Raw genomic sequence first — 91,384 nt, 5'->3', positions numbered from 1 at the left:
CGAGCGCCCGCGAGCGCACCGAGCTGAGCACCAGCGCGGGTGGCCCGAAGCTGAGCGATCGGGGACACCGCGGGGCCGGCGGCGGCCGCGCCGCATCGGTCGGTAAGCAACCCGAACTGCGCTCGACGAGTGTGCACGCTGCCGGCGCGTTCTGGCCGTGGTCCGTCGGCGCAGGTGCCCCCGCGGTCGGCCCGGTGATCGGCAGCCACTTGGTCACCCACGCCCCGGTCTCGTTCGGGCTGCTCAACTGGTTCCGCCGCGGCTTCATCACCGCCCCGGTCGCGTTTGTCCTGGGCCTCAACGGCTACGGCAAGTCCTCGTTCGTCCGCAAAGTGATTCTCGGCGCGATGGCACAAGGGGTGACCGCGCTATTCCTCGCCGACAAGAAACCCGACTACCGCAAGATCGTCGAGGAAGTCGCCGGTGAGGACGCGGTCGTCGATGTCGGCTACGCCTTCGGCCACATCAACCCCCTGGCCGGTGGTGTGCTCGGGTCGATCATCCCGCGACTGGCCGCGTTCCCCGATCTGCAGCTGCGGTGGCTCGAGGAACTACGAGGCCGCCAGACCGAAACTGTGAGCGCCCTGATCGAGTTGCGGCGGGGACAAGCGCTCGAGGACTGGGAAGAGTCGATCGTCGGCTCGGCCATCGCGATCCTGTTCGACGAGAAGGGCTTCACCCCCGACGAGCCGCCGCTGCTCGAGGACATGCTCGGCCTGATCATCGAGGGACACCCCCAGCTCCTCGAAGACGCCGGAGTCGACACCATCGAGGACTACCGCGAGGCGGTGCGGCCGCTGCGTCGATCCCTGCGCGCCTTCGTCAATCCCAAGAGCCGGTTCGGGCGGATCTTCAACGGACAGACCACCCATCCACTCAGTCTCGATCACCCTGCGATCGGCTTCGACGTCTCGCACATCCCCAACGGGGACAAGAAGCTGCGCGCTGCGGTGATGCTGGTGTGCTGGTCGGACGGATTCGCCCTGATCGACGCAGCGAACGCCCTGACCGATGCGGGCCTGGCTCCGCAGCGGTTCTTCGAAGCGGTGATGGATGAAATCTGGGATGTGCTCGGACTGGGCCCCTTCATGGTTGACCGGATCGATGCCCTCACCCGACTGAACCGGCAGATCGCCACCGGGCTGTGGATGATCACCCACTCGATGGCGGACCTCGAGACCGCCGCCGACGGCGCCACCACCTCCCGCGCAGTCGGATTCCTCGAGCGCGCCCGGGTGAAGATCATCGGCCCGATCCCGGAGAAGGAAATCGACCGCCTCGACGGCGTAGTCACCTTCACCGACACCGAAGCCGACATGGTCACCAAGTGGTCGTCCCCGCCGCCGATGACCGGTGAGCAGCCTCGGGAAGACCAGCCCGCCCCGCCCCCGCCGGGAACCGGAAACGTGCTGATCAAGACCGGTGACGACCCGCGCGCCCCCGGAATCCCGGTGCACGTGATCTTCACCCGCTCCGAGATCGAATCCGGAGTCCACAACACCAACGCCCGCTACACCGACACCGCCGCCCGTGAGGAGGACGCCGCGTGATCCCGCAACGCCGCTACCGGGACGTCTCCCCGGAACTGAGGACCGCCGCCGTCAAGAGTGTCGCCCTCCTCCAGAACGAGGTCTCCTCCCGCTGGCGGGCGATCCAGCTCGTCGCCGAAGCCACCGGCGTGCACCCGAACACGCTGCGCAACTGGGTCGAAGCACACCCCGACGGACCCCGATCCCCGCGCCGCGACCTCGAACGCGAACTGCGCGAACGGGATGCGGCGCTGGCCGCGGCGTCGGAGATGATCGCCGACCTGTCGTCGCGGATCCCAGGCCACGCCGGGCGGGACTGAACCCGGCCGTGGACATCAAGAAGCTGGTCGCCGCCGCCGTGGCCGCCGTGTTGGGACTCGTGCTGCTGGTGGTCGTCGTCGCCTCCGACAGCGGCAACGAGTGCCCGGCCCCGGCGACGCCCGGCGGCGGCACAGCTCCTGCCGGATCACTGGTCAAACCGACCAAGTCCGGCACCACCACACTGACCTCGGGCTTCGGGCCGCGGTGGGGGACCGAGCACCGGGGCATCGACTTCGCCGGCGAGGTCGGCACTCCCATCTACGCGTTCACCGACGGCCGGGTCATCGCTGCCGGTCCCGCCTCCGGATTCGGGAACTGGATCATCGTCGATCATCAGATCGACGGGAAGGTGGTTTCGACCGTCTACGGGCACATGTTCGACGACGGGGTGCTGGTCAAGGCCGGTGACCGGGTGTCCGCCGGGCAGGAGATCGGCCGTATCGGCAACGCCGGCGACACCACCGGCGCGCACCTGCACTTCGAGGTCTGGGACGGGGGCCGTCTCCCGGACGGTGTCGGCACCGCCGTCGACCCGGCTCCCTGGGTGGACCAGGCCATCGAGCCCGGCCAGGCACCGGCTCCCGAGACAGGGGAGGGAGACGGTGGGGCGCCGACCTCGCCCGGCACCTCCACGGCCCCGGGGCTCGCGGTCTACAACGCCCGCCAACTCGCGATCGCCAAGCAGGCCGTCGCGATCGGGGAAGCGATGGGTGTCTCCGAGCGCGGCATCACCGTCGCCCTCGCCACGATCGGCCGCGAGTCGACATTCCGGATGCTCGCCAGCTCCGTGGTGCCCGAATCCCTGAACTACCCGCACGACGGCGTCGGCAGCGACAACAAGTCCGTCAACCAGTACCAGCAGCAGGTCGGGATCTGGGGAACGGTCGACGAGTTGATGAACCCGGTCACCGCGAACGTGAAGTTTTACCAGGCCCTTCTCCAGGTCTCCGGGTGGGAGTCGATGCCGGTCACCCTCGCCGCTCAGACCGTGCAGGCCTCGGCGCACCCGGAGGCGTACGCCCCGTGGGAAGACGCCGCGCACGCCATGTACAGCGAGTTCAAGGGTGCGAGCAAGGAACTCACCACCGACGAACTGTCGCAGATCTCCTCCGCCGGTCGGGCTACGGCCGTCGCAGCGGGAGGCATCTTGCCCGATGCGTGCCCACCCGCAGGCGGCGAGCACGGCCCGCTCGCACCGGGCCCGTTCGGGCAGAAGGTCATCGAGGCCGCGTCCCGCTGGCTCGGCACCGAATACGCCTGGGGCGGCGGTGACGTGAATGGCCCCACCCGCGGGATCAGCGACGGCGGCGGCGCGGCCGACGCCCACGGGGACACCAACAAGATCGGCTTCGACTGCTCCGGCCTGACCCTGTACGCCGTCTACCAGGCATCCGGGGGTGCGATCAGTCTGCCGCACTTCACCGGAGACCACTCCAACCCCGGACAGCTCTACGACGCTCGCGGGCAGGACATTCCGTTCGACCAGAAGCAACCCGGTGACCTGATCTATTTCGGGTCCGGCGGCAGCACCCACCACGTCGGCATCTACCACGGCGTCACAGACGGCCAGGACATGCTCCTGGGCGCCCCGCAATCAGGCGATGTCGTCTCCATCCAACCGCTGTCCAACTGGGCCGGCGAAGAAATGTACGTCCGCCGATTCGGCGACCAACCCACAGAAAGGCAATCTCAGTAATGAACCCGATTGTTCTCGATCTCGGCGGACTGACGCGATCCCCGAAGTTCTGGGCTGGCGCCTCGGCGGCGGCGATCCTGGTCCTCACCGGCTGCGCGCCCCGAGCAGAGGAGCCGTCAACGCAGCCTCCCACCACACAGGACACCATGTCCATTGTCGATGTCGCGGACGCCGACCGTGCAGTCACACCGACGATCGACGATCTCGGTCGACTTGTGTTCACGGCGCCACGATCCGAGATGAGCATCCCGCAAGGGGAATGCGCTGACCTGGACGACAGTGACCCGCAGTTCCGCGACGGAACACTGGTGTGGGCGCGGGTGGAGGGCACCACCGTGCCGATGTCGACGACCGACGGCCCGCCGGTCGTCGGTCAGGTCGGCCCGCCACGCGGGATCTCTGCGACTGCTCGCGGAGCTGCCCTGGCAGGGCTCAATCTGATCAACGCCGCCGCCCGCAGCGCCGCATCCGCAGTCGAGGTGCTCAGCGTGGCCTCGACTGCCGCGCCGGATGCCTCACCCGAGATGCTCGATCGCCAACCGCTCATCGACCGGATCGTGCACGCCGCTGACGTTGATTCGCCCGGCGCCGGTCCGGCCCCGCAGTGGGCAACGCCGGTCACCGACGTTGTCGCATACCGGGTCCGTGGGTGGAGTGAACAGAATCCGCAGCACGCGATCGTCGACTATGCCTCGCAGAGCAGCGCAGAGCGCTACACCGCCCGCTCCTTTGTCGTGCACTGGGTGGACGACAAGTGGCGCCTGGAAGTGGACCACGACGGGCCGACGACGCATACCGCGGAGGTCGACAACCTCGACGGATGGAACCACTTCCCGGCTACCGACTCCACCGTGCGCCTCTGCGGGCAAGAGCAGGACTCCGTCCGATGACGGCCACCGCGCAGGTCATTGGCGCACCGCTCGGGCAGCACTTGGAGTGGATCTCCTGGATTTCGCTCGTCGCCGGCGCGGTCATCGTGACAGTGGCGGGCGCCGCGTACGGGTGGCGGCGGTGGACCCAGAGGACGGGTGAGGGATCACCCGGGATCTGGTTGTTCTTCGGATTCACGCTCATGTTGACCGGATCTACCAGCACTTACCCATTCCTCTAGGCCACCGCTTCACACGACCGGACACAGACCGACTCAGAACACGAAGGGACAGGGCACATGACGGAAAACGTGATCGAGAACCCCGCACCGAAGAGCGTGGCTATCAAGAGTTGGGGCCAGGAAGAAGTCGCCCCGCACAACTGGGCTGCCAGGGTGCTGGGCGACCAGACCGAAATCCTCGAGGCGAACGGATGGCAGGTCACCGAACGTCAACGCGACCTCGCGTATCTGTCGGCGCTGGAAGCGCTTGATGCCGAGGTTCTCCGGCGGCCGTTGCGGGGGCCTGGTCAGCCTTCCCCGGCGTACGCCAGCACGATTCACCAGATCACAGCCGCCGAACTGCGGAAGGTCGCCGGTGAGCCGGCCCCGGTCAGGCCCTGGGAGAGGGTGTCGCTGGGACTGCTTGTGGCGGTGGCAGCGATTACGGTCGGCCTCACCTGGAAGGTGGCGCGGGACATCGCCAGTGAGTTCCTCCGGATCGACGACACACTCTGGTTGGGGCCGCAGCGGCAACAGACGGTAGCGAACTGGTTGTTCTGGCTCGGGCAGAGCGGTGCCGTCGCCGCCACGCTCCTGCTGGTACCCGCCTTGGTCGTCGCGGTGGTCACGGTCGTGCGCCGCGTCCGACCGCGATACACCAGTGGCGCATTGGCCCTGGTCCTCGTCGCAATCGTGGTGTGCGTGGCCACTGTGGTCACGACGACCTTTATCGCGATCATGTTCGCCGGCCTGGGCCGGTGACGAGATGAATCGGCATTACAGCCGGACGATCCGCGGCAGTGTCGCCGCGGCGATGGTGACGGTGGCCCTGTTGGCGGCCGGGTGCGGCAGCTCCGACGACGGGCATGACCATGCCGCCGAACCGATGGATTCCGGTGGTCCGACGGCAGCATTGACGACTCCACCACCGCCGCAGCTGCCGGAACAGTTCAGCGGAGTCGATCAGAACGATCCGGAAGCGGTGATGGTCGCCGCCGCGCAGGCCCTGTTCAGCTATACCCCCGCGACGGACCCGACGCAGGCCGCTGGCGCCGACCGGGCCGCAGCGCTGCTCGACGAGCGGTTCTACGCCGAGAACAAGGCGGCGTTCTCCGTGCTGGCGCCGATCACCGGTGCCCAGTGGGACCGGTGGGCGAGTGCGAACGCGACCGTGACAGCCCGCGCGGCGGTGACCGGTGACAACCATCCACCGGATGCGCCTGCCCGGATCTCGCGGGTGGTCGCCGTCACCCAGACCGCGACCACCTCAGCCGGAGCGGTGCTCGATGAATCCACGGTGGCGGTCTACATGAGCGCAACCCGTCTCGGGGTGTGGCGGGTGAGCGCTCTGACCGTCCGCTGAAACCGGACAGGCGTGACCGACAGCTGCAACGACATTCAGGAGTGATGATGACGAGTTCGACCAAGACGGTCGTGGCCACGACCCTCGGGCGAGGGGAGCGGCGATGAGTGACCGTGGAGTCAAGGATCCAGTCAATTCGGCACGCGAGGTGTATCTGATCGCGGCAGTGGTGGCCGTCGTCGGGGTGGTGGGCGGCGGGGTGATGCTGGCGCTGCGCCTGGGCACCGATCAGGAGGTGCCGGCGAACCCGGCCGTGGTCCTGATCGACCTGGTGAAGGGCCATCTTCAATGGTCGACCACCGCAACCGTGCTCATCACGGTGTACGCGGTGCTGGTGCTGGCGGCAGCGTTCGTGATTTTGGTGCTGGTGGCCCGCAGCCGCGGCAAGCGCACCCGCGTCGACAACAAGGCCAAGCACATGGGCCGGTTGCGGGACGTGGGATCGCTGACCGAGAGGCAGTGCCGTAAGGAGTCGGACCGGTTGGGTGTCGTCCTCGAAGAGGGTGCGGCGCCAGGGGTGCCGATCGGCAAGCACCTGTTGTCGGGGCGGAACCTGTACGCGAAGTACGAGGACATGCACGTCGACATCTGGGGTCCGCGTTCGGGAAAGAGCAGCTCCCGGGTGATTCCGGCGATCCTCGAGGCACCCGGTGCGGTGTTGACCACCTCGAACAAGCGGGACGTGGTCGATGCCACCCGCGATCCGCGTGAGGCGAAGGGCGGGAAGGTGTGGATCTTCGACCCGCAGAAGGTCGCTGACGGGGAGAACACCTGGTGGTGGGATCCGCTGTCGTGGGTGACCGACGAGGTCCGGGCCGCGGACCTGGCCGCGCATTTCGCGGCCGGCGACGACGGCCTGGATGCGAAGAAGGATTCGTTCTTCGACCCGGAGGGACAGGACCTGCTCACCGCCCTGTTTCTGGCGGCCGCGTCCGCGAAGAAGCCGATCACCCAGGTGTACACCTGGGTCACCGAGGAGACGAACGTCGAACCGGTCAACATTCTCCGCAGACACGGCTACGACCTGCACGCATCCGGTCTCAGTGGCCAATACAACGCTCCGGCGAAACAGCGCGGCGGTGTCTTCGGCACGGCCCGGAAGATGATCCGCTGCTTGAAGATGCAGTCCATCCGGCCGTGGATCTCGACCGACGGCCAGCGAAGCCAGGTACCACATTTCGATCCGCGGGAGTTCGTCCGCTCGAACGACACCATCTACCTGCTCTCTCGTGAGGGCAACGGGTCCGCCGGACCGCTGGTGACTGCGCTGACCGTCGCGATCTGTGAGGCCGCCGAGGAACTGGCCACCCGGTCGAAAGGTGGGCGCCTACCGGTTCCGCTGCTCGCCGCATTGGACGAAGCAGCCAACGTGGTCCGCTGGACTCATCTCCCAAAGCTGTTCAGCCACTACGGCTCTCGTGGAATCGTGATCATGGCCATCCTGCAGAGCTACGCCCAGGGCACCGAAGTGTGGGGCAACAAGGGCATGGGAATGCTGCACTCGGCCGCCAACGTGAAGGTCTACGGCGGCGGCTGCGAGGTCGCCGTCGACGACAACTACCTCCGATCGCTGTCCACCGCGATCGGGGAGCACTGGGAATACAGCGGATCGGTCTCCTCCGGTCGCGGCGGCCGCTCCACCTCACGCCAGCGCACGAAAATCACCACCTTCACCGAGTCCGAACTCGAAGAACTGCCCCGCGGCCGCGCGATCGTCCGCTCGTCCGGGAACCGGGCCACCCTCGTCAAGACCGTGCCCTGGTGGGACGGCCCCTACGCCGACCAGGTGCGGGCATCGATCGCACGCCACGATCCCGAAGCGAACAAGACCCTCGCCGAAGCGGTGACCCTCACCGACGACGCCGAACCGAAAGAGGTACAGCCGGTATGACCAGCCGCGACGAGTTCGACCTGCCTGAACCGCCCGACGAGGACCTCGCCCCACCCGAGGATTCATGGACACCGCCGCCCGAGGGTCTCGTGCCCGCACCGTTCCCGGCGAGCACCCCTACCGACGGGAACGGTGCAGGCGACGCCCTCACGCTGTCCGATGAGCTGAGCGCCCGGATCGGGAAGGTCACCGGGACGCTGCTGAGTACGCAGATCAAGGCGATCGCCGAAACCCAGCTCGCCGAGCTACTCACCCCGGAGATCTATCAGCGGATCGAAGAGCTCTCCCGCCGTCGACTCGCCGCCGAGCTGGAGACGCAGCTGGTCGCGGAGGCGCAGGCAGCGGACGAGGCGGAAAATCCGCCGACCACAGTGTTCGGATCGACCGAAGAGTTCGTCCGGGTACGCCTGTCCCCGGGCTACCGCCGCGATGTCATCGACAACCATGAAATCCGCTGGTGCCCCCAATGGTGGAGACACGAAGAAGCGATCTCCCGACTCGAAGCGCTCTGGCGCACGTGGGAACACTTCCGCCGCGACCCCACCACCGGAATGAGCGTGTGGTGGCGCGACCACGCCGACCACCACATGTCCGTGCTGATGTCCTCGGAAGGCCCGTTCAGCAAGTGCAGCGTTCAGCACGGCCACCATACGGCGGACAACGCCATCGCGCCGCTGCCGACCGACCCGGCACCCGCCGAGATGTTCCCGGACACCCGGAACCTCTAAGCACCAGGGAAAGGAACCCCATGGATATGCACCGCGACGACGGCATCTACACCGCCACCTGCAACTATTTCCGCAGCAACGGCACGCAAGGGCTGCCGCATGGCACCTCCACCACCCAGCACACCTCAAGGGCCGCCGCGTTCGAAGCACTCAACCACGCACTCCACGCAGCACGGGCCGACCGCGCATCCCAGGTCGACGTGTCCCTCACCCGCGACGCGTCCACCCTGAGCTCGACGAACAGCGGTCCTCATACTCCCGCGCATGGGAGATCCTCACCACCCATGCCAACGAGATCCTCTCCGAACTCAGAAACCCGCACTCACCCGTCCACCAACCACTCTCACCCGAACTACGCGACGTCGCCTGGGCAGCCCGAAACGTCTACGACGGCGACCACCTGGCCGTCGGGGGGCACGACGAACCGGTCGACGAACCGTTCGGATACGTACCCGCCACACCCGCCGACTACTACGTGCAGCAACACGAACGCTTCCAAGCCCATCTCGCAGCAGAACTCGACCGAGCCAAGGGCCGCGCCCGCGACGCCGGACATAGCGAAGCCCAAATCGAGGCCGCCACTTGCACAGACCCGGACCTGGATATGGAATCGCTCCGCCAGCACTCTGCGGCCCTACTCCACACCGTCCGCAACCTCGCCGAAGATCCCACCCTCACATCTCAGCAATGGGCAGCTCTTTCCGCTGCCGTCGACCAGGCCGAGACCACCGTCACCCAGCTCAACATCCACAAAGGCGCCCTCAGTGAGGACGCCCGGGCCGCGGCCGTCACCGGAGTCGCGGCACACAACGGTATCGACACGGCCGCAACCCGCGACCATGCCGGGGAATCGGAGATCACCCCGGACCAGCAGTTCCGTCAGGATGTCGACACTCGTGCGGGCGAACTGATGCAGTTACTCCGGCAACTCCGAGACGATCGCGAAGTAGTGGTCGACGGCGATGTGATCGGCTCTGACTCGTATGACCTCCACAACAGGATCGAGCTCGAATACGGCAAGCTCGGTGAGTCGCTGGCCCAGGACGTGTTGAGGCGGACACCGCTCGACGCTGCGTTCGAGGAACAAGTGCACACGCGGGTCAAGTTCAAAATGCGCGCTGACAGCTTCACGTCCAACTTTTCGAGTACGAGCAACTACATCGAATGGTCTTCGACGGCCCTGGGGCCAAGGAGCGGCGCGAACAGGCGATCAGGGAGGTCGCTTCGGAGATCGACGCGCACGGACAGTCCGCGCGTGAACTCCGGGTGTCCATCAACACCCTCGACGCCAGTTCGAATGACAAGTTCTTCTCCGGATACGTCCGCAACGCGCTACACGCCGATGCTCGCGTGGCGCAGCAACAAGCGAGCACCCCACCAGCGCACGTCCTCGACTTCCCCTACCCGCCCCGGGCGCCTGGCGCCGCATTAGCACAGACCGCGCTGAGCAACGACGACGCACGTAACCGGCCACCGCGACGTCGCGACACCGACCTGGGGCGTTGACCCCGAATCCTCCGAACACCGTAAGGAGAACGACATGTCCGAAGGTCCCGAAGTCGACTCGGCAAACCACGAAGTCAACGCCATGATGCGGGTCGCCCTGCAGCTGGCCTCTCGCATGGCCGAGAAGATCGCTCGCAACCGTGAGCGTGACCTCGAGCAGGCGCGCCGCGAATCGGCAGAACGTGCCCGCGAACTCGCACAACGGCTAGAGACCAGTCGCGCTGGCGCCGAGGCATACCTGCGTGCCTCGTTCGATGACCAATGGTGGAACCGTGCACAGCCCGGCGAGATCGCCGACCAGTGGCAGCACGCACAAGCGTGGAAGGAACACTCCCAGGTCGCATCCGAAGCTGTCGAACGGATCCGCACTGAAACCGCCAAGCGGTATGGCATCGACGTTGACGCTCCGGGCGCGGACGAGAAGCTCGTCGACGCCCTGCTGCGCGACGGCGAGAACCGAAAAGCCCGCGCCGCCGCGGAACACGGCCGCTCCCAAACCGACACCATGACAGCCAGCGAGATTCTCGACGAAGCTGAGCGGGCGGATGCCGAACGCGCCGACGAGACTGAGCGCAGCGAGACGAACAGCGCAGACATCGAACCGCAGACACCTGGCGGTGCTTCGCTGCGCGCGGTGGCCGACCACGACTACGACTCCGCCGAACGGCGCGAGGAGGACGCCGACCAGATGCGAGCCGCCGGCATCGACGAAGAAGAAGTCGCCACCCGCATGCGCGCCGACCTCGACCAAGCCCGGCACCCGGTCGAAGCGGTGGCCGGCGCGGGCAGCCATCCCAAGGCCCGCAAGGGCCGGGCCAGACGTGGCAAATCTGCCGAGCGGACGATGACCGGACGATGAGCATGACTGGCCGGCTCGCCTCGACCTCGTAGCAACTCGGTCGCACCGCCCGCACCGTCACATCACGGTGCGGGCCTCCGCGTGTCAGTTAGGTTCTGTTTGCCCAGACTTTTTGGCGCAGTCCGGGCACAAGGTTGCACTCCAAGTACCTGTGTGGGTGGCACCACACTTGTGGCATTTCAGGGATGTCGACTTCGCCATCACGTACTCCTGAGAATCTTGATCTAGCCTAGATGTCCGGTGAGGATCAGTGCCTGAGCTTCCGCAGGAACGTCGTCAAGCCAATACTGACGGTGGGATGCATCGCCCAACTGTTCTCGGGCAGAATCGACTATCACGCGGCTGTGTTGAACCAGCCCCGCAGAGATTTCGATGACCTGCTGGACATTGCTGGTTTCGTGCTGAAACTTGAAACCACACACCAGGGACCAGTTGCTGTTGTCCGCGCCTTCGGCCAGCCAGTAGTGGCCAAAGGTCATGAGGCGATTTAAGTCGCTAACGGTCGACAGAACATTTTGGGACGGAGATATTTCCGCCGCTATGCCGAACCCGATGGTCCCGCAAGTCTCGCTCGCTGTTCCGAGCACTCCGTCGTTCGTGTAATGCATCCTGTCGATTAGATTGCCTGATCCCGAGGGTGATTGAGCAAATACCGCCTCTATGGCCGCGAGGAACTGTGCTTGATCCATCGTCTAACCTCGGTTCCTGAGGTGACGGGCAATCTCTGCTTCTACCTCGCGGCTTGAGGCGACCCCATACTGCTTCGCGAGAGATCTAGCCGCCTGAGAAATGTCTGCTTGAGCCACGTTCGTGGCTAACCCTGCGGAGAAGATCAATGCCTTAACAGCTTCTTTGATGTTGACTTCCGGGACACTAGCCACGATTGGGCCTCCAAATGGATTAGGTTTGGAATCAGGAACTTATCTGTTAAGGCCGCAAGTGTCTACCGAAACGATGCAGGTCAATAGGTATGTCATTCGATCAGATGACAACGTATTCGGTCGATTCCCACGTAGGAGAGAGGGTTCCGTTGGCTTGGGCGATTTCGTCGGAGGCACCGATCGCGGCGAACTGCTAGTTCACCCCATGCTCATCGTCGTAGGGGCATAAAAGTGTGGGTGGAGCCACTAGAGCCAGCCGCACTTCGCTGTCGAATCCGTCGCGCCGTGTCCGTGGTGAACCGAGGCACCGAACCACCCGAAAGGATGCGATTGCAGCCCAACTGGTTGCGAGCTCAGATGGCGAATGCTGTACCACACACCAGACAGTGAAGAGGCTGATCATGGTCCGCCGGCACCTTGATCGGCTCGTACGCGTGGCACGGCGATTGCACGATGTCCATATCGTTGGGCTCGGTCAGTTGTGCGGGGACGTCGGACGTAGCCTCGATCTTCAACCCTGTCTCGTTCGAGAGCTGCGCAAGGATATCGGGGATCGCCCGTCCCCGCGCGTACTCGATCTGTTCCTTGGTCAACCAATCGTTTGTACCTGCGGGTACCCCGCAGAGCGGGCAGAAGTACTCGCTCGGCTCAAGTGCCGCGGCCGCTTCGTCGTTGATGGGACCGTGATGCCACTTGAACTGCTTCTCACAGGTAGGACACTCGCGGCGTAGATAGCCGTCGTCGTCGAGGGGGATGGGCACGTTCATGTCATGCTCACATACTCTTCTTGGTCCAAGGGATCCCCGCCTTCGGTGCGGCCCGTAATACGCAGGTTGAAGAACCGCTTGTTATCGCCAGCCCCGGTGTTGCCCATGTAGTCAATGCGGAACGACTTGCCCTGAGGAAGTTTCGGAATGGGGAGGTTCTCGTACTCACGGAGCAGACCGCGGCCGTCCGCATCGATCTCCTCGACATCGACATCGAGTGCATCACCGGGGCCGCGGTTGGTGATCTCGACGTAGTCGAGTTTGTTGCCACCACGCGTGAAATGCGAAGCCGAAAAACGCGGTCGGGTCGGCTTCGGGGCCGCCGGGACCTTCCTGCCCAGAGGGACTCCGCCCCCGGCCGGTACCGGCGGTGTGAGGTCACCTGCGGTGAGCCAGTCGGTGCCGACTGGGTCGACCTCGCATTTGGCCGTGGCGAGACGGTTCTTGAGATCTTGTCGCTTCTGAGGAGTGTTGTCGAGACGAATGGTGTGGCGCCCGTGGATGTCGCTGAACTGCTTGATCTTGCCGAACTCGACGATGATCGTCCGCTCGGGGCTTCGTCCCATTGCCATGCCAGCCTCGAAGAGCACATTCGGCCGCGGCTGTCCCTGCGGGGACGTTTCGGGATCATCGTCGTCGGCGAGGTCGGTACGGAGGTACGCGACGTCATCGGGAGTTTCGAGAACGACGATGGCCTGGGCGGAGTCGAACGCGACATCGAGCACTTCACCGATGTACGGCGCGGTCTTGCCCGTCGCATGGATTGCGTGCGCCCATTCGATCGGCGACAGGCCCAGAGCTCGAAGAAACGCGAAGATCTGATCCCGGGCACCGCTGTTGCGGCCGTGGATGACGAACACCTTGCGCGGGTCCGGGGAAGAGGTAGTCACGAGTTGAGCATAAGGGTGCCGCCCGACACTGCCGGTCGGCGATAGTTCACTGCTATCTTTCGTTGCCGTCGTTGCCGCGTGTGCGGTCGCGCCCGGCATGAGTGCGCGGGGATGGGTCGAGCGGTGCGGGAATCGGTAACACTGGACGCCTCACGGCCTCGGACGGTGGTGCTGCACTGTCGAGTGCGACAAGTCGCCGCAATTTTTCCTGTTCCGGTGTGAGTGTCGATGTCGACGTGTCGTCCTGCATCGTCATCCGGACTTCGCCACGTGCGGAATCTGGTACCGACCACCGTGACTGGGTGAGCTCGGTGCGCACCGAGTACTCGATGTCGAGTGCCCGGTGCAATTCGCCTGACGCACGATGTGCATCCGCGATCGCCTCCATGGCTTTCATCAACTGCCGCAGCAACAGCATCGCGGACACGCACTTCGGGAGGTGCCCACTGGTCTGCATCACGATCAGTGCGGCACCACCCGCAGACATAGTGCCCTTCGGTGCCCGGTACGCCCGGTGCGCCGGAAGTTGCGCGGACCGAGCGAGTTGACGGGCCGCCGCGGCCAGGGGTCCGGGTGTCGGTTCGACCTTCGCGGACCACGCCGCGAACACCCCCGCAGTACGGCCGGCGGCGCGTGCCCACTGTCCCCGGTCCTCGAGCGGGATGGACCGCAGGTAGGCGTTCCACTTTCCGATGTCCGCGGTGGCCCGGTCGAGCAACTTCGGGTCGAGTTCCTGACTCTCCCGTCCCACCCGTACCGTCGGCAGGTCGCGGCGAGCCGCGTTCCACTCGTCGACGGCCGCCGCCGACGCTTGCGGGCTGTCCTCCCACTCGCTGCGCAACCGCGGCAACGTCAGATCCTTGGCGAGATGCCCGCCGCCGTAGAAGACCGGAGTGTGCCCAGCGGCGGGCCGAACAGCTACCTTGTATCCGACAACGACGTCGCTTCGCCCCGACGCGAAACGGGGCCGCGCGACCAATCCCTGGCCACGCAGTCGTCGCACGAACTCCGCCTCGGACTTCGATGCGGTCGCACACGCACGGACGCGGCGTGCAAGAAGTTCGCGGTCCAACTCGGGGGCACCCTCACGTTCGGCACGATGCTTCTCGGCCCGGTGGTAACCGCGTTCGCCGGAACCCGTTTCACGGGAGGCAATGACCGCGAGCCCGTGCTTGCGTTCCAGTTCGCCAGCGAGCTCACTCGCGCGCTTCTTCGACCGCCACAAGTCGACTTTCGTACCGTCCTCGCGCACCACGGACGCCGCGATGTGGATGTGGTCGTTGCCTTTGGTGGACACACCGTGCCGGACCGCGGCCCAACGGGCGGGGGAGCGGCCGGAGGTCTCGGTGAACCCCATGCCGTCCATGAATTCCTGCGCGATCACGCCCCACTTCTCGTCGGTAAGCTCGCCTTCGTCGACGTGCAGCGACAGCGAGCAGTGCCACACGTTCGCATCCCGCCACGGGTCGATCGGGTCCCGCACCTTCTTGCCGTGCGAGTCCCGCACATCCTCGCCCTTGTCGTTCCGGAGGTAGTTCGGTTCGCGGACCTCGGTACCGAAAACCTGACGCGGCTCATCGATCTGGCGAGCAATCGCGATCGCGTCCTGATGCGACAGCTCATTGTCGTCATGCCAGGCCATGATCGCCGGATCTCCCGCCACCAGGTGCGGGTCAGTGTGCTCGTTCGACCGGCCTGGACCTTGCAGATACGACAGCAGACCGGTCATCTTCTCACCGCTGGTGATCTTCACGATCATCGCGCGTCGAACTCCTGCAGAATGCCGTCAATTCGCATCGCGACTCGGCGCACCTCGCCGAGCGTGACACCGAGATTCTCGGGCAGATCCCCGGTGGCGTTGGTGGCCTTCGCCATCTGGTTGACGTTGATCGAAATCGCCGACAGCAACCGGAACGCGCCGAACAACTGCTCCGCGAACTCCCGCCGCTCCGACGCGGTCTCGGAGTGCCCCGCGAGGGCGGACTCAACGAGCAACCGCGGCACACTCACTCGCGCATGCTGCGCCTTCGCCAGCAGAGCCGACTCCTCCTCGGGAGTCACCTTCACCACATGCCGAGCCTGCCGGCCACCGTCGACGTTCGCACGGCGCTCACGCCGGAATCGGCGCGGACGATGAGCGGTCTCATCGCTCATCGTCGTCACCTCTCGTTCGGCCCAGCGCAGCGCCCCCACCATGTGGGGCTACACGAAAGTGTCTCAGGTCCAGAGCGCAGCGTCCAGACCTGACCCCAACTTAGGGCACCTAAGTTTCCATCTTGCTCCGCCGGGGCTCGATCAGTTGGCACGCAGCGCCTGCGTCGTGTGCCGGTTTTTGAAAGAAGCACAGGACGAGCGCAGCGAGTTCCTTTGCGCGGTTTCCGGCCCGTCCCCACCTGTGGTGCGGACCCGATTGTGGGTGCCTGAGATCGAGCGGAGCGGGATGGGGAATCTCGGGCATCCACACGAGGATCAGGGCGCTCCACACTTGTGGTCGGCCGGCGCGCCCGAACGTGCTGACAATGGACCGCGCTGCGCGCATCCAACGCGACGTCGCCGCGGGGGAGTTGTCCCCAAGTGGGTACCGGGCTTAACGGCATTGGGCACACACGACATTTCTCCGCTCCGCTGTGTCGTGTGCACACAACGCCTACCCGGACACCCACCCGGGGACAACGGAATCCGAGCGCGACTCGGCTCGTGCACACGCCGCGTGTACGGCTCGAGATTCGCGCGCAACGTCTATACGATCGACCGCATGGAGAACCAGTCGCTGGAAACCGAATTCGCCGCTCTCGATGAACAGATCCGACGAGAAGCCGAGAAGAAGATGCAAGCGATCCGCGTCGTCGCCACGGCACACAAAACTCTCGCCGATACCCGCGAGGAGTTCGCGCGCACGGATGCGGCGAACAAGAAGGCCTTGACCGACGCGATCGCCGATGCCCGCAGCGCGGGATTCACCGATTCCGATCTGAAGCGGTGGCAGGCAGATGACAGCAAGGCCAGCCGACGCGCACCGCAACGCCGGCCCCGCAAGAGCGCTCAGAAAGAACAGTCAGTGACGCCGACCGACAGCGGAGCGGCCACCGCCTCACCTGAATCGGCGGGGGACAAGCTCGCTGCGTCGGCCTGACCAAAGTCTCACGCCATCGTGCCACTGACACTGCATGTGTCGGTGGCACGCTCATGTTCATCACTTCGGGGGGATCTCGATGAGCGATGCCGCGATCGACAAACAGGACAAACCATCAGAAGGTGACCGCCACGCTCGCGTGCGCGATAAACGCTTCCTCATCACAGCTACGGGCCCGCTTCTGGGGACATTGTGGGCCGCGAGCCTCGCCCACGATCAGCCACTTGCGGCCGTCCTCGGCGCACTGATCGTCTTCGCCCTGGCCGCGCTCATGGTGAAGAAGGCTTCCCCGATCGGGCCGGCATGGAATGTCCGCGCGGAGTTCGTCCGCGGATTCCGCTGGCTGGGTCTCGGGCTGGTACGGATTCGGGATCGACAAGTGGGGGTGCGCGCTCAGCTGGTGTGGATCGTGGTCATTCCCACTGCGCTCGCACTACTGGACTATCACTACCTCTCGGAGCTGATCAGCGAGGCCTTTCCCGTAGTCGATCCCGCAGCGCTTGCCGCGCAGGAAACTCGGCATGCGAACGTGAAAGATCTCGGGCTCTATGGCGCGCTTGCAGCATCGTTTCTCGGTGCAAGCCTCTTCGAGGAAGTGGTCTTCCGTAGCCTCCCACTGATCGTGCAGCGGTGGCGACCGCACGCCACGATCCTCATCACGATCACCGCTGCCGCATCCACCGCTCTGTTCGCACTAGTGCATTCGGACTTCGGTACCGGCAACGTCGTTTCGGCGTTCATCGGCGGCGTGGTCTACGTTGCACTCGCGCTCTACACACGATCGCTCTGGCCATCGATCATGGCCCACGGAATCTACGATGCGATCATCATGGTGAGCTGGGTGATGTAGGCCAACCACGACAACACGCAGCGAGCGCCCCGATCCGGTCACGGGTCGGGGCGCTCGCTGCGTCACCACTTGTGTCCGACCTGTCGGTCCCCGCCTCTATCCTCGCCGGTAACAGCACCTGGAACCGGTTGAGTGGAGGACACCCTGAGCGTCACCAGCGGCATTTCCCCGCTCCCGGGTATGCCCGTTCCCTCGCCACATGCGGAGGACGAGCAGCTCGCTCTGATCGGACAGCCGCAACCGGTGCGCGTTCCTGCACGACTGTGGCGATCGTGGCTCACCGAGCCCACGATCGTCGCTCGGTTCGAAGCGAAAATCTATAGGCGTGCCGACGAGCTGTGCACTGTCTGGACCGGAAGTGTCAGCTCGACGGGTCACGGATCCTTCCGGGCCGCGAGCCTTCCCGGCGCGTCTCGACGCGGCACCGTGCCCGCGCATCTGTTCGCCTACCAACTCGAGTACGGAGTGATCCCGAGACTGGGGTGGTCCGGCGCCGATGACGCGGTGCTGTGCCATCAATGCGACTTCGCCGGTTGCGTCAATCCACACCACATGCGCTTGGGCACCAACGCCGTCAATCGCACCGAGTACTACCTACGGCGCCGGAACCTGGCCAGTCCACTCGCCGACATCCGCGGTCCCGCCGGGCGCACCCGCGCCGTCGCCGCCGCTGTCCGCGCCGGCCTCGCGAACGGCGACGAACCCGACCGCATCGAGTTACGGATCCGCCGCGCCGAAGCCGCCGGCCTGCCACTCACTCTCTGGTGATCTCAGTGCGTCGCACAGACCCAGGCGCACGCACACGGCTGATGCGCAGAGGGTGTTCGGGGCTCGATGCCCCGAACACCCTCCATCCCCTCCCGAACGCGCCCCCGGAACTCCACACTTCCGGGGGCGCGCCGTTTCATGACTAGGCGATGTCGATGTCCTCGGGGCGCAGCTCGCCGCTGATCACCTTCTCCACATTCGAGAGGGTGTGCCCGTTCTCGGTGAGCATCGCGAGGTACTCGCTCACGTACTGCGGCCGCGACCGCCATGCGTCCTTCGCCATCCGCGACTCCATTGCCGCGACAGTGAGCGCGAACGTGAGCATCCAGGCGCGGGACTCGCTGGCCGCTGTCGCTGCGGCCGCGATCTTCTTCTTCGCGTCGTACGTCGTCCAGGTCTTGTCACCCATCAACTCCGGCAGCAGATCGGACGAGTGGAACTCCGACAACTGGTGCGGTGCGAGCGCGACCATCATCGCCGTCCATGTGGCCGCGTTCTTCGGAGGCTTGTTCGCCGACAGCATCTCGCGGATGAACTCACGCCTCACGTCGGTAGCGGACTCGGCCAATTTGTTCAGCTCCCGTACCCGGCGACGCTGCACCCGCTTGGCCTCCTCCGCTGCAAGGAGGGCGGCCTCACGGGCTTCCTCGTCCTCCGGCAGCGGGTTGGTCGGGTTGAACCCGGCAAGTTGGATCGCCCGGTTGAACTGGTAGCGGCCACCGTTGACCGGAACCAGGCCGGCCTCCTCGGCACGCAGCACGTCGAGGAGGTAGAACTGCGGCACATGCACGTCGCGTTCCTCAACCGAGTTCGCGTGCCGCAACCCGTCCTCCGGGTCGACGTCCGGGTCGTCGAAGGTGTCCCAGTCGATGTCGCCCTCTTCGACCGGCTCTCCGGACTCGACTTCGACATACATCGTGTCGGTGCGCACCCACACGCCCCACAGGTCCGGCCGTTGCCGCACCTGCTCCTCGGTGATGTGCGCGCGCGGGTCCGCCTCGGCGTCCTCGGCGGTGGCGATGTACCGCCAGTGGATCTTCGAGTCGTCCCGGTAACCGGGGTCACCGTCGAGCACGGTGAACCCGGCCTCGGCATACGGGGCCGTACGTTCCGCGCGGGTAGCCTTCTCCTTCCGGTCCGCCAGCAGCCTGCGGGCCTGGTAGTCGAACGAGTGGCGCTGGCACTGCACCAAAGCCTCCACCGCTTCGGTGTCGCCGTGAGATGTCCACATAAGAAAGAACTTCGCCACGATCGCGGCCTGTTCGAGCGTCAGGCCCTGTTCCTCGAGGCTCGCGCGCGCGGCTTCGCGGCGTCCGACTGCGCCGAGCAGCTTGACCGCCTTCCGTTTCACGCTCAGCTCCTTCGAGACTCGTTCCACCGGCACCCCGAGGTCGAGCATTTCGGCGATCCCGGCGGCGTTCTGCGCGGTCGTCAGGCCGGTGCGGTGGTTGTTCGAGTTCATCTGCTCGCTGATCCGGGCGATGGCACGCTCGATCTCGTCGGTCGTGTCCTGCGAGCGCACCAGCACGGGGATGGTGTCGCGGCCGGTGGCGATCGAGGCGAGCGTTCGTTCCCTCGAAGGTCTGGGCGTGTTGCGGCCGATATCGGTCTTGCCGGAGCTACGTTCGAAAAGTGCCCTCTGTGGACGCGATTTCCGGATGCACGTCGGACTGCTCCGAGTGGATGTTGTACTGGACCGCTCGTGGCGTGGACGTGCCGGTCGGGTTCGACAACACGCTGGACGGATGGGTGGACATCGATGCCCGCGAGCGGACTGCAGGCATCGAAGAGGCCACACCGATCTTGATCGACCCGGCCGGCCGGATCGATCCGCGACTGGCGAGATTCCTCCGCCGGTCCCGGTTCGCGTTTCTCGTCGAGGGAACACGGCAGTCGTACGTGAAGGATTACCGTTCGCTCGCGCGATGCACATACTGACCATCGAGAACGATAACCTCCGCCGCGACTCACATTAGTTAGCGTCTGGCGAGGGCAGTGAAGCTGTCGAGATCCCGCGTTTGCGTTGCGTGTCGTCTGATCCAAGTGCGCCACATCTCGTCTCCTCGGGGGGTGCGTTTGACTGCTCCCGCGCCGTAGACCCCGACTTGGAGACCGTGGATGGCCATTACTCGGTAGTCATCCCAGCACTGCTCAAGAGTGTAGTCGGTGACTCCGAACGCGACGAGATTCTCGTGGTAGTGACGAACGAGAGCATGCTCGTGGATGCGGCGCTGTTCGGTGGTCAGACTGCCCCCGAGAAAGTACGCAATATCGATGGTGCCGCAGCCGATACCGACGCCCTGCCAGTCCAGAACGGTTACCGGACGTGCGTCACCATTGACGGCGAAGAGCATGTTGTCGGCACGGAAGTCGTTGTGCCAGAGACAGCGGGGCTCGGAGAAGACCTCTTTCCATGTCTCGATGTGGTCGTTGAGCTTGGCTGCCTCTTGCAGATCAGCCTCCGATGCCAGGTCGCCGACTTCCTCAGGGAAGGCTGAAACGATAGAGGGAAACCCGTCGGTCGCTTTGACGAACTGATCGACGGTTGCTTGAAGCCAAGGTTTGCTGGTTAGGGCGGGATTCTTCCAGGACGTGGCATGCAGCCTCGCTGCCTGTTCTAGAACGAGGCTAGCCTCGTCGGCGGTGCATCCGACCAGTTGATCCACCGTGCGAGCTGGGGCCAGATCCTCCATCATCAACACGAAGTCGGTGTCGTTGTCAGCGAGGGCAGCGTGGAAGGGGTGGGGGCGGGCGATTGGCAGGTCGGGAGCAAGTTCCTGGTAAAACCGGATCTCACTCCGGTAGAACCCCGATTGCCTGCCATATTCACGGCTTGTTGCGTCGGCTGAGGGGAATTTTCCTACCACCGTTGCGGGGCCTGAGGCGACTGGGTCGTAGGTGAGTGTGAAGCGGTAGCTGTCGGCCAATTGGCCGGTCCCGCAGGACTGGCGGTCGACGGCGACGACCCGACCGGACTGCAGTACGCCGGCGGACGAAAGCATGTGGGTGAGCCATTCGGGGCTGATGACGTCGACGGAGACCACTGGTGTGAAGGGTGTCACAGGAGTTCCTTCGGGGTTCTGGACGTGTGCGCGTGGCACGGATGGTGGGGTTCGCTCGGGCGGGCGGACGGCTGTCGGTCCGCCCGCCCGCTGTCTTCGGTGCTTTAGATGCCGATGGTGGGTCAGCGTGTTGCGCTGGAGATCAATTCCGGAATGCTTGGCAATGTGGCAGCGTCCGGATCGGTGCCGTGGCCGCGGAACCATGCCCTGTCTCGGGTCGCTTGACGGCTGCCGTGGTCCACGATCAACCGGTGCTGCACGGTCCGGAAGCTGGGATGGCCGTCCTCGGCGCTGGCCCGCACCAGCGAGTCGATGCCGCCGGCAATTGCATTGCGCCTCTCCTGTGCGGTCGACGGGGTAGTCGGCGCAGTGACGTCGTCCTGGATCTGGCGAAGCGCGCGTGCTGCGGCGGTGGTTGCGGACCCGCCCTCGGTCACAGCTAACAGGTCGTTGGCCAGGGCCGACATGTCGGCAAGGCATCCCAACTCGTATTCGGCCATGTACCGGTACTGCTCCGCCATCGTAGTGAGGTGGACTATGGCGAGGGTGGCCTGCTCACGGGCGAGCACTTCCTCGGGGGGGAGCGCCGGGATGATCACCTGCTCGAGCGCACGGGCGACGGTGGCCAATCGGATTCCCATACTCGGGGTTGTCATGGATCAGCCCTCCTGTTCGAGGATGCGGGCAATTTCGCCGAGGAAGGTGTGCGCGACCGGAGTCATCCAGGACAGCAGTACGTCTTGGTGGTTGTGCCCGCGGATTGCGGCTGAACAGCCGGTCCCGAGATTCATGACGGCGCATTTGTAGGCGGCGAGCATCTCGTAGAAGGTCAGCTTCTTCTGGTCGACTTGGCGCCCTGTCGCTGTTTCGTACCGGCGGATGAGCTCGTCCCTGGTCAGCAGGTTGCAGACGAGTACCTCACCGTCCTGCGATTCGCCGGCAAAGAGTCGTTGCACGATCCAGCCGAGGTCTTCGTGGTAGTCGCCGATATGTGCGAGTTCCCAGTCGAGTACTGCGGTGAACTGCCCGGATTCGACGTCGAACATGAAATTTCCGGTGCGAAAGTCGCCATGTAGCAGGACCAGTTCATCGGTATCGGGTAGCCGGTCTCGCATCCATTGCTCGGCGAGGGTGATCAGCGGGTATGGGTCGACGCAGTCGTCCTGCCACACTCGGCTCCACCAGTTGACCTGCCAGAGCGCAGCCTCGCCGGGGTGTCCGGTGGGGGCCTGGAAGTGGGGCAGTCGCGCTTCCTGCCAGCGGACCGCGTGGATCTTGGTGAGATTGTCGATGAACTGAGGTACCAGCCGGTCCCGCCACTGCGGTGTGAAGGACGTACCGACACCCGAGACCACCATCGCATCCGACGGGGGCTTGGTCACGCCCTCGACGAAGCTGGTAATGATGCCCGGTTGGCCGAGATAGGTTCCGTCACCGTCGAGGAAGCGAGTGGTGGGGGTGGGTACGATCCCGGCGAGCGCTCGAAATGCCTCGTCCTCACGGTAGCGGCAGGTCTCGACGATGCTCTCGGGTGGATCCAGGCGCAATACCAACTGCTCTGGTGCACGGCCGGGCACCGTCATGGTGAAGGAGAACTGCTCCTTCGAAGCGCCGCCGGGCATCCGCTGAACACCCTCTAGATCGAACTCGGTCATTCCCGACGCTTGCGCTTGCACCAACGCTGTCACCCGTTGAACCACGTCGAGGGCGGTCAAGGGTTGGTACGGCCCCTGTTCACGCCGTGCGATCTTGGCATCGAGCAGTTCGGCCACCCGGGGCTCGAGCAGATCGATTTGCCGCCGGATGTCGCCGGCCCCGACCTTCTCGGCCGCGGTCACGACCCGCTCCTCGGCACATACGGGCCGCTCGTGATGCGGTCGAGCGGGCAATTTTCCTGGGCAAGCCCGAAGCCCACCCGGTCGCCGGCGTGCCAGCGCACGCTGCTGTGCGGCACGTAGCTGTTGCTGTACGGGGTCCATGGATGCTGTCCGACAGGAGTGCCGACCAGCACGTGCTCTCGGTCGTCGATGTCGACGACCTGCAGCTCGTAGCTCACCGGCATCTGGAACCGGCCGCGAGTTGCGCGGAGCCGCCCGGACTTGAGCCCACGGACTCGACCGTCGACGAGGGCGTACCCGTGAGCGAAGGTGAACCCGTCCCAGCCTTCCTTGCTCAGATCCCGCGACCAGATGGTGTTGATGGAGTAGTCCTGACCGAACGCGGCGTTGATCCATCCCATGCTGCCCATGAGCTGCTCGTTGCGCGGACCCCAGCTGTGATCCATCACCGTCACACAGTCGACGGGGAAGGTCCGTCCACGAATCTTCGCGGTGCCGGTGACGTGCACGGTCATGTCGAAATGGTTGGCGTAGGCCATTCCGAAACCGCTTTGAGACCGGTCGCCAGTGGCGAGCGGATCCATGCTGGGGTCCTGGATGTCGTAGGGCTCCATGATTCCGTGGACGTGCCAGTCGAATTCGGTGTCATCGTGACCGATGTAGCGGATGTAGTAGTCGCGAGGCTCATTGGAGGTTTCCAACGAGAGTCCGTTGGGCAGAGAGTAACTCTGCAGCTTGTCGGGAAGTGGCAGGTGCTGTTGAAAATCGTAGTAGAGGGCATCGAGTGGGCTGTCGCCGATCCGATCGAACGCCTCGATGTCGCACACCATCGCGCCGACGCCGGGGCGGGCGATGGTGTACACCCACGCAGCAATGTTCGGCTCCGGGAGGTACACCGAGAACCAATTGGTTTCGGCCCAATCGTGTTTAACGTCAGCAGGGGTGTGGAATTGAACATCTTCCGCGGCGATCACTGCATCTCCTTCAGACGTGCTTGCGCCAATTCGCGCTGGTAAGGAACGTTCCGAATGAACGTCCTGTCAGCGTGCCAAGAAGGCAGATGATCCACATCACACCTATGTGCGATAGCTCTCTATCTATAGAGTGAAGTGACCTGAACCACATCGGCGGCTTGCGGACACCGTACTCCGGAACTGCGAGTGGCTTCTTGGCACGCGGCGTCGGCACCGAGATGCTCCCCACGGTGTCAGCGTTCGCTGGGTCGGCGAACCGGATTCCGCTGAATCCAGCGCACTGTGCCCCCGAGTACGCACATCAAGGTTGGCTCGACGGCGGATTCCGTCCGGCGACTGTGCGGTTCGACATCGGCGACCCATTCCGTGCCGTCGGCGGTATCCACGTCGATGAGCCGATGCAACTGGCCGCGGCCGAGAATGCGACTCGTCCGTCCGCCAACTCACGCCGACAACGCCGACACAACACCGCCACTTTCTGGGGAAAACTCGGCGCTGTCCGTCGATCACTACCAGGCTGCCGTCCTCGTGGCGGCTCGCGGTGATCGGGTGCAGCACACCGTGCTCGCGCACCGACTCGACGAACCCCGGCGTCTCCTCCAGATTCACCTTGTCGCGCACGTTCTTGCCGACATCGAGGGTGCGCGGATCGACCTCGAGAAGTTCGGCGGCTGCAGGTTGCTGCGTTGCGGTCATGGTGGTGTCTCTCCTGTACTGTCTCGGGCGAGAACTCGATTCAGGGGACACCGAAGGTGGCCTCCCCGGGCCGCAGGACCGCGGCCGAAACAAAAGAGCCGATCAGCCAGGACTCGGACGCCGCGCCACGACGCATCCTTGCCTGTTCTCGACGCGACCAGGGAGCCGACGCCGATTCATCGTCGGCGGCCCCGCCCCTACCCTGACCGGGCAGATCGTCGGATCCACACTCTCGCTGGGCCAGTCGCATACACCAGCAAACAAGGTGCTTCACTTAGGCCATGTCGTTCGATGCCGTCGGTGTAGTTGTGATGATCTCGGGTCCCGGAGACACGGCTGATGAGGTCGCCGTAGTTCGTAGGGTCATCGAGAAGTGGAACAGCGAACACTCGGCTACCACTCGCGTGGTGTTCGTTCCGAAGCACTACTCGACGAACACTGTTCCCATTTACAGCAAGGGGACCGATGGGCAGGCAATCATCAATGAGCAAATCACCAATGACAGCGATGTCGTTGTGTGCCTGTTCAAGCATCGGCTCGGTACACCGACTCCGCGGAACGAACATTCGGGCACAGCTGAGGAAGCCGACGCCCGGGAAGCTGATGGTCTGGTACACGTCTATTTTTGGGTGGGAACTGACTATCCAGCAGAGATGGTAGATGACCACGACAGGATGCAGGAGTGGCAGAGGCTGAAGGACTTCCGCAGTCTCTTCCACAACAACGACCGAGGTCTCTATTCCACCTATGAATCGACGGAGCGATTGCGCGAGCAGGTGGAAAGCGCATTGTGGAACGACGCTCGCGCTTTTCAAAGTCGTCGGGCAGCCGTGCCGGTCGACGTCGTTTCCTCGACAACGAAGCCGACTGTAGACGTCGTGGTGAGCGGGAGCGTCTGGCGTGCGCGAGAACTTGGAGGCATTCTCGACAACGCCATTGAGGGTGATATCGAGTCTGAGCGGCAGTGGGCTGCGAGCTGGAGAGACACACCTGATGCTGGTCTTCGGGCGATCTTGGCACCCACGCCGACGGGTTCGGTCCGACGTGTTCCGAAAACTCAAGCGGAGATCGATGAGTGGGCGGGCGGGGTCCGATCGCGGATCAACGAGTTCGACAAGGCTGTCGCCTCCTCGGCTGCAACTCCTATCCAAGTGAGTCTCAACTGCGAGACAATCCTCAAGGACGTCGAGGTCGAATTCATCTTCGCAGGTGTATCCGGAACCGACCCGACCAAGAGTTCATGGCCTGACCTGTGGACTCCTCTACACCTACCGCCGTCGCGGGAAGACTTCTTGGGGTATGAACGCATCAAACCCATGGACATCGACTACCGAGCGATCGGCCCGGTCACCTCACACTGGGAGCAGGATGGCGATGATGTGGTTCTGACGCTCGCCCTCCATGAGCTGCGGAACCGGCGATTGCCCGCCACCTTCGATGATCCGGTAATCCTGGCACTTCCGTGCACAGCGGACGCACCCTCCGAGATCAGTTACACGTGGCGAGTCAGTGCATCGAACAGCAACCAAGAATGGGCAGGGAAGGGCACCATTCCAGTGCTCAACGAAGCTCGGTCCGAACTCGTGGCGTGGTTGCGGGCGACGGGCCGCGATTGAGTCGCCATCCCGGCTAACCTGATCCAGTGGCGAAAAAGGAACCGGGTACCCCTTGGGAAGGCTTCACGCCGGAGGAATCCAGCCTCCTGAGCTACATCGATCATCTCGGCAATAACGGGTGGGCGAGGAACGGCCAAACCGAGGAGGTGATGCCGATCGTGTTGAGCGACTGCGCTGCCGCTGGTCTGAGCCTCGCGCGGATCAAGAACGCGATGGCAACCATCGGTTATGACAAGCATTCCCTACATCAGCTCGATCGATGGGAATCAAAGCGCACGACCGGTAAATTCGGCCCGTAGCCCGAACCCGCGCTCTCGGCTTGCCGGAATTCAAAAACAGCGACGACCAGCAATACGTCACGCTTTTCAGCCCAGGTCACAGCAGTAGCCAGGCACGACCAACCTTTGGGGTTGGTCGTGCCTGAAGCCGGTCTATCTTTCCTGACCGTTCACGCGGCCGCGATCGGCTCGTAATCCGGGTGGGATCCGATCGATCGTGGCGGTGTTCGTTGCTGTGGCCGCGGTTGCGTGGGTGGGGTAGTCGGAGTGGACCAGTCGCATGACCTCGGCCAACTCCGTGTCGGTCTCCGTCTCGACGACGGCCGCAGGCTGTGCGCCATTGGCGCGCGCCTCAGTCAGCGCAGCTTGGTCTCGTTCCCACACCGCCGCCGGTGGGATGGCGTCTTCCGCAAGGGCGGTTCCGACTGCTTTCTCGGCGGCGGAGATCGCGGTATCCCGGTGGGGGAAGGTGCCGCTGTCGAGGGTTTCCCTGTCGTTGTGGGCGGACCAGTACCAGTCGCGGCCGGTCCATTTCACGACGGCGCCGGGATCTCCGGTGCCGCGGTCGAATCCGGCGGTGAGTTCGGAGCCGATCTGGTCGGTGCGCTGCCACCGTGGTGGTTGTGGGTTCGCCGCCAGCTCGGCCTTGCGTTCGGCGTGTTCGCGGGCGGCCGCCATCATCCGGGCGGGGGTGGCTTCCCGTAGCTCGTCCTCGGTCATGTTCTGGTCTTCGGCGTGCCCGCGGGTGGGGTTGAGGTCGCGGGTCCACCCGCGGTACATGCCGGCGGCCGCCAATCGTTCCTTGGTCGCCTCCTTCTCGGCGAGCGCCTCGGGGGAGTTCTCCCGGGCGGCGAGGTCGGCCCGCATCTCGTTGTAGGTGTGTGTGAGGCGGGTGATCTCGTCGGACTTGGCGAACGGGACCCCGAGCTTGTCGGCGAGTTGCTCGGTCTGGGTGATCATGTAGTCGCGGTCCTTGACGTGCAGGTCCAGCGCGGCGGGCAGGTCGGCGGCCATGTTGGTCAGCCGGGTCACCATGCCCGATCCGCCGTCGGCACTGCCGAGTGCCAGGTCGACGACCTCGGCGTCGACGGTGCGGACGATGCCGCCGGTGAGTCGGAATGCGTACCCGCCGACCGGGAGCCGGCCCATCGAGATTTCGGCGCCGGCGATCTCGGCCACCAGGTGCTGGCCGTCGGGCTGGCGTTCGAGGTCACCGGCGATGTGCGCCAGCCGGGTTTGCACCGCCTTGCGTACCTCCGCCGGTTCGGCGAACGAGACCGCACGCCCGCCCACGGTTAGGGTCCGCTGTTTGCGGGGCAGTTCACCCCAGGCGGTGAGGGCGTCGGCGACCTCGCGGCCTTCCTCGATCTCCTTGGTCAGGATCGGCAATCGGGTGCGGTTGTCGTGCAGCTGCCACTTGATTCGCTCCTGGTCGGAGCGGTGGGCGCGGGCTTCGGCGCCCAGTTTGCGGAGCCGGGTTTCGAGTTCGACGACCTCGATGTAGCGGGGATCACCGGTCGCGGCAGCCTTGGTCGCGGCCATCGACGAGGTCATGTCGTCGCTGCCGATGTCTTCGGCCTCGGAGAAGTCGATCGCCCCGCGGCGGAGCTGCTCGATGTAGGCGGACTTCTTCTCCACGGTCTGCCACTTGGTGGTGTCGTAGGAGCGTTCCCCGACGATGTTGATGATCTCGACGGTCTTGTTCTGGTTGCCCTGCCGGATGATCCGGCCCTCGCGTTGTTCGAGGTCCGCGGGCCGCCAGGGGCAGTCGACGTGGTAGAGCGCGGTCGCGCGTTTCTGCACGTTCATGCCGGTGCCCATCGTCTCCGACGAGCCGATGAGCACTTTCACCTCGCCGCGTCGGCAGGCGGCGAACAACTCCCGCTTGTCCTTCGGCTTGGGGTAGTCCTGGATGAACTGGACCGCCCCGGGGGACATGCCGCGGGCGACCAGGTCGGCGCGGATGATGTCGTAGACGGTGTCGTCGCGTCCGGGCTTGGGGGTGCCGCGGTCGAGAAACACGATCTGCAGACCGCCGGTGCGTGGTTCCGGGTTGCCGGCCTCGTCGTAGTAGACGGTATCGGCGGTGCGTTGCTCGGCCTCCCAGAGCTTGTTCACCAGCAGGTCGACCCGGCCTTCGCCCGCTGGTGGTGCGTCGAGCCCGCCGAGGCGGGGGTCGAGGGTTACATTGGCGCCGTCGCTGCCGATCTTGAGTGGGTTGTCGATGTGCGCGGTCTTGCCGGTGTACATCTGCATCCGCTCGTCCAGGTCGATCATGAAGTCTCGGACCTGTTGCGGCATTTCGAAGGTCAGGTTCTGGCGGCCGCCGCCGGCGATCTCGGGAAGGGTCGCGGGGACCTGCTCACGGATGACGACGTCGGTGAACTGGGCGTTCATCGCCATCAGGGCGGGCAGGTTGACGAACTTGCCGATCCTCGACACCGACCGCAGTTCGGAGCCGGTGACGTTCATCTCGACCGATTGGCGCATCGCGGCGAAGTTCGCCGCCCAGGCGTCGATGTTCTCCATGCCGCCGGCCTCGAGCAGGTCCGGGCGCAGGTACTTCGTCATCACCCACAGCTCGGACATGCTGTTGGCGACCGGGGTGCCGGTGGCGAAGGTGACGACCTTCTCCGGAACGGGTTTGCGGCCCTCGACGGCGGCGCGCTGGCGGTACTTACGCCGCAGGTAGGACAGTTTCATGTCCAGGTCGGTGGCCCGGCTCGATCCTTCCCGCAGCGCCAGGTCAGCGTTGTTGGACTGGCGGGAGAGGTTCTTCCACATGTGAGCTTCGTCGAGAAACAGGTAGTCACAGCCTGTTTGCTCGAAGGAGAACCCGACGTCCTTGGAGTCGGCGTTGATCTTCTTCTCGAGCTTGTCCTGCCACCGCTTCTTGGCCTTCTCGATCTCCTTGATCGTGTTCTGTCCGGTGGCCGCTTCCCGGGCTTCCTCGAGCTTGGTGATCTCGTCGGCGATGTAGGCGGCCTGGGTGTCGACCGAGCACTGCATCTTGGTGAAGGCCGGTTCCGGGACGATCACCAGATCCCAGTCCTGGGAGGCCGATTGCGCCATGAACAGTTGCCGGTCGGCGCGGGATTTGAAGTCGTCGCCGACCAGCACCCGGGCACCGGGGTAGGCGTCGGCGACCTCGCGGCCCCACTGGTCGATGAGGTGGTTCGGGACCACCACCCAGGGCTGTTTGATCTGCCCGAGGCGGCGCATCTCCATCGCGCACATTGTGATCGACCAGGTCTTGCCGGTTCCGACGGTGTGGTCGAGGAGCACTGACGGTTCGTTGATCTGCCGCACCGCGACGGCGGCCTGGTGCGGATGGGGTGCGATCCGCAGTCCGGGGAAGGTGCGGCCCTCACCGTTGTAGGCGGGGTCGACGAAGGAGTTGAACCGGTCGTTGAACACTCGGGTCAGCTCGGCGGTGCGGGCCGGGTCGGTGAACAGCCAGTCCCCGAACGCCGTTTCGAGCATCTCGGCCCGCTGTTGGAGTTCCTCGGTGAGCTCTTCGTGGAACCGCGGCTTGGGGGAGTGCTCGAGTTCGGCCTCGGTCTTGAACACCCGGATGGGCTGGTTGTTGGCGATCTTCTCCAGCAACGACAACCCGTCGACGCCGCGCCGGTCCCCGGCGGTTTCGTACGGCAGCCCGTACGGGTCGGTGTACTGGTCCCCGGCGATCGTGAAGTCCCAGGACGCGGTGATGGGGGAGTACTCGACCGCGATGCGGGTGTCCGGGTGCACCGAGAACGCATCCCGGATGAACTGCGCGTACATCGGGGTCGGCACCCAGTTCGCGCCGGGGCGGACGGTGATGTTGGTCGGATCCAGATCCGCCGGGATCACCTGGCGCAGTGCATCGACCGCGCCAGCGTAGAGCTGCGGGTCCGACCTGGCGGCGGCTTCGGTGGCCGCCAACTTCTCCCGCACGTTTCCGGACAGGAACCTCGGCGCCGGGATCAGCTCGGTCGGGTCTTCCGGGTTGGGGAAGACCAGCCCGGCGAGTTGGTCCCGGGCGGCGTCGATGTCGATGCCCACCAGCCCGGAGATCCGGTCCAGGTCGACCTGCCCGGTCTCGTCCAAGCTGACTGCCAGCGCTTCGGCGACGTCCTGGGCGGACTGTGCCCGCTGCGGCGGGGTGATGACGTCCTCGGTGAAGATCTTCGACTTCCGCGCCTGCTGGGTGTCCTCGTCGAAGATTTCGATGCTGCGGACCAGTTGGATCGCCGGGTCGTAGCGGATGGCGCCCTCGAGGTGCCGCATCTTCTTCCACGGCGGGTTCGGCTCGGATGCCTCCGCCAGCAGCCGGGCGGCGACATCCTCGGGCAGTGCGCCGGTGACCGGGCCGGTCTCGTCGCCGTTGTTGGCCCGCCACTTCTTCTCCAGGTCGGCGAAGCGTTTGTCGATGACCTTCTGCGTCGGCGGTCCCGGAGTGACCCAGGTGAACCGGTTGAGCGGCCCGTACTTGCGCGCATACCCGTCGTACTGGCGGTTCAGCTGCGCCCGCAGCCGGTTCTTGGTGTCCTCGTCGCCGCCGGTGCGCTGGGCGTCGACCAGGTCGGTGACCGTGCCGGCCATGGCGAGCATGGACTTCCACTGGGCGGTGCGGGCCTTGTCGATCTTCGATGGCACCGGCGTCCACCGGCCGCCGAGGGAGAGCTGCTCGAACATTTCGATCTCGTCGTTGAACCGCACGGATCCCGGAACCTCGGTGATCGCGGCTTCTTCCGCGGTGACCAGCCCGGGCTTGTCGAGCGTCGGGTCGGCGGCCGGCTGTTCGGCGTCCTGCCCCAATCCCGCCCGCTTGGCGCCGTCGACGATGGCGGTCAGTCGGTCACGGACCTGGTTGGCCAACGGGCGGGAGGGGTCGGCGGTCACCTTCAAGGTGGCCGCCGAGTACATGCCCGACCCGACCCCGAGTTCGCCGAGCACGTTCTCCGGGTGCGCCAGGAAGTAGTCGTTGACCTGGATCTCACCGTCGGCCAGCTCGGCCTTCGAGGTGGTGATCCACTGCTCGGTCGCCGTTGCCGGTGCGCGACCGGCCTCGCGGCGGCGGAAGATCAGCAGGTCGGTGACCACATCGGTACCGGCCTGCCGGTCGAATGCCTTGGTCGGCAACCGCAGTGCGCCAACCAGGTCGCCGAGTTCGGCGATTTCCTCGCGGGCCTTGGTCCGCTGGGCGTCGGAGGTGAAAGCGCTGGTGATGACCGCGACGTAACCACCGGTTTCGGTCAGCGCCAGGGACTTACGGATGAAGTGGTTGTGAATGGTCAGCCCGGACGGGTTGTGCAGCGGGTCGCCGACCGCGAAGTTGCCGAACGGGACGTTGCCGATCACCGCGGTGAAGGCGCCCTCGTCGGGGGAGAACTTCTCGAATCCGTGGCCCCGGACCTGGTGCCCCGGATACAGGTGGTGTGCGATCCGGGCGGTCATCGGGTCCAGCTCCACCCCGACCATCCGGGTGCCCTTCGGGGCGTGACCGATGAAGTTGCCGGCCCCACAGCCCGGTTCGAGGACCCGCCCGCCGGTGAACCCGGCTCTGCCCAGCGCGGACCACATCTCGGCCGCGATCGCCGGATCGGTGTAGTGGGCGTTGAGGGTGGAGGCGCGGGCGGCGTCGATCTCCGGCGGGGTCAGCACGGCGGAGAGGTCGGTGCGGAGCTCGTCCCACTCCGGTTTGCGCTTGTCGAAGATGTCCCCGGCCGCACCCCACCCGGACCAGGCGGCGAGGATCCGCTGTTCGGCCGGGGTCGCTGCCCGGTGTTCGTCGCCGAGCTGGTGCACCAGGCGGATCGCGTCGATGTTCGCCCGGGCGCGGGCCTTTGCCCCTGACGGGGCCAATACCTCGGCGCCGAGGACGAAGTTCGCGGCCGCCGCGTCCGGCTGGTCCGGGACCGGCTGGGCGGCAAGCGGCGCAGTTTCGGCTGCGGGTTGGTTCGCGGGGTCCCGGACGACGTGGTCTCGGGTGTCACGCTCACCGGTGATGCTCGCGGTGACCTCGGTCGCCGCAGCCGACTCGGCGCTCCGTCCGGTGCGGGCGGTGGCGATCGCCTCGGCCAGGGTTGCCGTGATGACCGGTTCCGCGTCACCGCGGCTGACCTGCCAGTCCTTGGTGCGCCACCGATAGTTGACCTGCGCCCGGTCCTGGTCAGGTTCGCCGACAAGGTATTCCGAGTCCCGCAACGCCTCGAGATCAGCCGGTCCGGTCGCCGCGGTGAACAAGTCGTCGGGCTCACGGGCGCTGGTGTGCAGGGTGTCGAACGCCTGATGGGCGATGTCCAGGCGCAACAGCTCCGAGGTGTCGAGTCCGTGGGCGCGGCAGGCTGCCGCCAGGTCGCGGTGGTCGCGCTCGAACTCGGTGAGGACGCGTCCGCGCAGCTCCCGGCATCCCTGCGAGGTCAAGAACCCGGTCCGGTTCAGGCTCGGGTGCAGCGATGTTGCGGCCGCGGCGAACACCTCGTCCTGGCTCAGTGCCCGCCCGGTGATCTCGGCGAACCGGCCGCGGGCCTGTTCGGTAGTAAGGCCTTCCCGGATCGGGCCCGCGCTGGTGTCGCGGCCTGAGGTCGTGGCGCGGCGCACCGCGGGCAGGTGATGCCCGCCCCACAGCTCTCGGCTGTTACCGCCGTCGGTGGTGACCTCCCATATGGGGGTGCCGGTGTGCAGGGTGAACCGGTGTACCTGGGTGCGGGGACGGCCCGTCGCCACGAAGGTGTTGATGTCGCGGGCGAGCCAGTCGGTGGCCTTGTCGCGGTAGGTGTCTCCGAGTGCGCCCAGGATTGGGCCGCGGACCTCGGCGGTGAGCCACTGGTGACCGCCGTGGTCGTCGATCACCGCGGCGAGGTCCGGGCGGCCGGTGAGGCGGTCGGCGAGGTCTGCGGCGGCGGCCTCGAGGACGACGCTGGTCCGTTTGCTCACCAGGGTGCTCGCCGCCAGGGCCACCACCAGTGGGTCCTGACGTAGCTCGCTCTGGGCCCAGTCCCGCCATTTTTCGACGTCGGCGGCGCGGTCGTCGATGCTCCCGGCCGCCTGCCACGCGCGCAGGCTGGCGTCCGGGATCAGAACCCGGGCGCCGGCGGCCGCCTTCTCGGCCTCGGCCACGACGGTGTCATCGGCGCCGTCGAGCATCAGTGCGGTGTGCACGCGTTGGGCATCGAGCCAGGCGTGGATCTTCTCCCGGTCCGGGATCTCGTCGCCGGCCTCCACAGCAGCCTCAGGCGCGTCCACCGCGGTGGCCGGGATCTCGGCCGCCACGTCAGCCTCGACGGCCGGTGCGGTCTCCGGTGCGGGTGCGGCCAGCTCGGGGGAGGTCTTGACTGCCTCGTGGACCGTGTCGAGGGTGGTGGCGATGTTGTCGTGCAGCCAGTGCGCCGCCGCCTGGTACTGCGGGTCGGCGGAGTCGACAGACAGCAGCCAGTCGCTGACGGTGTGGTTGAGCAGCCGGTGGCGGCCGACGCTGAGGTAGTCCTCGGGTCGCCGCCGCAGCACCTGCAGGCGGGGGTGGGTGACCATCTCGGCCTGAAGATCGGTGAGGACCTCGTCCTCGCGTTCGCGCGCCCACTCGGTCCGGGCGCCGTTCCAGCCGCGGTTCCAGTCGGTGAAGATCTGCTCAGTACGTGGGTCACCGACCGGGACGCCGTCGAGCGCGGCGCGGACTCGCGGGTCCGCCGCCGGAATCGGGGCACCGCCGCCGGGTCCGTGTTCGGTCCAGGCGTCGCGGCCGATCTGCCGCCAGTCCACCGGGTCGGTGCGGTGGCTGTTGGCGTGCACCCGGGTCAGGGTGTCCTCGGCCAGTTGCTGCCGCTGCGTTTCGGTTTCGGGGCCGGCGGCGGCGAGGACGGTGTCGATCGCCTGCTGCACCGGCAGTGCGGCGGTGAACTGCTCGGCGCGGCCGGTCGCGGCCTCGGCAACGGCCGGGTCGGCCTCGAGGGCGGTGACCGCGGCGTCGGCGGCGGTGCGGTCGCGATTGTGCTGCGCCCAGAGGCGGGCGGGCAGCTGGGCGGCGGCAGCCTGCCAGTGCGCCGGGTCGTCGAGGGCGGCGCGGGCGACGGCCGCGATCTGCGGGTCCTCGCTCACCACCTGCTCGACCAGACCGGCCTGCACCTCGTCGTGGGCGCGGCGCATGGCCCAGGACGTGAACTGCTCAAAGGTGTTCGACTGCGCTCCGGCGGCCAGGTTGAGGTCCTCGTCGGCCATCACCTGCCCGGTGATCTCGTCGAGCAACGCGGTGACGTCCTCGACGGGGACGGTGGGTTCGCGCTGGGCGGTGAACTCGGCAACCAGCTCCCGCAGCGGCCGCCGACCCGTGAGGTTCTCCGTCTCCGCCGCCGGGGTGGGCGTTTGCGGTGGTCGGTGTTCCCGGTCCGCTTTCTGGGCTTCGAGCTGGTCGCGGATCAGTGCGGAGCGCTCACGTGCCTGCCCCGGCGACAGCGGCGGTCCGGTGTGCTCGGCGTGCTCGTCCCGCGCCCGTTGCGTTTCCGCTTCGGCCAGGATGCGGGCGATCTCCGGATCGGAGGCGTCGGCGACCTTCCCTGACCGAGCGCGCAGCATCTTGATCTGCTCGTCGGCGCGACCGATCGTCAGGTCGTCGGGCAGCCGCACCGGCAACCCACGCCTACGCCGCAAGGTGCGCAGATACGACTGCTGGCGGTCGGTGGCGGGCCGATCCCGCCAGGTCCGGCGCGGCGGCCGTACTCGGCTGACCGCGGCGACATCCACCCCGTCGACGTCGTAGCCGGCATCGGTGCAGACCTGTCGGGCACGCTCGGCCGCGTCGCGGGCCTCGTGGGCATCGGCCGACACCCGTTCGACCCGGGCGGCCATCCGGTCCGCGGTCGTGGTCAGGTCCTCGATCAGCTCCGGATCGGTGCCCAGCAGCGTCGCCTCGGCGACCTGGGCCTGGACCTGTTTGGTGGCCTCGCGCAGGGTCCGGACCTTTTGCCGCAGCCCGTCGGCGTCCCGCTGGGCGCGGGCGTAGGCGATGAGCTCCGGGGCTACACCACTCGGTTCCCGCCGGCCTTCGACGCCTTGATCTGCTCGTCGATCATCTGCGCCAGCTCGTCGGCCAGCGGGTCCGCCGCCGTCAGCGGCGTTCTCTCGTTGTCCTCCATCTTCTGCGCGATCAGCGCCGCCGCGTACCCCTGGAATGCGTCCGGTTCGCTCGGCCACACCCGGTCGACCACCTGCCACGCCAACGGCGGGATCTCCACCATCGACGTCCGCCACCGATCCGGGTCGCGGGCCTGGCGCTTCGCCGCGATCTCCGCCTCGATCCGCTGCTCGATCTTCAGCTCCCGGGCGATCTGCTCCTCGCTGATCTCCGGCACCTGCGAGTACAGCTCCTCGGTCAGCACTGCCTCCCGGCTGTCGTGCTCGGCCTGGGCGATCAGCTGATGGGTCGTCATCACGTCCGGATCCTGCCCCGGATGCTCGGCCTTCCAATTCCGCACCAGATACCCCTGGCCGCCCCCGACTCGCTGCACCACCAGCTCCGAGAGCCTCGCTGCCTCCTCGTCGAACTGCGCCGTCAACTGCGCCTCCGTCGCGCCCGGGTCCACGCCCAGATGCTCCCGCCAGATCCGCTCCACTTCCGCGCGAATCGTCGGATCGAACTCCGCCATCGTCGTTTCCTCCCTGGATGATGTGCTCGCTGCGTTCGCTCAACCGTCTGGCCCCTCTCATGCGCTGCCACGCGAAGCGTGACCTTCCCGTGCGCCCATTCGTTGGACACAAAGCACATGAAGCCTATGACGGATTTCGCGAAAGTACTTGCAGCGCAAAGTTGTTAAAGTTCTACAACTTTGCCTGCGGCCTTCCCTCAGGCGGCACCGGCGGCCGCCGACCGAGGCGCAGCCGGAGCCGTGATCTTTTGGTTGACCAGCATGTTGAGCGAGACACCCTGTTCCTCGGCTTCGATCGCCAAGCTCCGGTGCACCTGCGGGGAAGTGCGCACCATGAACTTGCCGCTGTAGGGACGATCCGCGATCGGAACCGGTGGTTGCTCGCCGGTCAGTGTCATGTCCTCGAGTACTTCACGGACGACGCCGATGACACCGTCGAGTGCCTCGGCCTGCGTTTCCGCCAGCCAGGACAATGACGGGAATTCGGCGACGGCCCCGACGAACTCGCCGTCGTCTTCCGACCAGGTCACCCGATAGGTGTAGTGCGATGCATCAGCCATTGTCAGCCTCCTTCGTGAGCTTGTCGTAGGCGATGACGACCTGGCCGACCTGGTAGGGCTTCGCCTTGCCGCCGCTGCCTTTCTGGATGTTCACTCGTGGGTCGCCCGCCCACGGCATCTTGAACACCGCGTGCGAGGTGCCGCGCTGCCGCGGTTCCCCGAATACGTCGCAGCAGAAGTTGAGCAGCTCGGTATACGTCACGCTCTGCGGACTCGCCCTCATCCTCGCGATCAGTTTCGCCTGCTTCGACATACCAGAATGGTATCACTGGCGATACTATTGAGATAGGCGTCGAGGGCTGCGAGAGAGAAGTCGCGCCCTTCGACGTCGGCCATCGAACGGAAAATCTGCTGGTCAGACGAATCAGCGAGCGGTGCCGCCGCTGTTACCCGCGCCGGAAGAGCGATCGGATGGCGGCGACGAGCCGCTCGGTCGCGGTGCGCGGTGGTGGGGGAGTGTCGATGCGCTGCGCCATGTCCGCGGCGGCGAATTCTTGTTGTCGCCGCTCCTCGTAGGAGACGACGTGGCCGGTGAACGGGGACCGTCGCGGGAAGTGGTCGGCCGGGTCCACCTTCTCGTTGGTGATGACCTTGTGGTGCAGGCGGGCCCGGGCGAGCTCGGGATCGAAACCGCTGGCCCACTGCGCATCGTTGTTGCAGAACAGGTGGGTGAGGCGGCAGTTCGCCCGTGTGTGGGGGCCTTCCCGGTCGATGTGGTCGATCGACAGGGCTTCCGGGCCGTACAGGGCGTCGAAGTCCACTGGTTCCAGGCAGAGTTGGCATATCCCGCCGTCACGGGCGTAGATGTCCATGGAGGTGAAGCGCTCGGTGATGGCGTTGCCGTCGACGTCGACCGGTTGGATGAAGCTGGCCCGGCGGAGGCGGTGATCTGGGAACCGTTGCTGACGTCGTTGCGTCCGATTATCGCGTTTCACCTCGGCGAGGAAGGCGGCCGTTTCCTCGGCGCTCATCATCCTGATCTCGCCGAATTCGACGTCCCACCAGTTCATACGGGGCACAGTAGCGAGGCGTACCGACAGCTCACATCGATCGTATTTCCGCAGATCCGGTCTCTTGGATCGATGGTTACTCAACGCTCATCGGCGCGTGTCCCGCGGGTCCTCCTCGCCGCCGTCGGCGGCCTCAGTGATGGTTTGCAGTGCAAGCGCGCGAACGAAAGTCTCGAGAATGCCGGTTTCCGCATGGTCGAGGGCGACGGGCGCTCCATCGGGACGGACGGTCTGATGCGTTCGGTGGATGTCGGTGGTCATCGGTGCAGTCCTGGGAAGTAGTCGGTGGACAAGGGTCTGCTGGACACGGCCAGTGTGTGTTGAGGGTCGGTCAGAAGAGAGCGCCTTGGTTCTCGTTCGCGGCTGCGTCGGTGCGCTGCTGGTAGGCGGAGGCGAACGCGCGGGCCGCGGATTCGGTGCAGCCGATCTCCCGGCCCACCTGCGTCCAGCTGAGCCCAGCTTCATGGAGGTTCCACGCGTCGCGTTCGTCGTCGGTGTGAATGCCGTTGGCGTGGAAGGTCACTGGTCTTCTCCTCTGAGGTGGTTGAGACGGTTGGTGGCGGCTCGCTGCTGGCGGCCGAGAGTGACCATGTGCTCGAAGAGCTGATCTTCGGGCAGCTGATCAGCGGCCTGAGCGAGGGACTGGGCGGCGGCGCGGAAGCTGCGCCGGTACGCCTGGCTGACAACGGTGCGGGTGTAGTGGTCGACGGCGATGTGATCGGCTCCGCGGGTGGTGATGTTCGCCAGGTAGCGGGACCGTTCGGAGCCGTGGTGGCCGGCGAGGTTTCCGGTGCGTTCGAGTTCGGCGGCGACCATCGTGGTGTCGTGGGGTTTTCCGGCGCGCACGAGTCGGGCGATCACGGTGAACAGTTCGCGGTGGATGGGTCGTTCGAAATCTTCGGCCTCGAGGGCGGCGACGGCCCGGGCCGCAGCCTCAGTGGGCGCCCACAGGAGAGCACATAGGCAGAGGGCCTCGACATCGGTATGAGTGTTGGTGTCGATGTCGCCGACCTGAATCTGGTCGGTGTCGGCGGCGGTGTCATCCGGGACGAGCACGAGGGCGGCGGTCATTGGGCGGTCCTTTCGTGGTGGCATGTTCGGCGGGCCGGGTCGGTGGGCTGGGCCGTCATTCGTAGAGCCGGGTCGTGCCTGGAAGGAGCTGGTGGCATTGGTTCCACACCTTGCCCTTGACCCTGGCCACGACGACGTGGCCGGGATCTCCGGGTCCAATTCGGCAGGAAGTGCCCTCAGGTGCGGTCTCCCAACTGCGGTCGTATCGAGCAGGCTGTGCCACGGTCTCGGCACTGCCGACCACGAGGAGAAGGCCGGCCACCCCACCGAGTGCGGCGATGGACAATCGGCGCAGCATCGGCGCGGCGATGTACGACATGGCGACCTCCTCGGTTGCAGGGACTCAGGCAGCTACGAGGGCTTTGATGCGGTCAGGGCGGAAGCCGCCCCAATGCTGGTCACCGGCGATGACGACCGGGGCCTGGCTGTAGCCGAGCGCCCGCAGAGCGTTCACGGCGTGAGGGTCGCCCTCCAGATCGATCACGGAGTACTCGATCCCCTCTTTGTCGAGGGCCCGGTGGGTGGCAGTGCATTGCACGCACGAGCTTTTGCTGTACACCTGAACCGACATTTTAGATCCTCCCCGTTTGCGCTTTCTCTACCATTCTTATTGTAGTCGAAATTGGAGATATTTCTACATATATCGGCTAGTTTTTGAGCATTTCTTTTCGTCCGCCTCCAGCGCGCCACCGCACTTCGATATCATGGCGTTTAGCTGCATTTTCGTCGAATTGACTCGCGGTTAGCGCACGACGGTCGGTAGCGTGTTTCACTCCAGGAAGAAGCGAATTTCACGGAATACATTTCGCGTCGAGAGTGGATGCAATAGCTGCTCGAATTATCGAATCCCAAGAATTGGAAACAGTTAATTCCAACCTTTTAGGAATGGCGCGAGAATAGAATTCGATCGCACTCGATCGTCGCGGGGCCACCCTGGGCCCGATGTTCGGAAATCCTCCTAGTTCCGTCCGGTGCGGGATTCTTATCGCCCGCACCGGACGGGCGCTCTAGCTATCCGCGGGTGCACCCTCGGCACTCCCAGCGGCCACGCACCTTCGTGCAGGTCCGGCGTTCCTCGCACAACCAGCACCGCTGAGACCGCGTGAGCTCGTCAGTGGCGCTGGAGGTCCGGCTCGTCCTGTTCTGCTCCGGGATGCCGGCGGAGTGTGCGGGATCGAGCTGCGGTGATAGGCACGGTGCGGCGGGTCGGGCTCGCAGCATGTGGCCGAACGCGTCTTGACATCCGGTGCACACGTCACCGGGTTCGACGACTGGGAAGTCGCAGGTGGGGACAGCGCACGAGATGAACAGGTCGAGCTGAGGAAGTTGGTTTCCGGGCTCGGTCATGGTGGTCGCTCTTTTCCTTCTGGGCGAGCGCACCGGGCAGATAGTTGCTGCCCGGTGCGCTCGCAATTCGGCGGATCGGCGGTCAGGATGAGCCTGCCGAGCGCCGCGCTATCGGCTGATCCTGCGTCAGACTTCGACCACCTGAGCACTGGCCGTGGCTGCGACGAGGTCGATGGTCACCTTCTCCAGCGCGCTCCGCGGCACATTCCAGTACCGGCCGTCTTCGCCGCCCAACTCGGCGATCTTCACCTTGGCGCCGTCGGCGAGGACCACGAACAGCGTCGTCGGATCGATATTGCGGGCTCGCTTCACCCGGACCGTGGAGCCGGTCGACAAGGGCGCGACCGCGACGATCGGCTTGGCCAACAGTTCCGCGGGGGCGGGTAACAGCACCTCCGGTTGCGCCCGCACCAAGGAGCCGACACCGTCGAGTGGCTTGACGTCGTAATTCACCTTCAACCGGCGAACCACCTCGAAAACACGCCCCTTCATGTCCTTGTTCGCGACCACGGGGTCGATGATGACGCGGTCGCCAGCCTGAAAGATGTTCGTCGACATAGTTTTCGTTCTCCTTCGGTGATGGAGTGTGCGGTCTTGGTGGTTATGCGGGGATCCAGGTCACGCCCTGGTCTCCGATGAGAGCGACCTTCCCGGCCGGGGCACCGCCGGTGTACTGGTGCAGTGCCGTGCGGGCGCGGGTGGCTGCGCAGCCGAGTGCATCGGGAGAGTCGCCGAGTGCGTCGACGCTGGCCTCGCCCATTGCCAGGGCGACTGAGTCACCCTGCATCTCGTACAGGCCGACAGCCCAGCTCGTAATGGGTTCACCGGTCGTCAGAGCGGGATCGCCGTTGGTGGTGGCGAGGAGGTAGATCGATCGGCCGTCGGGTGCGTAACCGGCGTCGCCGGTGAGGGCGTAGCAGTTGCCGCCGGTCGAGGTCACCTCGGGATCGGCGACGCCGACCGCCGCCAGCCGGATCAGTTCCCGGTGGTAGATCTCCTCGAGGGTTCCGTAGTGCCGGTAGTCGAGTACCTCTGACGTCTCCACGGCGGGAGCGACGGGTGCTGTCGGTGTGCCCATGTAGCGGGAACCTTTCGTCGGAAACGGACCACCTGCGGCGGCCCGATCATTTTTTGTGCCCTTCTGGCATGGGAGAGGGGCGCCGGTATGAGGGGGCCGGAGTGCAACTGTCGAGCCGAAAAATCTCGGGGGAGCTTGCGGAGGAGAGAATTTTCGGAGCCGAAGGCCGCCCCGCGTCGGCGGTTGCGCGTAGGTCACCGCCGGCGAAACTCGGAAGGCCAGAAGGGAACAACAAGAACGCTCTTCACCAGGGCGGAGCGCAGCGGAGCATCCGCTTGGAGGACACCGAAGGTGGCCAGGCCGCCGGGCAGGCGGATCCCCAGCTGCTCGACGACTGCGTTTCGTCGCGTCACCGGTTCATCCGAGACGGCGGGCCCGCGTTCGGCAGCTAGGCGGAGGGCGGTTCGCTGATGGCGTCGGCGGTCACGACCATGTCGAGTTCGAGGCTGTTCATCCCCGCGGCGTCGGTGACGTACACGGTGATCGCAGCCAGCCACTGTCCGTCGTGGATTTGAAACCAGTGCGTTTGAAGCGCCGGCCGCAGACCCGACAGATAGACCGACGAACTCTTCACCCTCATGCTGACGTAATCGGCGCGCGCCGCGCCACCACGTCCAATCGGCAACGCCTTGCCGATGTCCACCTGGACCGCCCTCGGCGGGTCGAATGTCCTGATGACCGGGTGCTCCGGCCAGCGTTCGGTCCAGCTGTCGGTGTTCATCACAGCGCAGCTCGCAAGGGGGCGTGGCCGGTGGCGGGGATCTCGGGGACCGTGTGCCAGGCCACCGAGCCGGAGTCGCTGCGGATCTCGATACGCCGTGTGCGCCGTTGGAATCCTTTGCCGGCGGCCGCGACGTCGAGTTGTATCCCGGTGACGCGGCCGTGTCCTTCGCCGAGACCGGAGTATCCGGCGACGCGGGACTCGATGCGCAGATCCACCCCGTCCCAGTGCCCCTCGGCCACCAGCAAGACGGCGCCCTTGGATCGTGCCCGCGCCACCACCGCCCGGGCCCTCGACGGGGTCACGTTCGCACCCGAAAGCCCGAGAATGACGAGGTCAACGCCATCGAGAAGGATCGCAGCCACCTCGACCGCGGAGTCCTTCGGTGCGGGCACGATCGCAATCTTGGAGAGATCCGCGCCTTGCTCGACCGCGGCGAGCAGACTCAAATCCGGCATTCCAATCACGGCCGCGTGCGAGCCGCTGGCAGTGACCGATGCGAGGAGCCCGACCAGCACTGACGACGTTCCAGCGACGCTGGCCACGGTGCCGCGGGCGAGTCCTCGGCGCGGAAGAAGCTCCGCGATCGGAGAGGGCACGGGAAGCGTTCGCAGCGTGGTCTGAGCGGTGGCCACAATCGGTGCGGGTTCATCGACGGCCCGCAGCATCACCGCGGGCCGGGCCGGTTCGGTGCCCTCGGACCGGGCGGGAATCGCCGCCATCTTCCGCCGCAGCTGGTCGAGTTTCTCCGCTTTGGTGAGCCCGTTCGAGGCGGGCGCAATGGGCAGTTCGCTCATACTCGCCGCCTTCACACATCCCTAACCCGATCCGATCCACCCACCAGTGTAGTCGAACATACTTTCGAAGAAGGTGTAACCTTGCTGACGCCTCGACTCGGAGGGAACCCGCCGAGGTACGCCGATGACCTGCGCTTTTCGGCGTCCTAAGCACTGGAGGAATGACCACATACCGGAGTATGCGCAGGTTCGTTCTGGCCGCTGCGCGAGGTATCGACCAATCTCAGCTGGTCATGGCGTTGGACGCAGGGCTTTGTGGCTCGCACATGATTTCACTCGTAACTGATGGATTCCATGAGTTACGCGTGCAATCCGCGAGTTGCTAGCGGATTCCGATACTCGTCGGCCAGTAGGCAACCGACCCACATCTTCCTGCAACCGTTTAACACACCCAACCGGCGATCTTCACCGGACGGGTCAAACGGCAATCCGCCAGCCCAGACCGATGCCGGTGAACGGCCCTTTTCGGAACCCTGATCGATCGACACCACTGCCGTCATTGCGAACCCGGACAGCCCGCATTCGACATCGCCTGCAGCGTCTGCGGCAGCGTCACCGGCGACGGGCACCGAACTGCTGGTCCACGTGTGGCGCCCGCTCAGCGGTGGCCGATGTAGTTAGCCTCCGCACCTTCGGGGGCTGGAAGGTCGAACAAACGCGCCAGGACCTGGCTGGCAGGGTTGTTCGCCGGCATCGCGCTGTCTTCGGGCAGGGCTCCGCCCGAAATCATCAGACGGCCGATCCGAGCCATGATGATCGCGAGGCGGTAGGCGGCGAATCGTTCGTAGTAGTCGACATCTGCCGCACTGCGGCCCGTGAGCTCGCGATACCGCGCGATCACGGCGTCGCGGGTCGGAAGCCCTTTCAGCAGCGGAACTCCGATGCCTTCCGAGTAGTACCGCACGAAAAGGACGAACCACCCGAGGTCCAGCTGAGGGCTGGCAATGGTCGCCATTTCCCAATCGAGGACCGCCGCTACGGAGTGGTCAGCGCCGAAGATGATGTTCCCCAGCCGGGCGTCGCCCCAACAAAGCACCAGCTCATCGTCGTGGGGACGGTGCTCCTCGAGCCATTCGTATGCCGCCTCGATGTTGGCGATCCGTCCGGACTCTGCCGTCCAGTCGTAGAACTGGCGCCACTCGGCGAGCTGGTGTGCGATCCCGGGCTCGCGGAGCTCGCTGTTGTGCAAGAACTCGACCCCGAGCACCTTGGGGTCGGCGGCGTGGAGTTCGGCCAGTGCGCCCAGCGCGTTGTCGAAGAGGCGTCCCCGCTCAGCAGGCGGGAGATCCACAACCCAGCCCTCGGAAACGAATGGCGGATCGTCCCCCGGGACCCGACCATCGACGCGGTCCATCACAAGGAACGGGCCACCCAGCAGCGCCGGATCGTTTTCGAGCCAGCGAACCCGGGGCACCGGGACCGCGGTGTGCTCGGCAACTGCCGTGAGTAGCGCGAACTCTGCCGCCAGGTCGGGGTCCCGGAAGATTCCGGGGGTGGCGGGGGTGACTCGGGCCACGAGATCGAGCTCGCGGCGGCTCCCCTCCGCGTCGTAGCTGACCGAGAACAAGATGGTGGTCATCGACATTCCGGCCGAGGCTGGGATCGAGATCGCCGGGATCTCGATGTTCGACGCGCCGTCGAGCTTTGTCGACAACCAATGCGTCAGGGTGGTCCTGGTCGCGGTCTCATCCAAGTGGTTGAGCACAGCCATGGTGTGGTCCTTTGGTTCGTGCCGCGGTAGCGGCGCCGTGGGGGAGGGTCAGGGCGTCGCCACGACGCCCCCGGATTACTTGGCGGTGATGTGCGCGATGTAGTCGGGCGGCCAGAGGAAGTCGAGGTAGGCGGTGCCCGGTCGACCGCCGACCTCCCCTCGGACCATCGCTTCGACCAGAGTCGCGTTCGGATCTACGGGGAACGCGATGTCAGAGAACGTCTGGCCGGTCACCGTCGTCTTATGACCCGTCTCGTCGACGACGCGCAGCTCCACCGTTTGCTGGACCCAGCGTTCGTCGTAGGTGACCTCCCAGTCTGCGGACTGGACTTCGGACCGGACGCCGTCGCGGTACACGTAACCGGCGAGGTGCCGCTCGCCATAGGCCTGAAGATCGAAGACGTGGACCGCCGTGTCCTCCGCTTGGCTTTCGAGCCACTTGTAGTGCTGCACGGCGCCCCAGTCCCGCGTTCCCCACGAATGGTCGTGGTGGCCGAGTGCCTCGAACGGGATCGACCGACCGTCGATTCGAAGCCGGCCGGATACCCGACCGCTCTGCTCCATACGGTCGTCAGCAAAGTACGACGGGCATCCGCTCGGGGCCTCGGAGTAGAGGTACCGCTCGTGCATCGGATGGAATTCGATCTCGACGTCGATCCGATCGCCCGCGAAGCTGACCGTCGACCCCTCATTGCTGGGCTGCATCGAGGCGGACAGCGGACCGACCGTCCACGCGTCGAACCCCTGGTCGGCCGGGACCGGGATACCGTCGGCAATCTCGAAGATGGCCGATCCATCGGGGTTTCCGCCGTAGATCCACGCGGCACAGCCCGCGACGCTCTGCGCGTCGACCCAGGTGTAGACGAGGCCGGCGAGTCCTTGATCGGGCAGTTTGACGTTGTAGAGGAACGATTCTCGCGCCACATTCTCCGGCCGGAGGGTGTGGCGGGCGAAGTGCTCGGTCGACGTGACGGTGGACGCCATGGGTCTCCTCGGTTGGTTCGGGATCGTGTCGCCGGCGACGGCGGGAGCGCCATACCGGCCGGGCCTCGTCCGTGTGACGGGGCCCACTCCATCCTTCACACGCGCTCCACCGTCGACAATCACTCGCCGAGCTAAGAGACCGCTCGCACGTTGGCGTCGCAGCGGCGTGCCGGCTCGCTCAAGCGGGCACGGACCCGCGCCTTACGCTCAACGGGATAACGATCTTTGTCTCTATGGGCCAGCCAGCGCGTGGTCGATCAGCAGCGCCACCTCGACCTCGGTGCGATGCCGATCAACCGGGTGACCGAGCAGTTCCTCGGTTCGCGCGAGCCGATAGGCGACGGTCTTGGCGTGCACGGACAGCCGTGCGGCCGTCTGCTTGTGGCTGCCTCCGGTCGCAAAGAACACGCGAAGCGTCTCGCGGAGCCTGGCGGTCGACTCGTCGCGCGCGCCGAGGAGCCCGAGGTGATCGGCGGCGTAGCGACGGGACCGATCGGCGTTTCCGGCGACGAGGACGGCGGCCAACTCGATCTCGCAGTGCTGTGTAACCCCCGTCAGGGGGGTGGGACGCAGTTGCACCGTCCGGAGGGTCTCCAATGCCTGCGCATGAGATCGCCGGAACCCCTGAATCCCTGAAGCAGCGGCCCCCATCCCGACGACGACGCCGTCGGTTGCGACGGTGGCGACAGCGCGCAGCACCTGGGGCGTCGGCGTCACATCCCACCCGAGCCACACGAACCACCGACCGTCCCCGCTCGTGTGCGTGAACGTGCGGACCGGACTGGCTGCGGCGACCAGGTCACCGAGCGCCTCACGAACGTTCGCTGACGCCGCGGCCGGAGCAAGTACGAGCGCCACATGGTAGCCGTGGACGTCGTATGCGAGCTCGTCGGCGGCAGCACGCTCGTCGGCCGCCGAGCCATCGAGAAGGGCAGCCAACGCGACCTGACGCGTCCGCGGTCCTGCCTGCTGATCACCGCGGTTCGGGTAGAGCTCCCGGTGTCGAGTCACGAGTTGTTCACAGGCACCGTCGATATAGGCGAAGAGCCGCTTCGACGAGTATCCGAGAACACTCGGGACCAGCGCAGACTCGGTCTCCCGCTGAACGTACGTGGACCAACACTCCCAGACCGCCGCGTGCCCGGCACGAAAGGCTCGCAACACCGTAGCCAGGTCACCTCCTGCCGAGATCGTGCCCTGAAGGGTCCGAAGAGTCGCCGCCGGCGGCTCGATCGCGGTCGGCACCGCGTCGAATGCGAACATCGAGAGAATCGCGCCAATATTGTGCTCGGTGCTCTCCCCCAAAGCTGCGAGGGAATCAGGAATACCAAGGGGGGCCACCTCGGGCACCGCCTCGACCACGCATTTCGTTACGTCGGCGGCGATCTCGGAAGTGTGCCTCAACAGCGCCCGTGCCAACCGTTGGACCTCGGTGCCCGCCGCCGCGACCGCGAGCTCTGCCGTGTTGACCACATCCGGCACGACTTCCGACTGCATGTGGACTTCCTCTCGGGGCGGCACGGGTGTCAGTTCAGGAGTCGGCTGCACGCTGACCCGTGTCGTTTAGCAAGGTGTAGCCGACTGATGCAGCTCACGAAATCGGGCCCGCGCGGGCCGTTGCAGACATGAACGAGGCGTGGCGGCAGCATCGCTTCCTTTTGGTCCAATATTAAGTCCATGTTAACCCTCTGGCAAGAGGGGCTTCGCGGGTGGTTTCCATCGCGGGGCGGTCGAACCCAGGCATTGCAACGGAAGGTCGAGAGCGAAAGGGGGTATGCGTGTTTCTCGGTCGAGCAGATCCAGAACGGAACGGTCGGGCCTGCCATACCGGCCAGCCCATCGGGGACCAGTCCCGTTCTCAACGTCGTGTCACTGCCTGATTCTCACGAACTTGTCGGAACCCTCAGCCCGGTCGCTATCCCTACTGCGGCGTCTCACAGCCGGACTCAGCTGATGCGCGAACCCAGCAGAAATTTGTGACTTGTGCACCGAATCCGTACGAGTTAGGCATGCCGTATGACCGAGAATCCGGGAACCCACACGGTACAACTGGCGACACGGTGATGCTCCACCCTCAAGGGGTCTCGAAGTTCAAAATCCTCAGTATCGATGAGGATGGCCATGCACTCATCGAGTCCTTACTGGACAGCCCAGGAAAATACGCCTTCAGCGTCGCGGTGAAGTTTCTCGTCCCGGCGCAGTCCTGATTCGCTGTCGGAGTGAGGATCTACTCTGACAACCGCGACGAGCAACAGGTCGCCACTCACTGCCCAGACCGGTGATCTGATCACCGGTCCTGATCTGCGGTGTTCCGCGGATTGGCAGGTGCGTGGCGGCCTGTTTCTCTTTGCGATCTGGGGTGAATCCGCCATCACTCGGCCTGCACCTACGGGCCCACTCGATTGGGTAGCTGTACCGATCCGCCTCCGGCGGTCGATACACAGCGCAGGAGGGGGTGCGCTTCCATTCAACTGAGCCCGTTTCCGACCAAGGAGTTCGTCATGTTAGACCTGGGATTCTTCTCTGCCTTCCCTGAGTTCACCAATGCCCTCGTGGCCATATCAATGTGGTGGCATTCGCTTCCATTCACCTAACCCCGGAGGTGATGACGGTGATTCCGATCCCCCCGTATGGGTTGGGTGGCAGCTGGATGGTGTGGACACCGTGGCTGGTGCCCATCGTTCTCTGGTGGAACTCCTGGCACTGACCCAATACCTATCGTCCGCCGCCGGCGACGCGCTGTCCTGAGCCTTCTACCTGCGTAGCTCCCAGGTCACGGGCACAATCGGGCGTATGCGGCTGATCGCGCCCATGCTGGCCACGGCCGGCGCACTCCCGGACGACACGGCGGAACGTCCGTGGAGTTTCGAGATGAAGTACGACGGGTGCAGGTGCTTGGCGTCCGTCGGTGGCGGCCGCGAGCCGGTGCTGTGGACCCGTGCCATGAACGTGGTGACACCCTCGTATCCCGAGATCGCCGAGGCCTTGACGGCGGCGTTCGGCGGCCGCGGGCGCATCGTTCTCGACGGGGAGCTAGTCGTACTTGATCAGGGCCGGCCCTCGTTCGGACTGCTTCAGCGCAGGATGGGGGTTGCTCATGCGACGAAGCCGCTGCAACGACGAATACCGGTGACATTCTTACCCTTTGACGTCCTGGAGCTCGACCACCTGGACCTCATGAGCGCGTCGTACCTGGATCGGCGGGCGGAGCTGACCGAGCTGGATTCGATCATCCAGGACGTCGGCGGCCTGCCCATCACCGTCCCTCCGCACTGGGAAAATCAGAGCAGCAAAATCATACTGAATGCGGCGAAAAGTGCTGGTATGGAAGGCATTTTGGCCAAGAGGTCGACGTCAATCTACCTGCCGGGCCAGCGGAGCCGATCGTGGATCAAACATGCAATCCGCACTCGCAGTTCGGTTTTGGTGATCGGCTTCGTCGGCTCGAGCCGATCGGTCGCTGCGCTGATCCTCGGAGCCTACGACGCCGAGAATAGATTAGTCCAGGTCGGTTCCGTTTCTGCCGGACTCACGGTGCCGATGCGCCGACAGCTCCGGGAGGACTTCCGGCCGCTGGAACGCCCTAGCAGCCCTCTCACGGACCCCTCAGCGGCCGCGGAGGCCTTCCCTGGGGTTCAGTGGCTGAATCCTCGGCTGGTCGTGGACGTCGCCTACAGGGCGCACACGGCGGGTGGGCTCCGGCACCCCTCGCTGAAAGGCCGGCGTTTCGACATCGATTTTCAATCGGTTCGTGTGGAGGATCTGTAGACCGGCCAGAGGTAAGCCGCCGACACCTTCCCCGGCGTCAGCGGCTCCTCATCCCCGACGTCGAGAACGCTACGCAATGTAGGTCTTACCCGGCTCGGGGGTGACAGTGACGCCATATCGCCTCTCGGCAAGTGGTCGCTCGCAGCGACTTTTCCGGTGTGGTACCCGGGGTATTGAGCGCCACCGTCAGCCTCTTCAACAGCGGACTATTCGGTGGTATTCCTGCGGGTATGCCCCTGCAAGCCCGCACAGGCCCCGTGGTGGTGATTGGTTCACACGCCCCCGCCGCCAGGATGGCGCCGTAGTTCCTCGATCGTCTGCTCGGCGGCGCGCAGCGCGGTAGTTAGGGCATCGACGCGCTCGGAAGCTGATTGCCGAGCCTCGGCCAGTTGTGCGGCATGATCGGCGCGCGCTTGTTCACGGTCCGTGCGGACCTCGGTGCGCAGGTCGGCGAGTTCGCCACGAAGTCGGTCCACGTCCTCGCGGGCCTCCTGCGCGGATGTTTGCGCCGCAGCGGTCTGCGTTTCGGCGCGGGTCTGTGCGACCTGAGCTTCGGCGGCAGCTTCTTGCGCCGCGTCAACCTGTTGGGCAGCGGAGGCTTTCACCTCCGCGATCTCGGTGGCGGTACGGCCGCGGATCTCCTCGATCGTCTTCCGCGCCTCTTCCTGGGCAGCGCCGATTCGGCGTGATGCGTCGTTCTCTGCGGCCGCGATCTTCTCTGCCGAATCAGCCTGGATGCGCTCGAGTTCCGCGCGTGCCTCACGTTCGCGGGACGCCGCGTCCTCCACGGCTGCGGCGGCCTCGGTCTGGATCCGCGCCAGCTCCGCGTATGCGTCCTCCGCGGCCGCGTCGGCTTCCTCACGTGCCTGCTGATGTTCGGTCGCGCGGGCCTCGGCCTCACGGCGGCGACGTTCCTCGTCGCCCCGCAACCGGTCGGCTTCGGCCACTTTCGCGAGCGCCTCGGCGTGGGCCTGGTCGACCTCGGCCGCGGCCGCCTCGACGTCGGTCACCGAGGTGACCGACTCGGTCACGGCCTCGAGGAAACCGCGGAGCTCCTCAAGACGGCGGGGCAGCTCCTCGAGCTGCACACCGAGGGTGGCCCGTGCCATCGACACCGGGGCCGTCACCCCGCCGTCTCCGGCCGCTCCCGGGGGCTCGGCGGGCTTGGCCGGTCCCGCGCCGACGGTCGCGAGGCGCCGGCGCTCCTTCCACGCGTTGCCCTTGTTGTGCACCGGGCCACCGGGATCAGCTTGTCCGCAGTACTTCGACGGCCGTCCCGTCTTCGGGTCGTCGAGGCTGGGCCGGGTGCATCCACCGGGGAACTCGCACATTCTTCGGCGATCACCCCCGGCCGCGGTGTCGTCGGTCGTCATGGTTCCAACCTTACAGGTTTAGTCGCTTACGTGTCTATAGTTTCGTTTAGTTACGTAGCTTTCGTCAATATTGTGGAACTAAAGATACTCAACCTCCGCCACATCGGAATGAGAAACCAACATCCGGTGTCGGTTCTCAGTGTCGCTTCGCATCAGATCTGTTCTCCAGAATCCGTATGTCTCATTGAGACATACGGATTCTGGCGCCGAGGCTGGTCATCGACGGATCTGCCGCGCGGTCGGACCGCTGCCTCGACAGGCCCGTGAGACGTCGCCTCCCGGCTGGATGGACTTGCCATCAGGGCGTGGCCGCGGTGAGGGCCGAGGGCGACGAGTTGACCGCGGTGTCGAGGCCTGGGCCCAGCAGTGTGCCGCCCTGGTGCAGGGCCGCGATCGCAGCGGCGTCGAGTCGATGGGACCGTTGGCATCCGCGAGTTTTGGCGGCGAGGAAGGTGGCGAGTTCGTCGCTCTTCCATCGCAGGCGGCGACGCGGGTGTCGCATCCGGACTGATCCGGTGCAGCCCCTTTGGTGATGGCGCGGCTGAAGTGGCGATGAGACAGATTTCAACCATGAAGAGAAGAAGTGGCGAATTCTCAGCCGAAGTGGCGAGACGGTGGCGAGCACCGGCTCAACTTTGGCGGACGGCTGGTCCAGCGGCATTTGTCCGGTCGAGGGGGCCGCAGTTCCTCCCGAAAATCACCAGATCGCGTGAGACGGAGTGAGCAGCGAGCAGGAGTGGCGCAGGTGGCGAACCGCAGGTCAGCGGTTACTCCATTCGCCGGATCATTCAAGAACCGACACTCAGCCCCCACATTGGGAAGCCCCCCACTCAGAACTCGGAAGGCCCACCAGAGCGAACAGCTCGCCATCTGGTGACCACGCCCGCGCGAGTGAATTTGACGAAACCGAGCTGAGTCGACCGCCATGCCTTCAGAAGGTGCGCGACACCACACCCCGGACAGTCGTAAAGCGCGCATCTTATGTCGTAAAGTTAAGTCCTGCGCCGCAATGGTGCGATAAAACAGAAGATAGAGGGGCAAGCTTCGTGTCAGAAATGAAGCCTTCAGAGTGGTCGCGGGAACGATTCGGTGATGCTGCTGAGGAGTTCCTGCATGCCATTCCGCTCGCGATTCACCGTGCTCACCAGCAATCTCTCGCCGCTCACATCGCCGGTGAACTCAGCACGAACGATGCATATGGAAATACCCTCAAGGCCGCTCAGCACGAGCAGCTGACCGCGTGTACCGCACACATTCCCGGCGTGACCACACGTAAGCCGGCTGAGGTGACCAGCAGGTTCGACCTTGTCGTGTTCGACGAGACAGCGGTTGTGCTTTACCCATGGCGCTACGCGGTGGATGGGTGGACCCGCCGTGAGGGCGTGAAGCTTCCCAAACCGCTGTCCGATCTGCGGCGGTCGCTGTTGACTCTTGCAACTCCGAACGCCGAAGCTCAGTTGTCCTTCGATCAAGTTGATGACGATCCGCAGGACTTCGCTGACGAGCAGGCTGCATTCGATCAGCTCGCCGGGTTCGGCCGGGTGGTGACGATCGGATATGCAAGCAACCCGTCGGGCCTGTTCGACCTGGGTCTTGCTGAAGTCGTACTCGCCGATGAGGAGACCGGTGCCGTCGTATGGCGTCACTGGGAGCCCTTGAATGGAACCTGGGAGTCGCTGGAACTGCGCCCCTCCCTTGTACAGCAATCGGTCCCCGTCACCGGTGGTGTTCGGTTCGACGATGCACCACTCGATGACCTCGTGCTTGCTCCACGAACAGCGGAACCGTTGCACGCGGTAGACGAAGAGCTGGAACCGAAGACCGGGAGTGATGACGTGTGAATCCTCGACCCCGCGTGCGCGGGCAACTCTCCCTTCTCGACGATTCGTCCTCCGTGTCCGGTCAACACGGCGATCGACAGCAGTTGGCGGCGATTGCTGCTGGCTTCGACCCCGCCCGATTGACTCAAGCTCGTCGGCTCGCCGGTCTCACCAAGAAGGCAGTCGCCGAGGAACTCGGTGTGTCCCCGGTTGCGGTAAGTCAATGGGAGGCAGGCACGACGACACCACGGCCAGACAACATCGGCCACCTCGCCGAAGTCCTCGACGTGATTCCATCGTTCTTCGCAGCCGGCCGCCCCTACGCACGACTGGATGGTTCGTCCGCGCACTTCCGGAGCCTGCGCCGGACCCCTGCCACCCAGCGTGACAAGGCAATCGCGTACACCGAACAGGTCTGGGAACTGGCACACGCACTCGAGAAGCGGGTACAGCTGCCCCCCGTGGATCTGCCAACCCTGTCTGCCGACGTTCTCGTTGACGACCCAGGCGCCCCCGAAGCGGCGGCTCGATTACTACGGGAGCACTGGGGGCTGCAGACCGGACCGATCGCTCACCTGGTGCGCACCATGGAGACACACGGCCTCATCGTGACGCTTTCACCGTTTGCCGGCGCAGCTACCGCAACCGTCGATGCCTTCTCCACCTCTCATCTCGATCGCCCGGTCGTCGTGCTCACCCCTGACCGCGCCAACGACATCTACCGGCACCGTTTCACCGCCGCGCACGAGCTCGGCCATCTCGTGATGCATGGCGAACTGGCGACCGGAGATCCACAGCAGGAAAAGGAAGCCGACCGATTCGCCGCGGAGCTACTTACTCCCTCCGCGCAGATCACCCCGCTCCTACCGCCCCGACTCGACCTCAATGCCCTCGAACAACTCGGCAAGGGATGGGGTGTATCGGTTGACTCGTTGATCTACCGGTGTCGCGAGGTGGGGGCCGTCAGCGACGCCGCCTACCGCCGCGCCTATCAACGCCTCAACCAACTCCGCAAACTCAACCTCTTCCGTCCTGAACCAGTCGACGGGTACCCCGGGGAAATCCCCGTCCTCCTCACCCGGGCGTTCGAGCTCGCCGAAGCCAACGGACTCAGTCTCAGGGACCTTGCCGCGGAACTGTCCTTCAAATTGCCCCGCCTCCGCCTACTCCTCGGTGAGCCCAACACCCGCCCAGAACTCCATCTGATCAGTACATGACCCAGGAGCAACCCACCGAGCAACGAACCTGCGTGTCCGCTATGACTGACTCGTGCCGCCGCGCTAAATGCCGGTAAGCGAGGGTTACCTCGACTTGTATGGTGACACGCGCTGACCTGAGGTTTCCTTCAGAAAAATCGGTTATAGGAACCCGAGATACAGGAAAGCCCCAGGTCAGCGATAAAGCTGAATACTGGGGCTTCCAAATCTGAGCCGAGGCGACTTGGCGAACCAGCGGTCATCAACGGCTTACGATGCAGTGATTGTATCGGCGAGGGAGGACTCTTGGCAACCAGCGGGGATGCTTGGGTGGAGCAGTGGCTGAGCAGCGACAGATTTGCGCTCTACGTGCGAAAATCCGGAAACGATCGCACGCGTGCGTTGGAATTGTACGAGTGGAACGCCAAACTCAGCGCCGCCTTTCTCCATGACCTGAACCACTTCGAGGTCGCCCTCCGCAACGCCTACGACCGGCTGCTTGTTGCCGCAACCCTTCCCGGGGACAAGCACTGGACGGACAGATCGACAACGCAACACCTCTTCCCCCCGCACGTGCGCGTCAATCAGAGAACTGGGAAGAGTACAGACGCGAATCGAACCCCACGAGACATGATCGGCAAGGCGCGAAGTGCTGCAGGATCGGCCAACCCGGGAAAGATCGTCGCCGAGTTGATGTTCGGCTTCTGGACCTACATGACCTCCGATCTCCACGAGAAGACTCTCTGGGTTCCCCACCTCCACAAGGCATTTCCTGCGCACACAGACCGGAACAAGATCCACGACACCCTCGGCGACCTGCGTGACTTCCGGAATCGAGTCGCCCACCACGAACCGATCCTCCAAGCCCCCGAGAACCGCCGTCGCCAGTTAGTCCGTGCTATGCGTCTCGTTTGCCCAGACGCGATCGACCACTTCAACACCCACAGTGAAGTGTCGGCCATCCTCGCCAAGCGTCCTTGAGTCACCTTGACGTCGGTCCGGTCACGGGCGGTCGTCCGTGGTCGATGACGAGAAGTCCCGCACCACTGTCAGTCACGCAAATGACAGTGAGGGCGAGCGGAGGAATGAGGTAGACCTGCCTGCGCATCTTCCCGTGCCGCGAAAGTGATCGACTGGCACAAGTCCTTCCTGTGGACCGGCGTTCGGCCTTGCCGACCGACCAGGCAGGATTATCGGATGAGTACCACGGTTCCGTGCGTGCGATCTGCGAAAAGGAGTGTTCAGTGGCGTCGGTTCACGAGGTGATCGAAGCGTTCCGCGCTGCGCCATCCAACTCGGAGCGGGGCACCAAGTTCGAGCAATTGATGGTCCGCTACTTCGAGCTCGACCCGATGCTCTCGCAGCAGTACGACCAGGTGTGGCGGTGGATCGACTGGCCCGGTCGCGGCGGCAAGCCCGACACCGGCATCGATCTTGTGGCCCGCGAACGTGACACCGGTGAATACACGGCCATCCAGTGCAAGTTCTACGAACCCACCCACACCCTCGCCAAGGCGGACATCGACTCGTTCTTCACCGCCTCGGGGAAGAAGCCGTTCACCAACCGCGTGATCATCTCCACCACCGACCGGTGGGGCCGCAACGCCGAGGACGCGCTCGAGGACCAGACCACGCCGGTTCAACGGATCGGGCTGGCCGAAATCGCCGAATCCCCGATCGACTGGAACATCGCCTGGCCCCAAGGTGAGCTCCATGTCGACCTGGCGGAGGCGAAGCGGCACGATCCGCGCCTGCACCAGCAGGACGCCATCGACGCGGTGTTCGCCGGGTTCGAGGCCGGCAACGACCGCGGCAAACTGATCATGGCCTGCGGCACCGGGAAGACCTTCACCGCCCTGAAGATCGCCGAACGCACCGCCACGGAGAACGGCGGGAGTGCCCGGATCCTGTTCGCGGTCCCGTCGATCTCCCTGTTGTCGCAGACGCTACGGGAGTGGACCGCGCAGACCCAGCTGGATCTGCGGGCGTTCGCGGTGTGCTCGGACACCAAGGTCTCCCGCTCGGCCGAGGACATGGGCATCCATGATGTCGCGATCCCGGTCACCACCGACCCGGTCAAGCTCGCCGCTGAGATGGGGCACCGCAAACGGGCCAAGGGCCTGACGGTCGTGTTCACCACCTACCAGTCCCTCCCCGTGGTTGCCGCCGCGCAGAAGAACGGGGTGGACCGGTTCGACCTGGTGATCTGTGACGAGGCGCACCGCACCACCGGCGTGACCCTGTTCGGGGAGGACGAGTCGAACTTCGTCCGCGTCCACGACGCCGACTACCTGCAGTCGGACCGCCGGCTCTACATGACCGCAACGCCGCGGCTGTTCGACGACAAGGTCAAGGATCAGGCCGAGGAGCACTCCGCCGAACTGACCTCGATGGACGACGAGACCATCTATGGTCCCGAGTTCCACCGCCTCTCGTTCGGTGACGCGGTCGGGCGCGGGCTGCTCACCGACTACAAGGTGATCGTGCTGACTGTCGACGAGGAGCTGATCGCCTCGCCGATGCAGGCCCAGCTCGCCGGCGATTTCAGCGAGCTGCGCCTCGACGACGCCTCCAAGATCGTTGGCTGCTGGAACGGGCTCGCCAAACGGGCCGGCCGCACCCCCGACGGCACCGGCTTCGCCCCCGGCGAAGCCCCGATGCGCCGGGGGGTGGCGTTCGCCAAGGACATCGCCGCCTCCAAGCAGGTCGCCGAGGTGTTCCCCGCCGTCGTCGATGCCTACCGGGAGCTGCTCGGGGACACCGAGAACGACGGGCAGAGCGTGGATGGCACCAACCTCGACCTGAGCTGCGCGGTGCGGCATGTAGACGGCACCTTCAACGCCCTGCAGCGCAACGCCGAGTTGGCGTGGCTCAAAGCCCCGGTGCCTGAAGGTGAATGCCGGATCCTCACCAACGCACGTTGCCTCTCCGAAGGCGTGGACGTGCCCGCTCTCGATGCGGTGATGTTCCTCAATCCCCGCAACTCCGTGGTCGACGTCGTCCAGTCCGTCGGACGGGTGATGCGCAAGGCCGACAACAAGGACTACGGCTACATCATCCTCCCCGTGGCCGTACCCGCCGGCGTGTCCCCGTCGCAGGCACTGTCGGACAACCGCAGATTCAAAGTCGTGTGGCAGGTCCTCAACGCCCTGCGTGCACACGACGACCGGTTCAACGCGATGGTCAACTCCATCGCACTGAATGCGAAGTCCGACACCAAGACGGGCAAGGGCAACGACCGGCTGATGGGCGGCCACATCGGCCCCACCCGGGACAGCGACGAATCCGTCGACAACAGCGGTACCGGCACTACCGGCTCGAATGGCACCGCCACCGACGCCGCGCCAGATTCCGGTCCTGCTGGTGGGCAGATGGCCCAGCAGATGGCGCTGTTCTCGCTCTCGGAGTGGCAGGAAGCGATCGTCGCGAAGATCGTCGACAAGGTCGGCACCCGCGCCTACTGGGAGGACTGGGCAACAGATGTCGCCGACATCGCCGCCGCCCAGATCACCCGCATCCGCGCCCTCCTCGACGGCGCAGACGCCGAGGTCGCCGCGGCGTTCGAACGGTTCCTCCAAGGCCTGCAGGACAACCTCAACGACTCGATCACCGAAGCGGATGCGATCAGCATGTTGTCGCAGCATCTGATCACCAAGCCGGTGTTCGACGCCCTGTTCGCTGGCCACGACTTCGCCTCCCACAACCCGGTCTCCCGCGTAATGCAGACCATGCTCGACACGCTCGGGGACTCCGGCCTCGAAGCCGAAACCGCCAAGCTCGACGGCTTTTACGATTCGGTGCGGGTGCGGGCCGCGGAGGTCACCACCGCGGACGGCAAGCAGCAGGTGATCGCCGACCTGTACGAGAAGTTCTTCCGGATCGGCTTCCGCAAGCAGTCCGAAGCGTTGGGCATCGTCTACACTCCCGTCGAGGTTGTCGATTTCATCCTCCGCGCCGCCGACCAGGCTTCCCGGGATGCGTTCGGTCGCGGTCTGACCGACGAAGGCGTGCACATCCTGGATCCGTTCACCGGCACCGGTACGTTCATGACCCGCCTGCTGCAATCCGGACTCATCGACCCGACCGATCTGAAGCGCAAGTACGCCGATGAGTTGCACGCCAACGAGATCATGCTCCTGGCTTACTACATCGCGGCGGTGAACATCGAGTCCACCTACCACGCCCTCATCGGCAGTGAAGATGCGGCGGAGTACACGCCGTTCGAGGGGATCGTGCTCGCCGACACCTTCCAGATCACCGAGAACGGCGACAGCCTCGATGCGGTGATGTTCCCGCAGAACAACGACCGTATCGTCCGCCAGAACACCATCCCCATCAACGTGGTCATCGGCAACCCGCCCTACTCGGTCGGGCAGACCTCCGCGAACGACCTCAACGCGAACATCTCCTACCCGACTCTGGATGGCAGGATCGCCGCCACCTACGCAAAGCTCTCTACGGCGACGAGTCAGCGAACCCTGTACGACTCTTACCTGCGGGCGTTTCGATGGGCCACCGACAGGATCGGCGATTCCGGCGTCGTTGCGTTCGTCTCCAACGGCGGGTGGATCGATAGCAACACCTCCGACGGCATCCGCCTCTCGCTGGCCGACGAATACTCCCGCATCTACGTCTACAACCTGCGCGGCAACCAACGCACCGCTGGCGAACTCTCCCGCAAGGAAGGCGGCAAGGTCTTTGGCGCCGGCAGCCGCAACACCGTCGCCATCCTCATCGGCGTCAAGAACCCCGACCACACCGGAGACTGTGAGATCTTCTACCGCGACATCGGCGACTACCTCACTCGTGAGGAGAAACTCGCCATCGTCGCCGGGGGTGATCTAGGGACCGTCGACTGGCAGGCTGCGACCCCGAATGCACACGGTGATTGGATCAACCATCGGAGCGACGAGTTCGAGATTTGGCCGGCCATCGGAAGCCGGTCCGTGCAGGACGACGTTGCAGTGTTCTCGCGCTACTCGCTCGGTGTGGGGACAAATCGAGATGCGTGGGTGGTGGGATACTCGCGCCGGGTAGTCGAAGCCAACGTTCGCCACCTAATTGCGAGCTACAACGCCGAGATTGCCCCATTCGCCGAGTACTGTGCCGGCCGGGGAATTACCCGGCCAACCGAATCGACCGTAGGTGCTTTCCTCGCAATTCGTCCCGATGCAGCAAATCCAACGAAGATCAAGTGGTCTCGCAAGCTACGTACATCGCTGGCAAAGGGCGTCGCGTTGTCCTTCGACGCTGCCAGTCTCACACGGTCGCAGTATCGACCAATGAACGGCCAACACACCTACTTTGATGCGCAGCTGAACGAGGAACGGTTTCAGATACCGAAGTTGTTCCCGACGCCGCATCATCGGAACTTCGGGATCGCTGCAATTGGCCCGCGGCAGGCTGCCGACTTCGCAGCCATCGTGACAGCTGCAGTCCCCGATATGAACATGTTCACTTACCCTGCGCAGTTCTTTCCTCGGTGGACGTACGAGAAGGCGGGATCCCCTGACGGTGAACTAGACTTCCGGACGGACAATCCTGCGTCGGAGACTGACGAGTACGGATACCGACGCATCGACAACATCACCGACGGGATCCTCGCTCTCTACCGCGGCGCGGTCGGCGACCAGGTCACGAAGGATGACATCTTCTACTACGTCTACGGACTGCTCCACGACCCCGCCTACCGCGAAACCTACGCCGCGGATCTGAAGAAGATGCTCCCGCACATCCCGACGCCCGAGTCTCGGGACCGGTTCGAGCAGCTGGTCGCTGCCGGCGGGAAGCTGGCAGACCTGCACGTGAACTACGAGACCGTGGAGCCGTACGACCTCGATGTACAGCTGAAGAAGGGCGCCTCAGCGCAAGATCGTGAGACGTGGCGGGTGTCGAAGATGAAGTGGAGCAAGAAGAAGGACCCCGAGACGGGGAAGAACGTCGACGACCGCACCACCATCGTCTACAACCCGACGGTCACTATCGCGGGCATTCCTGAGGATGCCGAGCGGTACATGCTCGGCTCACGGTCGGCGTTGGCGTGGATCATCGACCGTTACCAGGTCAAGACCGACAAGGCGTCCGGGATCGTCAACGACCCCAACGACTGGTGCGACGAACACGACAACCCGCGCTACATAGTGGAATTGATCCAACGAGTAGCCGCCGTAAGCGTCGAGACCATGAAAGTCGTCGACTCCCTGAACGGCGGCGACTGAAGTCCCTGATCGACAGCATCACTACATCAGCGAATCCGAGACGACGCTGGGCGAACATCTGCCGGACAGCGGTGAATTCGTGCTCGAATCGCGTGACCGGTTCCGCACCCACTGCTGCCAAGCACCAGCTGTAATGCAGTTTCAGCGGGTCACTGTCGCATACCGCCACACCGGTGGCGCCCCCCAAGGTCAGCGCCTGTGTCCACCTCGACGACGTGACGTGAGCGTCCACTCGAAACGATCTATCCGTCGCGGGCGGACCGGATTGCGTTCTCGAGTGCGACGGTAATGCGTCCGCCTTTCCTCCGGTATCCCAGTTCCTCCATGGCAGTGCGTACCAGTGCGTCCTCGGTGCGTAGCAGTCCGTCGCTCTTGATCCATTTAATGAGTGCGACCAGGTCGCTTTGGGTGTACTCGGTGATCGGGACGCCTGGGTAGATGGCGGGTTTGATTCCGGTTCTACTGGCGCTAAGGAAAGGATCGGGCATCGGCTCGGACTCGGGGGGTGCCGGTTCCGGGGTGTGGCGCGGGCGCTGATGGGAGTCGCTGTCCTTGACTGCTATCTGGTAAGCGGTCAGGGCTTTGGCGACTTCGGTGTCGGGATCACGGAACCAGTCCGTGGACCAGATTCGGTGGAAGCGCCAACCCAGCCGTTCTAGGTGTTCTTGCCGCAGACGGTCACGGTCGCGCGCGGTGTGCGATGAGTGGTAGCTGGCGCCGTCGGCCTCGATGGCCAGCACCATCCGCCCGCGCTGCTCGGGGTGTTGGGCGGCGAAGTCGATGCGGTAGCCGCCCACCCCATACTGGGCCGTCAACGGGATGCCGGCGCGGGTGAGGCGGTCACGGACGTCGATCTCGAAGGGGTTTAGAGCGGGGGGAACCGGGGTCGAGGAGCCGAGATCTTTGCCGCCGGATTCCATGAAGGCGAGGTACTCGCGGAGAAGCTGGGCTCCACGGGCATGCAGCCGGTTCGGGTCCAGGTCCGTCGAACCGAACGAACTGACCAGCGTCATCCGCCGTTTGGCACGGCTGACGGCGACATTGAGTCGTCGCTCGCCGCCGTCGTTGTTGAGCGGCCCAAAGCGGTAGACCATGCGTCCGTCGGCGCTCTTGCCGTAGCCAATGGACAGGATGATGGCGTCTCGTTCATCGCCCTGCACCCGCTCGAGGTTCTTGACAAAGAATCGTTCATCCCGGCTTTCGAGGAAGAACTCGTTCAGCTCGGGTCTTCCACCGAGCTTGGCACGCAGGGCCGCTTCGATGCGGTCGGCGTGCTTGAGGCCCATCGTGATTACACCCAACGATTCGTCGGGCCGGTCCTGCGCGTGCTGGAGAACCAGCGCGACGACCGTGTCAACCTCGGCGGCGGTGGACTCCTCCGTAGCGACAGGATCCGCGATGAAGGGCACCTGGACGTGTTGCAGAACACCCTCGGTGTGTGAGCCGGGGAACGTCGTCAACGACCTGTCATAGATGTGGGCGTTGCTGAAGGCGATGAGACGTTCGTCCTGGCTGCGGTAGTGCCAGGCAAGGCCTCGGAACGGCACGATCGCGGTCAACGCGTCGAGGACCGACTCGTAACCGGACGTGAGGGCGACGGTGTCGGAATCAGTTTCCGGCTGATCGTCGTCGGTGGACGCAGCCCCGAAGAAGTTGGTGGGGGGAAGCTGTCGCTCGTCGCCGGCGACCGCGATTCGTTTGCCCCGAACGATGGCGGGAATTGCGTCGGCGGGCGGGATCTGGCTTGCCTCATCGAAGATCACCACGTCGAAGAGTTGCTGCAGGGGCAGCACTTGGCTGACGACGAGCGGTGACATCGCCCAGCAGGGTTTGAGGGCCATGAGCACATCGGGGGCTCCGGCAAGTAGCTCACGCATCGACCGGTGCCGAGTCTTCTTTCCCGCCTCGGCCCGCAGCAGTGTCGTTTGGTCAGGATACGCATCGAGCACCCGGAACAGTGTCTCGGAGCAGGCGCGTTGCACCCGAGCGGAGGTCGTGCGGATATGCCGGGTATCCGCCTGCTGGAACGCCGTCACCGTGCGAGTCATGGTCGAGCCCTGGAAGGCGCCATAGGTGGGATCTGTGAAGGAAATTTCATCGAGTATCGACTGCAACCAAGCTCTGTCGAGTAACTCAGCGACGTGATCGGCATTGATGCGGAGGCGGCGGCACTCGTCGAGGAATGAGCCCAGGCCCGCGCCGTGCAGCCGGGTTTCGAGGTGGTGGCGGCGTGGCAGCCGGTGCAGTGTGGCCTGATCCGCGATGAGGTCGTCGACCAGACGTGACAGCTGCACCATGCTCAGCGTCTCGAGGTCGACGGGCTGGTTGAGGTGGGACGTCAACGCCGCCAGATTGTTTGTGAGCTGCTCGAACGCGCCATGTACTGCGGGAAGATCGGCAGGCAATCGCGGACCGCGCCCGTCTCTGCAGGCCTCACGCCACTGCACAACGACCATTTGGACGGCCACCAGCTTCGTGTGCAGATCGGCGGTCGTGGGAGTTCCCGCGTGCCAGTAGATGCGTGCCTGCTTGCGGAGCCGACGGCGCTCACCCCAGCCGAGAGTGACCGCGTGTTGCTTGCGCCACCCGCGGCTTGCGGTGGCGGCGATGAGCGGGGAAAGATCCTGTTCGAACACCTCGGGGGTGAAGGACTTGAGAATGTCGGCCACACCGTCGAGCAGCCGTAAGAGATCGGGCCAGTTGCTCACAGTCTGGGGTTCCGCAAGACCGGTCTCACCGACTATCGCGGTCAGCGTGTTCGCGGCACGAGGGAGGGTGTGGCCGCTGAGCTGGGTGACACAGTCGAGGGCCACGCGCACCTGCTCGGGCGTGGTGATCGGCGCGCCGTTCCACGGACCTTCCGACCGCGTCAGTCCGCCGAGCTCGGCGTACTCGACGACCTCATCCCTAGCGGTGCCGATGAACGTCTCAGTTGCTCGCTGCAAATCCGCGCCGCGGAACCTGAAGTCGATGTTCTAGCGCGGCAGACCGAGCAACCTCGCCTGTAGGTCGAAAACGCTGATATCCCACGGCGCCCGGCGTTGATGCAGGCAGCGGGTGTGTGCGAGCACCCGCTCGCGGTTCGTTGCCAGATCGCGGTGCTGGTCAGCGAGGTTGGTCGGCGGCGTCTGGCTTGCACGGTCGAGCGTTGCAGCCAGATCCTGGGCGACCTTGCGGCGGTTCGGAGATCCATCGTGCAGGTCCATCACCAGACCGCCGAGGTCAACCCGCTGCAGCCGCGACAGTACGGCGTCGATCGCCGCACGCTTCTCAGCAACGAATAGCACCCGGTATCCACGTGCGATGAGCGTCGCCACCAGGTTAGTAATGGTCTGGCTCTTGCCGGTGCCCGGCGGTCCCTTGATGACAAGGTTCTTCCCGGCGACGACCGCGTTGACGGCGTAGTTCTGGGACGAGTCGGCATCGGCGACAAGGAACTCATCCTGCGGCGGCGTGTGATCGGGCAGCGACTCGTCCATCGATGCCCCGCCGTCACCACGGATTGCTTGCTGTGCGACCCGGTCGCCAGCCAGCGCGGCAACAACGTCGTGCGCCTCGAGCAGGTCCACACCTTTTTGCAGGTCGTTCACCATCGGAAGCTTGGCGTAGGTGAACGTCCCGATGACCATCTGGTTCTCGATCGCGAAGCCCGCCACCTGGCCGGCCTGCTTGCACAGCCGCTCGAATACCGGTTGCGTGTCAAGAGGTGCCGACGGTTGGATCAACTCGACCAGATCCTGACCGTCGATGTCGATACCGAACTCGTCGGACAGTCGATGCAACAACACCGGGTTGATCTCGACCTTCGTCATTGAGCGTCAGATCGAAGTCGTCCTCGGTTGCAGACCGAGGCTTGATCACGATCTGCCGCAGAATCACAGGCGCCGCTGGTTTTGCAGCTCCGCGCTGCGTTTCCGGCTCGTGCCAGGTCGCCATGCCCGAGGTGAGGTAGCCGGCGTTGATGCCACGTTCTTCGTGGAGCTCCCTGATCTTTTTGTGGATCGTCCGCAGGCGCTTCAGGACCTCCAGTCGCCTGGTCTCGTCCGGGTACAACGCTGACATCTGTACCGCGCGCCCGGCCAACAACGCCGTCAGTGGCTCGGGACGGGCATCGCCGAGATCCAGTGTTCCGGCCTTAAGGTCCCGGTAATACAGCAGTGTGTTGCGTTTGCCGACGTCGATCAAGTCCTTGCGCCACTGCTCAATCGCCGCGGCGACCAACCGTGAACGTGCCCCGACACCACTCTCTTCTGCCATCGCTCGTCCCTCTGGTTCGCCTCGACCGTCCTGCCGTGGAACCAGTCGAGACCACCCGGGTGAGAACTCGGCCATCAGGACCCGCGCACAAGGCGAAAGTTCTGTAGCCGGGGGGTTGCTCGACTGTTCGGCATGGCGATCATTGTGACATTGGCAGGTTCGGATGTACGCCACGACATCGGGCATGGGGTCGCCGCAAATCAATCACACCTCGAATTGCTGAATTGCAGCCTCGGGCTGCCCAGTTCAATGTCATTCAATCGAATGTCATTTGAACGAATGACATTCGAAGGTGATGCCAAACGGCGGTACAGTGTCGCCGCTCAGGCTGTCAGTCACACCGCTTATGCTGCGAAAATGCGCTTAGTCGCCCGGATCGAAATGAGCAAAGGAACGAGGGACCATGGTTGCGGAGTCCACCCCCGACTCGGAAGGAACTGAGTCTCGGCCCGAGGAAGAGACTACGGGGGTGATGAAGCTCTTCGACTCATCTCTCGTCTCGGCGGGCAAGTTGGTGGAGAGCCGCGTCCTCAGGCTTCGAGACCGGCACCCGAACGCAACTGACATGCAATTGGTCAAAAAACTGGAGACCAGCTTCCTTTCCAGCGTGACTGCATCAGGAGCGGCCACCGGTGGGGCTGCCGCAGTCCCCGGTGTCGGCACTGTCGCAGTCGTGGCGTCTGTGGGCGTTGACACCTCCTGGTTCATGACGGCAGCCGCGGCGCATGTGCTGTCGGTGCTACGCGTCCACGGAATCGAGATCACTGACCTCGAACACCAAAAGGCAGTCGTCCTGACCGTCCTTGCTGGCGGCGGAGGCTCGACCTTTATGGGCAAAGCAGCAGGGCGCACAGGCGCCCACCTCGGAAAGCTGCTCACTAAGTCGGTCCCTCTAACCACCATCCGTTCCGTGAATCGCGTCCTAGGGGTCAACTTCGTCACCAAATGGGGAACCCGACAAGGGCTCCTGGTCATAGGGAAGGCGGCTCCGTTCGGCATCGGAATGGCGATCGGCGCCAGCGGCAATCTGCTCATGGCCAAGGGCATCACCAAGGCCACACAGATAGCGGTGGAGACAGCGCTCGGCGACCTCCATTCGGAGGACCGGCGCACTTCGCCCACCGTCGATTAAGCCGCTCGTCGGTCCGAAAGGTTGGAAAGACGCGGTGCTTCATCACTCTTCGCGCCCGGTGGAGCCTCGCCGTACCGGCCCCGGCAGTTGTGAGTCGCGCGCTCAGCCAGCGAGCGAACGGGCAACATTCAGGATCGCTGCTTCGAACCGCTCCCTTCCTCCGGCTGAGTTCAAGCCGCGGTCCGAACAATGTGGGATATTGCCCGGGAAGACGTATAAGTCTCGTCCAATTCCTGCACGTTCCCAGCCATCCCGTGCTGCCGCACCCAGCAGCAACACCATCTCGAGGTCTGGGCATAGTTCGACGAACTCGCGGGTCCATGGAACCGCCTTGGCCCTCTCCGCTGCAGTCGATCCCCCGTTCTTGACTCCTGCAACGGGGAAGGGAACAACGTTCCAGTGCACCACCTGGGACCAGGCAACACCGTGGCGCGCGTATGCCTCTCGGCAATTGCGGGCAGTGCGATCGTTGTTGTCCAGGCTCAACAGACCAGACCCAGTTCCCGCCTCAGCCTTAGTGGACGGGTTGTCGAGCAATACCAACACCCGGGCTTTGATACCGCCCTGGTCGGGGTCGACATAAGGGATGTGACCATGCGGAAGTCCGGCGGAGTCGGCGACCCGATCCGCCAGGGCATTCAGCGGCCTCACATGTGGGTCACGAATACGCGTCATCTTCTCAGCGACAACGTCAGGGTCGGCATTGCGTCCATTCGGCATGCCGCGAAGGATGACATGCCCACCCGACAATCTCCACCGACCTGCACAAAGACGCCCGCAGTCGTTCGTCTGACGCCCGCGGACGAGCCCTTGATCATGTTCGACGTTCCCAGTGCGCGCAACGCCGCCCAGCTACTCGAATCGGTGGGGCTCACTGGATCCGCCACTTCAGCTCCAAGATCGAGGTCGTCCGCAACCTCGTCGCCCGAGGCACCGGTTACCGATCCGGGTTCAGCAGTGGCCGATCGACGTCAGCTACGAGGGGCGGCCGGTTGCGGCACGCCCCATGACCCCACCGCTGAACGTGAAGTCGTCCTCGCCTCCGGTAAAGATGGGGGTCGGATCCGCGACCTAAAATCTTGGCCTACGGTGCCGCTGAATGTTATCCAACATCTCCGTCACACGCTCCTCATACACACCCTGGAATTTCCTGTTAGATCTAACGATTTCAAGGAATTCATTGTGCCGATATTGCAAATCGGCATTTAACCTAGAAATGTCAGATCCAAGCATACCGACCCCCGCCCCTACCTGCTCCACCGATTTCTGGAGCTCGTTCATCGACGATAGAACGGAATCGGTCAGGTTATCGATGGCCTCTCCCAGGCTAGTGAACCCAGAAATCATAACCTTGCTTGTTCGACGCATTTCATAGATCGCCGCGAACTGAAAATTGCGTTGAGCCTCGCGCACTACAGCTTTGAACCGCTTGGACATATATCCCGAGACGTTGTTTAGGTGGGCCGACAGGGGTGCCAGTACGAATGGCTCCGCAAGGAGCCTGTTCGACTGCTGCTCGTAAGATCGGGCATAATCCGCAAGCCGTCGAATTCTCTCGGCATAATTAGACAGGCCCTCTGCGGCTCGCTCAACCTCGTCCCAGAATGGAGCAAAAACGCCGTCCGAAAATTCGCGTTCTGCATTATCGAGGTGGTTCTCCACTGAGAGAATATCATCAAATAAAATGTCGAGGAGGTTTCTCGAATAAGAATTGATACTAACTAGGTTATCGGCGGGCGCATCGTGCGGCCTACTCCCCGGGAAGGATGGATTGCTCTCGTTTGGTGAACGCAGCCCCAACTCTGCCGCGCGCCGCGCCCAAAGTTCAAAGAAAGGCTCTTCCTCCTTTTGCGCCGTCCGTTCCTCGGCCGACTTATTCCATTGAGCGTAAAACTCATCGGCCAGCAACTGACTGAGGGGAACATTAGAAAATAATTGTTGCTCAGGATCTGACAGCTCAATTGGTTGAATATCTCCCGTCACTTTGAGGTGCCTGAATGAATAATTGACATGGAGAGAATACGAGCGGTAAGGGGCGTCATATAAGAAGCGGGGTGCGTGATACGGACGCATGGGGTCGGGGGACTCGATCACGACGTCATGGCGACCTTCCGAAACAATTGGATCCGGACAGCAGTCGATAGTATTAAATAGCTGACAATCAGTGGTTACGACAAGATGGGCCCGAACAGGCAACCAATCATCTACGACCCAACTCTTGATGCTCCAACCGGATATTTCCGATCCCCATAGAAAGTAAATGTAACCCAACGGACTAGCGTATAGCGGAAAGGACTTCGAGGGAACGCCCATTTCGTGCATTGCTACGAAGAACGCTTTTTGTGCGAGGTTCTGGGCCTCTGCGACCCGCGAGGTCGCGCGGCGCAAGTTCTGGAACACCGCGTTGACATTTTTCAGCATCTCGTCCGCGTCAGATGGACCCATTCATTTACGCTACACAGCCCCCCTGCTAGGTCTGGCAAGAACTCCGCCCAAAGTTGTGCAGACCTCCGGAGCCGAAACCTGCCGCACTGAGCGTTCGGCGGTCCTGGTTATTCCACACAGTGGCCCCAGTGACTCGACGTGACCAGCCCATTGCCTGAGCCAGGAGCAGATGACAATCGCGGCCATTGGCTCCGGCAGCATTCACCAAGCCAGGCCGAGTAGGCAAAACAGGCTGAGCGCCGTTCTGCGTCCACCAGGGTCCGTTTTGGCCTTCGCTATACCAGCACACCCGGGGGGAACAGTGCGCCACGGTAGATGTCGACTGCACCGTGGGCAGGTAACGGGCGTCATGTCGTAAGCGATACACGGGGCATGGTCGGGGAGGACCGGGAGTTGAGGCATGCGATCGATTCGCACCATGGCCGTTCTGGGAACAACAGCATTGATGATGTTCCTGATGGCTGGCACAGCGTCAGCAAGCCCACCTAGCCCTGACCCGATTTGGTATTCATGGTTTCCGACCAGGGAAATGGGCGATGCGTTCAGTCAGTTCATGTGGGTTATTACCGGATGGATGACTGGCTATGGCCACTTCTAAGGATTCATAATGCCTAATTCACCGTGGGACATTTTCCCCTACAACTTCTTCTATTGGATCGGCACTTTGATGGCACCGTTCCTCGGCGGTGGATCATGATCGGAAACCTGCCTGACCTGCAGGCGTGGGGCGATGTTGGCTTTTGGCCGTTTAATGATTGGTATCAGTTCGTTCGCTGGTTCAACCAGTTCTAGGAATCGACATGATCCGCGGGAAGCGGCACCGGGACAGTCTCACACCAGTCGCGCATCCTGCGTGACGACGTGGACATCCACCGTCCCGATCCGAAACTTGCGGAAGGAGGTGCGTGATGGACTGGAACTACTTCATCCATCCGGACATCTACCAATGGCTCGAACCCATCGAACCGTTCTTTTATTGGCTGATCGAAATCGGTGTGTGGTGATGAGCGAGATCAGGGTCGACCTGGACACCGCAACCCGCGACGAACTGGTCGCCAGTTTCAGGAGTCGGCTGCACGCCGTCAACACCCTCGCCGAGGAGGCGAAACGGGCTGAGCGCCGTTCTGCGGTCACCAGGGTCCGTTTTGGCCTTGGACATACCGGTACACCGGAGATCGGCGCTCCACGGCGAACCTACGGCTGGTGAGTCGACTCCGACCCGTTCGTTATAGATGTCCGGTTGAAAATTCCGGTACGACGCGCTGGAAAACGAACTACCTGAGATGTCGGCCCGTTCGACGATACTGACGAGCATGAAAATCGGCTACGCACGCTGTTCGACCGCCCGACAAGACGTCGCTGGCCAAATTGCATGGCTCGGCAAGCTCGGGGTCGACGACGCTCAGGTCTACACCGATCACGGCTACACCGGACGCAACCGGAAGCGCCCAGCGCTCGCCCGCGCGCTCGAAGTCTGCCGCAGCGGCGACCAGCTCGTGGTGACCAAGCTCGACCGCCTCGGACGCTCGGCCCGCGACCTCCACCAGATCGTCGACGGACTCGTCGAGTGCAACGTAGCCCTCAACATCGACGGCACGGTGTATGACCCAAGCGATCCGATGGGCAAGATGTTCATCGGATTTCTGGCGATCATGGCCGAATTCGAGTCAGACCTCAATCGTCAGCGCACGAAGGCCGGCGTCGAGGTCGCGAAGGCCAAGGGCAAGATGCGCGGCAAACAGCACAAACTGTCACCGCTCCGCCGAAACCTCCTGCTACGGGACCACGAGACCGGCCGATTCACCGTCGATGACCTGTGCGCGGGCTACGACCTCAAGAAGACGGCCCTGTACGAGAACCTCAAGCTCGCACGCAATGAACGCGCAGGCGCGGCACCGCAGCCCGAGTTGGCGGAGGATGAACTGTCAGCGTGAAATTCGGAGGGGGCCGATTGACAAGCCCAGCCCCTCCGCAGTAATCAGTCGAGATGAGAAGCCTCGACTACGGGACCAGCACGTAGCTGCTGATCGCCAATGCCCGTAGCGGAAAATTCGAGACATTGACGAGGGGCTCACGCCGGCACCCGTGGGAACGTCGATCCTGGTGGGCCCGTTGTCTACCGGCACGCGCAAAGTGTGTGTGAACGGGGCGATCCCGTTGATCCAATCGCCTGAATACTCGTCGCACACGCCGGGCTTGCCCCGAAACTGCCTCGCGGAGTGAGCAGTACGGAGAGATTTCCTGGCCGGGCAGCGCTGGTCTCGAAATCCACGTGGATCGGATCATTGCACGGTCCGCTGTTATCGAGCTGCACGATGTCGTCCACCCATAATGCCCGGCGTGCGCGGCGGAACGTCCGCCGCTGCAACCGTGTTGGTGACGAGTGCGATCGCGGCCGTGGCGGCGCTGACTGCAACCGTGCGGACAGCGTTCTGCCGAAATGTCATTGGTCTCTCCCCTACCCCACCCGAACGTGTTCCGAATCGACAATGCCTCGACCCGGCCGTGAACTATGGGTCAACCCCATCGAACACGCACCTCGCATCTGTCGGGGCGAGGCGTCCGCAGCCCCGCCCCCTTTGCCGAGAGTTTCTAGCGGGCACCTACCAGCTCGTACGGTGTCGATTCGGATTCGTCGCTGCCGTTGTCCGTTGCCTCGTCGGTAAGCGGGAGTGGCGGGGTACGGAATCCGGCGTCAACTGCGAGGTCCTTGGCCTTGTTGTAACGGCGCAATGCAGTGCTCGCCCACTTCTCCCCGGTCGCCTCCGCAAGTGCTGCGAACGTTGCGTCTGGATGCTCGATCTTCAGCCTGGCGGTCTCCTTGACCATCGGATCGAGCTTGCTCGACTCGATGAAGGCGAGCAGGTATTCCGTGGTTTGCAGCTCGTCGGGCAACACCAGGGTCTCGGGCACCGCCGATGCGATCCCGTTGCACGCAACGTCCAGGTCGTCGGCAACGACCTCTGCAACGACGTCATCTTCGCCATCGCAACGGTCAACGCCGGTAGGCCACGCCTCCGCAATGTCGTCGCTCGTTGCATCGCGTGACGTCCGCACTCCCGCAACCTGGGTTTCTGCGGCATCGACATCGATATGGATACCGACGCCAGCATTGCTGGTATTGCCAGTAATGCTGTTAATGCTGCTGAAACTGTCCTGGGCCTTGGGGTCTGGGACCTGCGGGTTTAGCCGGGTGCTGACTGCGCCTGAGCTCTCTCGCTCCTCAACCGCCCTGCTAGCGATGTCGTTGCATAGGGCGTTGTACTCGGTGTGTGCTGTACCGATTGCCTTGATGAGGATGCCGACACCGTGGGTGAACGCCAGCACCAGCAACGGCGGAATGATCGCAATGAGCGATGCGCCTGTCGGCGTCAGCGGTGTGAAGCCCAGATCGATGCCGGCCGCGACGTCGCGGGCAGCTTCTTCCCCGGCTCGGCGGGCATGGTAGGCGTTGCCGAAGACACTGATGAAGACCACAACGACAGCGAGCCAGAGGAAGAACCGCTTTCCTGTCGCGCGCCCACTGATCTTGCTCAGCGCAACGACCGCGATCGTTGCGCCGAGGATTGCGCCGTCGACGATGGCCGGGAAGATCCAGGTGAGGTAGTGCGGGATCCCGGCTTGCAACGCGAGGTCGCGTTGCACGGCAAAGGACAGCACAAAGGCCCCTGTGGTGATGCCAACTGCAATGGAGATCGCAACGATCAGAGCCGCAATCAGGGCGCGGACCTGGATTCGTGCTGCTCGAATACTAAGGTCATTCATGACTGGTCTTCCTTCCACGGGGTACCGGTCGGAACGAGGCCCCTGCCGACCCAATCGGCAGGGGCCTCATCGATTTGCTAGTCGTCAGCGAGCGGACGGCCAGGTGGGAGTGGCTTGTCCTCCCCTTCGAACTTGTTGCCGTCGTTGTGTTGCGTAGCGCGGCGCTGTGTTGCGTCGGCGAGCGCCTTCTCCACGAAGTGGGACCAGTTGCGGTCGGCCTCGGCGGACTGCGTTGCTTTGAATGCCAGGCGTGCTTGCTTCAGGACGTCTGGGGCGATGTAGACAGTGGTCGGTTTGTTGCTCGGTTTCTTCTCCGGTTCAACCGGCTGTTGCGCGGGCGCAGCCGTCGATGCCAGATCTGTTGCAGCCTTGTTGCGTTGCCTTCTCAGTGATGACACGTCAGGGGTCGCAGCTCGCGCGGACGCTGCTCCAGGTCGCGGCGGCAGCCCCGTAATAGCTCGATCCGTTGCACTCATGATGCCACCTCCTCGGTCTCAGCCTGGGTGATGCGTTGCACCATCTCTTGGCATACGGCCAGCAAGTCCGCGGCGACGTCTTTCGCGCTTTTCGGCGCGTGTTCTTGGGCCTTGGCATCACCGCGGACGACTTCGTACCACTTCGGTCCGCTCTGGACGACGTCGTCGAGCTCATGGACCAGTACTCCCCGCTCTCGGATTGCGAGCGCTGTGGCTTCTGAGTGCCTCACCATCTTCTCGAACACCACGTCATCGGCGTCCCCACCGAACGCAATGGCGATTCCTTCACGAGCCGTTCTCTGTACGGCCGTTGAGTTTGCACCCACACCGACCAGGACAACGCCGAGCAGGTCCAGGTCCTCGTTGACGTCCGTGACAGAGCTGAGGCGGGCCGCGACGGCTGCCATGCCTTTGCGGCTCGACCCATCCGTCTTCGTCGGAACGAGCAGCCACTTTGCAGCCGCAGCGGCAGCAGTTTGCAGCGTCTCGTCGCCAGGCGGGCAGTCGATGAGCACCATGTCGTACTCGCCCGCCAGCGGCGCTAGTGCCGTCGCGAGGGCCAACTTGGCACCCAGCGGGTCCTTCGTTGCTTTCGAGGCCAGCGCAGCGGTGGCCATCGACAAATGTGTGCCGCCCGGGATGATGTCGAGGTTGGGACGAACATCGCGGACCGGCGTGATTGGATCACCGAACGACAGAGCCTGCGCGAGATTCTTACCCTCGTCGTCGATCTCGGCGTAGGTGTAGCCGAGATCCTCCGCGATATTGCCCTGCGGGTCGAGATCGACGAGAAGGACCTTGTAGCCAGACTCGGCCAGCAAACCAGAGATGTTCGCGGCCAGGGTCGTCTTGAACACTCCCCCCTTCCCGTTGATTACTGCAATGACTCGATGCAACGCGACCGCATCGCGTTGCGGGACTACGTGTGTGCGAGGTGGTGGCACCGGCGTCTCCCTTGCTTGTCCCGGAGCGGGTTTCACTGTTAATGCTGGCATTGCCATCAACGATGGCAATGCCGCAACGCCAGGATTACTGGCGTTGCAGGTGTTACCAGCGTTGCAGGTTTTGCCCTATGTTACCGGCAACGCAGTCATTGCAAGCAATACTGTCAATCCCGGCGTGTCGCCTTACTTGCAATGCTTGGAATGCTTTTATGCAGGTCAAATCCAGTATGCCGGTATTGCATTCTTTGCTGGCACGGCCTTGTTCTCCATACGGCCAGCAATGCTTGGTTTGCTTGCAATGCTGCCTGTAAGCGAATCGGCGGGATGCCGCCGGCCGTGCAGCTGTCCAACCCTCGCATCAGCCAGCTTTGCTGGCATTACAGGTAAAGCAACGAATTCAGCTATTGCCCGCAATGCTTGCGCAACGCGTGTCGTCGCGTGGCCGTCGTTGCATTGCAACGGCACGGCTCCCCGTTTGCGCAATAGGCCGGGCCCCGGCCTATTGCGGGCCATTGCACGCAACCCGCCGCCTCTCGCTGCCAGGCTTAGTCCACGTTGCACAGGGCGCTGGAGGAGGCTCTCGGTTGCCCGGAGCTCGCCGACTGGGCGTAGTCGCCGGTGTTGAGCCCAAAGTGCATGAGAGTCATCACAGTGCGGCGATGACAGTTTCGATAGAACTATGGACCCATAGACGTTGGATAGGGTATTGGCAGGGACGCCGCCCGAAAACGAGGGGAACAGATGGGCTACTTCGAGGGTCGTGTCGTCGCAATAACAGGAGCCGGGGCGGGAATTGGACGCGAGCTAGCTCTACAGCTCGTTCAATCTGGCGCACATCTGGCGCTGTCAGACTCGTCGGAGTCTCAACTGCTTGCTACCGCTGACCTGTGCGCAGACGGCCCCGGAGACATCTATACGTCGGTTGTCGATGTGACGGACCGAGCTGCCGTACTCGCCCATTCAGCAGATATCGCTTCTCGATTCGGCCGAGTTGACGCTCTGATCAACAATGCCGGCGTACTTTTTGCCGGCGACGTCCTGGACACGACCTTCGAGGACTACGAGCGAGTGGTCGACGTTGACTTCTGGGGAGTAGTCAACGGAACGAAGGCCTTCCTTCCACACGTGATGCGCTCAGATCGAGGGCACATCGTCAACATCTCCTCGGCCTTCGGGTTGATGGCCGCGCCGTCGTATTCCGCCTACAACGCGGCCAAGTTCGCCGTACGGGGCTTCACTGAGTCGCTCCGCCAGGAAATGGTTCTCGGGGGATATCGCGTAAAGGTGACCTGCGTTCACCCAGGTGGCATTCGGACCACCATCGCGCGCACTGCTAGGCACGCGGCAGGAGTAGACGGGACCGAACTCGCTGATTCATTCGAGCGGCGTATCGCGAGAACAGATCCGAATGCCGCCGCTCGGACGATCCTCCGTGGCGTTCAGCGCGGGTCTGCGCGCGTCTTGATCGGCGCAGACGCCAGAGCGGTCGATATGGTTACGCGAACGCTCGGAGCGCGTTATCTGTCCATCCTGCCCGCCCTGAAGAAGTTTGGTGCGTAGCTGGACGCCCGACCTGAACAGTGTTCAATCCGGACAGGCTAGGATCTCCTCGTTCATTCGGTCGGGGAGGTTTTGGATGGCGACAAAGTGGTTGCTGGTAAGTACGTTCGGGGGCGCGGAGCCGTCGATTGTGGGGCAGGGCCGTACACCCAAGCCCTTCGTGCTGTTGGAGCAAGTGATCAAGAGCAGGCGGTCATTTGCAGATGCGACTTCGGCGATCACCGAGGTCATGGCGCACCCGACCAAGATTGACAGGCTTTCCAGTGACGGCCTGCGCCGGGTTATCGCGGACCCCCTCTGCACATTTGAGGGCAGAATTCACGCCATCTATCTGTGGGTCGGATCAGCTGAGGAGAAGGTTGCACAACGTGATCCTGCTGGAGCCTGGTACTTCAATCTAACCGACTTCAAAGTCAGTGGTAGCGATGATCTTTTCGACCTTTATGGGGTAGCGCCCGAGAATCGTAGATCTGAGGCTGCAATGGCCGGGGCGTTCGACAGGTTGGATACCGGCGTCGACGAGGGGCACGCACTAGCCAAGATCGTTAAGTCGACCCCGGGGATGGAACACCAAGCGGTATGGACGGTCAAACGCGACGATGGCGCCCGCCGTGCTGCGCATTTCTCGTGCCGCGCGGTCGAGGAACGGTCCGATCCGAACAGCGATCGGAAGGTCGTGATCCTGCGGGGTGTTACGCATGACATCGGCCCGGCAGACGATGTGCCGACTGCGCCGCCGCCGGTCATTCTGGAACATCGCGTCTTGGACGCCAAGTTGAAGCCTGGTGAGTATCTGGCCTACGTGGATCACAAGAAGCTGAGCCTGCTCAAATGGCGAGGCAACCCGATGCCCGGGATTGCTTGGGAAGGTGGGGTAGGGGAGCCGACGCCGGCGATGCACCCCGATGACGTCGAGGTTGCAAGGCGTCTCTCTGCCGACCTTGCGCGTGGTAGCACCTCCGGTGTTATTCGTTTCCGCGGGCTGGATGGTGAGTGGAAGCCATTGCACCTTGAGGTCTCGTTGATGGCGTTCGACCAGCACACGATGGGTGCACTTGTCACCGTGTCAGCGGCGCCGTAGCCGGGACACCGATGACTCTCCGTCGCTAGCTCGCGATCACAGGTGGCCGGCCCGGCGCCAGTTCTCGATGGGCCTTCGCAACCATCATTGACGGATCCGAGTGTTAGTGCGCGCTGGGCCTTGGATGGTGACACCTCGTTGCGCTGTGACGTTGGCATTGTCGTGGAGGAGGATTCGGCTGTTGTCGGTGGCGTGGACGGTGGTGTGTCCGTCGGCGTGGATGGTGGCCTGGTCGTAGGCGTAGATCGTGGGTTCGTCGGTGGCGCGAACCTTGGCTCGGTCAACTGCGTAGACGGTGGACTTGTTGCGGGCTTCAACCTGGGTGTCGTCGAACGCTTCGATGATGGCGGTGGTGTACGCGTAGCAGCGAGAGTGTCCTTCGAGCTGCACCTGGGCCGCGTCGGTGACGACGATGGCCGGCGACCGTGTCTGTTGTTGCGGTGTGCTGGTGGTGATGCGGACGCGTGAGGTGCCGGTGATCCGCAGGGTGCCGGTGCCAATGAGGTCGTGGAGTTCGAGGATCTGATCGGGCGGGGAATCGACGATGACGGTCTTCGCGCCCTGAGCGAACCGGGCTACGACGTCGGCAGCGGTGTGGCACGGAGTCCGGGGTGCGCGGCACTGTGGGTTACGTGTCGAGGTAATTGGGCGCCTCATGCTCGATAACCTAGCCGGGATCCGCGGCCGGGGCGTGGGTGCCGCGCGGGCGGCGACGAGTTAGGCACGTGTATGCCCCCAGTCGCAGCGTCGTTCGTCGATCCACTTGGTCTTTTGTCATGCGACCGACTGCACGGCTGAATTGATCTGAGACACCACGGCTCGGGCGGTGGGGTAGTCAGCCCTTCCGTTCGATCGGGTGGGGAACCTGCCGTAGCGGACTCGGGCAGGGGCCGAAATCGGTAGCGCCAGCATTCCGGTCGAGGTAGTCCGACGTGCCCCGCTCTTTTTACCCCGCGCGGCGCGCCACAGGTGCTCTTCGTTCCACCAGGTAAACAGCTCTCGGTCTACTAGGTGTCGTGCGGCGCGGCGGGCGTTGATTCCGGCAACTCCCCGGGTCTGTGCGACGGTCTCGAGCGTCCGGAGCAACTGCTCGCCCGTGGCCTCCGAGGTGAGCAGTCCTGCCGAGTGCAAGCGGGTCAGTGCTCGTTCGATGTACTCGGTGCCGTAACCAGTCTTCTCCGACAAGCCGGTCAGGCTAGCGACCCCAGATCGGTAGAACCAGTGGACGCGTGCGGTTGCAGCACCGAGGCCGCCGGACCGTGAGGGACTCCATAGATCGTGGGCGTGATGGGTGAGGAGCGTAAGCCCGGGCCCAGAAGCGGGGGCGGGTTCCCCTTGTGTTGCATGAGAAGTAATCTCTACGCCCACATCAGGCGGCAGGTTGAGGGTCCACCGTGCAGCTCGCGTCCCCGCGCTTGGAGTGGCAAGCGTGACCCAGCCTTCCCGTGCCAGCAAACGAAGCCTGCGCGAGACCGTGGACGCGTCGAGAGCGCAGGTCTGTCCCAGGCGGCGGCAATCGATGTCGAGGACCCGAGTCCGGGCGGTGCGCGCTAGCGCGGTCAGTGCGTGCAGGATCCGCTCGTCACTTGCTCCTCCTCGCCGGCCCCAGTGCGCTGTTGTCGCTGCGAGGGCATGTTCGATGGTGTCGAGGTCGTCGTCGATCGGTTCACGGGGTGCCTGGCCGGGGTCAGCGGTGAAGGTCGCGGCTCGGGCGAGGGCGCGGGACCATTGGCGTTCTGTGTCGTCGCGGCCGCGGGCCGCGTCCTCACGAAGCCGAATCAGACCTGGGGCGGTGGCAACGGCGGCGCGGGCGTCGTCGAGTGTGTGTCCGGCGCGGGCCATGGAAAGAAGGATGGTGTACGCGAGGGCACTTCGGTCCGCCCCCTTCGACGGCACCGTCGCGAGCAAAGCCGCAGTTCGGTGGGGTAGCGGCCGCCGGGGTCGGTCGAGTCTCGGACCCGCCGCATCCTCAATGATCCGCGGCCGTCGATGTTCTTCGGGCGGTGTAGCGGGCTCGACATGGGGGTGCCGCGCGAGGAGCCAATTGACGACTTCCGGCGTCGTCCCGCGGCTGACGCGCTCGAGAGCCTGCTGCAGCTCGACGCCGGCCAGGTGGGGAACGGACCATCCACCGTTGCGGTGTGGTGCCCCTGGAGGCCGCACAACCCCCTTATCGGGGTTTCTCAGGGGGGATTTGTCGAAGGTTGGGTAGTGCTGAACGAGCACGCGGTTGAGTTCGCCGACCGCGGCCGGGTCGGCACCGTCCTCGCCAAGTCGGATCCAGATGTGTTGGCCGCCCGTCGGCCCGGAGTGCGCACGCAGGAACTGGACACCCAAGTCGTCGAGGTGTGCGGCGAGGCGGTCCGAATCGGCACGAGCCTGATCGGCGCCAAAACGGGAGGTGTCGAAGTCGAACACGAGAAGCCGAAAGCGGTGATCTGAGCTGGCGAGATAGACCGCCCAGGGAAATTCCGGCTGCTGCAGGGGCATGGAGATAGAGGCGTCGTACTTGTGTTTTCGGTCCGGGTCGACGCGAACGCGCCGCCGCGGCGACCACACGCGAGTGCACGTGTTGTAGAGCAGTTGTGTGCTATCTGGGTCACCACTTGGCGGGGTGACACGCGCATGAGTTATTAGACCTGCATCAGGGCGTGAGATACCCTGGGCTCTGTCCACGAGACAGTCCCTCCGGGGATAAGCAGTACAGAGAATCGAGCGGCTAACTCTTTTCTCAACCAACTTCAAAGACCCAATGCCCTCGGCCCTGCCCGGTCGGGGGTTTTTTGGTTAGTTGGTGTGATGCACTACGTAATGTGTGTTCGTTTGTGCAGCGTCAAGGCCGCCATCGCGTTCACGCGGAAAGTTTCAGCACCTCCTGGTTGGTCTCCTGAACGAGCTGGGTATGGCCGGTAGCGGCTGCGAGAAGATCTGCCAGGAATTGGCTCATGTTCACACCCGCTGCCATCCGCCTACGTTCGAGTTCCTCGAACACCACGTCAGGGACTCTGCTGGTTACGCGAGTTCGGTCTCCCTTGTATGGGTTTCCCATACCCTTCTCCTTCCCTGACCCCGACCGTCCACATCGGACTCCAATCTGCAGCACCAAACCTGTCACAAGTTGGACCGATAACGATGAAGACACGCCGTCGAACGCTCTCAGAGATGAAGAATCCGTGCTTTAGTTGCGTGATTATTTATAGGTTCTTCGCGCGTGTCTCTCGATGTTCATGACCGCGCTTCCATGCCTCCGCAACGATCCGCTTATCGACCCCGTAGAGCTCGGCAATCTTGGGCACAAGGTCATCGCGGACAGGCTTTACCCCGTTCTCGACCTCGGCCAACGTAGTGGCTCCGATTCCGAGCCGGGCGGCTGCGTTTCGTTGATTCAGCGCTGCCCGCACTCGAAGGTCGCTCATTCTGAGCTTGCCCGCCGGGATCGGCACGAGCACAGCGATTGATGTGTCCAGGGCTTCGGCAAGAAGGCCAAGCATTTCCGGTGCCGGCCTTGACCGTCCAGTTTCCCAGGTCGAGACTGCCTGACGAGTTGTACCGATTCGGGCCGCGAGATCGTCCGGCGTGAGCCGCGCCTTCACTCGCTGTTCGCGGAGCTTGTCACCCCGGAATCCTCTGACTCCGCTGCGAGGCACTTCATCAACTCCCGGGGTCCGACCACTGCTGTATCCGACCATTGTTGCCCTTCCCGGAGTGCCATCATGCGCTAGCGCGTTTTATAGTTGCGTGTTATTGTTGCGCTAATCTTAGCTGCTTCTAGCGGACTCGCTCAGGGGAAGGGGCGTGAATGAAAAGCGTGAATAGGTTGCGCACAGAAGCTGCCGCGGTTTACAATCCTTTCGCGCGCCCCACCGGGGAGTCCTGCGGCCTTGTACACGTCGGGTCCGCTTGTAGCGCAAAAGGTGCTGCACACCGTCTATTTGGTGTGCCCTTTGGACTCTCAGGGGCGATCGTGTCGGAAGCAACCAACACATGGTGTGGCTCGCGTAGAGCCGCACCTTCGCGTGCTTCTGACCACACTTTCCAGGTCACCACCGCGGCGACCAGCGGTTCGACTCGACAAGTTTCTGAAGTCGAATTGGCTCAGGCTCATTCGCTCCGGGCCGACCTCCGAATCCCCAAGACTTCCACTGTGCGGTTGAACTTCTGCCCAAGTCACCGCTCAGTGGTCTCACTTCGCAGCTCGTGGCTCGCACGCGGGCCAACTTGTGCTGCGCAGAAAACCCCAGGTGCGGTGATGATTGGCGTCCTCGCCCGCACCTGGGGTTCTACTCCCCACAGCGTTTCAACGCGTAAACGTCCACGCCGCAGGATCTCGGATCCCCGCGGGCCATTTCTGTACCCAGTTGGAGGCTCCGATGTCTTTGGGTGCCCAGATCCACCCGACCACTAATCGTACCGCTGCCCGGTTTTCGTTACAGGCAGGTTCCAGCGAGTCCGTTCCTCACGTTCCGATCTCGATGAATGAGGGCGGGCGGCCGCTCGGCGTGGTCGCACATTGCGCTGGTCGGGCGCCTGGTTACAGGTGCTACAGCATCGGTCTTCCTGGGTTTTCGACCTGTCCCGCGGGCCACTCCTTAGTGCCGTATTCGTCACCCTGGGTCGGCGTTCAGCCCGTCGTCTAGATCGCTGACAGATTTCAATTCGATTCTCCGTTAAGGATTTTCGCGATGTTTCTCGTCTTTCTGATCACCTTGCTCTTCGGTCTCGGCGGGGCCTTCCCTGGCTGGCCTGCCTGACCGTTCGCCCCACGGCCGGTGGAGGGTCAGTCAGCCTCCTGCCCAGGTCCCCAAAGTTGTTGTCATTCACATATTTCCGATTCGTCTTCGGCACCTGCGGTTGCACAGAGGTGCACCGCAACGGCGTTTCCTTCGAGAGAAAGCGAGTAGCGATGAGTAGATCAGGTGGGGGCCGGCATCGTCGGCGGGCGGAGCGGGCCGCGGTGTGGTGCGCGGTTCCTGTGGCGTTGTGCGTGGCGTGTGCGGGTGTGGCGCAGGCTGCTCCGTCGCAGCCGGGCACCGGTGGTGGCAGTCAGCCGGGGACCGGTGGTGGGAGCCAGCCCGGAACGTCTGCCCAGGCTCCGGAGCAGACACGGGATTACCTGCCTGGGTACACGCCGTCGCCGAATGTGCAGAACTCGGAGTGGCGGCAGTACTCGGATTGGGAGACCGGGTACCAGCAGGCCCAGTACGAGGCACCGCAGTACGCACAGTGGTCGTCTCCGCAGACCGACTACGACGCGACGCCCTCGTACCAGCAGGCGTACGTCGAAGAACCGACCCAGTCGGCTCCGTCGGTCGTCGAACCTGAACCCGTCCCGGCTCCGCCGATGGTCGAGCGAAAGGGGATCGCGCCGGTCGAGGCACCGGAGGGGTACATCTTCACCGGTGCCGGATTACTCGAGCAGCCGGATTGGATGCCGGATGAGGACCGGGACCGGATCACGAACACGATCGCGGCAGTGCAGGCCGACGCCGGAAACGCGCTGACCGACGCCGGCGTGAACGCACCACAGGCCGACCGGATCACCGGCGGTGCGATCGGTGGCGGCCTGCTCGGCGCGGGAATCGTCGGTACCGGCCTGGCTGTGCCTGCCGCCGCGCTCGGTGCCGGTATCGGCGCCGGTATCGGCGCAGGTATCGGTGCGGCGGTGACCGCGCCGACCGGCGGATGGGGTGTCGGCCCGGGTGCGGCGATCGGCGCCGGTACCGGGGCGGTCGTCCTCGGTGCACCCGCTTTCGTGCTGGGCGCCGGGTTGGGTGGTGTCGGCGGCGCGGTGGCGGGTGCCACCGTGTTCGGCGGCCAGGACGTGACCGTTCAGGAACCCGCCCCTGCACCGGCACCCGAAGCCGCTCCGGAGCCCCTGTGGACACCCCCGGTGGTCGACACCGCGGCGGTGACGGCTCAGACCTCCGCTGTTGTCGAGCAGGTTCAGGCCCTTCCCGGTGGCAGCGAAGTTGTCGAGCAGGCTCGGGATTTCGCGGACTCGGCACCGGCGTACGTCGAGCAGGCGACTCCGCGAGTTGATGCGTCAGCTGCCCTGGTCCGTGACGCGGCGCTGGCGCAGCCGGGCGGAGACCAGGTCGTCGCCTCGGTGGAATCGGCCGGGACGAACGCGGCGGCCGCGGCCGCACCGGTGATCGAGCAGGCGGCCGCGTTCGCTGGCGCCGTCGTCAACGGCCTGAACGCCTGAGCGGGGTGACCACATGAAACTACTTCCCCGGGTGGCCGCGGCAGCGGCAGTGGCTGTGATTGGGATCGGGTCGGCGGGAACGGCGTATGCCGCGCCCGCCGGACCGGCGAGCGAGCTGGTCGGGGACTCGTGCCCGGCGTTGTTCGCTCTCGGGATCCAGGGAACGGGGGAGTCGTCCCCGGACACTCCGGCGACACTCGACACCGGCATGCTCTCGCAGGTCTTCATGCCAATGATGGTCAAGACCACCGATTCTGCGGGGGACACCCTCGCAGGCCGCGCCTATGTGCCGTATCCGGCCGGGTTCGGTGGCGCGGTGCCCGGTGCGAATGTGCCCTATTCGCAGTCGGTGGAGGAGGGCCTGCAGAACCTCATCGACACCGCCGCAGAGGTCGCGCAGGCGTGCCCGACCACGGTGTTCACCGGGGCGGGATACTCCCAGGGCGCGCACGTGATGAGCATGTTCGCCAAGCGTGTCGGCGCCGGTGAGGGGCCGATTCCGGCGAACAAACTCGTCGGGGTGGCACTGTTCGGTGATCCGACGCGAGCACCGGGTTCGCCGTTGTTCCCCGGCGCCGCGGCCAGACGTCACCGAAGCCCGCCCCGGGCACGACCGGCGCCCAGGTCGGGAAGATCTCGGCCCCGGCGCAGGCGACTCCCGAAGGCGGCGGTATCGGACCGACCGCGGACACCGCAGTTGCCTACGGGTCCCTCACCGGGACGGGTGGCGTCGATCTGCGAGCCGGGCGATCTCTCGTGTGATGCACCGGCGAACGCGCCGATCATGCGGGCGGTGACCAATATCGCCGGTCAGAGCGAGCTCTCGTCGGGGGATCCGATTCAGTCGTTGACCTCGATCAGTGAGGCGCTGGCACTGACGACGATCAAGACGGCAGTGCCGGTGATCAATGAGGACATCCAGGGCACCACGCTGGCGAACTTGTCGATCGACCCGAAGAAGTCGTTGTCGGAGCGGGTGGCGATCGCCTCCGACCCGCGCACGGAAATGCCGACCGCGCAGGAAGCGATCAGCGCGGTGCTGAAGGTCGGCACGATCGGGTTCAACGCCGTCAAGACGGTCGCGAAGGAAGTCCTCACTCCGGCGAACATCGCCCAGCTGGCCACGGTCGGTCTCGCGAATCCGGCTGCCGGCGTCGCGTTGTTCGCCACGAAGTTGGTGGGGGCGATTCCGAAGCTCATGCCCCCTGCGACGACGTCGCGGCTCACTCGGCAGGCGTTCGACGTGGTCAAGGACAACATCAGCGACAACGCCGACCTGGTGTCGACAACAGCGCTGACGAAGTACTGGAACACGGTGCGCGCGCACGGTTCCTACGGGTCGACGCCGGTGACCGCCACCGGGCAGTCCGCGGCGCAGTTCGTGGCCGAGTGGTTCGCCGCTCTCGCCAAGGATGTCGCGGCCGGAACCGACTCGTCGTCGGTGACGTCCACACCGCGGGTGACCTCCCCGACCACCACGACCCCGCGAACCAGTGCGTCCACCACCCCCACGTCATCGGGGGCGACGAGTGCGCGTCCGACGTCGACCAGCCCGGTCGCTGCCGGATGACCGACCCGGTTCCCCGGACGCGCTTTCGTCCGGGGAACCGGATTCGCACAGAAAGGGATTCGATGATGACAGATACCAACTTCCGCAGGCCTGATCCCACAGCTAGTGAGCTGACCCGCTGGTATCCGTCCTTCACCCCTACCGTCGCCGCCCTTGCGGACACCTCGCCCGTCGAGCACCCCACCGAACCCACCCCGGACCTGCCCGTGGACCCGGCCCCGCCGGTGGCAGCGCCCGCACCGACACCTTCCGTGGCCGCGGCCACGCGGCACCGGATTTCCCCGCGCGCAGTCGCCGGACTCGGGTCCGCTGCCGCGACAGCTGCGGTCGCGGCGGGCCTGGGCGTGTGGGCGCTCGGTGGTGGGCAAGACAGCTCGCCTACCGCCGCTGCCGTGACCACGCAGCCGACCACGGCTCCACTGACGTCAGCGGCCCCGCGCCCCTGGTGCGACCCGGCCGCAGCCGTGGACGGCGTGATCATCGGCAACGGCCCCGGTGGAACCGACTCCGGCCCCGCCGCGATCCTCGCGTTCGACTTCGCCTACTACGTGCAGCGATCCGGAGAAGCGGCACGCGCCGTTCGTCGCCCCCGACGCCGTCGGTGTCGAGCCCGCCAACCTGCTCCAGAGCGCCATCGACACCTACATTCCCGCCGGCGCGGAGCACTGCGTGACCATCCGCGCAGCCGAGCCGCAGCGATTCCTCGTCACGCTGCGCGAACGCCAGCCGAGCGGGGAAGAAGTCGCCTACACCCAGCAAGCCATCACCACACGAGTGGTCGATGGACGTCACGTGATCACGTCGATCGGAGAGGCATCATGAGCACCGAACCCGAATGGATGCAATGGCTGAGCCAGGAGCCGGAGCCCGAAACGGACCTGCCCCCGGCAGCGGTGGTGCCGCTGCGAGGGGCCGACAGCCCGGCCAGTTCGGCACCAGCCGAGCACCCGGCACCCGCACCCCGAGACCAGGACCCGCAGCGCCGCCGGTAACAGCTCCGCCGCTGGTACTGGTCACCGGCGCGTAGGCGGGGGAGCGGGAGCCACAACGACCGCGATCGGCATCGCCGGGGCATGGGCAACCCACGACGCCAGCTCCTCGGTGGCGGTGGTCGATCTCACCGTCACCGGAGGTGACCTGCGATCACGCGCGAGCATCGAGGATCTCGTCACCACGATCGACACGCTCATCGAATCCGTGGAACCCGAGGCGCTGGTGAGCGACCTGCCCTTGTCGGCGGCGGGGGCCCGGGTCGTCGACCGCGGAGACAGTCGGTTCGACGACCCGGTCGTACATCGGGTGCCTGACCTTCTGCGGTCTCACGTCGACACCGCGGTCTACGACCTGGGGGCGGATGCGCTTGGCAGCCGCGAGTGCGTCCGGCTGCGCGAAGACGCGGATGCGGTGTTCGTACTGGTGGTGCAGGCCCGGGCGGATGCGTTCAACCGGCTGCGCGCTTATCTGGACCTGCTCGCTAACGCCGTCGGGGAGTGGGTGTTCGAGCGCACCGTCGTAGTCATCTCGCACCAAAATTCCGCCGAACCGGATGTCGACCCGGCCGAGCTGGTCGGATACCTGTCGGGCCTGGTCCGCGCGACCCTCGAAGTGCCCTACGACCCGCATTTGGCCACCGGGTTGGAGATCGCTAGCTGGGAGCTGCGCGCCGCCACCGTCGATGCCTACGACCGGATTCGGCGGGCGACAGCATCCGCCGAGGGGCGGCAGTGATGATGTCGGCACGCAGCTTCTCCCGCTGGTCACAGCCGCAGACAAGCGGTTCGGGCATCCCCGTCCGCACCCCGAACAGGGTCGCGGAGATCTGGGATCGGCCGGTACCGCGCGGGCTGGGCAGCCCGGCACCGCTGGTGTGGCTGCTCGGCGCCCACGGCGGCGCGGGAATCAGCACGCTCGGTCACGTCCTCGACTTCGCGAGCGAGTGCGGCCAGAAGTGGCCGGCACCGTTCGAGGGGGAATCACCCTTCGTGGCGATCGTCGCCCGCGAGCGCGTCGATTCCCTGGACAAGGCCGGTGACCTGATCCGCCAGCACGTTTCCGGCATGGCCGGTAACAGCACGCTCATCGGTCTGATCACCATCGCGGACCGGCCCGGCCGCAAGATCCCGAGGGAGATCGACCAGACCCGAAAGATCGTCGGAGGCCTGGCCCCGACCACGTGGCGGATCGAGTGGATCGAGCACTTCACGCTCGTCCGCGACCTGAGAGAACTTCCGGTCTGGTCGCACCGCGACCCGGTACCGGAGAACAAAAAACGCGCAGCAGACGACCCGACGGCCGTTCCCAGCGAAATCGCAGAGATCGCTGGGGCGCTCCGCAATTCGATCATCAGTCGACTGGGCTCGGGCACCTGACCGGGGCCTGGAAAAACAAGGGAAAGGACAACTCGAATGATGCTGCTACAGAGCACACTCGACACGATCAGCGTGCTGGCACAGGGGATCGAACTCCCGCCGGAACCGCCGCCGAAGTCGGAGAAGCTGCTCGAACTCGGCCGATGGGCATCGTGGGTGGTGATGTTCGCCGGCGTTCTCGCCTTGGTTTACGGCGGCGGGAAGTTCGGGTGGGAGAAGTTCAACGGTGGCTCGCTCGAGTCGCCGAAGATCATCGCCGGCGCCCTGGTCGGCGGCGTGATCGCGGCCAGCGCCGGCGGAATCATGGCCTCGGTCGTGTCATGACGGTCGTCGCGATGTGGATCCCCTCGGAGGCGGTGACCGAGCCGCTGCTCCAGCTCGGCCGCTACGTGATGTGGATCATCTTCGCGATCTTGACCATTCGCCTCGTCTGGTACGGCGGACTGTTCGCCTGGAACAAGCAGCGCAGACCCGTACGAATCCGAACCCGCCGCTCGAATCGGGATGACGCTCGGCGCCGCGGTGCTGTGTTCGGCGGGCAGCGGTATCGCCGCAGCTCTCCTGACGTTCTGACAAGGAAGGACCATCTGATGATCACCACCCGCCTGGCGGCAGCGTCCCTGGCCGCTGCCGCCGCGGCGGCGCCCGATGATCGCTGGTTGCGGTTCCACTGAGGAGACCACCGCAACCGACTCGGTCACCACCCCGGCGCCGCCCGACCCGACCACCCCGCCCGCACAGATCGAATGGGACCGCTTCCAGTCGATCTGGCTTCCGTTCGCCGACGAGGGCCCCACTCGCAACACGGGCAACGGGGCGGTGTCCGGGTTCTCGCACACCCCGCAGGGTGCCGCCCTGGCAGCGATTCATCAGACCGTGCGCATGTCGGTCGCCCGCGACGACCAGTGGGCCGCCGTCGTTCACGAGGGCCTCGCACCGGGACCCGAACGTGACGCGTTCGCCGTCAGCCGCGCTCAGATCAGTGTCACCGCTGCCGCCGACCCTGCCGAATCCCCGACATTGGGTGGGTATGTCGTCGCCGACTACACCGATGCACGCGCCGACATCTCGATCCGCACCTCGTTCTGCGACCAGTCGGCCGCGATCACCGACACCACGGTCGTGTGGACCGGCACGGACTGGCAGCTCCAGCTCCCGGCCACAGGCGAATCCGCATCCCGCGTCCACGTCTACGACCCGCAGACCGCCACCTACGACACCGGCCGTGAGGTGCGCTCTCGCCGCGCCCGCCGCCGCGTGCAGCGACCAGGAGGGCACCCCGTGACCACTGAAGACACCGAAAGCACTGACCAGAAGCCCGACAGCTCCCCGGCCGCTGACCAGCGGCCGCGGTCGGGGGGCGGGGACGCACGGCCGCCACCTCGAAGCACGGCCTGGGCTTCACGTTCTGGCTCGCGGCCGTGTTCGTGTTCGTCGTCGTCGCCGGCGGTGGCGTCGCGTACTTCGCTTCCCGCGACGACAACGACACCGACGAGGGCCAGGTGCCGGTCACCCCTGCTCCGCAGACCGAACGCGCCGACTGGGGGCTGCCGTTCACCGACGAGCTCGGCCGCCGCGTCGAGGTCCCGCCGAATCCCGATGGCGTCGCCCTCGATCAGGACACCTACTCCCGCAAGCCTGCCAGCGACATCACCGGCGCCCCGGGTGGTCTGCAGTGGCAGCAGATCCAGGGCTTCCCGCTGCCGTTCTCCACCACCGACGGACCCACCGGCATCGACGGCCGCATGGCCACCGGATTCGCCCAGACCCCCCGTGGTGCGGCACTGGCCGGTATCCAGCTCTACACCCGCGGCGGCGCCACCATGGCCGGTGCCGCCGAGTTCTACGCCGACCGGGTCGTCCCCGACAGCGACCCGCTCGAGCAGCTGCGCCAGGATTTCCTGCGCCGGGCCACCGATGCGATCGCATCCGGTCGAGGCGACGAGCGGGCCCTGTTGCCCTACTTCCGTGTCGATGCCTACCGAGTCACTCAGTGGGACCCGCAGCGCCCGGACTACGCGGTGGTCGAGTACGCGATGCTCAAGGAGAGCCGCACCGGATGGGTCTCGAAGTCCGCGGAACTGCTGTGGCGCGACGGGGACTGGCAGATCAAGCTCACCGCGGATCTCTACGGCGGGCAGAAAGAGGTCAGCAACCTCGGGGGGTGGACCCAATGGGCCGCCAACTGACCCGCATCTTCACCGCCCTGGCGGTTGTCCTCGCGATCGTGCTCGGGGCCGCGACCACCGCGGCTGCGCAGGACACCGAACCCAAACCCGGCGAGGACCGGTCGGTGGTGTGCCAGGGCGTGGAAGTCGCCGGCCAGGGACTCGGCCAGCTGATCCCCGGCTTCGGCGGACTCAACATCCCGGGCCTGCCCAGCACCGGCGACGTCGTCGGCAACTTGTCCGGCAGCCTCTGCGACAACAACGGCAACCCCGTCGGCGCGGTCAAGGACTTCGCGAGCGAACAGCTTCAGGAGCAGTGGGATTCGCAGTTCGGCAAGATCGTCACCTCGATCATCGACGGCATGTCGCAGGCGATGATCATGGCGATCACCTGGTGGATCAAATTCCCAACGCCGACCTCGAATCGTTCGGACCTCTCGCTCAGATCAACGAATACACGATCTGGATCCAGTCGTTCCTTCTGATCATCTCGATCGGATTCATGTCACTGCGGCTGGCCGCGGCCCGGCGGCAACTGATGGTCGAGCAGGCCGAAGAGACCTTCCGGACCCTGTTCCGTGTGGTGGTCACCGCGGCGACGATGTCAGTGATTGTCGCGCTCGCCGACCCGCGCCGGTGACGCGTTCGCGGTCGAGGTGGTGGGCGCGACCTCGAACAACTGACCCCGCCGGGACCGTGCAGTCGATGATGATCCTGGCGCGTACTCCGGGATGGCGCCGGGACTGATGCTGATCATCGGGTTCTTCGGCGCGTTCGGCGCTCTCGCACAGGCGTTCTTGATGCCGATCCGGCAAGGGTTCCTCATCGTGGCCGTCGCCGCTCTGCCCGTCGCGGCCGCGGCGAGCGGAACCAAGACCGGATCGCAGTCCTACGACAAACTCCTTGCCTGGGTGATCGGGTTCTGCCTGTTCAAACCGGTCGCATCGTGGCGTATGCGATGGCGTTCTTGACCACCCAATCCTCCGCGCTCGACGTTCCCGAAGGTCAGACCCCGACTCTTGGGCAGTTCCAGTACTCGCTGATCGGAATCGCGCTGCTCGCCTCCACGGCGCTCGTCCTTCCGGCACTGATGCGGATCATCACCCCCGCGATCTCGGCGGTCGGCAGCGGCGGCTCCGGGGCAAAGGCCACCGCCGGGGCGCTTCTCGCCGGTGCGGCCCTGCTGACCGGCGGCAAAGCTCTCGGCGGCAAGCTCGCCGGCGGCAAGGCAGTCCCGCCCGGAGGCGGATTCTCCGGCGGCGGGCGGAAGCGGCACACCCGGTCTCGTCGGCGGTGGCGGAAACCCGGGGAACGGCGGTGGCAGCCGCGGGAACCACAGCGGAAGCCGAGGCACCCCGTCCACCCCCGGGCCCCGCCAAGGCGGGCCCCGCGGCAACCGGGGCGAATGCCGGCAGCGGCCCGAAGAAGGGCAGCGGCGCGAAGGCAAGCAAATGGGTCGGAGCCGGAGGAGGCCGCGCAGCCGGTCTGTCGACAGCGCCGCCGGTGACCTCGCCGGTGACAACTACGCCCACCCCACCAGCCGCCACAACATCCCGCGATGACCAGGAGATACCGATGACCAGTGAGATTGCGCGAATCCAGCTCGGGAAGATCGCCGACGTGTGCGAGCTCGACCGAGCTGGCGTGTTGCGGCCGGTAGAGGCTTTCCGCGCCGCCGATCCCGGCTCGTGCGACGTTGACCACGCACCGACCTTGCTGCCGCCCACCGGTGGTGATCGTCGGTGAGCGCGACCCGAACGAACAGCGAACCGCAGGTCTATCTCGGGGGCCGGGCACCTCGAAATGAAGGCGTCATGGGCCTGTCCGGGCCGGTGACCTGGTTCATCCTCGGCACGTGATCATCTCGCTGCTCGTGCTCATGCGCTGGGGCCTCAAAGTCGGCGCGATCACCGGCGGGGTCCTCCTGCTGGCCGTAGTCCCCATGGTCCTCAAACGTCACGGCCTCACCGGATACGAAAGGTCCCTTCTGGCAATGCAATTCTTCGGCGCACTCCGACGTAAGGAGAACATCTACCGCGGCGGCTTGTTCTCCGAGATGCCCGGCGGGAAATCGCAGCTCCCCGGTGTCCTGGCTCCGACGAAGATGTACGAGGGCGAAGACAGCGCCGGCTACCGGTTCGGCATGATCCACATGCCGAAGACGAACCAGTACACGATCGTGATGCGCGCCTGGCCGCAGGGTGATGAGGCCGTCGACCGGGGGCTGGTCAACCAGTGGGTCGGGGAGTGGGGGATCGTCCTGGCCTCGGCGGGTCTGACCAGTGACATCGAGGGAATCGTCCCGGTCCTCGACACCGTTCCCCGAGACCGGCAACGCCCTGCTCACTCAGGCCCGGGCCATCACCCGCGTCGACGCCCCGCGCTGGCGAAGGCCGTGGTGTTCGAAGGCGCGACCGAGTTCCACCGCGACGAAGTGCAACTCGCGGCCCGCGTGGCGATCACCTTCGCCGCGACCACCGACGAACGCAAGAAGGACCCCGGTGCGCAGGCCGTCGAGATCGGGCGCCGTCTGCCCGGCATCCGCGCCGCCATCGAGGCCTCCGGTGTCGCGGTGCGCCCGATGACCGCCGCCGAGATCACCGGGGTGGTGCGCCGCTCGTTCGACCCGGCATCGCAGCTGACGATCGAACGGGCCGAAGCCACCGGCGACGACCACGGGATCACCTGGGACAACGCCGGTCCCATCTCGCACGAGAACAAGTGGGAAGAGTACTGGCACGACGGCGGCCGGTCCGTGACCTGGCTGATGAGCGCGGGCCCGAAGAGCGCCGTCGACGAATCGACGCTGCGACGTCTGATCGCCCCGCACCCGGACCTTCCCCGCAAGCGCGTCGCAATCGTCTACCGCCCACACCGCGCCGCGGACGCGGTCAAGATCATCGACGACGACTACCGCAACGCGATCGTCGCCGCTCAGAACCGCAACCGGGGCATCAGCTCGGCCGCCGCCCAGATCGACGTCGAACTCGCCGAACGGTCCCGCGACGAACTCGCCCGCGGACACGGCGCCACCCGCATCGGGCTGCTGATCACCGTCACCGAACCGATCGAGGCCGACATGCCCCGAATCGATGCCCTGGTGCCGACCTGGCTGTGCAGTGCCAGCTCAACATTCGCCGCTGCTACCGGTTCCAGGACGCGGCATTCGCCGCCTCCCTCGGCATCGGTGTGTGCTGCCCGACCACGCGTCGATGCCGTCGGCGCTGACCGCCTAGAAGAAGGACGGCACACTGATGTTCGAGATCATGACGCCCGAACAGCGGGCCAAGTATCAGACCCGTGTCTACGCCGGTGGAATCGGCGGCGGCTGGGCGAAGTTCAAGATCCGCACCGACGACAACCGTCGCCGCAACGCGAGCGCCCGCGAGCGCACCGAGC

The 91,384-nt window shown here is 64.8% G+C and carries 87 protein-coding genes; 45 read left to right on the top strand and 42 right to left on the bottom strand.

Annotated elements, in window-relative coordinates; genetic code table 11:
• The 11 genes from H0B43_RS40810 to H0B43_RS40760 all read left to right on the top strand — a co-directional run.
• Positions 1 to 1,550, top strand: a 1,550-nt coding sequence (locus H0B43_RS40810) for a hypothetical protein (protein ID WP_185950160.1), incomplete at its 5' end; no start/stop codon positions are given.
• A complete protein-coding gene (locus tag H0B43_RS40805) occupies positions 1,547 to 1,849 on the top strand; it encodes a transposase (RefSeq protein ID WP_185950159.1) in 303 nt (100 codons plus the stop codon). The genes H0B43_RS40810 and H0B43_RS40805, both read left to right, overlap by 4 nt.
• A gap of 8 nt (positions 1,850 to 1,857) precedes the next feature.
• Positions 1,858 to 3,546 (top strand): peptidoglycan DD-metalloendopeptidase family protein, encoded by a 1,689-nt coding sequence (locus tag H0B43_RS40800; RefSeq protein WP_185950158.1) that lies wholly within the window; start codon positions 1,858 to 1,860, stop codon positions 3,544 to 3,546.
• Positions 3,546 to 4,436 (top strand): hypothetical protein, encoded by an 891-nt coding sequence (locus H0B43_RS40795; RefSeq protein WP_185950157.1) that lies wholly within the window; start codon positions 3,546 to 3,548, stop codon positions 4,434 to 4,436. The genes H0B43_RS40800 and H0B43_RS40795 overlap by 1 nt, the downstream gene beginning before the upstream one ends.
• Complete coding sequence (locus H0B43_RS40790; RefSeq protein ID WP_185950156.1) at positions 4,433 to 4,657, top strand: hypothetical protein; 225 nt, start codon at positions 4,433 to 4,435, stop codon at positions 4,655 to 4,657. Before H0B43_RS40795 ends, H0B43_RS40790 begins: the two co-directional genes overlap by 4 nt.
• 57 nt (positions 4,658 to 4,714) lie before the next feature.
• A complete protein-coding gene (locus tag H0B43_RS40785; RefSeq protein ID WP_185950155.1) occupies positions 4,715 to 5,398 on the top strand; it encodes a hypothetical protein in 684 nt (227 codons plus the stop codon).
• A 4-nt stretch (positions 5,399 to 5,402) separates the two neighbouring features.
• A complete protein-coding gene (locus tag H0B43_RS40780) occupies positions 5,403 to 5,999 on the top strand; it encodes a hypothetical protein (RefSeq protein ID WP_185950154.1) in 597 nt (198 codons plus the stop codon).
• Positions 6,000 to 6,102: 103 nt separating this feature from the next.
• Positions 6,103 to 7,890 (top strand): type IV secretory system conjugative DNA transfer family protein, encoded by a 1,788-nt coding sequence (locus H0B43_RS40775; protein WP_185950153.1) that lies wholly within the window; start codon positions 6,103 to 6,105, stop codon positions 7,888 to 7,890.
• Positions 7,887 to 8,618 (top strand): DUF4913 domain-containing protein, encoded by a 732-nt coding sequence (locus tag H0B43_RS40770; protein WP_185950152.1) that lies wholly within the window; start codon positions 7,887 to 7,889, stop codon positions 8,616 to 8,618. The genes H0B43_RS40775 and H0B43_RS40770 overlap by 4 nt, the downstream gene beginning before the upstream one ends.
• Before the next feature lie 475 nt (positions 8,619 to 9,093).
• Entirely contained in the window at positions 9,094 to 10,050 is a 957-nt protein-coding gene (locus H0B43_RS40765) for a hypothetical protein (protein ID WP_185950151.1), read from the top strand.
• Between the two features lie 189 nt (positions 10,051 to 10,239).
• Positions 10,240 to 10,983 (top strand): hypothetical protein, encoded by a 744-nt coding sequence (locus H0B43_RS40760; protein ID WP_252191002.1) that lies wholly within the window; start codon positions 10,240 to 10,242, stop codon positions 10,981 to 10,983.
• 224 nt (positions 10,984 to 11,207) lie between these two features.
• On the opposite strand, the gene H0B43_RS40755 is transcribed toward H0B43_RS40760, so the two are convergent.
• From H0B43_RS40755 to H0B43_RS40735, 5 genes are all read right to left on the bottom strand, one after another.
• On the bottom strand, positions 11,208 to 11,672 hold the full coding sequence (locus H0B43_RS40755; protein WP_185950149.1) for a hypothetical protein: 465 nt from the start codon (positions 11,670 to 11,672) through the stop codon (positions 11,208 to 11,210).
• Between the two features lie 545 nt (positions 11,673 to 12,217).
• Positions 12,218 to 12,631 carry a hypothetical protein gene (locus H0B43_RS40750; RefSeq protein WP_185950148.1) on the bottom strand — a complete coding sequence of 138 codons (414 nt, stop codon included), beginning with the start codon at positions 12,629 to 12,631 and terminating at the stop codon, positions 12,218 to 12,220.
• A complete protein-coding gene (locus H0B43_RS40745) occupies positions 12,628 to 13,491 on the bottom strand; it encodes a nucleotide-binding protein (RefSeq protein ID WP_312037663.1) in 864 nt (287 codons plus the stop codon). Before H0B43_RS40745 ends, H0B43_RS40750 begins: the two co-directional genes overlap by 4 nt.
• Positions 13,492 to 13,573: 82 nt before the next feature.
• The gene (locus H0B43_RS40740) at positions 13,574 to 15,280 is read right to left on the bottom strand and encodes a relaxase/mobilization nuclease domain-containing protein (RefSeq protein WP_185950146.1); all 1,707 of its coding nucleotides are present in this window, start codon (positions 15,278 to 15,280) and stop codon (positions 13,574 to 13,576) included.
• Positions 15,277 to 15,675 carry a plasmid mobilization relaxosome protein MobC gene (locus H0B43_RS40735; RefSeq protein ID WP_213016622.1) on the bottom strand — a complete coding sequence of 133 codons (399 nt, stop codon included), beginning with the start codon at positions 15,673 to 15,675 and terminating at the stop codon, positions 15,277 to 15,279. Before H0B43_RS40735 ends, H0B43_RS40740 begins: the two co-directional genes overlap by 4 nt.
• 601 nt (positions 15,676 to 16,276) lie before the next feature.
• On the opposite strand from H0B43_RS40735, the gene H0B43_RS40730 reads away from it, so the two are divergent.
• The 3 genes from H0B43_RS40730 (at position 16,277) to H0B43_RS40720 (ending at position 18,272) form a co-directional block, all read left to right on the top strand.
• Complete coding sequence (locus H0B43_RS40730; RefSeq protein ID WP_213016621.1) at positions 16,277 to 16,654, top strand: hypothetical protein; 378 nt, start codon at positions 16,277 to 16,279, stop codon at positions 16,652 to 16,654.
• A 79-nt stretch (positions 16,655 to 16,733) separates the two neighbouring features.
• Complete coding sequence (locus H0B43_RS40725) at positions 16,734 to 17,504, top strand: CPBP family intramembrane glutamic endopeptidase (RefSeq protein WP_185950144.1); 771 nt, start codon at positions 16,734 to 16,736, stop codon at positions 17,502 to 17,504.
• Between the two features lie 180 nt (positions 17,505 to 17,684).
• The gene (locus H0B43_RS40720; RefSeq protein WP_185950163.1) at positions 17,685 to 18,272 is read left to right on the top strand and encodes a hypothetical protein; all 588 of its coding nucleotides are present in this window, start codon (positions 17,685 to 17,687) and stop codon (positions 18,270 to 18,272) included.
• A gap of 142 nt (positions 18,273 to 18,414) precedes the next feature.
• Here the strand turns inward: H0B43_RS40720 and H0B43_RS40715 are convergent, their stop codons facing one another.
• Positions 18,415 to 19,800, bottom strand: coding sequence for a chromosome partitioning protein ParB (locus H0B43_RS40715; RefSeq protein ID WP_185950143.1), 1,386 nt, complete (start codon positions 19,798 to 19,800; stop codon positions 18,415 to 18,417).
• Between the two features lie 104 nt (positions 19,801 to 19,904).
• On the opposite strand from H0B43_RS40715, the gene H0B43_RS40710 reads away from it, so the two are divergent.
• The gene (locus H0B43_RS40710; protein WP_185950142.1) at positions 19,905 to 20,210 is read left to right on the top strand and encodes a hypothetical protein; all 306 of its coding nucleotides are present in this window, start codon (positions 19,905 to 19,907) and stop codon (positions 20,208 to 20,210) included.
• 38 nt (positions 20,211 to 20,248) lie between these two features.
• On the opposite strand, the gene H0B43_RS40705 is transcribed toward H0B43_RS40710, so the two are convergent.
• The 5 genes from H0B43_RS40705 to H0B43_RS42420 form a co-directional block, all read right to left on the bottom strand.
• Positions 20,249 to 21,334 carry a phosphotransferase gene (locus H0B43_RS40705; protein ID WP_185950141.1) on the bottom strand — a complete coding sequence of 362 codons (1,086 nt, stop codon included), beginning with the start codon at positions 21,332 to 21,334 and terminating at the stop codon, positions 20,249 to 20,251.
• A gap of 122 nt (positions 21,335 to 21,456) precedes the next feature.
• Positions 21,457 to 21,990 (bottom strand): hypothetical protein, encoded by a 534-nt coding sequence (locus tag H0B43_RS40700; protein ID WP_185950140.1) that lies wholly within the window; start codon positions 21,988 to 21,990, stop codon positions 21,457 to 21,459.
• Positions 21,991 to 21,993: 3 nt separating this feature from the next.
• Positions 21,994 to 23,172, bottom strand: coding sequence for a phosphotransferase family protein (locus H0B43_RS40695; protein WP_185950139.1), 1,179 nt, complete (start codon positions 23,170 to 23,172; stop codon positions 21,994 to 21,996).
• A complete protein-coding gene (locus H0B43_RS40690; RefSeq protein ID WP_185950138.1) occupies positions 23,169 to 24,146 on the bottom strand; it encodes a hypothetical protein in 978 nt (325 codons plus the stop codon). Before H0B43_RS40690 ends, H0B43_RS40695 begins: the two co-directional genes overlap by 4 nt.
• Positions 24,147 to 24,269: 123 nt before the next feature.
• Positions 24,270 to 24,842 carry a ParB/Srx family N-terminal domain-containing protein gene (locus H0B43_RS42420; protein ID WP_252191001.1) on the bottom strand — a complete coding sequence of 191 codons (573 nt, stop codon included), beginning with the start codon at positions 24,840 to 24,842 and terminating at the stop codon, positions 24,270 to 24,272.
• 281 nt (positions 24,843 to 25,123) lie between these two features.
• Here H0B43_RS42420 and H0B43_RS40680 point away from each other — a divergent pair, with 281 nt between their 5' ends.
• The gene (locus H0B43_RS40680; RefSeq protein ID WP_185950137.1) at positions 25,124 to 26,458 is read left to right on the top strand and encodes a hypothetical protein; all 1,335 of its coding nucleotides are present in this window, start codon (positions 25,124 to 25,126) and stop codon (positions 26,456 to 26,458) included.
• 26 nt (positions 26,459 to 26,484) lie between these two features.
• On the top strand, positions 26,485 to 26,757 hold the full coding sequence (locus H0B43_RS40675; protein ID WP_185950136.1) for a hypothetical protein: 273 nt from the start codon (positions 26,485 to 26,487) through the stop codon (positions 26,755 to 26,757).
• Positions 26,758 to 26,889: 132 nt separating this feature from the next.
• Here H0B43_RS40675 and H0B43_RS40670 read toward each other — a convergent pair whose 3' ends face one another.
• The 16 genes from H0B43_RS40670 to H0B43_RS40595 form a co-directional block, all read right to left on the bottom strand.
• Positions 26,890 to 35,562 carry a helicase-related protein gene (locus H0B43_RS40670; protein WP_185950162.1) on the bottom strand — a complete coding sequence of 2,891 codons (8,673 nt, stop codon included), beginning with the start codon at positions 35,560 to 35,562 and terminating at the stop codon, positions 26,890 to 26,892.
• Positions 35,563 to 35,732: 170 nt separating this feature from the next.
• Positions 35,733 to 36,359: a hypothetical protein gene (locus H0B43_RS40665; RefSeq protein ID WP_185950135.1), complete on the bottom strand. Its 627-nt coding sequence runs from the start codon at positions 36,357 to 36,359 to the stop codon at positions 35,733 to 35,735.
• Between the two features lie 197 nt (positions 36,360 to 36,556).
• On the bottom strand, positions 36,557 to 36,919 hold the full coding sequence (locus tag H0B43_RS40660) for a type II toxin-antitoxin system HicB family antitoxin (protein WP_185950134.1): 363 nt from the start codon (positions 36,917 to 36,919) through the stop codon (positions 36,557 to 36,559).
• The gene (locus H0B43_RS40655; RefSeq protein ID WP_185950133.1) at positions 36,912 to 37,172 is read right to left on the bottom strand and encodes a hypothetical protein; all 261 of its coding nucleotides are present in this window, start codon (positions 37,170 to 37,172) and stop codon (positions 36,912 to 36,914) included. Before H0B43_RS40655 ends, H0B43_RS40660 begins: the two co-directional genes overlap by 8 nt.
• A gap of 133 nt (positions 37,173 to 37,305) precedes the next feature.
• The gene (locus H0B43_RS40650; protein ID WP_185950132.1) at positions 37,306 to 37,929 is read right to left on the bottom strand and encodes an HNH endonuclease; all 624 of its coding nucleotides are present in this window, start codon (positions 37,927 to 37,929) and stop codon (positions 37,306 to 37,308) included.
• Between the two features lie 87 nt (positions 37,930 to 38,016).
• On the bottom strand, positions 38,017 to 38,190 hold the full coding sequence (locus H0B43_RS40645; protein ID WP_185723534.1) for a hypothetical protein: 174 nt from the start codon (positions 38,188 to 38,190) through the stop codon (positions 38,017 to 38,019).
• A gap of 70 nt (positions 38,191 to 38,260) precedes the next feature.
• The gene (locus H0B43_RS40640; protein ID WP_185723535.1) at positions 38,261 to 38,452 is read right to left on the bottom strand and encodes a hypothetical protein; all 192 of its coding nucleotides are present in this window, start codon (positions 38,450 to 38,452) and stop codon (positions 38,261 to 38,263) included.
• The gene (locus H0B43_RS40635) at positions 38,449 to 39,000 is read right to left on the bottom strand and encodes a DnaB-like helicase N-terminal domain-containing protein (RefSeq protein ID WP_185723536.1); all 552 of its coding nucleotides are present in this window, start codon (positions 38,998 to 39,000) and stop codon (positions 38,449 to 38,451) included. The genes H0B43_RS40640 and H0B43_RS40635 overlap by 4 nt, the downstream gene beginning before the upstream one ends.
• Before the next feature lie 55 nt (positions 39,001 to 39,055).
• A complete protein-coding gene (locus H0B43_RS40630) occupies positions 39,056 to 39,319 on the bottom strand; it encodes a hypothetical protein (RefSeq protein WP_185723537.1) in 264 nt (87 codons plus the stop codon).
• Positions 39,320 to 39,343: 24 nt separating this feature from the next.
• A complete protein-coding gene (gene nrdH / locus H0B43_RS40625; RefSeq protein WP_012691873.1) occupies positions 39,344 to 39,571 on the bottom strand; it encodes a glutaredoxin-like protein NrdH in 228 nt (75 codons plus the stop codon).
• A gap of 902 nt (positions 39,572 to 40,473) precedes the next feature.
• Positions 40,474 to 40,905: a hypothetical protein gene (locus H0B43_RS40620; protein WP_185723538.1), complete on the bottom strand. Its 432-nt coding sequence runs from the start codon at positions 40,903 to 40,905 to the stop codon at positions 40,474 to 40,476.
• A gap of 43 nt (positions 40,906 to 40,948) precedes the next feature.
• Positions 40,949 to 41,425, bottom strand: a complete 477-nt coding sequence (locus H0B43_RS40615) for a hypothetical protein (RefSeq protein ID WP_185723539.1) — start codon at positions 41,423 to 41,425, stop codon at positions 40,949 to 40,951.
• Between the two features lie 194 nt (positions 41,426 to 41,619).
• Positions 41,620 to 41,778, bottom strand: a complete 159-nt coding sequence (locus H0B43_RS40610; protein ID WP_185723540.1) for a hypothetical protein — start codon at positions 41,776 to 41,778, stop codon at positions 41,620 to 41,622.
• A gap of 35 nt (positions 41,779 to 41,813) precedes the next feature.
• Positions 41,814 to 42,146 carry a hypothetical protein gene (locus H0B43_RS40605; protein WP_213016620.1) on the bottom strand — a complete coding sequence of 111 codons (333 nt, stop codon included), beginning with the start codon at positions 42,144 to 42,146 and terminating at the stop codon, positions 41,814 to 41,816.
• Positions 42,146 to 42,943 carry a hypothetical protein gene (locus H0B43_RS40600; RefSeq protein ID WP_185723542.1) on the bottom strand — a complete coding sequence of 266 codons (798 nt, stop codon included), beginning with the start codon at positions 42,941 to 42,943 and terminating at the stop codon, positions 42,146 to 42,148. Before H0B43_RS40600 ends, H0B43_RS40605 begins: the two co-directional genes overlap by 1 nt.
• Before the next feature lie 598 nt (positions 42,944 to 43,541).
• A complete protein-coding gene (locus H0B43_RS40595; protein WP_185723543.1) occupies positions 43,542 to 44,522 on the bottom strand; it encodes a phosphotransferase family protein in 981 nt (326 codons plus the stop codon).
• On the opposite strand from H0B43_RS40595, the gene H0B43_RS40590 reads away from it, so the two are divergent.
• Positions 44,512 to 44,757 (top strand): hypothetical protein, encoded by a 246-nt coding sequence (locus H0B43_RS40590; RefSeq protein WP_185723544.1) that lies wholly within the window; start codon positions 44,512 to 44,514, stop codon positions 44,755 to 44,757. The two genes, H0B43_RS40595 and H0B43_RS40590, sit on opposite strands and share 11 nt — an antisense overlap.
• Here H0B43_RS40590 and H0B43_RS40585 read toward each other — a convergent pair.
• Complete coding sequence (locus H0B43_RS40585; RefSeq protein WP_185723545.1) at positions 44,730 to 45,638, bottom strand: hypothetical protein; 909 nt, start codon at positions 45,636 to 45,638, stop codon at positions 44,730 to 44,732. The two genes, H0B43_RS40590 and H0B43_RS40585, sit on opposite strands and share 28 nt — an antisense overlap.
• A gap of 231 nt (positions 45,639 to 45,869) precedes the next feature.
• A complete protein-coding gene (locus H0B43_RS40580; RefSeq protein WP_185723546.1) occupies positions 45,870 to 47,135 on the bottom strand; it encodes a helix-turn-helix domain-containing protein in 1,266 nt (421 codons plus the stop codon).
• A gap of 1,296 nt (positions 47,136 to 48,431) precedes the next feature.
• Between H0B43_RS40580 and H0B43_RS40575 the strand changes: the two genes are divergently transcribed.
• Complete coding sequence (locus H0B43_RS40575) at positions 48,432 to 49,406, top strand: DNA ligase (RefSeq protein WP_185723547.1); 975 nt, start codon at positions 48,432 to 48,434, stop codon at positions 49,404 to 49,406.
• Positions 49,407 to 49,678: 272 nt separating this feature from the next.
• On the opposite strand, the gene H0B43_RS40570 is transcribed toward H0B43_RS40575, so the two are convergent.
• Both H0B43_RS40570 and H0B43_RS40565 read right to left on the bottom strand, forming a co-directional pair.
• Entirely contained in the window at positions 49,679 to 50,779 is a 1,101-nt protein-coding gene (locus H0B43_RS40570; protein ID WP_213016619.1) for a hypothetical protein, read from the bottom strand.
• Positions 50,780 to 51,077: 298 nt separating this feature from the next.
• Positions 51,078 to 51,281 (bottom strand): hypothetical protein, encoded by a 204-nt coding sequence (locus H0B43_RS40565; protein ID WP_185723548.1) that lies wholly within the window; start codon positions 51,279 to 51,281, stop codon positions 51,078 to 51,080.
• A gap of 544 nt (positions 51,282 to 51,825) precedes the next feature.
• On the opposite strand from H0B43_RS40565, the gene H0B43_RS40560 reads away from it, so the two are divergent.
• The 4 genes from H0B43_RS40560 to H0B43_RS40545 all read left to right on the top strand — a co-directional run bounded on the left by H0B43_RS40560 (position 51,826) and on the right by H0B43_RS40545 (position 60,013).
• The gene (locus H0B43_RS40560; protein WP_185723549.1) at positions 51,826 to 52,620 is read left to right on the top strand and encodes a hypothetical protein; all 795 of its coding nucleotides are present in this window, start codon (positions 51,826 to 51,828) and stop codon (positions 52,618 to 52,620) included.
• On the top strand, positions 52,617 to 53,816 hold the full coding sequence (locus H0B43_RS40555) for an XRE family transcriptional regulator (protein WP_312033597.1): 1,200 nt from the start codon (positions 52,617 to 52,619) through the stop codon (positions 53,814 to 53,816). The genes H0B43_RS40560 and H0B43_RS40555 overlap by 4 nt, the downstream gene beginning before the upstream one ends.
• A 309-nt stretch (positions 53,817 to 54,125) precedes the next feature.
• Positions 54,126 to 54,776: an Abi family protein gene (locus H0B43_RS40550; RefSeq protein WP_185723550.1), complete on the top strand. Its 651-nt coding sequence runs from the start codon at positions 54,126 to 54,128 to the stop codon at positions 54,774 to 54,776.
• 263 nt (positions 54,777 to 55,039) lie between these two features.
• Positions 55,040 to 60,013, top strand: a complete 4,974-nt coding sequence (locus H0B43_RS40545) for a DEAD/DEAH box helicase (RefSeq protein WP_185723551.1) — start codon at positions 55,040 to 55,042, stop codon at positions 60,011 to 60,013.
• A 242-nt stretch (positions 60,014 to 60,255) separates the two neighbouring features.
• Here the strand turns inward: H0B43_RS40545 and H0B43_RS40540 are convergent, their stop codons facing one another.
• From H0B43_RS40540 to H0B43_RS40530, 3 genes are read right to left on the bottom strand one after another with little or no spacing between them, the layout of a single operon-like run.
• Positions 60,256 to 62,958: an AAA domain-containing protein gene (locus tag H0B43_RS40540; protein WP_185723552.1), complete on the bottom strand. Its 2,703-nt coding sequence runs from the start codon at positions 62,956 to 62,958 to the stop codon at positions 60,256 to 60,258.
• 30 nt (positions 62,959 to 62,988) lie between these two features.
• The gene (locus tag H0B43_RS43045; protein WP_185723553.1) at positions 62,989 to 63,825 is read right to left on the bottom strand and encodes an AAA domain-containing protein; all 837 of its coding nucleotides are present in this window, start codon (positions 63,823 to 63,825) and stop codon (positions 62,989 to 62,991) included.
• A complete protein-coding gene (locus tag H0B43_RS40530; RefSeq protein ID WP_185723554.1) occupies positions 63,713 to 64,270 on the bottom strand; it encodes a DUF4011 domain-containing protein in 558 nt (185 codons plus the stop codon). The genes H0B43_RS43045 and H0B43_RS40530 overlap by 113 nt, the downstream gene beginning before the upstream one ends.
• Positions 64,271 to 64,742: 472 nt before the next feature.
• On the opposite strand from H0B43_RS40530, the gene H0B43_RS40525 reads away from it, so the two are divergent.
• Positions 64,743 to 65,402, top strand: a complete 660-nt coding sequence (locus H0B43_RS40525; RefSeq protein ID WP_252189607.1) for a hypothetical protein — start codon at positions 64,743 to 64,745, stop codon at positions 65,400 to 65,402.
• Between the two features lie 102 nt (positions 65,403 to 65,504).
• Here the strand turns inward: H0B43_RS40525 and H0B43_RS40520 are convergent, their stop codons facing one another.
• Both H0B43_RS40520 and H0B43_RS40515 read right to left on the bottom strand, forming a co-directional pair.
• Positions 65,505 to 66,122, bottom strand: a complete 618-nt coding sequence (locus H0B43_RS40520) for a uracil-DNA glycosylase (RefSeq protein WP_185723556.1) — start codon at positions 66,120 to 66,122, stop codon at positions 65,505 to 65,507.
• 351 nt (positions 66,123 to 66,473) lie between these two features.
• Entirely contained in the window at positions 66,474 to 67,847 is a 1,374-nt protein-coding gene (locus H0B43_RS40515) for a hypothetical protein (protein WP_185723557.1), read from the bottom strand.
• A gap of 1,003 nt (positions 67,848 to 68,850) precedes the next feature.
• Between H0B43_RS40515 and H0B43_RS40510 the strand changes: the two genes are divergently transcribed.
• Together H0B43_RS40510 and H0B43_RS40505 are read left to right on the top strand one after the other, a co-directional pair.
• Positions 68,851 to 69,054 (top strand): hypothetical protein, encoded by a 204-nt coding sequence (locus H0B43_RS40510; protein ID WP_185723558.1) that lies wholly within the window; start codon positions 68,851 to 68,853, stop codon positions 69,052 to 69,054.
• Positions 69,055 to 69,160: 106 nt separating this feature from the next.
• Positions 69,161 to 69,781 carry a recombinase family protein gene (locus H0B43_RS40505; RefSeq protein ID WP_185723559.1) on the top strand — a complete coding sequence of 207 codons (621 nt, stop codon included), beginning with the start codon at positions 69,161 to 69,163 and terminating at the stop codon, positions 69,779 to 69,781.
• A 658-nt stretch (positions 69,782 to 70,439) separates the two neighbouring features.
• Here H0B43_RS40505 and H0B43_RS40500 read toward each other — a convergent pair.
• The 3 genes from H0B43_RS40500 to H0B43_RS40490 all read right to left on the bottom strand — a co-directional run bounded on the left by H0B43_RS40500 (position 70,440) and on the right by H0B43_RS40490 (position 73,032).
• On the bottom strand, positions 70,440 to 71,612 hold the full coding sequence (locus H0B43_RS40500) for a DUF2637 domain-containing protein (RefSeq protein WP_185723560.1): 1,173 nt from the start codon (positions 71,610 to 71,612) through the stop codon (positions 70,440 to 70,442).
• Between the two features lie 77 nt (positions 71,613 to 71,689).
• Positions 71,690 to 72,088, bottom strand: coding sequence for a hypothetical protein (locus tag H0B43_RS40495; protein WP_213016618.1), 399 nt, complete (start codon positions 72,086 to 72,088; stop codon positions 71,690 to 71,692).
• Positions 72,085 to 73,032: a ParA family protein gene (locus tag H0B43_RS40490; RefSeq protein ID WP_312033598.1), complete on the bottom strand. Its 948-nt coding sequence runs from the start codon at positions 73,030 to 73,032 to the stop codon at positions 72,085 to 72,087. Before H0B43_RS40490 ends, H0B43_RS40495 begins: the two co-directional genes overlap by 4 nt.
• A gap of 741 nt (positions 73,033 to 73,773) precedes the next feature.
• Between H0B43_RS40490 and H0B43_RS40485 the strand changes: the two genes are divergently transcribed.
• On the top strand, positions 73,774 to 74,592 hold the full coding sequence (locus H0B43_RS40485; RefSeq protein ID WP_185723561.1) for an SDR family oxidoreductase: 819 nt from the start codon (positions 73,774 to 73,776) through the stop codon (positions 74,590 to 74,592).
• A gap of 76 nt (positions 74,593 to 74,668) precedes the next feature.
• Positions 74,669 to 75,673 (top strand): GAF domain-containing protein, encoded by a 1,005-nt coding sequence (locus H0B43_RS40480; RefSeq protein WP_185723562.1) that lies wholly within the window; start codon positions 74,669 to 74,671, stop codon positions 75,671 to 75,673.
• Positions 75,674 to 75,757: 84 nt separating this feature from the next.
• On the opposite strand, the gene H0B43_RS40475 is transcribed toward H0B43_RS40480, so the two are convergent.
• A complete protein-coding gene (locus H0B43_RS40475; protein ID WP_185723563.1) occupies positions 75,758 to 76,330 on the bottom strand; it encodes a hypothetical protein in 573 nt (190 codons plus the stop codon).
• Between the two features lie 975 nt (positions 76,331 to 77,305).
• On the opposite strand from H0B43_RS40475, the gene H0B43_RS43040 reads away from it, so the two are divergent.
• Positions 77,306 to 77,602 (top strand): hypothetical protein, encoded by a 297-nt coding sequence (locus tag H0B43_RS43040; RefSeq protein WP_043827540.1) that lies wholly within the window; start codon positions 77,306 to 77,308, stop codon positions 77,600 to 77,602.
• Between the two features lie 90 nt (positions 77,603 to 77,692).
• Positions 77,693 to 78,115 carry a hypothetical protein gene (locus tag H0B43_RS43035; RefSeq protein WP_185723564.1) on the top strand — a complete coding sequence of 141 codons (423 nt, stop codon included), beginning with the start codon at positions 77,693 to 77,695 and terminating at the stop codon, positions 78,113 to 78,115.
• Between the two features lie 409 nt (positions 78,116 to 78,524).
• Here H0B43_RS43035 and H0B43_RS40460 read toward each other — a convergent pair whose 3' ends face one another.
• Together H0B43_RS40460 and H0B43_RS40455 are read right to left on the bottom strand one after the other, a co-directional pair.
• Positions 78,525 to 78,668: a hypothetical protein gene (locus H0B43_RS40460; protein WP_155755974.1), complete on the bottom strand. Its 144-nt coding sequence runs from the start codon at positions 78,666 to 78,668 to the stop codon at positions 78,525 to 78,527.
• Between the two features lie 199 nt (positions 78,669 to 78,867).
• Positions 78,868 to 79,362, bottom strand: a complete 495-nt coding sequence (locus H0B43_RS40455) for a helix-turn-helix transcriptional regulator (protein ID WP_012691827.1) — start codon at positions 79,360 to 79,362, stop codon at positions 78,868 to 78,870.
• Positions 79,363 to 80,576: 1,214 nt separating this feature from the next.
• Here H0B43_RS40455 and H0B43_RS40450 point away from each other — a divergent pair.
• The 15 genes from H0B43_RS40450 to H0B43_RS40395 all read left to right on the top strand — a co-directional run.
• The gene (locus tag H0B43_RS40450) at positions 80,577 to 81,878 is read left to right on the top strand and encodes a hypothetical protein (protein ID WP_252191006.1); all 1,302 of its coding nucleotides are present in this window, start codon (positions 80,577 to 80,579) and stop codon (positions 81,876 to 81,878) included.
• 13 nt (positions 81,879 to 81,891) lie between these two features.
• Positions 81,892 to 83,448 carry a cutinase family protein gene (locus tag H0B43_RS40445; RefSeq protein WP_252191000.1) on the top strand — a complete coding sequence of 519 codons (1,557 nt, stop codon included), beginning with the start codon at positions 81,892 to 81,894 and terminating at the stop codon, positions 83,446 to 83,448.
• Between the two features lie 495 nt (positions 83,449 to 83,943).
• Positions 83,944 to 84,270, top strand: a complete 327-nt coding sequence (locus H0B43_RS40440; protein WP_185950131.1) for a hypothetical protein — start codon at positions 83,944 to 83,946, stop codon at positions 84,268 to 84,270.
• Positions 84,267 to 84,440 (top strand): hypothetical protein, encoded by a 174-nt coding sequence (locus H0B43_RS42405; RefSeq protein WP_252190999.1) that lies wholly within the window; start codon positions 84,267 to 84,269, stop codon positions 84,438 to 84,440. The genes H0B43_RS40440 and H0B43_RS42405 overlap by 4 nt, the downstream gene beginning before the upstream one ends.
• 109 nt (positions 84,441 to 84,549) lie before the next feature.
• The gene (locus H0B43_RS40435) at positions 84,550 to 85,176 is read left to right on the top strand and encodes a hypothetical protein (protein WP_252190998.1); all 627 of its coding nucleotides are present in this window, start codon (positions 84,550 to 84,552) and stop codon (positions 85,174 to 85,176) included.
• Positions 85,176 to 85,817: a DUF6668 family protein gene (locus H0B43_RS40430; protein ID WP_185730171.1), complete on the top strand. Its 642-nt coding sequence runs from the start codon at positions 85,176 to 85,178 to the stop codon at positions 85,815 to 85,817. Before H0B43_RS40435 ends, H0B43_RS40430 begins: the two co-directional genes overlap by 1 nt.
• A 36-nt stretch (positions 85,818 to 85,853) precedes the next feature.
• The gene (locus tag H0B43_RS40425) at positions 85,854 to 86,141 is read left to right on the top strand and encodes a hypothetical protein (RefSeq protein WP_012691833.1); all 288 of its coding nucleotides are present in this window, start codon (positions 85,854 to 85,856) and stop codon (positions 86,139 to 86,141) included.
• The gene (locus H0B43_RS40420) at positions 86,138 to 86,491 is read left to right on the top strand and encodes a hypothetical protein (RefSeq protein ID WP_252190997.1); all 354 of its coding nucleotides are present in this window, start codon (positions 86,138 to 86,140) and stop codon (positions 86,489 to 86,491) included. Before H0B43_RS40425 ends, H0B43_RS40420 begins: the two co-directional genes overlap by 4 nt.
• A 747-nt stretch (positions 86,492 to 87,238) precedes the next feature.
• Positions 87,239 to 88,006 carry a hypothetical protein gene (locus H0B43_RS40410; protein WP_185950130.1) on the top strand — a complete coding sequence of 256 codons (768 nt, stop codon included), beginning with the start codon at positions 87,239 to 87,241 and terminating at the stop codon, positions 88,004 to 88,006.
• Positions 87,991 to 88,470: a hypothetical protein gene (locus tag H0B43_RS42400; protein WP_252190996.1), complete on the top strand. Its 480-nt coding sequence runs from the start codon at positions 87,991 to 87,993 to the stop codon at positions 88,468 to 88,470. Before H0B43_RS40410 ends, H0B43_RS42400 begins: the two co-directional genes overlap by 16 nt.
• A 17-nt stretch (positions 88,471 to 88,487) precedes the next feature.
• Positions 88,488 to 88,625 (top strand): hypothetical protein, encoded by a 138-nt coding sequence (locus H0B43_RS42395; RefSeq protein WP_252190995.1) that lies wholly within the window; start codon positions 88,488 to 88,490, stop codon positions 88,623 to 88,625.
• Between the two features lie 91 nt (positions 88,626 to 88,716).
• Entirely contained in the window at positions 88,717 to 88,956 is a 240-nt protein-coding gene (locus tag H0B43_RS42390; protein ID WP_252190994.1) for a hypothetical protein, read from the top strand.
• Positions 88,944 to 89,492 (top strand): hypothetical protein, encoded by a 549-nt coding sequence (locus H0B43_RS42385; RefSeq protein ID WP_252190993.1) that lies wholly within the window; start codon positions 88,944 to 88,946, stop codon positions 89,490 to 89,492. The genes H0B43_RS42390 and H0B43_RS42385 overlap by 13 nt, the downstream gene beginning before the upstream one ends.
• 68 nt (positions 89,493 to 89,560) lie before the next feature.
• The gene (locus H0B43_RS40400) at positions 89,561 to 89,731 is read left to right on the top strand and encodes a hypothetical protein (protein ID WP_185950129.1); all 171 of its coding nucleotides are present in this window, start codon (positions 89,561 to 89,563) and stop codon (positions 89,729 to 89,731) included.
• A 109-nt stretch (positions 89,732 to 89,840) separates the two neighbouring features.
• Positions 89,841 to 91,384: SCO6880 family protein (locus H0B43_RS40395; RefSeq protein ID WP_252190992.1), on the top strand; the 1,544-nt coding region annotated here is incomplete at its 3' end.

This window comes from Rhodococcus sp. 4CII (assembly GCF_014256275.1).
GTDB classification, from domain to species: domain Bacteria; phylum Actinomycetota; class Actinomycetes; order Mycobacteriales; family Mycobacteriaceae; genus Rhodococcus_F; species Rhodococcus_F wratislaviensis_A.
The sequence above is the reverse complement of the archived record's forward strand: the minus strand, read 5'-3'. Positions and strand labels throughout refer to the sequence as shown.

Excerpts from the sequence above, each read along its gene's own strand:
- H0B43_RS40795 (WP_185950157.1), top strand. The coding sequence starts at position 3,546 with ATGAACCCGATTGTTCTCGATCTCGGCGGACTGACGCGATCCCCGAAG.
- H0B43_RS40790 (WP_185950156.1), top strand. The coding sequence starts at position 4,433 with ATGACGGCCACCGCGCAGGTCATTGGCGCACCGCTCGGGCAGCACTTG.
- H0B43_RS40785 (WP_185950155.1), top strand. The coding sequence starts at position 4,715 with ATGACGGAAAACGTGATCGAGAACCCCGCACCGAAGAGCGTGGCTATC.
- H0B43_RS40780 (WP_185950154.1), top strand. The coding sequence starts at position 5,403 with ATGAATCGGCATTACAGCCGGACGATCCGCGGCAGTGTCGCCGCGGCG.
- H0B43_RS40775 (WP_185950153.1), top strand. The coding sequence starts at position 6,103 with ATGAGTGACCGTGGAGTCAAGGATCCAGTCAATTCGGCACGCGAGGTG.
- H0B43_RS40770 (WP_185950152.1), top strand. The coding sequence starts at position 7,887 with ATGACCAGCCGCGACGAGTTCGACCTGCCTGAACCGCCCGACGAGGAC.
- H0B43_RS40760 (WP_252191002.1), top strand. The coding sequence starts at position 10,240 with ATGGCCGAGAAGATCGCTCGCAACCGTGAGCGTGACCTCGAGCAGGCG.
- H0B43_RS40755 (WP_185950149.1), bottom strand. The coding sequence starts at position 11,672 with ATGGATCAAGCACAGTTCCTCGCGGCCATAGAGGCGGTATTTGCTCAA.
- H0B43_RS40750 (WP_185950148.1), bottom strand. The coding sequence starts at position 12,631 with ATGAACGTGCCCATCCCCCTCGACGACGACGGCTATCTACGCCGCGAG.
- H0B43_RS40740 (WP_185950146.1), bottom strand. The coding sequence starts at position 15,280 with ATGATCGTGAAGATCACCAGCGGTGAGAAGATGACCGGTCTGCTGTCG.
- H0B43_RS40735 (WP_213016622.1), bottom strand. The coding sequence starts at position 15,675 with ATGAGCGATGAGACCGCTCATCGTCCGCGCCGATTCCGGCGTGAGCGC.
- H0B43_RS40730 (WP_213016621.1), top strand. The coding sequence starts at position 16,277 with ATGGAGAACCAGTCGCTGGAAACCGAATTCGCCGCTCTCGATGAACAG.
- H0B43_RS40725 (WP_185950144.1), top strand. The coding sequence starts at position 16,734 with ATGAGCGATGCCGCGATCGACAAACAGGACAAACCATCAGAAGGTGAC.
- H0B43_RS40720 (WP_185950163.1), top strand. The coding sequence starts at position 17,685 with ATGCCCGTTCCCTCGCCACATGCGGAGGACGAGCAGCTCGCTCTGATC.
- H0B43_RS40700 (WP_185950140.1), bottom strand. The coding sequence starts at position 21,990 with ATGACAACCCCGAGTATGGGAATCCGATTGGCCACCGTCGCCCGTGCG.
- H0B43_RS42420 (WP_252191001.1), bottom strand. The coding sequence starts at position 24,842 with ATGACCGCAACGCAGCAACCTGCAGCCGCCGAACTTCTCGAGGTCGAT.
- H0B43_RS40680 (WP_185950137.1), top strand. The coding sequence starts at position 25,124 with ATGTCGTTCGATGCCGTCGGTGTAGTTGTGATGATCTCGGGTCCCGGA.
- H0B43_RS40670 (WP_185950162.1), bottom strand. The coding sequence starts at position 35,562 with ATGGCCGCCCGGGTCGAACGGGTGTCGGCCGATGCCCACGAGGCCCGC.
- H0B43_RS40665 (WP_185950135.1), bottom strand. The coding sequence starts at position 36,359 with ATGGCGGAGTTCGATCCGACGATTCGCGCGGAAGTGGAGCGGATCTGG.
- H0B43_RS40660 (WP_185950134.1), bottom strand. The coding sequence starts at position 36,919 with ATGGCTGATGCATCGCACTACACCTATCGGGTGACCTGGTCGGAAGAC.
- H0B43_RS40655 (WP_185950133.1), bottom strand. The coding sequence starts at position 37,172 with ATGTCGAAGCAGGCGAAACTGATCGCGAGGATGAGGGCGAGTCCGCAG.
- H0B43_RS40650 (WP_185950132.1), bottom strand. The coding sequence starts at position 37,929 with ATGAACTGGTGGGACGTCGAATTCGGCGAGATCAGGATGATGAGCGCC.
- H0B43_RS40645 (WP_185723534.1), bottom strand. The coding sequence starts at position 38,190 with ATGACCACCGACATCCACCGAACGCATCAGACCGTCCGTCCCGATGGA.
- H0B43_RS40635 (WP_185723536.1), bottom strand. The coding sequence starts at position 39,000 with ATGACCGCCGCCCTCGTGCTCGTCCCGGATGACACCGCCGCCGACACC.
- H0B43_RS40630 (WP_185723537.1), bottom strand. The coding sequence starts at position 39,319 with ATGTCGTACATCGCCGCGCCGATGCTGCGCCGATTGTCCATCGCCGCA.
- nrdH (WP_012691873.1), bottom strand. The coding sequence starts at position 39,571 with ATGTCGGTTCAGGTGTACAGCAAAAGCTCGTGCGTGCAATGCACTGCC.
- H0B43_RS40620 (WP_185723538.1), bottom strand. The coding sequence starts at position 40,905 with ATGTCGACGAACATCTTTCAGGCTGGCGACCGCGTCATCATCGACCCC.
- H0B43_RS40615 (WP_185723539.1), bottom strand. The coding sequence starts at position 41,425 with ATGGGCACACCGACAGCACCCGTCGCTCCCGCCGTGGAGACGTCAGAG.
- H0B43_RS40605 (WP_213016620.1), bottom strand. The coding sequence starts at position 42,146 with ATGAACACCGACAGCTGGACCGAACGCTGGCCGGAGCACCCGGTCATC.
- H0B43_RS40600 (WP_185723542.1), bottom strand. The coding sequence starts at position 42,943 with ATGAGCGAACTGCCCATTGCGCCCGCCTCGAACGGGCTCACCAAAGCG.
- H0B43_RS40590 (WP_185723544.1), top strand. The coding sequence starts at position 44,512 with ATGGTGGTCATCGACATTCCGGCCGAGGCTGGGATCGAGATCGCCGGG.
- H0B43_RS40595 (WP_185723543.1), bottom strand. The coding sequence starts at position 44,522 with ATGACCACCATCTTGTTCTCGGTCAGCTACGACGCGGAGGGGAGCCGC.
- H0B43_RS40585 (WP_185723545.1), bottom strand. The coding sequence starts at position 45,638 with ATGGCGTCCACCGTCACGTCGACCGAGCACTTCGCCCGCCACACCCTC.
- H0B43_RS40580 (WP_185723546.1), bottom strand. The coding sequence starts at position 47,135 with ATGCAGTCGGAAGTCGTGCCGGATGTGGTCAACACGGCAGAGCTCGCG.
- H0B43_RS40575 (WP_185723547.1), top strand. The coding sequence starts at position 48,432 with ATGCGGCTGATCGCGCCCATGCTGGCCACGGCCGGCGCACTCCCGGAC.
- H0B43_RS40570 (WP_213016619.1), bottom strand. The coding sequence starts at position 50,779 with ATGACGACCGACGACACCGCGGCCGGGGGTGATCGCCGAAGAATGTGC.
- H0B43_RS40565 (WP_185723548.1), bottom strand. The coding sequence starts at position 51,281 with ATGCGACACCCGCGTCGCCGCCTGCGATGGAAGAGCGACGAACTCGCC.
- H0B43_RS43045 (WP_185723553.1), bottom strand. The coding sequence starts at position 63,825 with ATGACGAAGGTCGAGATCAACCCGGTGTTGTTGCATCGACTGTCCGAC.
- H0B43_RS40530 (WP_185723554.1), bottom strand. The coding sequence starts at position 64,270 with ATGGCAGAAGAGAGTGGTGTCGGGGCACGTTCACGGTTGGTCGCCGCG.
- H0B43_RS40525 (WP_252189607.1), top strand. The coding sequence starts at position 64,743 with ATGAAGCTCTTCGACTCATCTCTCGTCTCGGCGGGCAAGTTGGTGGAG.
- H0B43_RS40520 (WP_185723556.1), bottom strand. The coding sequence starts at position 66,122 with ATGCCGAATGGACGCAATGCCGACCCTGACGTTGTCGCTGAGAAGATG.
- H0B43_RS40515 (WP_185723557.1), bottom strand. The coding sequence starts at position 67,847 with ATGGGTCCATCTGACGCGGACGAGATGCTGAAAAATGTCAACGCGGTG.
- H0B43_RS40510 (WP_185723558.1), top strand. The coding sequence starts at position 68,851 with ATGAGCGAGATCAGGGTCGACCTGGACACCGCAACCCGCGACGAACTG.
- H0B43_RS40505 (WP_185723559.1), top strand. The coding sequence starts at position 69,161 with ATGAAAATCGGCTACGCACGCTGTTCGACCGCCCGACAAGACGTCGCT.
- H0B43_RS40500 (WP_185723560.1), bottom strand. The coding sequence starts at position 71,612 with ATGAATGACCTTAGTATTCGAGCAGCACGAATCCAGGTCCGCGCCCTG.
- H0B43_RS40495 (WP_213016618.1), bottom strand. The coding sequence starts at position 72,088 with ATGAGTGCAACGGATCGAGCTATTACGGGGCTGCCGCCGCGACCTGGA.
- H0B43_RS40485 (WP_185723561.1), top strand. The coding sequence starts at position 73,774 with ATGGGCTACTTCGAGGGTCGTGTCGTCGCAATAACAGGAGCCGGGGCG.
- H0B43_RS40480 (WP_185723562.1), top strand. The coding sequence starts at position 74,669 with ATGGCGACAAAGTGGTTGCTGGTAAGTACGTTCGGGGGCGCGGAGCCG.
- H0B43_RS40475 (WP_185723563.1), bottom strand. The coding sequence starts at position 76,330 with ATGAGGCGCCCAATTACCTCGACACGTAACCCACAGTGCCGCGCACCC.
- H0B43_RS43040 (WP_043827540.1), top strand. The coding sequence starts at position 77,306 with ATGTTCGATGGTGTCGAGGTCGTCGTCGATCGGTTCACGGGGTGCCTG.
- H0B43_RS43035 (WP_185723564.1), top strand. The coding sequence starts at position 77,693 with ATGGGGGTGCCGCGCGAGGAGCCAATTGACGACTTCCGGCGTCGTCCC.
- H0B43_RS40455 (WP_012691827.1), bottom strand. The coding sequence starts at position 79,362 with ATGGTCGGATACAGCAGTGGTCGGACCCCGGGAGTTGATGAAGTGCCT.
- H0B43_RS40450 (WP_252191006.1), top strand. The coding sequence starts at position 80,577 with ATGAGTAGATCAGGTGGGGGCCGGCATCGTCGGCGGGCGGAGCGGGCC.
- H0B43_RS40445 (WP_252191000.1), top strand. The coding sequence starts at position 81,892 with ATGAAACTACTTCCCCGGGTGGCCGCGGCAGCGGCAGTGGCTGTGATT.
- H0B43_RS42405 (WP_252190999.1), top strand. The coding sequence starts at position 84,267 with ATGAGCACCGAACCCGAATGGATGCAATGGCTGAGCCAGGAGCCGGAG.
- H0B43_RS40430 (WP_185730171.1), top strand. The coding sequence starts at position 85,176 with ATGATGTCGGCACGCAGCTTCTCCCGCTGGTCACAGCCGCAGACAAGC.
- H0B43_RS40425 (WP_012691833.1), top strand. The coding sequence starts at position 85,854 with ATGATGCTGCTACAGAGCACACTCGACACGATCAGCGTGCTGGCACAG.
- H0B43_RS40420 (WP_252190997.1), top strand. The coding sequence starts at position 86,138 with ATGACGGTCGTCGCGATGTGGATCCCCTCGGAGGCGGTGACCGAGCCG.
- H0B43_RS42400 (WP_252190996.1), top strand. The coding sequence starts at position 87,991 with ATGGGCCGCCAACTGACCCGCATCTTCACCGCCCTGGCGGTTGTCCTC.
- H0B43_RS42395 (WP_252190995.1), top strand. The coding sequence starts at position 88,488 with ATGTCACTGCGGCTGGCCGCGGCCCGGCGGCAACTGATGGTCGAGCAG.
- H0B43_RS42390 (WP_252190994.1), top strand. The coding sequence starts at position 88,717 with ATGGCGCCGGGACTGATGCTGATCATCGGGTTCTTCGGCGCGTTCGGC.
- H0B43_RS42385 (WP_252190993.1), top strand. The coding sequence starts at position 88,944 with ATGGCGTTCTTGACCACCCAATCCTCCGCGCTCGACGTTCCCGAAGGT.
- H0B43_RS40400 (WP_185950129.1), top strand. The coding sequence starts at position 89,561 with ATGACCAGTGAGATTGCGCGAATCCAGCTCGGGAAGATCGCCGACGTG.